110 protein-coding genes, 2 tRNA genes and 3 rRNA genes are annotated in these 115,343 nt (G+C 44.0%); 50 read left to right on the forward strand and 65 right to left on the reverse strand.

Annotation, left to right across the window (positions count from 1 at the left end; genetic code table 11):
* Positions 1-124: 124 nt before the first annotated feature.
* From FSC11_RS11320 to FSC11_RS11345, 6 genes are all read right to left on the reverse strand, one after another.
* The gene (locus FSC11_RS11320) at positions 125-973 is read right to left on the reverse strand and encodes a class II glutamine amidotransferase (RefSeq protein WP_163166958.1); all 849 of its coding nucleotides are present in this window, start codon (positions 971-973) and stop codon (positions 125-127) included.
* 278 nt (positions 974-1,251) lie between these two features.
* A complete protein-coding gene (gene argB, locus FSC11_RS11325; RefSeq protein WP_005221120.1) occupies positions 1,252-2,160 on the reverse strand; it encodes an acetylglutamate kinase in 909 nt (302 codons plus the stop codon).
* Positions 2,161-2,170: 10 nt separating this feature from the next.
* Positions 2,171-3,589, reverse strand: coding sequence for a phosphomannomutase/phosphoglucomutase (locus FSC11_RS11330; RefSeq protein WP_163166960.1), 1,419 nt, complete (start codon positions 3,587-3,589; stop codon positions 2,171-2,173).
* A gap of 232 nt (positions 3,590-3,821) precedes the next feature.
* Positions 3,822-4,274, reverse strand: coding sequence for a dUTP diphosphatase (dut, locus tag FSC11_RS11335; protein WP_008305534.1), 453 nt, complete (start codon positions 4,272-4,274; stop codon positions 3,822-3,824).
* A gap of 46 nt (positions 4,275-4,320) precedes the next feature.
* Entirely contained in the window at positions 4,321-6,360 is a 2,040-nt protein-coding gene (locus tag FSC11_RS11340; RefSeq protein ID WP_163166962.1) for a UvrD-helicase domain-containing protein, read from the reverse strand.
* Between the two features lie 135 nt (positions 6,361-6,495).
* On the reverse strand, positions 6,496-7,149 hold the full coding sequence (locus FSC11_RS11345) for a YiaD family glycine zipper/OmpA-like lipoprotein (RefSeq protein ID WP_163166964.1): 654 nt from the start codon (positions 7,147-7,149) through the stop codon (positions 6,496-6,498).
* A 250-nt stretch (positions 7,150-7,399) separates the two neighbouring features.
* Here FSC11_RS11345 and FSC11_RS11350 point away from each other — a divergent pair, with 250 nt between their 5' ends.
* The 6 genes from FSC11_RS11350 to FSC11_RS11375 all read left to right on the forward strand — a co-directional run bounded on the left by FSC11_RS11350 (position 7,400) and on the right by FSC11_RS11375 (position 12,035).
* On the forward strand, positions 7,400-8,323 hold the full coding sequence (locus FSC11_RS11350; protein WP_163166966.1) for an acyltransferase: 924 nt from the start codon (positions 7,400-7,402) through the stop codon (positions 8,321-8,323).
* Positions 8,324-8,342: 19 nt separating this feature from the next.
* Positions 8,343-9,410 (forward strand): hypothetical protein, encoded by a 1,068-nt coding sequence (locus FSC11_RS11355; RefSeq protein ID WP_004893321.1) that lies wholly within the window; start codon positions 8,343-8,345, stop codon positions 9,408-9,410.
* 157 nt (positions 9,411-9,567) lie between these two features.
* Positions 9,568-10,287, forward strand: coding sequence for a septum site-determining protein MinC (gene minC, locus FSC11_RS11360; protein ID WP_163166968.1), 720 nt, complete (start codon positions 9,568-9,570; stop codon positions 10,285-10,287).
* Between the two features lie 65 nt (positions 10,288-10,352).
* Positions 10,353-11,165, forward strand: a complete 813-nt coding sequence (gene minD / locus FSC11_RS11365) for a septum site-determining protein MinD (RefSeq protein WP_004811150.1) — start codon at positions 10,353-10,355, stop codon at positions 11,163-11,165.
* A gap of 2 nt (positions 11,166-11,167) precedes the next feature.
* Entirely contained in the window at positions 11,168-11,440 is a 273-nt protein-coding gene (minE, locus tag FSC11_RS11370) for a cell division topological specificity factor MinE (RefSeq protein ID WP_071319892.1), read from the forward strand.
* Positions 11,441-11,747: 307 nt separating this feature from the next.
* Complete coding sequence (locus FSC11_RS11375) at positions 11,748-12,035, forward strand: PA4642 family protein (protein ID WP_004811154.1); 288 nt, start codon at positions 11,748-11,750, stop codon at positions 12,033-12,035.
* A 64-nt stretch (positions 12,036-12,099) separates the two neighbouring features.
* Here the strand turns inward: FSC11_RS11375 and FSC11_RS11380 are convergent, their stop codons facing one another.
* On the reverse strand, positions 12,100-15,243 hold the full coding sequence (locus FSC11_RS11380; RefSeq protein WP_163166970.1) for a DNA translocase FtsK: 3,144 nt from the start codon (positions 15,241-15,243) through the stop codon (positions 12,100-12,102).
* A gap of 261 nt (positions 15,244-15,504) precedes the next feature.
* Between FSC11_RS11380 and trxB the strand changes: the two genes are divergently transcribed.
* From trxB to FSC11_RS11395, 3 genes are all read left to right on the forward strand, one after another.
* On the forward strand, positions 15,505-16,467 hold the full coding sequence (trxB, locus tag FSC11_RS11385; RefSeq protein ID WP_163166972.1) for a thioredoxin-disulfide reductase: 963 nt from the start codon (positions 15,505-15,507) through the stop codon (positions 16,465-16,467).
* Positions 16,468-16,550: 83 nt separating this feature from the next.
* A complete protein-coding gene (gene aat / locus FSC11_RS11390; protein WP_163166974.1) occupies positions 16,551-17,282 on the forward strand; it encodes a leucyl/phenylalanyl-tRNA--protein transferase in 732 nt (243 codons plus the stop codon).
* A 21-nt stretch (positions 17,283-17,303) separates the two neighbouring features.
* Positions 17,304-18,119: an arginyltransferase gene (locus FSC11_RS11395; RefSeq protein ID WP_163166976.1), complete on the forward strand. Its 816-nt coding sequence runs from the start codon at positions 17,304-17,306 to the stop codon at positions 18,117-18,119.
* A gap of 34 nt (positions 18,120-18,153) precedes the next feature.
* Here the strand turns inward: FSC11_RS11395 and rimI are convergent, their stop codons facing one another.
* The 7 genes from rimI to FSC11_RS11430 all read right to left on the reverse strand — a co-directional run bounded on the left by rimI (position 18,154) and on the right by FSC11_RS11430 (position 26,060).
* The gene (gene rimI / locus FSC11_RS11400; protein ID WP_163166978.1) at positions 18,154-18,612 is read right to left on the reverse strand and encodes a ribosomal protein S18-alanine N-acetyltransferase; all 459 of its coding nucleotides are present in this window, start codon (positions 18,610-18,612) and stop codon (positions 18,154-18,156) included.
* 104 nt (positions 18,613-18,716) lie between these two features.
* The gene (locus tag FSC11_RS11405) at positions 18,717-19,598 is read right to left on the reverse strand and encodes a metal-dependent hydrolase (RefSeq protein ID WP_163166980.1); all 882 of its coding nucleotides are present in this window, start codon (positions 19,596-19,598) and stop codon (positions 18,717-18,719) included.
* A 211-nt stretch (positions 19,599-19,809) separates the two neighbouring features.
* Positions 19,810-21,000, reverse strand: coding sequence for an elongation factor Tu (tuf, locus tag FSC11_RS11410; RefSeq protein WP_004811166.1), 1,191 nt, complete (start codon positions 20,998-21,000; stop codon positions 19,810-19,812).
* A gap of 91 nt (positions 21,001-21,091) precedes the next feature.
* Positions 21,092-23,230 carry an elongation factor G gene (gene fusA, locus FSC11_RS11415; protein WP_163166982.1) on the reverse strand — a complete coding sequence of 713 codons (2,139 nt, stop codon included), beginning with the start codon at positions 23,228-23,230 and terminating at the stop codon, positions 21,092-21,094.
* Between the two features lie 130 nt (positions 23,231-23,360).
* A complete protein-coding gene (rpsG, locus tag FSC11_RS11420; protein WP_004279240.1) occupies positions 23,361-23,831 on the reverse strand; it encodes a 30S ribosomal protein S7 in 471 nt (156 codons plus the stop codon).
* Between the two features lie 182 nt (positions 23,832-24,013).
* A complete protein-coding gene (gene rpsL / locus FSC11_RS11425) occupies positions 24,014-24,388 on the reverse strand; it encodes a 30S ribosomal protein S12 (protein WP_004648013.1) in 375 nt (124 codons plus the stop codon).
* Between the two features lie 169 nt (positions 24,389-24,557).
* On the reverse strand, positions 24,558-26,060 hold the full coding sequence (locus FSC11_RS11430) for an EcsC family protein (protein WP_163166984.1): 1,503 nt from the start codon (positions 26,058-26,060) through the stop codon (positions 24,558-24,560).
* A gap of 276 nt (positions 26,061-26,336) precedes the next feature.
* Here FSC11_RS11430 and FSC11_RS11435 point away from each other — a divergent pair, with 276 nt between their 5' ends.
* Together FSC11_RS11435 and FSC11_RS11440 are read left to right on the forward strand one after the other, a co-directional pair.
* A complete protein-coding gene (locus FSC11_RS11435; protein ID WP_004811172.1) occupies positions 26,337-27,566 on the forward strand; it encodes a beta-ketoacyl synthase N-terminal-like domain-containing protein in 1,230 nt (409 codons plus the stop codon).
* Positions 27,567-27,589: 23 nt separating this feature from the next.
* Complete coding sequence (locus FSC11_RS11440) at positions 27,590-28,042, forward strand: CopD family protein (protein WP_004893309.1); 453 nt, start codon at positions 27,590-27,592, stop codon at positions 28,040-28,042.
* A 63-nt stretch (positions 28,043-28,105) separates the two neighbouring features.
* Here the strand turns inward: FSC11_RS11440 and FSC11_RS11445 are convergent, their stop codons facing one another.
* From FSC11_RS11445 to FSC11_RS11460, 4 genes are all read right to left on the reverse strand, one after another.
* On the reverse strand, positions 28,106-29,533 hold the full coding sequence (locus FSC11_RS11445) for an amino acid permease (protein ID WP_005221093.1): 1,428 nt from the start codon (positions 29,531-29,533) through the stop codon (positions 28,106-28,108).
* A 151-nt stretch (positions 29,534-29,684) separates the two neighbouring features.
* The gene (locus tag FSC11_RS11450; RefSeq protein ID WP_205681864.1) at positions 29,685-30,044 is read right to left on the reverse strand and encodes a RidA family protein; all 360 of its coding nucleotides are present in this window, start codon (positions 30,042-30,044) and stop codon (positions 29,685-29,687) included.
* A gap of 27 nt (positions 30,045-30,071) precedes the next feature.
* Positions 30,072-31,205, reverse strand: a complete 1,134-nt coding sequence (gene alr / locus FSC11_RS11455) for an alanine racemase (RefSeq protein ID WP_163166989.1) — start codon at positions 31,203-31,205, stop codon at positions 30,072-30,074.
* A 23-nt stretch (positions 31,206-31,228) separates the two neighbouring features.
* Positions 31,229-32,488, reverse strand: coding sequence for a D-amino acid dehydrogenase (locus tag FSC11_RS11460; RefSeq protein WP_163166992.1), 1,260 nt, complete (start codon positions 32,486-32,488; stop codon positions 31,229-31,231).
* 139 nt (positions 32,489-32,627) lie between these two features.
* Here FSC11_RS11460 and FSC11_RS11465 point away from each other — a divergent pair, with 139 nt between their 5' ends.
* Positions 32,628-33,095 (forward strand): Lrp/AsnC ligand binding domain-containing protein, encoded by a 468-nt coding sequence (locus FSC11_RS11465; protein WP_163166994.1) that lies wholly within the window; start codon positions 32,628-32,630, stop codon positions 33,093-33,095.
* 81 nt (positions 33,096-33,176) lie between these two features.
* On the opposite strand, the gene lysM is transcribed toward FSC11_RS11465, so the two are convergent.
* The 6 genes from lysM to FSC11_RS11495 all read right to left on the reverse strand — a co-directional run bounded on the left by lysM (position 33,177) and on the right by FSC11_RS11495 (position 36,960).
* Entirely contained in the window at positions 33,177-33,683 is a 507-nt protein-coding gene (gene lysM, locus FSC11_RS11470) for a peptidoglycan-binding protein LysM (RefSeq protein WP_004811186.1), read from the reverse strand.
* A gap of 184 nt (positions 33,684-33,867) precedes the next feature.
* Positions 33,868-34,104, reverse strand: a complete 237-nt coding sequence (acpP, locus tag FSC11_RS11475) for an acyl carrier protein (RefSeq protein ID WP_004646101.1) — start codon at positions 34,102-34,104, stop codon at positions 33,868-33,870.
* A gap of 86 nt (positions 34,105-34,190) precedes the next feature.
* Complete coding sequence (gene fabG / locus FSC11_RS11480) at positions 34,191-34,925, reverse strand: 3-oxoacyl-ACP reductase FabG (RefSeq protein ID WP_005221077.1); 735 nt, start codon at positions 34,923-34,925, stop codon at positions 34,191-34,193.
* The gene (gene fabD / locus FSC11_RS11485; protein ID WP_163166996.1) at positions 34,922-35,908 is read right to left on the reverse strand and encodes an ACP S-malonyltransferase; all 987 of its coding nucleotides are present in this window, start codon (positions 35,906-35,908) and stop codon (positions 34,922-34,924) included. The genes fabG and fabD overlap by 4 nt, the downstream gene beginning before the upstream one ends.
* Before the next feature lie 234 nt (positions 35,909-36,142).
* A complete protein-coding gene (gene rpmF, locus FSC11_RS11490; RefSeq protein ID WP_004279227.1) occupies positions 36,143-36,325 on the reverse strand; it encodes a 50S ribosomal protein L32 in 183 nt (60 codons plus the stop codon).
* Between the two features lie 77 nt (positions 36,326-36,402).
* Positions 36,403-36,960: a YceD family protein gene (locus FSC11_RS11495; RefSeq protein WP_163166999.1), complete on the reverse strand. Its 558-nt coding sequence runs from the start codon at positions 36,958-36,960 to the stop codon at positions 36,403-36,405.
* Positions 36,961-37,059: 99 nt separating this feature from the next.
* Here FSC11_RS11495 and FSC11_RS11500 point away from each other — a divergent pair, with 99 nt between their 5' ends.
* The 3 genes from FSC11_RS11500 to FSC11_RS16470 all read left to right on the forward strand — a co-directional run bounded on the left by FSC11_RS11500 (position 37,060) and on the right by FSC11_RS16470 (position 38,765).
* Positions 37,060-37,722 (forward strand): elongation factor P hydroxylase, encoded by a 663-nt coding sequence (locus tag FSC11_RS11500; RefSeq protein ID WP_163167001.1) that lies wholly within the window; start codon positions 37,060-37,062, stop codon positions 37,720-37,722.
* 86 nt (positions 37,723-37,808) lie between these two features.
* On the forward strand, positions 37,809-38,426 hold the full coding sequence (locus FSC11_RS11505) for an L-threonylcarbamoyladenylate synthase (RefSeq protein ID WP_004811196.1): 618 nt from the start codon (positions 37,809-37,811) through the stop codon (positions 38,424-38,426).
* Between the two features lie 36 nt (positions 38,427-38,462).
* Positions 38,463-38,765, forward strand: coding sequence for a hypothetical protein (locus tag FSC11_RS16470; protein WP_163167004.1), 303 nt, complete (start codon positions 38,463-38,465; stop codon positions 38,763-38,765).
* Here the strand turns inward: FSC11_RS16470 and FSC11_RS11515 are convergent.
* On the reverse strand, positions 38,743-39,204 hold the full coding sequence (locus FSC11_RS11515) for a hypothetical protein (protein ID WP_163167006.1): 462 nt from the start codon (positions 39,202-39,204) through the stop codon (positions 38,743-38,745). The genes FSC11_RS16470 and FSC11_RS11515 overlap by 23 nt on opposite strands.
* Before the next feature lie 18 nt (positions 39,205-39,222).
* Positions 39,223-39,822, reverse strand: coding sequence for a hypothetical protein (locus FSC11_RS11520; RefSeq protein WP_163167008.1), 600 nt, complete (start codon positions 39,820-39,822; stop codon positions 39,223-39,225).
* A gap of 413 nt (positions 39,823-40,235) precedes the next feature.
* Between FSC11_RS11520 and FSC11_RS11525 the strand changes: the two genes are divergently transcribed.
* From FSC11_RS11525 to rluB, 3 genes are read left to right on the forward strand one after another with little or no spacing between them, the layout of a single operon-like run.
* Positions 40,236-41,030 carry a segregation and condensation protein A gene (locus FSC11_RS11525; protein WP_026056761.1) on the forward strand — a complete coding sequence of 265 codons (795 nt, stop codon included), beginning with the start codon at positions 40,236-40,238 and terminating at the stop codon, positions 41,028-41,030.
* Positions 41,027-41,617 carry an SMC-Scp complex subunit ScpB gene (gene scpB, locus FSC11_RS11530; protein ID WP_004811206.1) on the forward strand — a complete coding sequence of 197 codons (591 nt, stop codon included), beginning with the start codon at positions 41,027-41,029 and terminating at the stop codon, positions 41,615-41,617. The genes FSC11_RS11525 and scpB overlap by 4 nt, the downstream gene beginning before the upstream one ends.
* A gap of 41 nt (positions 41,618-41,658) precedes the next feature.
* On the forward strand, positions 41,659-42,732 hold the full coding sequence (gene rluB, locus FSC11_RS11535) for a 23S rRNA pseudouridine(2605) synthase RluB (protein WP_163167010.1): 1,074 nt from the start codon (positions 41,659-41,661) through the stop codon (positions 42,730-42,732).
* Between the two features lie 599 nt (positions 42,733-43,331).
* Here the strand turns inward: rluB and ftn are convergent.
* The 7 genes from ftn to FSC11_RS11575 form a co-directional block, all read right to left on the reverse strand.
* On the reverse strand, positions 43,332-43,796 hold the full coding sequence (gene ftn, locus FSC11_RS11545) for a heteropolymeric bacterioferritin subunit Ftn (protein ID WP_004811213.1): 465 nt from the start codon (positions 43,794-43,796) through the stop codon (positions 43,332-43,334).
* 401 nt (positions 43,797-44,197) lie between these two features.
* Positions 44,198-45,172, reverse strand: coding sequence for a 23S rRNA (adenine(1618)-N(6))-methyltransferase RlmF (gene rlmF / locus FSC11_RS11550; protein WP_163167014.1), 975 nt, complete (start codon positions 45,170-45,172; stop codon positions 44,198-44,200).
* Positions 45,173-45,343: 171 nt separating this feature from the next.
* The gene (gene ligA, locus FSC11_RS11555; RefSeq protein WP_163167016.1) at positions 45,344-47,383 is read right to left on the reverse strand and encodes an NAD-dependent DNA ligase LigA; all 2,040 of its coding nucleotides are present in this window, start codon (positions 47,381-47,383) and stop codon (positions 45,344-45,346) included.
* A gap of 94 nt (positions 47,384-47,477) precedes the next feature.
* Positions 47,478-48,464: a cell division protein ZipA C-terminal FtsZ-binding domain-containing protein gene (locus FSC11_RS11560; RefSeq protein ID WP_163167018.1), complete on the reverse strand. Its 987-nt coding sequence runs from the start codon at positions 48,462-48,464 to the stop codon at positions 47,478-47,480.
* A gap of 1 nt (position 48,465) precedes the next feature.
* Complete coding sequence (gene smc / locus FSC11_RS11565) at positions 48,466-51,918, reverse strand: chromosome segregation protein SMC (RefSeq protein ID WP_163167792.1); 3,453 nt, start codon at positions 51,916-51,918, stop codon at positions 48,466-48,468.
* A gap of 11 nt (positions 51,919-51,929) precedes the next feature.
* On the reverse strand, positions 51,930-52,625 hold the full coding sequence (locus tag FSC11_RS11570; protein ID WP_163167020.1) for a GntR family transcriptional regulator: 696 nt from the start codon (positions 52,623-52,625) through the stop codon (positions 51,930-51,932).
* Between the two features lie 261 nt (positions 52,626-52,886).
* The gene (locus FSC11_RS11575; RefSeq protein ID WP_163167022.1) at positions 52,887-53,696 is read right to left on the reverse strand and encodes a sulfite exporter TauE/SafE family protein; all 810 of its coding nucleotides are present in this window, start codon (positions 53,694-53,696) and stop codon (positions 52,887-52,889) included.
* Positions 53,697-53,723: 27 nt separating this feature from the next.
* Here FSC11_RS11575 and FSC11_RS11580 point away from each other — a divergent pair, with 27 nt between their 5' ends.
* Together FSC11_RS11580 and FSC11_RS11585 are read left to right on the forward strand one after the other, a co-directional pair.
* A complete protein-coding gene (locus tag FSC11_RS11580) occupies positions 53,724-54,479 on the forward strand; it encodes a biotin--[acetyl-CoA-carboxylase] ligase (RefSeq protein ID WP_163167024.1) in 756 nt (251 codons plus the stop codon).
* A gap of 10 nt (positions 54,480-54,489) precedes the next feature.
* Positions 54,490-55,236 carry a type III pantothenate kinase gene (locus FSC11_RS11585; protein WP_005221049.1) on the forward strand — a complete coding sequence of 249 codons (747 nt, stop codon included), beginning with the start codon at positions 54,490-54,492 and terminating at the stop codon, positions 55,234-55,236.
* Here FSC11_RS11585 and FSC11_RS11590 read toward each other — a convergent pair.
* From FSC11_RS11590 to ffh, 3 genes are all read right to left on the reverse strand, one after another.
* Positions 55,184-55,795, reverse strand: a complete 612-nt coding sequence (locus FSC11_RS11590) for an RBBP9/YdeN family alpha/beta hydrolase (RefSeq protein ID WP_163167026.1) — start codon at positions 55,793-55,795, stop codon at positions 55,184-55,186. The two genes, FSC11_RS11585 and FSC11_RS11590, sit on opposite strands and share 53 nt — an antisense overlap.
* A gap of 137 nt (positions 55,796-55,932) precedes the next feature.
* A complete protein-coding gene (locus FSC11_RS11595) occupies positions 55,933-56,499 on the reverse strand; it encodes an RBBP9/YdeN family alpha/beta hydrolase (RefSeq protein WP_163167028.1) in 567 nt (188 codons plus the stop codon).
* A 142-nt stretch (positions 56,500-56,641) separates the two neighbouring features.
* Entirely contained in the window at positions 56,642-58,048 is a 1,407-nt protein-coding gene (gene ffh / locus FSC11_RS11600) for a signal recognition particle protein (protein ID WP_163167031.1), read from the reverse strand.
* 138 nt (positions 58,049-58,186) lie between these two features.
* On the opposite strand from ffh, the gene FSC11_RS11605 reads away from it, so the two are divergent.
* The 7 genes from FSC11_RS11605 (at position 58,187) to FSC11_RS11635 (ending at position 65,490) form a co-directional block, all read left to right on the forward strand.
* Positions 58,187-58,996: a cytochrome C assembly family protein gene (locus tag FSC11_RS11605; protein WP_004893275.1), complete on the forward strand. Its 810-nt coding sequence runs from the start codon at positions 58,187-58,189 to the stop codon at positions 58,994-58,996.
* A gap of 891 nt (positions 58,997-59,887) precedes the next feature.
* Entirely contained in the window at positions 59,888-60,307 is a 420-nt protein-coding gene (locus tag FSC11_RS11610) for a type IV pilin protein (protein WP_163167033.1), read from the forward strand.
* A 1-nt stretch (position 60,308) separates the two neighbouring features.
* A complete protein-coding gene (locus FSC11_RS11615; protein ID WP_163167035.1) occupies positions 60,309-60,815 on the forward strand; it encodes a prepilin-type N-terminal cleavage/methylation domain-containing protein in 507 nt (168 codons plus the stop codon).
* Positions 60,787-61,203, forward strand: a complete 417-nt coding sequence (locus FSC11_RS11620; RefSeq protein ID WP_163167037.1) for a type II secretion system protein — start codon at positions 60,787-60,789, stop codon at positions 61,201-61,203. The genes FSC11_RS11615 and FSC11_RS11620 overlap by 29 nt, the downstream gene beginning before the upstream one ends.
* 2 nt (positions 61,204-61,205) lie before the next feature.
* Positions 61,206-61,847 (forward strand): PilW family protein, encoded by a 642-nt coding sequence (locus tag FSC11_RS11625; protein WP_163167039.1) that lies wholly within the window; start codon positions 61,206-61,208, stop codon positions 61,845-61,847.
* Between the two features lie 30 nt (positions 61,848-61,877).
* Entirely contained in the window at positions 61,878-64,373 is a 2,496-nt protein-coding gene (locus FSC11_RS11630) for a DUF342 domain-containing protein (protein WP_163167041.1), read from the forward strand.
* A gap of 166 nt (positions 64,374-64,539) precedes the next feature.
* Positions 64,540-65,490 (forward strand): tRNA dihydrouridine synthase, encoded by a 951-nt coding sequence (locus tag FSC11_RS11635; protein ID WP_205681841.1) that lies wholly within the window; start codon positions 64,540-64,542, stop codon positions 65,488-65,490.
* 16 nt (positions 65,491-65,506) lie between these two features.
* On the opposite strand, the gene FSC11_RS11640 is transcribed toward FSC11_RS11635, so the two are convergent.
* The 4 genes from FSC11_RS11640 to rpe form a co-directional block, all read right to left on the reverse strand.
* Entirely contained in the window at positions 65,507-66,160 is a 654-nt protein-coding gene (locus FSC11_RS11640) for a nuclease-related domain-containing protein (RefSeq protein ID WP_163167043.1), read from the reverse strand.
* 37 nt (positions 66,161-66,197) lie between these two features.
* Positions 66,198-66,680 carry a methylated-DNA--[protein]-cysteine S-methyltransferase gene (locus FSC11_RS11645; RefSeq protein ID WP_026056795.1) on the reverse strand — a complete coding sequence of 161 codons (483 nt, stop codon included), beginning with the start codon at positions 66,678-66,680 and terminating at the stop codon, positions 66,198-66,200.
* Positions 66,681-66,790: 110 nt separating this feature from the next.
* Positions 66,791-67,108 carry a quaternary ammonium compound efflux SMR transporter SugE gene (sugE, locus tag FSC11_RS11650; protein ID WP_004811247.1) on the reverse strand — a complete coding sequence of 106 codons (318 nt, stop codon included), beginning with the start codon at positions 67,106-67,108 and terminating at the stop codon, positions 66,791-66,793.
* Positions 67,109-67,751: 643 nt separating this feature from the next.
* Positions 67,752-68,438: a ribulose-phosphate 3-epimerase gene (gene rpe / locus FSC11_RS11655; RefSeq protein ID WP_163167045.1), complete on the reverse strand. Its 687-nt coding sequence runs from the start codon at positions 68,436-68,438 to the stop codon at positions 67,752-67,754.
* 173 nt (positions 68,439-68,611) lie between these two features.
* Here rpe and FSC11_RS11660 point away from each other — a divergent pair, with 173 nt between their 5' ends.
* Positions 68,612-68,896 (forward strand): DUF2218 domain-containing protein, encoded by a 285-nt coding sequence (locus FSC11_RS11660; protein ID WP_163167047.1) that lies wholly within the window; start codon positions 68,612-68,614, stop codon positions 68,894-68,896.
* 9 nt (positions 68,897-68,905) lie between these two features.
* Here the strand turns inward: FSC11_RS11660 and FSC11_RS11665 are convergent, their stop codons facing one another.
* From FSC11_RS11665 to FSC11_RS11705, 9 genes are all read right to left on the reverse strand, one after another.
* Positions 68,906-69,946, reverse strand: a complete 1,041-nt coding sequence (locus FSC11_RS11665; RefSeq protein WP_163167049.1) for a M48 family metallopeptidase — start codon at positions 69,944-69,946, stop codon at positions 68,906-68,908.
* 12 nt (positions 69,947-69,958) lie between these two features.
* Complete coding sequence (locus FSC11_RS11670; protein ID WP_163167051.1) at positions 69,959-71,077, reverse strand: YjgN family protein; 1,119 nt, start codon at positions 71,075-71,077, stop codon at positions 69,959-69,961.
* A gap of 116 nt (positions 71,078-71,193) precedes the next feature.
* Complete coding sequence (fghA, locus tag FSC11_RS11675; RefSeq protein ID WP_163167796.1) at positions 71,194-72,030, reverse strand: S-formylglutathione hydrolase; 837 nt, start codon at positions 72,028-72,030, stop codon at positions 71,194-71,196.
* Positions 72,031-72,068: 38 nt separating this feature from the next.
* Positions 72,069-73,469 carry a C13 family peptidase gene (locus FSC11_RS11680; RefSeq protein ID WP_163167053.1) on the reverse strand — a complete coding sequence of 467 codons (1,401 nt, stop codon included), beginning with the start codon at positions 73,467-73,469 and terminating at the stop codon, positions 72,069-72,071.
* Positions 73,470-73,590: 121 nt separating this feature from the next.
* Complete coding sequence (locus tag FSC11_RS11685) at positions 73,591-74,412, reverse strand: class I SAM-dependent methyltransferase (protein ID WP_071320886.1); 822 nt, start codon at positions 74,410-74,412, stop codon at positions 73,591-73,593.
* On the reverse strand, positions 74,406-75,230 hold the full coding sequence (locus tag FSC11_RS11690) for an undecaprenyl-diphosphate phosphatase (RefSeq protein WP_004893246.1): 825 nt from the start codon (positions 75,228-75,230) through the stop codon (positions 74,406-74,408). The genes FSC11_RS11685 and FSC11_RS11690 overlap by 7 nt, the downstream gene beginning before the upstream one ends.
* Before the next feature lie 16 nt (positions 75,231-75,246).
* Entirely contained in the window at positions 75,247-75,912 is a 666-nt protein-coding gene (gene tsaB, locus FSC11_RS11695) for a tRNA (adenosine(37)-N6)-threonylcarbamoyltransferase complex dimerization subunit type 1 TsaB (protein ID WP_005221044.1), read from the reverse strand.
* 135 nt (positions 75,913-76,047) lie between these two features.
* The gene (locus FSC11_RS11700) at positions 76,048-76,578 is read right to left on the reverse strand and encodes a gamma carbonic anhydrase family protein (protein WP_163167055.1); all 531 of its coding nucleotides are present in this window, start codon (positions 76,576-76,578) and stop codon (positions 76,048-76,050) included.
* 15 nt (positions 76,579-76,593) lie between these two features.
* Positions 76,594-77,208, reverse strand: coding sequence for an NUDIX hydrolase (locus tag FSC11_RS11705; RefSeq protein WP_163167057.1), 615 nt, complete (start codon positions 77,206-77,208; stop codon positions 76,594-76,596).
* A gap of 124 nt (positions 77,209-77,332) precedes the next feature.
* On the opposite strand from FSC11_RS11705, the gene FSC11_RS11710 reads away from it, so the two are divergent.
* Positions 77,333-77,881: an NUDIX hydrolase gene (locus tag FSC11_RS11710; protein ID WP_008304383.1), complete on the forward strand. Its 549-nt coding sequence runs from the start codon at positions 77,333-77,335 to the stop codon at positions 77,879-77,881.
* A gap of 89 nt (positions 77,882-77,970) precedes the next feature.
* Here the strand turns inward: FSC11_RS11710 and FSC11_RS11715 are convergent, their stop codons facing one another.
* Complete coding sequence (locus FSC11_RS11715; protein ID WP_163167798.1) at positions 77,971-78,801, reverse strand: lysophospholipid acyltransferase family protein; 831 nt, start codon at positions 78,799-78,801, stop codon at positions 77,971-77,973.
* Between the two features lie 187 nt (positions 78,802-78,988).
* Here FSC11_RS11715 and FSC11_RS16425 point away from each other — a divergent pair, with 187 nt between their 5' ends.
* The 6 genes from FSC11_RS16425 (at position 78,989) to FSC11_RS11740 (ending at position 83,126) form a co-directional block, all read left to right on the forward strand.
* Positions 78,989-79,120, forward strand: a complete 132-nt coding sequence (locus FSC11_RS16425; protein ID WP_260396356.1) for a hypothetical protein — start codon at positions 78,989-78,991, stop codon at positions 79,118-79,120.
* A gap of 154 nt (positions 79,121-79,274) precedes the next feature.
* On the forward strand, positions 79,275-80,552 hold the full coding sequence (gene hflX, locus FSC11_RS11720; protein WP_420867680.1) for a ribosome rescue GTPase HflX: 1,278 nt from the start codon (positions 79,275-79,277) through the stop codon (positions 80,550-80,552).
* A gap of 32 nt (positions 80,553-80,584) precedes the next feature.
* Entirely contained in the window at positions 80,585-80,956 is a 372-nt protein-coding gene (locus tag FSC11_RS11725) for a hypothetical protein (protein WP_004811284.1), read from the forward strand.
* Positions 80,957-80,965: 9 nt separating this feature from the next.
* The gene (locus tag FSC11_RS11730; RefSeq protein WP_004811286.1) at positions 80,966-81,640 is read left to right on the forward strand and encodes an LrgB family protein; all 675 of its coding nucleotides are present in this window, start codon (positions 80,966-80,968) and stop codon (positions 81,638-81,640) included.
* A gap of 529 nt (positions 81,641-82,169) precedes the next feature.
* Positions 82,170-82,607, forward strand: coding sequence for a hypothetical protein (locus tag FSC11_RS11735; RefSeq protein WP_163167061.1), 438 nt, complete (start codon positions 82,170-82,172; stop codon positions 82,605-82,607).
* A gap of 69 nt (positions 82,608-82,676) precedes the next feature.
* Positions 82,677-83,126: a DUF2147 domain-containing protein gene (locus FSC11_RS11740; RefSeq protein WP_163167063.1), complete on the forward strand. Its 450-nt coding sequence runs from the start codon at positions 82,677-82,679 to the stop codon at positions 83,124-83,126.
* A 61-nt stretch (positions 83,127-83,187) separates the two neighbouring features.
* Here FSC11_RS11740 and FSC11_RS11745 read toward each other — a convergent pair whose 3' ends face one another.
* The 3 genes from FSC11_RS11745 to pdxA are packed head-to-tail and all read right to left on the reverse strand — an operon-like array spanning position 83,188 to position 85,850.
* Positions 83,188-84,033, reverse strand: a complete 846-nt coding sequence (locus FSC11_RS11745; RefSeq protein ID WP_163167065.1) for a symmetrical bis(5'-nucleosyl)-tetraphosphatase — start codon at positions 84,031-84,033, stop codon at positions 83,188-83,190.
* A gap of 5 nt (positions 84,034-84,038) precedes the next feature.
* Entirely contained in the window at positions 84,039-84,851 is an 813-nt protein-coding gene (rsmA, locus tag FSC11_RS11750; protein WP_163167067.1) for a 16S rRNA (adenine(1518)-N(6)/adenine(1519)-N(6))-dimethyltransferase RsmA, read from the reverse strand.
* A 30-nt stretch (positions 84,852-84,881) separates the two neighbouring features.
* Positions 84,882-85,850 (reverse strand): 4-hydroxythreonine-4-phosphate dehydrogenase PdxA, encoded by a 969-nt coding sequence (gene pdxA / locus FSC11_RS11755; protein WP_163167069.1) that lies wholly within the window; start codon positions 85,848-85,850, stop codon positions 84,882-84,884.
* A 302-nt stretch (positions 85,851-86,152) separates the two neighbouring features.
* On the opposite strand from pdxA, the gene rplM reads away from it, so the two are divergent.
* The 5 genes from rplM (at position 86,153) to FSC11_RS11780 (ending at position 89,080) form a co-directional block, all read left to right on the forward strand.
* On the forward strand, positions 86,153-86,581 hold the full coding sequence (rplM, locus tag FSC11_RS11760; RefSeq protein WP_004811299.1) for a 50S ribosomal protein L13: 429 nt from the start codon (positions 86,153-86,155) through the stop codon (positions 86,579-86,581).
* 12 nt (positions 86,582-86,593) lie between these two features.
* On the forward strand, positions 86,594-86,980 hold the full coding sequence (gene rpsI / locus FSC11_RS11765) for a 30S ribosomal protein S9 (protein ID WP_004811301.1): 387 nt from the start codon (positions 86,594-86,596) through the stop codon (positions 86,978-86,980).
* A gap of 334 nt (positions 86,981-87,314) precedes the next feature.
* Positions 87,315-87,965 (forward strand): glutathione S-transferase N-terminal domain-containing protein, encoded by a 651-nt coding sequence (locus tag FSC11_RS11770; RefSeq protein WP_004811304.1) that lies wholly within the window; start codon positions 87,315-87,317, stop codon positions 87,963-87,965.
* 13 nt (positions 87,966-87,978) lie between these two features.
* Positions 87,979-88,407 (forward strand): ClpXP protease specificity-enhancing factor, encoded by a 429-nt coding sequence (locus FSC11_RS11775; RefSeq protein WP_004811307.1) that lies wholly within the window; start codon positions 87,979-87,981, stop codon positions 88,405-88,407.
* A gap of 19 nt (positions 88,408-88,426) precedes the next feature.
* Positions 88,427-89,080, forward strand: a complete 654-nt coding sequence (locus tag FSC11_RS11780; protein ID WP_004811309.1) for a hypothetical protein — start codon at positions 88,427-88,429, stop codon at positions 89,078-89,080.
* A 487-nt stretch (positions 89,081-89,567) separates the two neighbouring features.
* Here the strand turns inward: FSC11_RS11780 and rrf are convergent.
* From rrf to FSC11_RS11805, 5 genes are all read right to left on the reverse strand, one after another.
* Positions 89,568-89,682, reverse strand: a 5S ribosomal RNA gene (rrf, locus tag FSC11_RS11785).
* A gap of 179 nt (positions 89,683-89,861) precedes the next feature.
* Positions 89,862-92,755 (reverse strand): 23S ribosomal RNA (locus FSC11_RS11790).
* Positions 92,756-93,110: 355 nt separating this feature from the next.
* Positions 93,111-93,186 (reverse strand) — tRNA-Ala (locus FSC11_RS11795).
* A 65-nt stretch (positions 93,187-93,251) separates the two neighbouring features.
* A tRNA-Ile gene (locus FSC11_RS11800) sits at positions 93,252-93,328 on the reverse strand.
* 61 nt (positions 93,329-93,389) lie between these two features.
* Positions 93,390-94,927: ribosomal RNA gene (locus tag FSC11_RS11805) — 16S ribosomal RNA — on the reverse strand.
* The 16S, 23S and 5S rRNA genes sit together here with 2 tRNA genes alongside, the layout of an rRNA operon.
* A gap of 543 nt (positions 94,928-95,470) precedes the next feature.
* Here FSC11_RS11805 and FSC11_RS11810 point away from each other — a divergent pair.
* The 6 genes from FSC11_RS11810 (at position 95,471) to FSC11_RS11835 (ending at position 100,023) form a co-directional block, all read left to right on the forward strand.
* Positions 95,471-96,358, forward strand: a complete 888-nt coding sequence (locus tag FSC11_RS11810) for an MlaA family lipoprotein (protein WP_163167071.1) — start codon at positions 95,471-95,473, stop codon at positions 96,356-96,358.
* Between the two features lie 102 nt (positions 96,359-96,460).
* Positions 96,461-97,429: an RsbU family protein phosphatase GigA gene (gigA, locus tag FSC11_RS11815; RefSeq protein ID WP_103800685.1), complete on the forward strand. Its 969-nt coding sequence runs from the start codon at positions 96,461-96,463 to the stop codon at positions 97,427-97,429.
* 112 nt (positions 97,430-97,541) lie between these two features.
* A complete protein-coding gene (gene gigB, locus FSC11_RS11820) occupies positions 97,542-98,060 on the forward strand; it encodes an anti-anti-sigma factor GigB (RefSeq protein WP_004812973.1) in 519 nt (172 codons plus the stop codon).
* Between the two features lie 24 nt (positions 98,061-98,084).
* Complete coding sequence (locus tag FSC11_RS11825; RefSeq protein WP_163167073.1) at positions 98,085-98,909, forward strand: carbon-nitrogen hydrolase family protein; 825 nt, start codon at positions 98,085-98,087, stop codon at positions 98,907-98,909.
* 102 nt (positions 98,910-99,011) lie between these two features.
* On the forward strand, positions 99,012-99,437 hold the full coding sequence (locus tag FSC11_RS11830; RefSeq protein WP_004889864.1) for an organic hydroperoxide resistance protein: 426 nt from the start codon (positions 99,012-99,014) through the stop codon (positions 99,435-99,437).
* Positions 99,438-99,630: 193 nt separating this feature from the next.
* Positions 99,631-100,023: a DUF4951 domain-containing protein gene (locus FSC11_RS11835; protein WP_005221033.1), complete on the forward strand. Its 393-nt coding sequence runs from the start codon at positions 99,631-99,633 to the stop codon at positions 100,021-100,023.
* A gap of 46 nt (positions 100,024-100,069) precedes the next feature.
* Here the strand turns inward: FSC11_RS11835 and gspE are convergent, their stop codons facing one another.
* Entirely contained in the window at positions 100,070-101,563 is a 1,494-nt protein-coding gene (gene gspE / locus FSC11_RS11840; RefSeq protein ID WP_163167075.1) for a type II secretion system ATPase GspE, read from the reverse strand.
* A gap of 103 nt (positions 101,564-101,666) precedes the next feature.
* On the opposite strand from gspE, the gene FSC11_RS11845 reads away from it, so the two are divergent.
* Positions 101,667-102,488 (forward strand): hypothetical protein, encoded by an 822-nt coding sequence (locus FSC11_RS11845; RefSeq protein ID WP_004889868.1) that lies wholly within the window; start codon positions 101,667-101,669, stop codon positions 102,486-102,488.
* A 9-nt stretch (positions 102,489-102,497) separates the two neighbouring features.
* Complete coding sequence (locus tag FSC11_RS11850; protein WP_004812984.1) at positions 102,498-103,421, forward strand: mechanosensitive ion channel family protein; 924 nt, start codon at positions 102,498-102,500, stop codon at positions 103,419-103,421.
* A gap of 140 nt (positions 103,422-103,561) precedes the next feature.
* Here FSC11_RS11850 and FSC11_RS11855 read toward each other — a convergent pair whose 3' ends face one another.
* Positions 103,562-106,264 (reverse strand): DUF2339 domain-containing protein, encoded by a 2,703-nt coding sequence (locus FSC11_RS11855; protein ID WP_163167077.1) that lies wholly within the window; start codon positions 106,262-106,264, stop codon positions 103,562-103,564.
* Between the two features lie 161 nt (positions 106,265-106,425).
* Here FSC11_RS11855 and polA point away from each other — a divergent pair, with 161 nt between their 5' ends.
* A complete protein-coding gene (gene polA / locus FSC11_RS11860) occupies positions 106,426-109,182 on the forward strand; it encodes a DNA polymerase I (protein WP_163167079.1) in 2,757 nt (918 codons plus the stop codon).
* 274 nt (positions 109,183-109,456) lie between these two features.
* On the opposite strand, the gene FSC11_RS11865 is transcribed toward polA, so the two are convergent.
* Genes FSC11_RS11865 through ppx form a run of 5 tightly spaced genes read right to left on the reverse strand, consistent with a single transcriptional unit; the run spans position 109,457 to position 114,578 of the window.
* On the reverse strand, positions 109,457-110,026 hold the full coding sequence (locus tag FSC11_RS11865) for a YggT family protein (RefSeq protein ID WP_004889875.1): 570 nt from the start codon (positions 110,024-110,026) through the stop codon (positions 109,457-109,459).
* A gap of 33 nt (positions 110,027-110,059) precedes the next feature.
* Positions 110,060-110,890 (reverse strand): pyrroline-5-carboxylate reductase, encoded by an 831-nt coding sequence (gene proC, locus FSC11_RS11870; protein WP_163167081.1) that lies wholly within the window; start codon positions 110,888-110,890, stop codon positions 110,060-110,062.
* A gap of 2 nt (positions 110,891-110,892) precedes the next feature.
* Positions 110,893-112,266, reverse strand: a complete 1,374-nt coding sequence (gene tilS / locus FSC11_RS11875) for a tRNA lysidine(34) synthetase TilS (RefSeq protein WP_163167083.1) — start codon at positions 112,264-112,266, stop codon at positions 110,893-110,895.
* Entirely contained in the window at positions 112,203-113,027 is an 825-nt protein-coding gene (locus FSC11_RS11880) for an acetyl-CoA carboxylase carboxyltransferase subunit alpha (RefSeq protein WP_004812992.1), read from the reverse strand. The genes tilS and FSC11_RS11880 overlap by 64 nt, the downstream gene beginning before the upstream one ends.
* 30 nt (positions 113,028-113,057) lie before the next feature.
* Positions 113,058-114,578, reverse strand: coding sequence for an exopolyphosphatase (gene ppx, locus FSC11_RS11885; protein WP_005221026.1), 1,521 nt, complete (start codon positions 114,576-114,578; stop codon positions 113,058-113,060).
* Positions 114,579-114,842: 264 nt separating this feature from the next.
* Here ppx and trxA point away from each other — a divergent pair, with 264 nt between their 5' ends.
* Entirely contained in the window at positions 114,843-115,169 is a 327-nt protein-coding gene (gene trxA, locus FSC11_RS11890) for a thioredoxin (RefSeq protein WP_004812997.1), read from the forward strand.
* The last annotated feature ends 174 nt before the right edge of the window (positions 115,170-115,343 follow it).

The raw sequence follows: 115,343 nt of genomic DNA on the forward strand, positions 1-115,343 counted from the left end.
CTGAGCAAAAAGATCAGATATTAATTAACCAATAAGAGCTATAAGCTATTATTAATCTTTTATTTTTTACATGAATATTAAACAGAAAAGACAGTATTTTTCACTGTCTTTATTAGCTTCGAGATCAGTACTGATCTGCACGTGTCACCCGTTTGAGCGAAGGGTCCAGTCGCTCACGTTCCAGACGTTCTACATAGGTGAGTTGAGAACGCACTTTTGCTCCATGCTGGAACAGAATCATCTCACCAGGTTGGAAAGCCGTCCATTCCTCATTCTGGGTCAATGGTTCCGTGGTAATCACAGCGACACGGTCCTCGGGAGTGGTCACTTGGCTAAAATCGACTTCTACCTCAATATCAATGAGTTGTGCAGGCTTAAATGGATATTCACGCACCAGCCAATGTAGTTTGGTAATGGCATAGGTAAACAGCGCCTGACCGTTGGACAAACAAAAATTAAAAGTACCATGCTCGGCAATGGATGGCGAAATCTCGGTCAGCAGATCAAAGATCTGATCCTGTTTTGGCTCATGATAACCAAAGCGCTTTACTAACTGATCAAGCAGATAACAGAAAGCACGTTCACTGTCGGTATTACCGACTGGCGTAAAACGGCCTGAGAGCTCTGGAAAAAAATTATGCAGGTCACCATTATGCGCGAAGATCCACTGACGTCCCCACAACTCGCGACTAAAAGGATGCGAATTTTCCAGATTGATTTTACCCTGAGTCGCCTTACGGATATGTGCGATTACATTACGTGATTTGATTGGGTAATTGCGAATCAGCTCGGCAATCGGTGATTCAACCGCAGACTGGTTATCGACAAATAAGCGGCAGGCTTTATCTTCAAAGAAAGCGATCCCAAAACCATCGGCATGATCTGAAGTAATCCCTGCGCGCTGTGAAAAGCCTCGAAATGAAAAGGTAATATCTGTCGGTGTCGCACAATTCATTCCAAGCAGCTGGCACATAATCTTCATTCAGGTATCGGAGTATTTATGCAGTTATTGTGCATGAGTCCCTGGGGCTTTTCAAATCTTGATCCATGCAATCTTATGCGCCAAAAATGCTAAAGAATGCTTTTTTATGCTTTATTTTAAAAAAGATAAATCTGGTTCAAGCTGTTTTTTCAAGACAACAGGGTTCTGCTAAAGAAAAATTATGATGATTTCAGAAGACAAGAGCTAAAAATAAAAGACATAAAAAAGAGTCCCGATTGAGACTCTTTTTTATCATTGAATCATTTAAATTAATGATGGCCTGACTTTACACGGTTGGTAATCAAGGTACCAACACCATGATCAGTAAAAATTTCTAGCAGGCTGGCATGCGGTACACGACCATCCACAATATGTGCACTGATGACACCACCTTTCACAGCATCGAGTGCACAACCCACTTTCGGAATCATTCCGCCATAGATCACACCTGTTTCAATCAGGCGATCAACTTCCTGAGTGGTCAGGCCAGTCAGCAGATTTTTATTTTCGTCTAGTACACCGCTAATATTGGTCAGCAGAATCAGTTTTTCTGCACCCAAGGCTTCAGCCACTTTACCTGCAACCAGATCGGCATTGATATTGTAAGTATTGCCTTCCTCATCCACACCCAGCGGTGCAATCACAGGAATAAAATCGCTATTGGTAAACATTTCCAGTACATCAGTTTTGACACCAACTACTTCACCCACCAGCCCCAAATCAATTTTCTGGATCGAGCCATCTTCTGCTGTTTTTTCCATCAGCAGTTTTTGTGCACGGATCAGGTTACCGTCTTTACCGGTCAGACCAATGGCACGTCCACCATGTTTGTTGATCAGATTAACGATCGATTTGTTTACGCTCCCGCCAAGCACCATTTCAACGATTTCCATGGTTGCAGGATCAGTAACACGCATGCCATCAATACGTTCAGATTCACGGCCCAGCTGTTTCAGCATAGAATCGACTTGAGGACCGCCACCATGTACCACGATCGGATTCAGACCTACAGTTTTCAGTAACACGATGTCACGAGCAAATGAACTTTCCAGCTCAGGATCGGTCATTGCGTTACCGCCATATTTCACCACTAGGGTTTTACCCGCAAAGCGTTGAATATACGGCAAAGCTTCAGTCAGAATTTGTGCTTTGTCGATGCCTGTCTGTTGATTTGGCATTCGCCTCTCCTTATTGAGCATCTAAAATGTCTTGGGCGATCGCTGGATAGCGGTCACGTAACATCGAAACGAACAGGTAACGAATTTCATTCAGGCGGCTCTGATTTTCCGCATCAAAACGCACTGTGAAGTATTCACCTGTATTGGATGCTCGAATGATGCCAAAACCATCATCAAAATCAAGACGTATACCGTCAATTTTACTAATTTGCGCGTTTAATTTACGTGATTGTGCTTCAACAAAGTCAAGTAATTCTAGTGGCTTAATCTGATGCGTCGAAACATACAGGTCCTCAGTACCCGTACGTTTTGGATAACGTGTCAGTGCTTCTGCCAGTGTCTGTCCAGTTTGATCCAGATACTCCATGACTCTGAGTGCCGCATAAATACCATCATCATAACCGCCGCCACGTCCATCATTGAAGACATAGTGCCCAGCATATTCACCACCGAAAATCGCCTGTCCTTGAGAATTCGCCAGATACTTCCGCAGGAAAGAACTTCCTGTGCGGATCATGACCGGCTTAGCGCCCAGCGCTTGTACCGTATTACGAACCAGGGTAGAACATTTCACATCAAAGACAAATTCTTTATCAACCGTATCTTTCAGACAAATTTCCGCACATAGGCATAACAACTGATCAGCCGTAATAACCTGCCCATCTGCATCGATGAGTACCAGCCGATCACCATCGCCATCCAAGGCAATTCCGAGATCGGCTCTTGTCTCTAAAACTTTTGCTTTTAACAGCTGTAAATGAGCTTCCTGAGACGGATCCGGTGCATGATCGGGAAAATGACCGTTCGCTTCAGTTCTTATTGTCGTCAGATCACAACCAAGCTTGCTCAATACCAGAGCCGCACAACGCCCCGCTGAACCATTCAGCCCATCCAGTACGACCCGATAACGGCGTTTCAGTTGAATATCATTGAGAATGGACTGCTGATATTTGAGACAATATTCTGGAATAATCTTATGCTCAATCCAGTCTATCTGTTGTAGTTGATCTGAATAATATTTTTGAGCTTCCTGCCCTACCTCCTGAATCATTTCAGGACATGGGGGCTGATTGTTAATCAACCACTTGATGCCATTATCTTCTCGTGGATTATGGCTTGCAGTAATCATGATACCGTTGCCACCAAATTCACGTGACGTGTAATACAGCATCGGACTAGAACAGCAGCCGATAATGTGCGCTTCAATCGCATACAGGCTTAAGGTGCGCTGGATAATATGGGCATAGGTTGGACTGGATAGCCTTGCATCATAACCAATCGCGACACGTGTCTGTCCCGCAGACTGATACTGCTGGGCCAGGCCATGTGCAATGGCATTTACCATGCTGACATTGAGTAAACTAACCTTACCGCGAATGTCATAAGCACGAAAGATTTGCATGGGGAATGGATGATGCATAAATCCCATAGATCGTAATTTCACTGCTAAATAGGAGAATATAAGTTCAGAAATCAGGTGTCATCACCATGATGTGAAACTTTAGTTTTTGTTCTAGGACCCTGTACTTTTAGCTGATTTCAGATAAATAATCAATTTAAAAAATATAACGAATGGATAAATGCCAGCTGAAAAACGGGATAAATCTTATTCTATCAACCATTAAAAAAGCCCACATTTTATTGAATGTAGGCTTTTTGAATTAGTTCTTGCCAGTATGACCGAAGCCACCTGCACCACGCTCAGTGGCTTCGAATTCATTCACAATATCGAATTGTGCTTGCACCACTGGGACGAGGACATACTGCGCCAGACGCTCACCTGGTTCCAGGCTAAATGCAGTCTGGCTACGATTCCATACCGAAACCATGAGTTCACCTTGGTAATCTGAATCGATCAGACCTACCAGATTACCCAATACGATGCCATGTTTATGACCTAGACCAGAACGTGGCAGGATCAGGCCCGCAAATGCAGGATCTTCAATATAAATAGCCAGACCAGTTTTCACGAGCACTGTTTGACCTGGTTCAATTACTGTAGTTTCGTTTACACATGCACGAAGGTCGAGTCCTGCAGAACCTGTAGTTGCATAATTTGGCATTGGCCATTCATTGCCAAGGCGTGCATCAAGGACTTTCACCTGTACTTTCATCATTTTATTCCTGTAGAAAAATACCAATAGATTAATTACTTAAATTTTAACGCTTAATCAGTGCACGTAAATTATCCAGATAATGCTGTGCCTGCTGTTTCGGGTCGATATTGCCAGCCAGCTTTTTCTTGCGGCCTAACCATTCCAGCTCATCTTCTGGCAATTCATCCAGGAAGCGGCTTGGCGTCATCTGCTTCATCTGACCACCAGCCTTACGCTGCTCAGCCAAGGTAATCGTCAAGCCCTGACGCGCACGGGTAATGCCCACATACATCAGACGGCGTTCTTCCTCGACCGTTTCTGCTGCGATCGAGTTTTTGTGTGGCAGAATCTCTTCTTCCAGACCAATCAGATAAACATAAGGGAATTCCAGACCTTTAGATGCATGTAGCGTCAACAGATTCACCTTATCGGTATCTTCTGCTTCCTGCTGCTGTTCCAGCATATCCAGCAGCACCATCTTACGGATCACGCTTTCGATATTCTTTTCATCCACATCTTCAGCACGGTTAATCAGGCTCTGAATACTGCTATACAGCACTTCAATATTGTCGAGCTTGGTTTTTTCCTGTGCCGGAGTTGCGGCTGATTCCTTGATGTAGTCGATATAGCCGGCTTCTACCATCATCTGGCGGATAATCGGTACTGGCTCATCATCATCCAGTAGATTGCGGGTAAAGTTATTGATGAAGTCAGCAAACTCAGCCAGCTGAGTGGTGGCTTTCTTTGGCATTGCTATGGTCAGACGCTGGTCAGCTGCCGCGGCCAAAAGCGACAGATTGTTTTCTTGCGCAAACAGACCCAATTTTTCCAGCGTCACTGGTCCGATGGCACGTTTCGGTGTATTGATAATACGTAGGAAGGCACTGTCATCTTCTGGATTAATGATCAGACGCAGGTAACTCATGACATCTTTGATTTCGGCGCGCGCGAAGAAAGACTGACCACCAGAGAGCTTGTAAGGAATCTGCATCTGACGCAGCTGGGTTTCCAGAATACGTGCCTGGAAATTCCCGCGGTACAAAATTGCGTAGTCTTTCCAGTTTTTACCATTCATCAGCTTGTGCGTGATGAGATCTTTGACTACGCGTTCAGCTTCATCATCATCATTACGGCAAGTGATGACACGGATCACTTCACCATGGCCTTTGTCTGACCAGAGTTTTTTATTGAAGATATGCGGATTATTGCCAATAACGGTATTCGCCGCTTTCAAAATACGGCTGGTCGAACGGTAGTTCTGTTCCAGCTTGATAACTTTCAGATTCGGGAAGTCCTGCTGTAACAACGCCATGTTTTCCGGTTTAGCCCCACGCCAGGCATAGATTGACTGGTCATCATCACCTACTGCAGTAAACTGGCCCATTACGCCGACCAGCAACTTCACCAGAATATACTGGGCGGTGTTGGTATCCTGATATTCATCCACCAACAAATAACGCACACGGTTCTGCCATTTGTCACGCACTTCAGCGTTTTCCTGTAACAAACGCGTTGGCATCACAATCAGGTCATCGAAGTCAACGGCGTTATAGGCACGCAAGTTACGTTCATACAATTGATACAAATGTGCAAACTGGACATCTTCCGGCGTCTCACACGTGGTATGGGCTTGCTCTGGTGGAATCAGATCGTTTTTCCAGTCGGAAATCATCTTCATCGCTTTTGCGATCAATTCCTTGCTTTCTGCCCCGGACAAGTTATCGCGATGCATCAGGTCCATCAGAATACGTTTACAGTCATCCGCATCCAGAATCGAGAAATTATTTTTCAGCGGTGTATGTTTTAGCTCTAAACGTAATAGATTCAGACCAAAGGTATGGAACGTCGATACTGATAAGCCTTTGCCTTCTTCACGTGTGAGTAACTTACTTACTCGCTCTTTCATTTCACGTGCGGCTTTGTTAGTAAAGGTCATGGCCGTAATACGATGTGCCGGAATGCCGCAATGCTTGACCAAGTAGGCGATTTTTCTTGTGATTACTGAAGTCTTACCTGAACCCGCACCGGCAAGCACTAACAAGGGTCCTTGAGTATATTTCATGGCTTCAAGTTGCTTGTCATTTAACTGACTGGCGAGTGACATAGTGCTTCCTCTTCTAGATTCGGCTCCGATTATAGTCGGCTCAAGCTCAGTTGCCTAATTGAAAATTCATTTTCCTGCGTCATACTTCAGACATAAAAAAACCACCCGAAGGTGGTCTTTTCTGCAATTCAGATCTTACTGAACAGCATATACCGCGATTTCAACACGACGGTTTTGTTCTTTACCCGCTGCAGTTGTGTTGTCTGCGATTGGGTTCGCTGAACCTAAACCTTGAGCATTAATACGTGTACGTGCAATACCTTGGCCTGCCAAGTAGTTTGCTACAGAGTTCGCACGTGCTTGAGACAATGGCAAGTTAATTGAATCGTTACCAGTGCTGTCTGTATAACCAGTCACAAGAATACCGCTCTTGTTATCTTCAGTTAGAACTTGGGCAACTTTGTTCAATGTTGCATAGAAGTTTGGTTTGATATTTGACTTGTTGGTATCAAATGTAATCGCACCTGGCATTACCAAGTTGATTGAACCGTCTGGATTACGGTTTACATCTACACCAGTACCCGCAGTCGCTTGACGTAATTTTTTCTCTTTATTGTCCAGGTAAACACCCGCTGCACCACCAAGTACTGCACCGATTGCCGCTGCACGGTTGTTTTGACGGCTAGTGTTTGCATTGCCTTTAGAAATACCATAACCTGCCGCAGCACCAATTACTGTACCCAAAGCTGTTTTGTCGTACTCAACACCACCGAGGTTATTACCAGTAGTTTGACAACCTGTAAGTGCTACCGCCCCTGCTACTGCTGCTGTAACTAACATTGCACGCATCGCATGCCTCCTTAACTTGTTTTGTTGTATTTGAAGAATAATGGTCAATAATTCAATCAATAACTATATCTGATTTGTTAATAATAAATCTTTTCGTAACTATTTGTAATGTTTATGTGTAACCAAAACGGTTAACTTCATCACATTTTCTCCATAGTTCTCATTCGGTACTTTTCTATTTCAGATTGAAAACGTATATTGTTAATAATATGAAAAAATTTAGTCGATTTTCAGCTTAGGACAGGGTTATATGTCGTCGGAAAGTAAAAAACAGCCTATATTAAAAAAAATTGCACGTGGCCTGACTGTGACTTCAGTAATGACGGGAAGTACCTTTTTCCATGGACCGCCAGTACTGGCCCTCGGTCTGACCAAACTAGTCAAAAAGTCATCCAAAATTGATGAAACCAATATCAAGATTACCAACAGCTGGCTTGGCGTAAACAACTGGCTGATCGAGAATGTCCTTAAAAATACCCAATGGACCATTACCATTGATGAATCTCTGGATCTGAATATGCAGGGCCGCTACCTGATGAGCTGTAATCATCAGAGCTGGGTCGATACTACAGTCAATCAATACTTCGGCTTAACCCGTATGCCATTGACTCGGTTCTTTACCAAATGGGAACTGATCTTTATTCCATTCGTCGGACAGGCATTTAAGATTCTTGGTTTTCCGATGATGAAACGTCACACCAAAGAACAAATTGCTAAAAATCCGGCCCTCAAAGATCGCGATATGGATGAAGCACGTAAATCCTGCCAGCAATTGCTGAGTCAGCCATTTACCCTGCTCAACTATCTGGAAGGTACGCGTTTTACCCAAGAGAAACATGACCAGCAACAGTCTCCCTTTAAACATTTGCTCAAACCGAAGGCCGGCGGTCTGGCCCTGGCGCTGAATATTCTGGGTGACCGTATTGATGCCTTTGTGGACATGACCATCGTTTATCCGGACGGTATACCAGGTTATGGTGAATTCTGGCTAGGCGAAGTACCCCGTATTGCGGTAGATTTAAGAAAGATTAATATTCCGGACTGGGTACTGGGCGGAAATTATGAAGAAGATGCTGAATACCGCGAGCGTTTCCAGCAATGGGTTCATCAAATTTGGACTGAGAAAGATCAGTTGATTGAAAAAATGAAGCAGGATCTGGTTCAAGCAGCCTAATGCACTGATCTGAGAGACTATGAAACCAACTCCCCCGAAAACCAGCTCCAGCGCCTTTAAGTTTTTCCGTGAAGGCACCTGGGGCTGGAAGGTCGCCTTGGCCTATGACATCTTTATGATGGTGTTAATCGTCATCAACCTGTTCTGCCTGAGTGCCAATGCCATTTTAATGAGCGACTTCGGACAATGGTTATTCGATTTCATACGTCTGCCTGAAATCCTGCAATTTTATAAGGCTGAACTGCGTCCCTGGGTGATCATTACTGAAGGCTGGTTTACGACTTTCCTGATTGGAGAGTTATTGGTGCGCTGGTTAATTGCCATAGTCTTGCGTCATCATGCCCGCTGGTGGTTCTTTCCGTTTATTCACTGGTATGAAATTCTCGCGATCGTGCCACAACTACGTTTCTTGCGTCTGCTCCGCGCAGTAGCTATCGGCTACAACCTGCATAGCCATGGTTTCAAGGTGATTCCGTCTCGCTGGTATAAGCGTGGCAACTTCTACTACAACCTAGTTATGGAAGAATTGACCAGCCGTATTGTAGTGACCGTACTGGACGGAATTAAACGCGAACTGACCACCAGTACCACGCACCGTCAACTGATTGATGACCTGGTCGAGCATCACCGTCAATTATTTGCGATTGCCTTGGCAGATATCCTGCAAGAAACCCTAGGCAAGGAATTACAGGCACAACGTTATATGATTTCCAAAAACGTCGGCCAGGTGGTGAATAAAGCCATTGAAGATACGCCAGAGCTGACCCGGCTGTTACGCCTAATCCCGATTGTAGGCAGTCGCATGGAACAGCAGATTCAGAGTATCGGACAACGTCTGGGAGAAAATATCACCCAAGGATTGATCGATCCGTTTACGCATACTGATTACAGTAAAGATAATCCAACTTTTGCCATGATTTCTGAAAAGATCAGTCAGATCCAGATTGAACAAAATCCAAACATTGACAAACTGGTGGAGTCGGCTGTTTTTGAAACACTTGAAGCGATCCGCAAACAGGTCAAAATTAAACAGTGGCAGCAGATTCTGGAAGAAAATGAGCAAAATCAGCGTTCAACATACCTCTAATTCAGCATGAATAATGCTATGCTTTTTTATGGCATCTGATCGCATAAAAAAATAACCTGGATCGCTAGAGAATTAACGAAATTTGTTCTAGGATTTGCACTATTTACAACATTACTTCGACATAAAATTTACAAGTCAGAAGTATTAAGGAAGAACTATGGCTGATATACGGATTAAGGGCAGAATGGTCAATGCGATTCGCATTACCCTTGAAACAAATGATCATGATGCGATCCGCCAGCAATTAGCACCAAAATTACAAGCTGCTTTTCCACCGGGCACCCTGGTGGTGATTGAAAGTACTGTCGAGCAGGAACTTATCGCGCTTATCCAGCTGTTGATCAGTATGGATGTACAACCGATGGCGGTGACTGAAGGCCTGCTTGCAGATCAGGCACGTGCAATCCAGTTCCCGGTATTGCCACCTGACCGTCAGCTACAGGAAATCAAGGCAACCAAAGAACAGGTCATTGAAGTCAAACCGGAAATTGTTAAGTCAGATGCTGGAACAGAAGAAGTTAAGGCAGCACCTGTCATTGCTCATGTGACTTCTTACCATGATGAAATCCTGCGTACTGGCCAGTGCATTGTGCAGCATCATGGCGACATTATTATCAGTGCTGGCATTAACAGCGGTTCAGAAGTGATTGCCTCTGGCAATATTCATGTTTATGGCAGTGCCCGTGGTCGTGTGATTGCCGGTGCAGGTGGCAATACTGCAGCACGCATTTTCTGTCATGCACTGGAAGCAGAACTGATTTCGATTGCAGGTACCTATTGTGTTGCAGACGATATTCCACCGCATGTGGTGAAAAAGCCTGTGCATATTTACTTGAATGATCAACTAGAGCTTGTATTTGAAGCTCTAGAATTTTAATGTATAAATAAACACCAAAACCCTATGTTAAATAGGGAATTTAAACCATAACAGGAGTGGATTCGGTGGCGAAAATTGTTGTCGTAACGTCAGGCAAAGGTGGTGTAGGTAAAACTACAACAAGTGCATCTTTTGCAACAGGTTTAGCCCTACGTGGCCACAAAACTGTTGTTATCGACTTTGACGTGGGTTTACGTAACCTTGACTTGATCATGGGTTGTGAACGCCGCGTTGTTTATGATTTTGTGAATGTTTTAAATAACGAAGCGCGATTACAACAAGCGCTTATTCGCGATAAAGATATTGAGAACTTATATATTTTGCCAGCGTCTCAAACACGTGATAAAGATGCCCTCACTGATGAAGGTGTTGCACGTGTAATGGATGAACTGTCGCAGGAATTTGACTACATTATTTGTGACTCACCTGCGGGGATCGAACGTGGTGCCATCATGGCCATGTACCATGCTGATGAAGCCATCATTGTCACTAACCCTGAAATTTCTTCAGTGCGTGACTCTGACCGTATCATTGGTATGCTCGACAGCAAGACTAAAAAAGTAGAACAAAATGAAGGCCGCATCCGTAAACATCTGTGTATCACACGTTTCAATCCTGAACGCGCGGATAAACAGGAAATGTTGACCATTGATGACATTTCTAAAGATATTTTACGTGTACCGACTCTGGGTGTAATCCCTGAGTGTCCAAGTGTCCTGCAAGCATCGAACGAAGGCAAGCCAGTTATCAACTTTACTGCTTCTGCTGCAGGTCAGGCTTATGATGACCTGGTTGCACGCTTCCTGGGTGAAGAGCGTCCTTACCGTCATATTGAAGTGAAACCAAAGGGCTGGTTAGCTCGATTATTTGGAGCATAAGCATGGCTGGATTCTGGAGTAAGCTTTTTAGCAGTGAAGATAAACCGTCTAGCGCACAAACCGCGAAAGACCGTTTAAAGGTAATTGTTGCATCTGAACAGGGTCTGGGACGTCGTTTAAGCCAGGACAAGATTGACATGATGAAGAAAGAAATCATGCAGGTGGTCAATCGTTATGTTCGCGGTGTAGATGAACAGCATATTCAAATGCAGGTCCGTTCTGAAGCGAATATTGAAATGCTTGAAATGAATATCAATTTACCTGAAGAACGATAATTTGATTTTTGATTAGTCAATTAAATTGATTCAAGGCAAAATATGAGACTGAACAAAGCACTGCTTTGTTCAGTCGCAAGACGAGAAGCTTTGCTTCGAGTGGAGGGGATCTACAAAGTATTTAACTTGTACAACCGAAAAACGAGAAGCGATGCTTCGAGTGGACTGGTGATACAAAGTTTACTTTACCCAATCACAAGATCCGAAGTTTAGCTTCAAAGTAGACAGAGAAAATGAAAAATACTTTGTCACTTGCGTACTCATATTTTGCCTTTTTCATGTCGAAAATTATATCAAGGAGCTTGTGATGGCATTGTCTCAACCGGCAACATTTAACGAAGAATGGTCAGATGAGCGTGTGTTTGCCTATCTCACTCAATTACCTCCTACAGGCGTAAACGCAGACTTTCATGTGCTTTATCATGCTTATAAACACATGCGTCCTTTTGACTATGAGCGCCTGTTGACTCAATTCGTTGCAGACGGTCGTGATATCAATGCTACTAACCCTGAAGGTGAACGCATTCATGACGTGATCGCGAAATTCCCGCGTCACAGTGCTGAGTTCCTTGAAGTATTGGCCAAGTTCGCTTAAGACTTTGCTGATGCAATAAAAAAGCCTGCTTCATGCAGGCTTTTTTATTGGTGGAGATGCTGAATTAGATCAGAATCTCACGCTTACCATTCGCGCCCATCGCGCTCACTACACCGTTTTCTTCCATCTGGTCAATGATTCGGGCAGCACGGTTATAACCGAGGCTAAACTTACGCTGTAGCGATGATGTAGATGCCTTACGAGTTTCCAGTACGAAAGACACACACTGGTCATACAGTGGATCACGGTCAGAAGCACCATCGCCACCATCTTCAAAGCCACGACTTGTTGGTTCTTCATCAAATGGAGTTAGAATTTCATCAACATAGTTCGGGGCACCACGCTCACGCCAGGCATCACAGATACGGTTAACTTCATCATCGGCAATAAAGGCACCATGCACACGCTCAGGCTCAATCTTACCTGGCCCCAGAAACAGCATGTCACCATGACCAAGCAGGTCTTCTGCACCGCCTGCATCCAGAATGGTACGCGAATCAATTTTCGAGTTTACACGCAGTGCTACACGTGTTGGGATGTTGGCTTTGATCAGACCGGTAATCACATCCACCGATGGGCGTTGAGTTGCCAGTAACAGGTGAATCCCCGCAGCACGAGATTTCTGTGCCAGTCGGGTAATCATTTCTTCCGCTTTTTTACCGACCTGCATGATCATATCTGCGAACTCGTCCGCGACAATCACAATCGATGGTAATGGTGTCAAACGTGGTGCACGTTCCCCTGCCACCGATTCACTGGCTTTCCAGGTTGGATCAAACAGATCTTCACCATTGGCAATGGCTTCTTCAACCTTACGGTTGTAGTCGCTTAGCTTACGGATTTTCAGGAAGGACATCAGCTTGTAACGACGTTCCATTTCATTGACACACCAGTTCAGTGCACTGACTGCATCTTTCATATCCGTGACTACAGGCGTCAACAGGTGTGGAATATCATTATAGTTTGCGAGTTCCAGCTGTTTCGGGTCAATCAGGATCAGACGTAATTGATCAGGTGTGTACTTGAGCAGCATCGACAAAATCATCGAGTTTACTGCGACCGACTTACCAGAACCGGTTGTACCGGCAACCAGCATATGCGGTGCCTTGCCGAGTTCAGTAATCACCGGATTACCAGAAATGTCTTTACCCATCGCCATTGACAGGATGGCACTTGCATCTTCAAATTTCGGCGTTTTAACCAGCTCGATCAGGCGTACCATTTCACGGGTGCTGTTTGGTACTTCAATCCCGATATATGGCTTTCCTGGAATCACTTCAACCACACGCACCGAAGCCATCGACATGGAACGCGCCAGGTCGCGGGAAATATTGGTCACTTTAGAGGCTTTTACACCTGGTGCCAGATCGAGTTCAAAACGAGTGACCACTGGGCCAGGCTGCGCTTCAACCACTTTGGCCTTGACGTTAAATTCCTGCAGTTTGATTTCCAGCAATTCAGACAGACGTGATAATTGCTCTTCGGTGAAATTGACTTTCTTGTTCGGATCAACTTCATCCAGTAGTTCCAGACCTGGTAATGGCGAAAGATCTTTACGGCGTTCAGCCACCATCATGGCGCGTGACAATGGACGGCCCATCGAGTCAGTCAATGGAGCATCAAAATCGAATTCATCTTCTTCTTGAGGAGCACCCGCAGTTTCATGCCATGCTTCAATAAATTCTTCTTTGGATAATGCCGCTTTGACTGCATCAATGGTATTGTGCTGATTTGTATTTTGTTGAAGAGCCGTTTGAGCAGTCGAGTTGCTTTCAGGTGCAGAGACTTCTATGCCTTGATGCTGAATCGGTGCCTGTACAAAAGCGGAAGATTGCGCATAGCTGGAAGCACGGGCTGGCTTTTCTGGCTCTATATCCTCGACCAGCAAATCATCCAGATCATCAAAATCAGTTTCTAGCCCCGTGTTACATATTGCGGACGTAGAAACCGGTGGAATACTGATGCCTGTTGCCACAGCTGCAGTCGCTGCCGCACCTTTGGGCAAGTCTTCGACAATTCTTAAGGTTGGCTGTTCAGTAGCTGCTTGCGCAGTAAATGGACTATGCACATCCGTCGCAGTTTTACCCGGCGGTACAGCTGCCAATAGCTCATCAAAGATTTCATCATCATCCCAATCCAGACCTTTTTTCGTCGTCACAGACGGTACAGGTGTTTCAGTTTTGAGATGTGCCTTGATTTCCTGAATTGGAGCAATTGTTGTAGGGGATTCAGGGGGATGTTGTTGTTCTTCCGCTGCTTTCAATAAAGCATCGATATCCTGTTTATGGCGCTGATCCTCATCAGAATGCAAAGCACGCCAAACTTCGCCCGTGGTAATTACACGATCTGGATCCTGAATCAGGTGATGCGCTTTTTCCAGCGTTTTTTCAAATTCTTCATCTTCCGGACTAAGTTCAGGTTCAATATGTTTTTTCTGTTGCGCCTTGAATTCACGGTCAGCAATGTCATCAAACAGGCGCTCGGCTACATGGTCACGAACTACGGGATCTATTTCTACAGGCTCATGCTCAGGTACAGGAACCACAGGCGTTGAGATGCTCTTTTTAACAGGGCTGCTGGCGATATCTTTCTTGGCAACTGCCATAGAGCGATCAAATTCGCCCTCCCCTTCCGGGACATTACGATAAAACAGATCCTGTAAATATGCAGGCGTTGCTTTCAGGCTGCTCCAGGTTTTGTTCCATTTCACACCAAAGGCCAAGGTAAACAGCATGACCCATAAACCTACCAGAAACACTGCCGCACCGTATATCGTCAATAGCTGTTCAAGACTCTGACCTAATTCATAACCGATAATGCCGCCCGACGAATTATCCAGTGTATCAGCAGGAACTTCCCAGAACAGGAACAGTAAGGCAGAAGTGGTCAGTAACAGGAAGAATTGCGCTGCATAACGGAATGGCCGGTTCAGGAAGCTGTGGGGCCACCAGACCTGTACCGCTTCTACGAACAGATATAATGGAATGAGTAAGCTCGCCCAGCCCAGAAAACCAAACAGTAAGTCTGAAATCCATGCACCTGCAACCCCACTGGCATTTGAAACCGTCTGGGTGTCACTGGAAATGTGCATCCACCCCGGGTCAAATGGCGTATAGGTCACTGTTGCAAGAAACAGATAGATCCCAAATGAGACCAAAAATAATGTCATTACTAAGCGCTGTGCATAAGCACTCGACACCGTTGTCATATACTGTCCTGTAGCCAATTCTTCATGAATGTTCTTTTGCTATTATGATTCAAAAAAACGACGCAATAAAATGCCTATTATGCACCTGTTACACGAAAAAAGATGCAGTATTGTGCAACTGCACATAGGTCTTGTTCTTTATCACTTCTATATAGCTCAAATCGATTTGGATGATCAATAATATCGACTTTAATCTCACACCACTGTTATACAGTTTCACGTATAATTCAATAAATTTCTAAATACAAAAAGGATAGCCCGATGAGCGCACGTCACTCAAGACTGATTATTTTAGGTTCCGGCCCTGCTGGCTATAGCGCCGCTGTGTATGCAGCGCGTGCAAACTTAAAACCGACACTCATTGCAGGTCTGCAACTTGGTGGTCAGCTGACAACGACGACTGAAGTGGACAACTGGCCAGGTGATCCTGAAGGCCTGACTGGTCCAGTATTGATGGAACGTATGCAGGCGCATGCGGAACGTTTCGGTACTGAAATCGTATATGACCACATCAATGAAGTAGATCTGAACGTACGTCCTTTCGTATTAAAAGGTGACATGGAAGAGTTCACTTGTGACGCCTTGATCATTTGTACCGGTGCGACTGCGCAATACCTGGGTCTTGAATCTGAAGCTGCATTTATGGGTCAAGGCGTGAGCGCATGTGCGACCTGTGATGGTTTCTTCTATAAAAACCAGAAAGTCATGGTTGTCGGTGGTGGCAATACTGCGGTAGAAGAAGCGCTTTACCTGTCAAATATCGCATCTCACGTGACTTTGGTACACCGTCGTGACAGCCTGCGTTCTGAAAAAATTCTTCAGGACCATCTGTTTGAAAAAGAGAAAGAAGGCAAAATCAGCATCATCTGGAATCATCAAGTGGATGAAGTTTTAGGTGATACCAAAGCAGGCGTAACTTCTGTACGTTTGAAATCAACTCAAGATGATTCGACTCAAGAAGTTGAAGTTTCAGGCATGTTCGTTGCGATTGGCCATAAGCCAAACAGCAGCATGTTTGAAGGTCAATTACAGCTTCGTGATGGTTATATCCAGGTGCAAAGCGGTACTGCGGGCAATGCAACGCAAACTTCTATTCCTGGCGTATTTGCTGCGGGTGATATTGCGGATAGCGTATACCGTCAGGCAATTACCTCTGCAGGTTCGGGCTGTATGGCCGCACTGGATGCAGAAAAATATCTCGATGCGATGGGCAAGTTAGACTAAGCAGCGAAAATGAGAAAGCCGTCCATCTTGGGCGGTTTTTTTATGTATGATAAATACTAATGATTCTAAAACCAGGTTCAAGCATGCAACATCTTCCTCCTTCACAGTTCATTTTCCCCAATCCTGTAGAAGTGGATCTTGAAGGAGAAGGCCTGATTTGTATTGGCGCCGATCTCACTCCATCTACCCTGTTTGAAGCCTATTCACATGGCCTTTTTCCATGGTTTTCTGAAGGTGATCCAATCTGCTGGTGGAGCCCGGAACCACGTTGCATTATCCGACCACAGGATTATCATCCAAGTAAATCCCTGATTCGAAATATGAAAAAGTATGATTATAAAATTACTGTGAATCATGCTTTTGAACGGGTTATCCGTTCCTGCTCACTGCCTCGTGCTTATGCCGATGACACCTGGATTAGCGAAGATATTATTCAGGGTTACTGTGATATGTTCGAAGCCGGTTATGGCTATAGCATTGAAGTCTGGGATGAAGATCAAGTGGTGGGCGGATTATATGGCATCACCATTGGACAGGGCTGTTTTGGTGAATCCATGTTCAGCACCCAGACCGATGTCTCGAAAATAGCATTTTATACTTTAATGCTGATTGGTCAGGAAAATCAGCTTCCCTGGATTGACTGCCAGTTGGTCAATGACCACCTGCTGAGCCTGGGTGCCAGTACAATTTCTCGCCAAGCGTATCTTAATTCGTTACAGGATGTGATAAAACGCCCCTCTATCAATTGGCAAAAGTATCAGGAGGGTGTATTTTCAAGTAAAACAATAGCGTTAAATGCGCGATTAAATGAATGAAAATAACAGAGGGAATTTGTCATGAACTCCTATCAACCAAAATCCCTGCTGAATGATTTACAGTATTATATTACGCCGCCACACGATTGCAGCTATCTCCCTAACAAGTCTGCACGTATGGTTTTTCTCGATCCCTCACATCGCATAGATGTGGTGACACTTTCTGAATTATCCCGTACCGGTTTCCGCCGTAGTGGCGATTTTGTGTATCGTCCTGAATGTCACCTGTGCCGTCAATGCCTCTCCTCTCGTGTACCCGTGCGCGAATTCAACATGAACAGTTCACAAAAAAAGGCATGGAAAAGAAATCAGGACTTAAGCCTGCGCATTACTGCACCGCAGCAGGCAAATGATAGCCACTATGCGCTGTATGAACGCTATATCAATGAACGCCACGCCGATGGTGATATGTATCCACCAAGCCGGGATCAGTTTGAAAAGTTTTTGTTGCAAAGCTGTACCGATAGCTTTTTCCTGGAACTCTGGAAAGATGACCGACTGATCAGCGTATCGACCTGTGATCTGCTCGACGATGGCATTTCTGCGGTTTATACCTTCTTTGATCCGGATGAAAATCGACGTTCACTCGGTGTTTTTGCAATTCTAAAACAGATTGAACATGCTCAGAAATTAGAGCTGCCTTTTATTTATCTGGGTTACTGGGTACCACATTCCAACAAGATGAATTACAAGTCTCAATACCTGCCGCTTGAATTGCTGATTGATGGCCAATGGCGTCGGTTAAACCGCTCGCTCAATGCGGCGGAGATTGAACACCTGGGAAACTCCTTGATGACGACCCTACCCTCCGGATGGAATAATCCCATCATCAAGTAAGATGGTCGTCACTAAAAAGAAGCTTTAATCTGATTTATTTAAACAGGCTGGCAAAGTCGTCTGTACATGCCTTCACCATAATGATGGCATGTTCACGACCACCGCCCGAGTTTGGATAGTAATTCTTGCGCAGGTCAATCTGGTGAAAACCAGCCTTTTCATAAAGATGAATTGCAGCTGTATTTGATTCACGTACTTCCAGGAAAATCTGTACCGGATTATTTTTCAATAACTGGATAGATTCTTCTAGCAACTGAAAACCAAGACCTTTACCCTGCTGGCTTGGGTCAATTGCCATGAGTAATAAATTGGCTTCATCCAGTACCGGTTGCAAAATACAAAAGCCCACCACTTTACCTGCATATTCAATAATAGTGCTCTGATAAGCACTAACGGCTTCCTCGAACTGGGTTCTGGTCCAAGGATGAGATTGCACTTGTTGCTCAATCTGGGTGATCGCATCTATATCTGCTATTTGCATTAAACGAATCATGTTCGTTCATCTATCAATAAAAATCTCCTGCGCATTATAGAAACTTTATGCTGAAAATCGAGTAAAAAAAAGAGCGATTTCAATCGCCTTTTTTTAGTGTCGGATTAAAGACCAAGTTTGCCTTTCCAGTGTGCCAGCAAACTGTGTGTATCATGGTCATTTGGATGGAAACCCGGCTTGAAGTACATCGCCATTTCACGCCCCATACCAGTAATTACACCTTTGGACGGACTATAACCATATTCGTAAATGTCCTTGAGGGATTCCAGGTTTAACTGACGATCTTCCTTCAGCAGACGCATGACAAAATAGCTTTGTACAAAGAACAAAGTCACCATAGCGATCACCAGTGAACTGGTACGTAACAGATATGACTTTAAGCCTTTTCCAAACACGCCTTCAAACACGTCATAGGCCACAGCTTTATGCTCATTTTCTTCAATGGCATGCCACAACCACATGGTTTTCATGGTGTCATCTTTCATCAGTTCCTGAATATGACTATTGGTCAGCAACTGAGAGGCAATAGTCGCAGTAAAATGTTCAAGTGCGGTCGTTGCAGTCAAATCTACCATTTCCTGAGTAATTCCCACAGGCTTGGCTAATTTTGCCATGACTTTACGGGTTGTTTGAATGACTTTATCGGTATAAAGATCCAAGGTATCAACATCATGGCCGTATTTTTGCGCTGAGGCATTGAAGCCGACATGTTCTTGGGTATGCATCGCTTCTTGCCCAATGAAAGCAGAGATTTCTTTTTGCAGTGCTTCATTGTCTTTAAGCTTGGGATGATTACGTACCGCACGCACACTGTCGATAAAGAATTTTTCACCTGCGGGAAACAAGGCAGACAATGCTGTCATAAAATGAGTCAGCCCGGCTGAACCATTCATCCAATATTCTGGAACCTGTTCAAAATCAAAGTTCATTCGACGTACAGGAAAACTTGCACCGGCACGATGAGTAATTTTTACTTCAGCATTCATATAACGCCTCCTGACAGATCTTCTCGACCCGGCCCTATTTTTCTATTTTCTTATTGGTATCTTACTCAGTTATCTGTTTGACATCATTGCAGTTAAGGTCAGCTGAATATCACTTTAGGACAGCGCTCTAATTTTGTTAGACAATTTATTTTTCACTTTAGATAAATAAAAAAAGCGTCCCAAAGGGACGCTTTTTTTACACAATCAGTGATTATGCAGTAACGCGAGATACTACACCAGCACCAACTGTACGACCACCTTCACGGATCGCGAAGCGTAAGCCTGCGTCCATTGCGATCGGGTGGATCAACTCTACTGACATCTCAACGTTGTCACCAGGCATAACCATTTCAACGCCTTCTTTAAGCGCGATCGCACCAGTTACGTCAGTTGTACGGAAGTAGAACTGTGGACGGTAACCGTTAAGGAATGGAGTATGACGACCACCTTCTTCTTTAGAAAGTACGTATACTTCTGCGTCGAATTTAGTGTGCGGCTTGATTGTACCTGGTTTAGCAAGTACTTGACCACGTTGAACGTCTTCACGCTTAGTACCACGAAGAAGAACACCACAGTTCTCGCCCGCACGACCTTCGTCAAGAAGTTTACGGAACATTTCAACGCCAGTTACAGTTGTTGTTTGTGTATCACGGATACCAACGATTTCAACTGACTCACCAACTTTAACAATACCAGTCTCAACACGGCCAGTTACTACTGTACCACGACCTGAGATTGAGAATACGTCTTCGATTGGCATCAAGAATGCTTGGTCGATTGCGCGTTCTGGTTCTGGGATGTAAGAGTCAAGCGCTTCAACAAGAGCTTCAACTGCAGCTTCGCCATATTGACCAGCGTCACCGTTAAGCGCAAGAAGAGCTGAACCACGGATAACTGGAGTGTCATCACCTGGGAAGTCGTAAGTAGAAAGAAGTTCACGAACTTCCATTTCAACTAGCTCAAGAAGCTCTTCGTCGTCTACAAGGTCGCATTTGTTCAAGAATACAACGATGTAAGGTACACCTACCTGACGAGAAAGAAGGATGTGTTCACGAGTTTGTGGCATTGGACCATCAGTCGCAGCACATACAAGGATCGCGCCGTCCATCTGAGCAGCACCAGTAATCATGTTTTTAACATAATCGGCGTGGCCCGGGCAGTCTACGTGAGCGTAGTGACGAGTTGGAGAATCGTATTCTACGTGAGAAGTGTTAATGGTAATACCACGTGCTTTTTCTTCTGGTGCAGAGTCAATTGCAGCGTAGTCTTTCGCTTCACCACCGAATTTCTTCGCACATACAGTTGCAATTGCAGCTGTTAAAGTTGTTTTACCATGGTCAACGTGACCAATTGTGCCCACGTTAACGTGTGGCTTATTACGTTCGAACTTAGCCTTAGCCATGAGATCTTCCTTTTTAAACTACTCATGCAGGATCACTGCATGAGCACTGGTTTTTAACTATGAATTAGTTGGGCTTATAGTAATCGAAAGATTACTCGTCGTCACCTTTTTTACCGCCAGACTGGAACTTAGCGATGATGCCTTCAGCCACGTTACGTGGAGTTTCAGCATATTTAGCAAATTCCATAGAGTAAGTCGCACGACCTTGAGACATAGAACGCATTTGAGTCGCGTAACCGAACATCTCAGCAAGTGGAACTTCAGCTTTAATTGCTTTAGTACCGCCAGGTAGATCGTCCATACCCTGAACCATACCACGACGACGGTTTAAGTCACCCATGATATCGCCCATGTAGTCTTCTGGAGTTTCAACTTCAACTTTCATGATAGGTTCAAGAAGAACAGGATCTGCTTTCATGAAACCATCACGGAAGGCATAAGAACCCGCCATTTTGAATGACAATTCGTCAGAGTCGACATCATGGTAAGAACCGTCGAACAATGTCGCTTTGATGCCAACTACTGGGTAGCCAGCCAAAACGCCGTTCTTCATACGTTCTTGAATACCTTTGTCAACTGCACCGAAGAATTCTTTAGGTACTACACCACCAACAACTTCTTCAGCAAATTCGTATTCTTTACCAGTTTCGTCAACGTCAATTGGTTCTAAACGAACGTATACGTGACCGAATTTACCTTTACCACCAGTTTGACGTACGAATTTACCTTCTTGCTCAACTGATTTTTTGATCGTTTCGCGGTAAGCAACCATTGGTTTACCAATGTTCGCTTCAACGTTAAATTCACGTTTCATACGGTCAACAAGGATGTCAAGGTGAAGCTCACCCATACCCGCAATGATTGTTTGACCAGATTCTTCGTCTGTGCGTACACGGAACGATGGATCTTCTTTTGCCAAACGGCCAAGTGCGATAGACATTTTCTCTTGGTCAGCTTTAGTCTTAGGCTCTACAGCTAAAGAAATTACTGGCTCAGGGAATTCCATACGCTCAAGGGTAATGATGTTTTTCTCATCACAAAGTGTATCACCAGTTGTTACGTCTTTAAGACCTACACATGCAGCGATATCACCAGCGCGGATTTCGTCAACGTCTTGACGTTCGTTCGCATGCATTTGCACGATACGGCCAATACGTTCACGTTTAGATTTCACTGGGTTGTATACTGGGTCACCTTGTTTAAGCACACCAGAATAAACACGTACGAAAGTCAAGTTACCCACGAATTTGTCGTTCATGATTTTGAACGCAAGTGCAGAGAACGGAGCTTCGTCAGATGCTTCACGAACAGCTTTAGTTTCAGCTTTGTCGTCAAGTACACCTTCGATTGCTTTAACTTCAGTCGGTGATGGCAAGAATTCAATCACAGCATCCAACATACGTTGAACACCTTTGTTTTTGAATGCAGAACCACAAAGCATTGGTTGAATTTCACAAGCCAAAGTTTGAGAACGAAGACCAGCAACGATTTGTTCTTTTGTCAAATCGCCATTGTTCAGGTATTCATCCATTAATTCTTCAGATGCTTCAGCTGCAGCTTCAACCATGTTAGTACGCCATTCTTCAGCAGTATCAACTAGGTCAGCAGGGATGTCAGCGTATTCGAATTGCATACCTTGAGATGCTTCATCCCAAATGATTGCTTTCATCTCGATCAGGTCAACAACACCTTGGAAGTTATCTTCAGCACCAACTGGGATAACAACTGGCACAGGGTGCGCACCAAGACGAGTTTTCATTTGTTCAACAACACGGAAGAAGTTAGCACCAGTACGGTCCATCTTGTTCACGAATGCCAAACGAGGTACTTCGTATTTGTTTGCTTGACGCCATACAGTTTCTGACTGAGGTTGAACACCACCTACAGCACAGTAAACCATACATGCACCGTCAAGAACACGCATAGAACGCTCAACTTCAATTGTGAAGTCAACGTGTCCCGGGGTATCAATTACGTTGATACGGTGTTCTGGGAACTGTTTACCCATACCAGACCAGAAACAAGTCGTAGCAGCTGAAGTGATTGTAATACCACGTTCCTGCTCTTGTTCCATCCAGTCCATTGTTGCTGCGCCATCATGTACTTCACCAAGTTTGTGAGATACACCTGTGTAGAACAAGATACGTTCAGACGTTGTTGTTTTACCAGCATCAATGTGAGCAGAGATACCAATGTTACGGTAACGAGAAATTGGGGTTTGACGAGCCATGATCTCTTGCATTCCTAAATTTTGTTGTTTAAAACAGGACGCTTTAAGTTGCTAGCAACTTAAAGCGCTTTGATGACAATTGGGTGAAACCCATATCATCACCGTCCTGATAAGGGCCTGTTTTATTTGCTTAGAAACGGTAGTGAGAGAATGCTTTGTTGGCTTCAGCCATACGGTGCACATCTTCACGTTTTTTAACCGCTGCGCCTTTACCTTCAGATGCATCAAGCAACTCACCAGCAAGACGTAAAGCCATAGTTTTTTCAGAACGCTTAGCAGCAGCATCTACTAACCAACGCATAGCCAAGGCAGTACGACGGGATGGGCGCACTTCCATAGGTACTTGGTATGTAGCACCACCAACACGGCGTGCTTTTACTTCGACCATAGGGCGAACTTTTTCAAGAGTAGTCTCGAAAAATTCAACCGGATCTACTTTAGATTTTTCTTGAACGCGGTCTAAAGCACCGTAAACGATACTTTCAGCAATAGATTTTTTACCATCTTGCATTACGTGGTTCATGAATTTAGCGATTGTTTGGCTACTGAATTTCGGATCCGGAAGGATTTCACGAGCAGCGACTACGCGACGTCTTGGCATTTTAAACTACCTATAAATATGACACTTCAGGTTTATCCAGCATTAGCACAAAGTGTCATGTGCATTCGCTGGCCTTACTACACGTCGCTTGAATTTCACAAAATTAAATGCAGAAATCAGACAAGCGAGACGATAAAGGATTGCAGTTCTAGCGAACTAAGAAGTTAATCTCGAAAGATCAATTATTTCTTAGGACGTTTAGTACCGTATTTAGAACGAGACTGGTTACGATCTTTAACACCAGCACAGTCTAAAGAACCACGAACGGTATGGTAACGTACACCTGGTAAGTCTTTAACACGACCACCACGGATAAGAACAACACTGTGCTCTTGCAGGTTATGGCCTTCACCACCGATGTAGCTAGAAACTTCAAAGCCTGAAGTTAAGCGAACACGGCAAACTTTACGCATTGCTGAGTTAGGTTTTTTAGGTGTAGTTGTGTAAACACGTGTACAAACACCACGGCGCTGTGGACAAGCCTTCAACGCAGGAACTTTAGATTTTTCAATCAAAGTCGTACGACCCTTACGGATCAACTGATTTGTTGTTGCCATTTGGCAATTCTCCCGTTAATAAAAAGCCCCAAAAACTACTACTTTTTGAGGGCATGCAATTGTAAGTCAAGATGCAAAATTGGTCAACATGATAGAAGCAGGCAAATCCACATCCGCTCTTGCTTACAATTGCTTAGTACTTTCATATCCTTACTATTTTTCTTGCAGATTAATCTGCATCTTTTGTAACATCTTCTGTTGATTTTTTAGCAGAAGATTTTGTCGCTTTTTTTGACTTTTGCTGTGCAGCTTCCGTGTCTGCTTCGCTCTGATCATTTTCAGTATCAGCGGCAGCGACTTCGGCCTCGTCTGTGACATCGCCCTCAGCTTCTGCCTGTGCAAGCGTATCTTCGATATCTTCAGGTGCCGGCTCACTCAGTGCTGGTTGCTGTACATGCTTATCCGCAACCGGTTCTACCAACTTATCGGCTAATGAATCCAAGCCTTCACTGACCTCTTCATCTTTTACTTCCTCTGTGACTTGAGAATCTGTCTTTTTCAGCACTTTTACCTGAGTAATATGATCATTCCCTTCAATCGGAATCTCTTTATCTAAAATTAACTCATCTCCGGTATGACCATTTTTCTTGATATTTTCCAGTAGTTTTGGTGCAGCCTGTTGCAGCAATGCTTTAGATTTTTCATAGGCCTCTAAAACAGAAACAGAGCTGTCACGATGCTGTAGCAGATATTGACGTGCATTCGAGAACACATCCTGCGCTTTCTGATTAACATCCTCGACAAAACGGCGACTGTATACTGCGCCTACCCCAGCACCCGCTAACGGTACCAATTTAGATAGTTGTTCAATCAGGGAAACTTTCGGTATATGGTTTATCCATTCCCATTTCGATTGACCATCTTCCTGATGCAGGAATTTGCGCAGCAGCTCGGTATCATTACTTGAACCCAACATGGCTTGCAGCTGGGAAATGTCATGGGTTTTTAAAGTAGCACCTAGCGCTCTTAAGCCCAACAATACAGTTTGCTTTTCTGCAATCAGACTCAGATCAATCTGACGGAAGATATGCTGAACGATATCCTGATCTTCTTCTTTACTTAAATCAAAACCATAAGAACGGCCGACCTGATAAATAGTACGCAGCGCCAGCACCAAAGATGCAGGAATATCCACTGCTGTGCCAATTACCCCAGTTGCCCCGGAGAATGCACCTTGAACTGCAGCAATCCATTTATTCTGTTCACCGAACGCTTGAGAAATACGCTTAGAACGATCGACATCCTGGGTGAGTTCTTCCAGATCACGCACTCCCGCTTCATCGAGAACGGCATCTACTGAACTGATATCATTGGTAAACTGATTCAGATGATCAAAGAAATAATCTGACACTTTTTCGCTAAACTTAGGCGAAATGAAATGCGTAACATTATTCACTGTATCGAAATGACGGCCAAACAACTGGCGCGATACACTCGGTAGATGTTCACGTAACATCTCCTGTGGATTGTCGTATTTTTTTGATTCAAATGGACTCTTGGCTTGAGCTGCGCCATTGACTACCTTATCTACATTCAGCGCTTGTGTGACCTTCGAAACCGAATCAGGTGCAACATGGTTGAATAGATCCAAACCTGTTGTACTGAACTTTTTCGCCACTCCAAACGCACTGGAGATGAAGCCATTTGATTGTTTATTATTGGTATTTGTCATTCCTTACCTCAGCGTGCACGTGCTTGTATTTTGTATAAATACTAGGTGCTAGCAGCATTTATCTCAACCTTATTCTGTTTCATTTAGTAATCCCTCTGTGTAGGAATCTCTATTCGAATGTACAGCGTACTGGGCATAACATTTGCCATAAGATTTCAAAAATCTTTCTGTTATGATGTTCCTCATTGTGAACAATGGGTCAGCACCATATTTAACGCTTGATGAAAACGCTAAATATCTCCCCTGACCATAAAGATGAACTATAAGGATCTGTAGATGAAACGTGTTGTCATCACTGGTATGGGTATTAACTCATGCATCGGAAATACATTGGAAGATGTAACTCACTCTTTACAAAACGGGATTTCAGGCACACGTTTAAATCCAGTCTATGCTGAACTAAACTTTAAAAGTCATGTCAGCGCGGCTGCTGAGCAGGATTTTGACAATATCGACCGTCGTCTCAAACGCTTTATGGGTGTTTGTGCCATGTATGCCTACAATTCGGCAATTGCAGCAGTTGAGCATGCTGGTCTGAAACCGGAAGATCTGGCGGGCAACCCACGCTATGGTATTGCAGGCGGTTCAGGCGGCAACTCAACAGCATCTGTAATAGAAATGGCGAAATTACTCGAAGAAAAAGGTGCACGCAAAATTGGCCCGTTCTTCGTACCACGTAATATGTCAAATACCATTACAGCTAACGTTGGTGTAGCGCTTAAACTTCAAGGTATTGCTCACTCAATTACCAGCGCATGCGCAACTTCTGCTGATGCGATTGGTTATGCCTATAACCTGATTCAATTGGGTAAACAGGACTTGATGCTTGCCGGTGGCGGTGAAGAAGATCACTGGTCTCAAAGCTTGCTGTTTGATGCGATGGGTGCGCTGTGTTCGAAATACAATGACACACCTGAAACTGCATCCCGTCCCTATTCAGCAGACCGTGACGGTTTCGTGATTGCTGGCGGTGGCGGTTTCGTGGTGCTTGAATCACTTGAACACGCTCAAGCACGTGGTGCCAATATTCTTGCGGAAGTTGTGGCTTATGCAGCGAACTCTGATGGTGCCGATATGGTTGCGCCAAGTGGTGAAGGTGCAACGCGTTGTGTATTGATGGCTTTAGAAGAAGCAAAACAGCATGGCGTAGACAAGATTGACTATGTAAATACGCATGGTACCTCTACTCCAGCAGGCGACATCACAGAACTTAAGGCAATGGAACGTGCATTTGGTGAAGGCCAGGTTCCTTCACTTAGCTCGACCAAGTCTATGACAGGTCACAGCCTGGGTGCTGCTGGCGTTCAAGAAGCAATTTATTCAGTTCTGATGATGCAAAATGACTTTATTGCGCCAAACATCAACGTGACTGAACTGGATGAAGGTGCGAAACCGTTTGATATCGTGCTTGAAAAACGTGACGCAAAATTGAATACTGTGATGAGTAACAGTTTCGGTTTCGGCGGCGTAAATGCCTGTCTCATCTTCAAAAAATGGGAAGGCTAAGCTGCCCAATTTAGGGTGACTTGATGGATGCTCCTTCTGATGCTTTCCTTTGGGTAAAAGCATTACATATTATTGCAGTGGTTTGCTGGTTCGCGGCTTTGTTCTACTTGCCACGTTTATATGTTTATCATGCTATGAGCGAAGATGCCGTAAGTCATCAACGCTTTGAAGTCATGGAGCGCAAGCTGTACCGTGGCATCATGTGGCCGGCAATGCTGGCCACCCTGATTACGGCACACTTTCTGGTAGATTGGGGTGATGCAACGCGTCATTATCATGAAGCCTTATGGTTCTACCTTAAAGTCGGCTTGGTCGGCTTATTGGTGATTTACCATCTGGTCTGTGGTTATTACCGCAAGAAGCTGATTGATAATGCCCATTACAAGTCACACAAGTTTTGGCGTTATTTTAATGAGATGCCAACCCTGCTCTTATTTGCAGTGGTGATTCTGGTGGTGGTTAAACCTACCTTCTAGTTTAGCTACTCAATAAAAAATCCCTGCTCAGTCGGGGATTTTTTATGTCTTAGATTCTAAAATTTACATCTCTACCTGAAGCTTACGAACTCTTGGCAGATACAGCACACGATAGGTCACCGCTAGAATTAACAGCCATAACGGACTGATCATCAAGGCTTTCAAAGTATCTGGTTCCAGACTCAAAATCACCAACGCAAAGAACAGGAATGCCAGCACGATATAAGACATCCATACACCGCCCGGCATTTTAAAAGTCGAAGCAGTATGTTTTTCCGGTTGCTGCTTACGGTAACGGATATAGCACACCATGATGATACTCCAGATACTGATAAACAGGATCACACAGAGTGAGCTCGCCAAGGTAAAGGCTTCCATCGTATTCGGTACAAAATACTGGAATGCTGCACCCAGCAGAATAAAGGTACAGGAGAACATCAGACCTTTCGCCGGAACTGCTCGGCTCGACAGTTGTGCCAAGGCTTGCGGTGCCTGACCACCCCGCGCCAGACCAAACAGCATCCGGCTGGTGGAGAATACGCCACTGTTCATCGAAGACATCACGGAAGACAAGACCACAAAGTTCATGATAATGGCGGACGTTGGAATCCCCGCATATAAGAACAGGCTAACGAATGGGCTCTGATCTGCAGGAATCTGGCTCCATGGCGTGACTGCCATAATCACCAACAGGGACAAGACATAAAACAAGATAATACGGGTTGGAATCGCATTGACTGCTTTAGGTAAATTCTTTTCCGGATCTTTGGTTTCAGCCGCCATGGTACCCAGCAACTCCACTCCCACGAAAGCAAACATCGCGATCTGGAAACCGGCCAGGAAGCCAGTCGCACCTTTCGGAAATAAGCCATCTGACCAGACATGACTAAAGCTGGCCGTCGCACCGCTTGGGGCCTGAAAACCACTAAAGACCATATAACCACCAACAAAAATCAGGCCAATAATTGCCAGAATCTTGATCAGGGCAAACCAGAACTCAATCTCACCAAAGAGTTTTACTGTCACCAGGTTAATACCCAGAATCAAGAGGACACAGGCAGCGCTGATCAGCGCCTGTCCCATCGGGGTAAAGGCTGTACCTTCGGGTAACCAGAAATTCAGGTAGTTAATAATCGCAGCCAGATCAGCAATACCAACCAGAATCCAGCCCAACCAGTACGACCAGCCAATGTAATAGCCTGCAGCCGGCCCAATCAGATCATGCGCCATATCAATAAAAGACTTGTACTGCAAATTCGACAGCAGCATTTCACCAAGAGCACGCATTAAAAAGAAAAACATCCCGCCAATGATCATATAGATCAGCAGGATCGAAGGGCCAGCCAAGGCGATAGTCTTACCCGAACCCATAAACAGGCCGGTACCGATACAGCCACCAATGGCAATCAGCTGTAAATGCCGATTAGATAACTTGCGTTGTAGCTCATGTTGCGACGGCGCTGCGTCATCTCTAGAGGGTGTAGTATTCATCTTCAGTTCCTTTTTCGCATCAGGCCCTTGCCCACCTGATCAGATTTCCTCCTGAAATCCTGATTCAGATGCAGTTTCATTTAAAAAGTTAAATGATCGGGTCTGATGTTCTTACAAAATTAAGTTGGGAGATCTCAAATATCAGAAGCTCTTAAGGCTGTGCTGCAATCACTGCAATTTCAATCAGCCAGTCTGGATTGACCAGATCCGCCTGAATAGTGGCACGTGCCGGAGTGTCATGACCTTGCAACCATTCCACCCAAAGTTGGTTTACGCTGCTAAAATCAGCTAAATGCTTGATAAATAATTGCGCCGACAGCAAGCGGCTTTTATCGGTCTTGGCCAGCGCAAGCAGTTCTTCAATCTTGGCAAAGACCTCCAAGGTCTGTCCGTGTATATCCAGATCGGTACGGGTTGGCACCTGTCCCGATAAATACACGGTCTTGTTGTGAATAGTGGCAGCACTCATCACCTGATTGCTGCGGATACGTTGAATATCGCTATGTTCCATCATAAATTTTCCTCTCCATTTTTTCCGTTAATGGGTCAATATTGAATTTCCGGTTTCAAGCTGTACTGGCACACGGGCGGTAATGCCGCACATCAACTCATAGCCCACTGTTCCTGATCCTGCTGCAACTTCATCAATTGGCAGCACTGTGCCGTGGGTCGACCGCCCCCAGAGCACTACTTCACTACCAATGTTCGTTTGAGGAAGTTCAGTCAGATCAACTGTCAGCATATCCATACTGACCCGGCCAATCGTCTGGGTTCTGACGCCATCTACCAGCACGGGCGTACCGGTCTGGCTGATACGCTGATAACCATCCGCATAGCCACAGGCCACGACACCAATTCGCATCGCCTGCTCCGCAACAAAGTTGGACCCATAACCCACACTTTGACCTGCCTGCACGTCTTGAATGGCAATGATTTTACTGCGTAAGCTCATACTTGGTTGGAGATTCCAGTCTTGAATACTATGGCTTGGATAATCTGGTGAACTGCCATAGAGCATGATGCCGCTACGTACAATATCGGAATGCAAGCTTTGATGATGTCTTAGAATGGCTGCACTATTACTGAGTGAGGTTTTAGCCTCAAGCCCCTGAATGGTCTGGCTAAAAATCAGGTTTTGATGTTCAATTCCGTCCAATCCAAAACGCTCGCCATCCGCATCGGAAAAATGGGTCATATGGGTCATTGAGCGCACATTTTCGCACTGGCTCAACTGTTGCCAAACATCTGCATATTCATGCGGCTGAAAACCTAGACGGTTCATGCCGCTGTTCATTTTCAAGAACACATCAAACTGTGCATCCGGGGCTATTTCGACAAACTGTTTCAGCCATTGCACTTGATGCCGAGAATGAATGGCAAAGCTCATGTCATGCTTCGCACATGCAAATAAATCCGCTAGCGCAAAAATACCTTCGAGCAACAGCAGCGGTTTTTTGCATCCCAGTGCACGTAGCCGCTTGCCTTCTTCAATATCCAGAAAAGCAAAACCGTCTGCAGACTGAAATGCCGCATAAACCCGTTCAATGCCATGACCATAGGCATTGGCCTTTACTACAGCATAGACCTCGGCATTTGGCGCTGCGGCTTTGGCAATATCAAGATTATGCTGTAGTGCTTGCAAATGCACTAAAGCTTGAATTGGACGTGGCATAGATTCTTCCTTGAAACAGCACTTCAGGCCGCGTGTGAATAACGTCCGAGTGAAAGCCCTTCGGTACTGATGTCGGTTTTATGATCCAGCACAATATCGCTGATTAACTTGCCCGAACCACAGGCCATGGTCCAACCCAGCGTACCGTGTCCGGTATTCAGGAACAGGTTTTTAAAACGGGTTTTTCCAATAATTGGCGTACTGTCTGGTGTCATTGGACGTAACCCCGTCCAGAAGCTGGCTTCAGTCAAATTACCACCCGGAAATAATTCCTGGGTAACCATTTCCAAAGTGGCACGTCGATTATCTTTTAAGTTGTGGTTAAAGCCACTTAGCTCAGCCATACCACCCACGCGGATGCGCTGGTCAAAGCGAGTGATGGCAATCTTATAGGTCTCATCCAGCACCGTAGATTGCGGCGCAAAATCGGCATCAACAATTGGAATCGTGAGTGAATAGCCTTTTACTGGATAAACTGGTAAATCCAGATGCAACGGTTTCAAGAAATCACGTGAATAACTACCAAATGCCAGCACATATTTGTCCGCAGTGAATACCTGACCATTGACGACAACACCTTTAATTTCATTGCCCTCAGTTAGCAGATGTTCCACATTCTGGTTAAACTTGAACTGTACTCCCAATTCTTTGGCAACATTGGCTAAGGCGTTGGTAAATAGATAGCAATCACCGGTTTCATCATTGGGTAAATGTAAGCCACCGACCAGTTTATCTTGAGCATGTGCCAAGGCAGGTTCAACTTTTGCCAAATCAGCTCCCAGTAACAATTCATGCGGCACACCACACTCTTGCAATACAGCGATATCACGTTGCACCATACCCAACTGGGCTTCATTACGAAATACCTGTAAAGTACCTTTGGAACGATGCTCATAGCTGATCCCGGTTTCTTTACGCAATTCACGTAAACAGTCACGGCTATATTCAGCCACACGGGTCATACGTTCTTTGTTAATGGCATAGCTGGCTGGATTACAGTTTTTCAGCATTTGCGCCATCCAGTTCAACTGCCACATGCTGCCATCTAAATTAATCGCCAAGGGTGCGTGATGCTGAAACATCCATTTCACTGCTTTGAATGGAATGCCAGGTGCTGCCCATGGTGTCGAGTAACCTGGAGAGATTTGGCCTGCATTACCAAAACTGGTTTCTTCAGCAGGGCCAGTCTGACGGTCAAGTACAGTAACTTCTGCACCCTGCTGTGCCAGGTAATAGGCACTTGCCACACCAATTACACCACTACCTAAGACCAAAACACGCATTGCCTTACCCTCAAAATCCTTCTAGTTGATTTAACTAGTATATTTTTGGATCAATAGTGAATTTCACTGTTTTAAAGTAATATATTCAGTGAATCCACTAGATTTCTCGCGTGATTTTAAAAAATTAAGGGAATAATGAATGCGCAAATTAGACCGTATTGATCGTATGATTCTGGATATTCTGCAACGCGATGGCCGGATTGCCATTAGCGAGCTGGCAGCTCGGGTGAACCTATCCATCACCCCGTGCTCTGAGCGTGTGAAGCGACTGGAACGCGATGGCATTATCATGGGCTATTACGCCCGACTCAATCCAGAAAAGCTGGAACGCAATTTACTGGTCTTTCTTGAAATCAAACTTTCAGCCAAATCCGGTGATGTATTTGAACAGGTCGCACGAGACCTGAGTGAAATTCCTGAAGTACTGGAATGCCATTTGATTTCTGGAGATTTTGATTATCTGGTCAAAGCGCGCCTGAAAGAGATGAGTGCTTATCGCCGCCTGTTGGGCGATCTATTAAAGAAACTACCTTCTTCCGCCTCTTCACACAGTTATGTGGTGATGGAGGAAGTAAAAGAGACGCTATATCTGGATGTCGGTATTTAATACTCTAGTTATCGACAATAACAACAAAGCTCCCAAAAGGAGCTTTGCCATTAATCTGAAAAATCTGAAAGTTCAAAAATATTAATCAGGAATACGTAGCACCTGACCCGGGAAAATATCATCAGCATCTTTTAATAATGGACGATTGGCTTCAAAAATCTTGTTGTATTGATTGGCATCGCCATAAAATTCTTTAGAAATTTTTGACAAACTGTCGCCTGATTTTACCGTGTAGAATTTACTTTCCGGTTCAGGGCTGCTCACCGTAAGCTGGTCATCCACTTTGGCCACATGATCAATATTTCCTACCGCGAGAATAATTTTTTCACGATCGGCCTGATTTTGTACCTGCCCACGCACAGTTGCCAGATCAGAAGTAGAGTTATAGCTAATCGACAAACCTTTAATTGGCAACCCTAAACTTTTAACATGGCCCAATAACTTGTTGGCAATTTCTTGTGCCGATGGCTCTGCCGGAGCTGCTTTAGGCGCAGCCGCAGGTGCTTGTTGTGCAGCAGGTGTCTGTTGCGGTTCTGCCGCTGCGGTATTTTTCTTACCAATACCTTTTACAAAATCAAAAATACCCATGGAAGACTCCCTTATTGTTGTCTGATTTTTATCTCCCTATTGTTTATAGCGGAATTCACCTAAGCAGAAGTTAATCATTGGTAAGCTTCCTGTTAATGAATGTAAGTTACCACTAAGAAAAACACAGGCACAAAAAAACCACCTTGCGGTGGTCTTTAGGCTTAGCAGAGCTAAGAATCAACGATTAACCAAGTTTTTTAGAAACGTAGTCGATCGCAGATTGAACAGTTGTGATTTCGTTAGAATCTTCATCAGGAATTGTGATGTCGAAGTCATTTTCGAAAGACATTACCAGTTCAACTAGGTCTAGAGAGTCAGCACCCAAGTCATCCATGAAAGATGCTTCGTTTTTAATCTCTTCGATTTTGATACCAAGTTGTTCTGCAACCGCTTGCTTAACGCGTTGTTCGATATCGCTCACAGGAATTCTCCTCATTGCTTGTGGCGTTTTTAATGCCGTTAGTTTAATTGAATCTAAAAAATTTGGAAAGTTTATACTTAAGCCCCTTAGCTCATGTATAAACCACCATTTACGTGAATTACAGTACCTGTAATGTAACTTGCCTTGTCAGAAGCCAAGAAACTTACGGCATTTGCGATATCTTGTGGATCACCGAGACGGTTCAATGCCACTTGATCACTCATTTTCTTGCGAATTTCTTCACTTAACTGTTCAGTCATCTCAGTGGCAATAAAGCCTGGTGCCACAGAGTTTACCGTAATTTGACGGCTACCCATTTCTTTGGCAAGACTGCGGCTAAACGCTTCAATCCCTGCTTTGGCAGCAGAATAGTTCGCCTGACCCGGGTTAGCAAAATGCGCCACTACAGAACTGATGTTAATGATACGACCGAAACGTGCCTTGGTCATGCCTTTCAGGACACGCTTGGAAAGTCGATAAACGGCTTTCAGATGAATGTTCAGGATATCATCCCAGTCATCTTCTGACATACGCAGCAATAGGTTATCTTTGGTAATACCAGCATTGTTCACTAACGCAAGAACTGGACCATAGTTCTGTTCAATTTCAGTCACCAGTGCATCAATGGCTGCGCCATCACGCACATCAAGGACTTTACCTGCGCCATTTTCAGCAAACTGTGCAGATAATTTCTCAGCGCCAGCTTCAGAAGTGGCAGTTCCTACCACAAAGTAGCCATCCTGAATGAGTTGTTGCGCAATTGCAGCACCAATGCCGCGGCTTGCACCTGTCACCAAGGCAACTTTACGTTCCTGTGTCATGCAATTTTCCCTTCTGCCACCAATACGGTGTTTAATGCATCTTCCAGACGGGATTGATTGTCCAGTGGAAGTGCTTTTTCGATATTTGGTAAACGTTTTGCCATATTGGCAAGTACATTCCCCGGACCGCATTCCACGATATATGCAATACCTTCGTCTTGAAGGAATTGCAGGGTTTTGGTCCACTGTACAGATTCATACAATTGCGCAGTCAGTGCCTGACGTAATGCATTCACATCTGTTGCAATTTCTGCGCCCACATTTTGTATTACAGGAATACGTGGTAGCTCAATGGCAGTTTGTTCCAAAGCCGTAGCAAACTGTTCAGCCGCAGGTTTCATCAGTGAACAGTGGGATGGAACAGATACAGGCAATGCGATCGCTTTAGCACCATTTTCTTTTGCCAGTTCAATTACCGCATCAACACGATCTTTGTTCCCTGCAACAACAACTTGACCTTTGGCATTGTAGTTGGCTGCTTCAACCGAACCTTCACCGGCTGCTGTTGCCTGTGCACAAAGTTCAACAACCTGAGCATCTTCCAGCCCTAGAATTGCCGCCATTGCACCGACACCTTGTGGGACTGCATCTTGCATCAGCTTACCGCGCAGGTTGACCAGTTTCACTGCATCACCCAGGCTTAAAGCACCCGCCGCAACCAGTGCACTGTATTCACCTAAAGAATGGCCAGCCAGATACTTTGGTGCAACACCACCCAGTTCCAGCCATACACGCCATAATGCAATCGATGCAGTCAGAAGAACCGGTTGAGTGAATTCAGTCTGATTCAGACCTTCACCACTTTGGGCAATCTGCCACAGATCGAAGCCTACTGCTTCAGATGCCTCGGCAAATGTGTCACCTACACTACTAAACTGCTCAGCCAGTTCAGCGAGCATGCCCGCCTTCTGCGATCCCTGACCTGGGAATACAAATGCAGTTTTGGTTGCCTGAGCTGCTTGCTCGAGTTGTTTAGCAGACATAATAAAATCCTTTCAATTAAGAGGCGCTAATCTTCATAGAATTGATGAAAATTAACAGCTAAATACCACCTAACTCATTGTGGAGCGCAATTTAGCACGTAATTTTGGCTGGGGTAATTGCCAAATACAACAAAAAGCCCAACTTTATTAAAGCGCCTAAAAGTGACAGACAAAAAAAAGGGAGCTTAACGCTCCCATTTTTTCTATCAAGCTTGACGCTTAATACATCATTAATTATTCAGCAGATGCTTTAGCGAATAATTGACGACCACGGTAGATACCATCTTTAGATACGTGGTGACGACGATGAGTTTCACCAGTAGCTTGGTCTACAGTTAATGCATTCTCAGTTAAAGCGTCATGTGAACGGCGCATGTCACGGCGAGAGCGACTTTTACGGTTTTGCTGAACGGCCATGATGGCTCCTTACAAATATCGAAAAAATGGATCAGAACAAATTCGATTGTCTTATACGTATGAGTATAACACAAAAATTAGTTAAGTTTACCCTTCAAAGCTGCCAAAACTTCAAACGGATTGTCCCGTTTTTCTTCAACAACTTCTTCTTGAGCGGGTTGGTGCTTATGCTCACAAACATCATGCTTAGGAGACAACGGCATCAACAATAACAATTCATCTTCTATGAGTGCCAGTAAATCAGCGGTGGCAGGTGCATCATATAAACCTTTCGTCGTTGCTTCACTTTCACCTAAGACGATGAAATCAGCATCCTCATCCAAGCGCTCTATCAGTGATTCGTCATCCACAAGGGCAAGATGAAAATCTGAAACGAGTTCAATCTCAACGGTTTCCAGACAACGCTGACATTCCATTGGAACTTTCGTTTCAACATGGCCATCTAGCCACACAATGCGATGATAAGCATCCATTGATAGCTTACAGTCTATGTTAATCAATTGATCATCAATTGATCCAACAGCTTCACGAGCAATACGAACAAAGCGGGATAAAGGCAGTTGACCTGACCATTTAAAGCCCTGTTCAGCCCATTTAAACGGCTCAATCTGTGCCGGAAAGGTATTTGCTGACATAATTAAGGCGGCAATTCTACAAATTCATCAGAACTCTGTCAAAGATTAAGATACAATTTTGTACTTATTTTTAGACAGACCAATTGGGTAATTTCAGTCATGCATCTGTTGCAGCCGCAAACAGAAGTGAATGTTTCATCACTCGTTAGCACACTTTCAACTCTGGATTCTGACAGCTCACTACAGCAAGTGCAACGCTTACCGTGGGCGAATGTATCGTCAGAAGCAGAACAGGTTGATTGGCTCATCTTACACTTTAATCACTGGTTTTCCCACCTAAATGTCACATTAGTCCGTGGTGATTTTGAACCAGAATATTTCCCGGCTACTGAAGATACCCCTGCCCGCATTCAATTTGCGCATGGTTTCTTCAATAGTGCCCTGCATGAGATCAGCCACTGGACCATTGCCGGTGACAAGCGTCGTCTATTGCCAGATCTGGGCTACTGGTATGCGCCAGATGGCCGTACCCAGGAACAGCAAGCTTTATTTGAACAGGTAGAAATCAAGCCCCAGGCGATTGAATGGATGTTTGCCAAAGCCTTTGGGCGTAAATTTCGCGTGTCTTTAGACAACCTGACCGGTAAAGGCGGCAATGGCAGCAGCTTTAAAGATAATGTCTATGCACAGGTCCAGCGTTATTTTAGTGGTGAAGCCAAACTACCTCGTGACGCAAAACGTTTTATTGATTGTATCTGTGCCTGTACACGGAATGGCAAAAGTTTACAATCCGACGAATTTATTCGTGAAATGCTTGATTAAATTATACAAATTTATCGTTATTGAGATTGCATGTCCGTCGCAGGCAATCTCATAATAAAGTCAGCACAGGATCGGAGACAGAGTTTATGTTGCATTTACGCGTACACCCAGACAATCCCCAACCACGTTTGATCAGTCAGGCCGTGGAACGTATCCGTGCCGGCGATGTAATTGTTTATCCAACTGATGCCGCTTATGCAATTGGCTGCCAGATCGGAAATAAAAATGCCATGGAGCGCATTGCCCAGATTCGTGGTCTAGGCCCTAAGCACCAATATGCCATTCTCTGCTGTGACTTATCGGACATTGCGACCTATGCCAAAGTGGACAATGCCGTATATCGTTTGCTGAAAAATAATACGCCTGCTGTCACTACTTTTATTCTGCCAGCCACCAGTGAAGTACCTAAACGTTTAATGCATCCGAAGAAAAAAACCATCGGTTTACGTATCCCCAGCAATCCCGTGTGTCAGATGCTGCTTCAAGAACTGGGTGAACCCCTGTTAACCTCAACCCTGATCCTGCCAGATCAGACTGATCCAATGGATGATCCATACGAGATTGAAATGCAGCTCGGCAAGCGCATCGATGTATTTATTGATAGTGGCCTAGGTACATTAAGCACAACTTCTATCGTGGATTTATCGGGTGATCAACCTGAAGTAATTCGCCGTGGTGTCGGTGATGTAACTGCTTTTGAATAATTAAAACGTTTTAATTCAGTTTCGGGAGGGAATAAAGTGAATCTGTTTTATCTCCTGCTAAACTTGAATGAGTTTCCTGCCAATCATCTGATCTATGTCAAACGGCCTTGGACATTAGAATCTAAGGCAATTTTTATCGAAAAGAATTCTAAGCCCGTCTTAAGTCTGAATGTCGACAATATTGAGTACCAGTATTTTCTTGAAGTTGCGATGACAAGAAAACTGCTGAACATTTATTTAACAAATAATCTCTGCCTAGCGGACACCTGCCAGCGAATAATTGAATATGCGCTAAAGCAGCAGGACCAGAATATATTTACAACTGACGCAAAGTCATAAAATTCGGGCAATCTGCTAGTATCTGTGTATGCTCAAACACAGCCTTGCCAAATTTATTTTGAATGGTATAGCTGGATGAAACCTGATCTTCTTCAAGAACCGCTATATAGGCTTTTACCAAATCTGGCTCTTGACCTTGTAACTGGTCAATCTGCATACAACCAAGTTGTCGCACATGGCTTTGGATCTCTGCCGGTAATTGATTATCCGCTAAAGTGGTGAGTTTCATGTAAGTAATAATATTCGGATACTGGTTCAGTATATCTCCAGAGATGGGCAGACCACTATTTTCCAGTCGCTGTTGAGTCTGTGCATCCATGTGTACCTGTTTTAGATTATCTCGTGCCTGCTGTTGAAACTTATGCTCCCAATACTTTTCAGTTCCGAAAAATAGTCCGGCAATCACTAAAAGACCAACAACAACAAATTTTATATTCATATTTTTATCCGTAGGATTTTAACTTAAAGGTTGCGCAGCCTCTTCCGAAACCGATGCAGCAAGTGCAACCATGTTTATTGGGGCATTTTTTTGAGGTGGTGGGACATATTCTTCCCCAGCTTTTAATGCTCTCATTTGCAAAAAACTTGGACAATCCGACAGCTTTTGCTGATGTTGCATCATGTCCGTACCAAATTTATTTTTGACATTCATATGAAAAACAATTTGATCTTCTTCAATCACATTTAAGACGGCAGTTCGAGACTTGTAATCAAAGTTTTGAAAAGCCTCTACAGAATCACAGGCTATGTTTTTGACATTCTGTTCACTCTTTACAGAAAGTTTTTTATTTTCATTTTCAAGCCAGCATGTATAAAAGCAAATATTTGGATACTGATCCAGAATCGTAAGCTCTACCTTTTCTCTTTGAAGTATGGGTTGATACTTCGCTTCTAAATCGGCAAATCTACCTGATTGAAGCTGCTGACGTGTTTGGTCTTCAAGTTGCATGATTTCATATTTTGAATAACTCCAGAATACCCCAAGCCAATCACGGCAATAAGTACCAGCATAATAGGCATATTGATCACCCGTCCTGTTTTTAGTTGTTTTATTCATCAGTATATTTTTCTGAGATATTAGAATACTTTTTGAATGATAGATATCTGTTTTTAAGGTTTATTTTTTAAAATTTTACTTTTTAATTGCTGCTAAAGAATGATTTTTTCCTGATCTAATTCTCAATATTTGTCATTGCTCATGATCGATCTTAGGGGTTGCAAACCCAACTGGAGCTTAACTTCATTTCTATGAACCCTTAATTCAGAAAGGCATCCCTGTATTTGATATGATCAAAAACCGAAAAATAGCCGTAAAAGCTACTGTTTTTTTGTATCTAACTCCATATCCAATTTATTTAGAGGTATTTTTCGAGTACACTAAGATCAACTTTTTACATGCTTTTTCTTTCGATGTGAGATCGAAGAATCAGCCTTCATGCCTTTGAAAATTCGCGTGGCCAACAACTGTATATGAATCAAAGCATCCATAATATGATGGAACCTACTCCACACATCCGTGTACTGGATGAATGGCAGGAGACGATTCCTGAGGATCTTTACATTCCTCCTTCAGCGTTTGAAATCCTATTAGAGCATTTCGAAGGCCCGCTCGACTTTTTAATTTATCTGATCCAAAAAAATGGCTTTGACTTGCTGCAAGTCGACATTGCGCCGATTGCTGCCCAATACTTGTCCTATATGGATGCGATGAAGTCACTCAATATTGAGCTGACCGCAGACTATATGGTAATGGCGGCATTATTAGCGGACCTCAAATCCCGCTTACTTCTTCCAAAACCCAAAAGTATTTCTGCGACGGAACAAGATCCGAAACAGGAATTGATCGATCGTCTGGAAAATTATTTACGCATTAAACAGGCCGCAGAACGTCTGAACAAAATGAGTGTGCTTGAACGTGATACGTTTGAGACCAATGTCAGTCTGGGCGAGTTCATTCAACCGAATGAAGGTCATAACGTCAATCTGCTGCGTGATGCCCTGCTGTGTATCTTTAACCGTCCTGAGCCGGTGATTCATCAGGTGCAACAGGAACCGGTGCTACTTGAAGAACGCATTGCCTACATTGAAAGCTGCCTGGAAACTGGTGAAGTGCTTTCTTTTGCAGATTTACTCAAACCAAACCAGGGCCGGATGGGCATGGTCGTCACCTTCATGGCGGTTCTGGAACTGACACGTCAACAAAAAATTCAGATTATTGCTACAGGCGTTGAAGCCCCGCTCGCAATTCAGGGAGCACCTTTATGACCATTGACCATAGCTCAATCCTTACAGCGGAAGATAGTCTGCATGATGTTCTAATGCAGCTGGAAGCGATTATCTTTGCGAGTGATTCAGCGGTGTCTCTGGCACGTCTAAAAGAAGCTTTTCAGGATCGATATACCAAGCAGGAATTACGTCAGTACCTACAGCAACTGTCTATGCTGATGCATGGCCGCTCAATTGAACTGATTGAAACTGCTCAAGGTTTCCGTTTTCAAGTACGTGCGAAGTATCGTAATATTATTGCTCAGACATGGCCCGAGCGACCAGCGCGCTTGTCTCCTTCATTACTTGAAACTTTGGCCGTAATTGCCTATCACCAGCCGGTGACCCGGGCAGATATAGAACAAATTCGTGGTGTCACAAATAACAGTCAGATTTTGCGTTCGCTGTTTGACTGGAACTGGATTAAAGAATCTGGTTTTCGTGAACTCCCTGGAAGACCTGCGTTGTTAGTGACAACGCCACAATTTTTAAATGCGTTTGGCTTAACCAGTTTAGGCCAATTGCCTCCCCTGCAGGATGCCAAGGAAGCTTTTATGGCCCTCGATGCAAATGCACCGAAGTCATAAATAGGTGAACTGTTGATAATTATTTCTAAGGTTATGCTGTCATGAGTGAAAAATTGCAAAAGGTGCTTGCACGTGTTGGTTTGGGTTCTCGCCGTTATATGGAAGAAGTCATTGCCGCTGGTCGTGTAAGTGTGAATGGGCAAGTTGCCCAAGTGGGTGAGCGTATCGAACCAGGTGATGAGCTTCGCATCGATGGTCGTAAGGTACAATTCCAGATTGAGGACGAAATCCGTCGTCGCGTACTGATTTACTATAAGCCTGAAGGCGAAATCTGTTCACGTAACGATCCTGAACAACGTCCGACTGTATTTGATAATCTGCCTGCGATCCAAGGTGATCGTTGGGTGATGGTGGGCCGTCTGGATATTAACTCAACCGGTCTGTTACTTTTCACAAATGACGGTGAACTGGCAAATCGTCTGATGCACCCTTCCAATGAAATCGAACGTGAATATGCAGTTCGTGTCATGGGTGAGGTAACGCCTGAGCTGAAAAATAACATGCTCAAAGGCGTTGTACTGGATGATGGTCCGGCAAAATTCGAATCATTCTCTGAACTGGGCGGCGACGGTATCAACCGCTGGTATCAGGTGGTGGTGAAAGAAGGACGTAACCGTGAAGTACGTCGTATCTTTGAATCCCAAGGTCTGAAAGTCAGCCGTCTGTTACGTACCCGTTATGGTACAGTAATTCTGCCACGCGAACTGCGTACTGGTCGCTGGATTGAACTGGACAAACAGGACATCGATAACCTGGCAAAAGCTGTTGAGCTTAAACCACGTCAAGGTACTGGTTTGTACGGCATGGCAAAACGCCGTTCTGAGCGTATGCAGGAAAAACCTATGGCAGCACGCCGTGGTGGTTTCCTGCGTCAGCAGCGCCGTGACAGTGATGAACCGGCAGCGAATACTGGCCGTGAACGTCGTGAAGGTGGTTTTGGCCGTCGTGACAATAACCAAACCGGCTCACAGTTTGGTCGTCGTGAAAACCAGAATGGTACTCAGTTTGTACGCCGTGACAACCGTCCTGAACCAGGCTTTGGCCGACGTGAAGAACGTGATGAAAACACACCACGTCGTCCTTATGGCGTGAACAAAGGCTTTAACAAGTTCTAAGCCTTTGTTAAGATAAAAACCAGGCAACTGCCTGGTTTTTTTAGCTCTAAAAATAACAACATGAAAAGATCCTTCTACTGTCAAAGTTCATTGCATCCATTTCTATTCTTAACTTATATCTTGATAAGTTATCTACTTTTTCAATTCAGCTATTATCTACGAATCACTGATCAGGACTGGAACTTCAAGCTTGCAATACTAAGTCAGTGGTTCTCGGCTGTTTTTTATCAACCTGCCCAATATACTGATCACTACATCAGTATTGTCACCTTAACCATAATGATGGCCTATTTGGCACTTTATGGACTCAGCAAGTTCAAGAAATTGGAGATAGACGCAGATCAAATTTATTGGTCTTTGGGTCATATGAAAATCGGTCAAATCTTTCCACTGAATGCCTACACTGAAATTCATTACATTTTAATTCCACCGCATAACCCTGACATTCATCTACTTAAACTTAAAACTGGTCAGCAAGAATTTAATATTAACATGAGTGAGTTTTCAGCTGAGGATCAACAAACTATACACATGTTATTAAAATCCTTGAAAATTCGATGTTAAAAAAATCCCGCTCAACTGGCGGGATTTTTCAAATCTTACATCTGGGACTGAATATAATTTTGCAGACCAATCAGCTCAATTAAACGTAATTGCTTTTCAAGCCAGTAAGTATGATCTTCTTCTGTATCTGACATTTGCTGACGTAACATATCACGCGTCACGTAGTCACCCTTCTCTTCACACAGTTTCACGCCTGTTGCCAGTTTTTGACGAACTTCATATTCCAGTTTCAGGTCGGCTTTCAGACAGCTCACCACATCTTCACCGATTTCTACATCATCACGGGTCATGTTCGGTGTACCTTCCAGGAACAGAACACGGCGAATAATCGCATCCGCATGCTGTGCTTCTTCCTGCATTTCATGATCAATACGTTCAAAGATTTTGGTCAGGCCCCAATCTTCGTACATACGAGAGTGGATCAGGTATTGGTCGCGAGCAGCCAGTTCGCCACCGATCAACATATTCAAATAATCTACGACTTCTGGATTACCACGCATTTTTATAACTCCCTACCTTTATGGACTTATTATGGAGAAAATCTTCTGGATTTGCAAAATAAAATTTCCGTAAATATATGATTTTTAAATAATTAAAATGAGAAGTACTTTCATTTACAGCTTTAGTTGAATAAATTCCCATTTATAAAACAATACCTTGCACTCAGTACTCAGCCTAGATGAACAAGATCAAAGTACTTTTATAATGTATTGGTTTTTTGTAACTAGATTCAAAATCATTGTGGCGTATATTCATTGAACTGCATGCGTATCAAATCAGAAACGCTGAGTGTATCGGCATCAAGTTATCATATAAGCAAAATTGAGCTTATTCATTGCTATAAACAAGCCAAATCTTCGTCATGCACCGACAAGCTCACTCATCCTCAGCGAAAATAAGCTTAAGCTGAAGTCCAACGTGCATTTCTCCATGCTTGTTGTTGCTTTGAATCTAAAAAAGTCCAAGCGACAAAACGACTTTCTTTTTGCCCCTGCGTCATTTTAATGGTTTTCACATCCCCTGCTCCGCTCTTACGCAACGCATTTAAAAGCACAGGCAATGTGGTTTTCTTAGAAACGAGTGTGCTAAACCAAAGGCATTGCTCAGCAAACTGTATGCTCTCTTGTACCATTTGGCAGACAAAGCGTTCTTCACCACCGTCACACCAGAGTTCATTTTTTTGACCACCAAAGTTTAATACCACCTTTGTCCGATCAACCGGCTTGCCGAGTTTTCTTAATTTTTGAGTTGCTGTGGCATTTGCTTCATCTTGCGAGGCATGAAATGGTGGGTTACACATCGTCAAATCAAAACGGTCTGTGGGTTTAATCACACCTTTGAAAATATTGCTTGAGTTCTTCTGCAATCGAATCTGAATCCCTTTACGTAGATTTGGATTCGCCTCGACGATAAATTGAGCACTTTTAACGGATGCAGAATGAATGTCTGAGCCGACAAATTTCCAACCATAGCTACGATGACCAATGATTGGATAAATACAGTTCGCACCAACCCCAATATCTAAGACTTGAACTGCAGGTCCGGTTGGAATCTGACCTTGATGATTGGCACTCAACAAGTCAGCCAGATAGTGGATATAGTCGGCTCTACCCGGAATAGGCGGACAAAGAAAATCTTGAGGAATATCCCAATATTGAATGTCATAAAAATGTTTTAGCAATGCTTTATTGAGCATTTTCACAGCGTGTGGATCAGAAAAATCGACTGAAAGATCATTATATTTATTTAAGCTAACAAAAGGTGCAAGTTCCGGACAAGTCTTCATTAACTGAGGGAAATCGTAACGACTGCGATGCAGATTTCGTACATGTAATTCCGATTTTTGTTGCGGAAAAGTTTTCTTTGCTTGCGCCATGTGTATGCCAATCATCAACGGGAGAACAGAATCATCTGATGAGACAGGCTCAATACCTGTCAATAGATCAATATTGTACGTGAATTCAGTTCATCATGACGAGCCCAACCCAATCAAGCCATTAAAAAAGACATCCGAGGATGTCTTTTTTTAATTCATGCTTAAGATCGATTAAGCAGGAAGTTGACCATACTCTTTCATTAAGGCAATAAACTGTTCTTCATTTAATACTGGCACGCCAAGCTTTTCTGCCTTATCCAGCTTCGAACCAGCTTTCTCACCTGCAACCACACATTTGGTTTTACTCGATACACTGCCACTCACACGTGCGCCTAAGGCTTGCAGCAATTGAGTTGCTTCATCACGCCCCATAGAGCTTAAAGTTCCAGTCACGACCCAGCTTTCGCCATTAAGTGGCTGACGTGTTGGCGCAATTGGTGCATCCCAGTGAATACCTGCTGCCAGCAGACGATCCAGTACTTCCAGGTTATGGGGTGCCTGGAAGAAATCCAGAATCCATTCAGCCGTAATATCACCGACATCTGGGGTTTTCTTTAACGCATCAAGATCAGCACGACGTAAAGCATCTAGCGTCTGGAAAGTATTGGCTAACATACGTGCCGTGGTTTCACCCACACCCCGAATACCTAATGCATAAATGAAAGCAGCCAATGTCGTTTTTTTACTGTTCTCGATAGAATCAATCAAGTTCTGAACGGATTTCTCGCCCATTTTTTCAATCTGTAGCAGCTGATCACGATGTTCATGCAGGTGATAGATATCAGCCACATCTTTCAACAGATTCAAGCGCAATAAAGATTCTACCCAACGATCGCCCAAGCCTTCGATATCCATCGCCTTACGTGACACAAAATGACGGATGGTCTCAATACGCTGTGCGGCACAATACAACTCACCTGAACAGCGTGCCAGTGCTTCACCTTCTGGCATCACTACAGGGGAACCACATACCGGACAGTTTTCTGGCAGATGTACTTCAACTGCGTCAATCGGACGGAATTCTGGCCAGACTTTTTCAACTTTAGGAATGACGTCCCCACTACGGTAAACGCTGACCGTATCCCCGATCCGGACATCCAGACGGTGAATTTCCCCAATGTTATGCAAGGTCACATTGGAAACTGTTACGCCACCAACTGCGACGGGATTCAAGCGTGCGACAGGAGTCAAAGTCCCGGTACGACCCACCTGCCAGTCAATATTTTCAACTGTCGTCAGTGCTGCAACCGCAGGAAATTTATAAGCCGTTGCCCAGCGTGGTTCACGACTTAAAAAACCCAATTGCTTTTGCTGTTTCAGGTCATTGACCTTGATCACCATGCCATCAATTTCAACACTGAGGTTTGGACGTTCCTCATTGATCTGCTCATAGACTTTCTGTACTTCTTCAATGCTATCGCAGATAAAATGACGCTCACCCACGGCGAAACCGAAGTGCTGTAGCCATTCCAGACTGGCTGACATCGTGGTCTGTCCATGATGCGGCACACACTGCGCAATACCATAGGCATAGAATGCGAGTGGGCGTGAAGAAGCAATATTTGGGTCCAGCTGACGTAAACTACCTGCGGCAGCATTGCGTGGATTGGCAAAAGTCTTTTCGCCTTTGGCTAAATTCGCTGCATTCAGCTTCTCAAAACCGGATTTCGGCATCAAGACTTCACCACGCACTTCCAGCAGGTCAGGCACCTTGCAGTGACCTTCACATAATAATTTTGGCAGGTTGCGGATAGTTTTTACATTCTGGGTAATGTCTTCCCCAGTTTCACCATCGCCACGCGTTACACCACGTACCAATACGCCATGTTCATACCACAGGGAAATGGCTAGACCGTCAAATTTCAGCTCAACATCATATTCAATTTTCTGGTTCGGCAAACGTTCTTCAATACGGCGGGCAAAGGCAAATAAATCTTCTTTATTAAATACGTTGCCTAAAGACAGCATCGGTACGGCATGCGTTACAGTCATGAATTTTGCTAAAGGCTGACCACCGACACGGTTAGTCGGTGTATCCGGCTGCATCAATGCTGGATATTGTTCTTCAAGGGCTTTGAGCTGATGAAAAAGCTGATCATATTCACTGTCCTCAATCATCGGCTGATCCATCACATAATAGGCATGATTATGTTTGGCAATCAGTTGAATCAGCTGGCGCATTTGCGCAACGACAGTGGTTTCCTGGGTCATAGTTTCACCATAAAAAAGGGCGGAAAACCCGCCCTGTATATTCTTCAGTTTTGGCTATTATAAAAATCGAAATGTCCGGTTTCAATACAGAAACTTAGACTTCTGCTGGCTGTCCCGCACGGTAATCGATGGCCTGATGACGCCAGAATTCACGCAGCTGTGGTGTAAACTCCTGCTGGTTTTGATCATAGACAATACCGTCTACTTCACGGGCAATCAGACGTGAAATACTGTCCATGGTATCAAAAGCATTTTGTACATCGCTGTGTGGCAGTGCCAGGAAGAATGCCAGACCTTTTACTTCTTCAGTTGACAAAGTTTCCAGATCAAAACCTTCCATACCCGTATCCGTGATCTGCAATACCGAGAATAGCAGTTTAGAACCATCTTCGCTGTAGCGATGGAAACAAGCCAGCTCACCATAGCGTAGGCCATATTTCAGCAGAACTTTTAGCGTTTTTTCACCAGACAATACACGGCCTTGTGGAATGACACTCAGCGAAATAATCATTTCTGCATTTGCCAATGCGCACTCATCATCCACGACTTTCTGTTCATGCAGATGCGCGTCGAGAATACTGCTTTCATCTTCAAAGTCTGAAATTTCAGCTTTTTCAATATTACTGTTCAGGCTAAATTCAGTAGGTTTGACTTCCTCTTTAGCAGCATTTTCAGCCTTAGCTTCCTTAGCAGAGGATTCTTTTACTTCAGCTTTTGCTACTTCTGTTTCAACCTCTTGAACGATTGGCGTATCCAACGGGCTTGCAGATTCTGCTACAGGCTTGGCTGTTTCCGTCAATGTCGGCTCTACTTTTGCTGCTTCTTTTGGTTCTGTTGCAGGTGCTGTGCTTTCAACAGTTTCCGCATTCAGGCTCGGTTCAACACGTTGCGCCTCTGCCTCCTGTGCTGACAGCTGGGCACGCACATGACGCGGAATAACCGGTGTCTGACTGTCCGGATCAATATGTAATTCCGAATCCAATGATGGTGCTGCATCAGCAGGTTTTTTCATGATCATTCGAATGCCCAAGAGCATAATCACGACTGCTACAACAATCCCGAGAATAGTAGTGATTTCCATTTTATGCCTCCGCAGCTAAGCCGTATTCTTTTGCCTGTTCCAAATTCACTGTAACCAGTTTTGATGTGCCCGGTTCAGGCATGGTCACACCCAAGAGGTCTGTTGCCATCATCATTGCAAGCTTATTATGTGTGATGTAAATAAATTGCACTTGTTCTGAAAGCTCTTTGACTAAATTACAAAAACGCCCCACGTTCGCATCGTCCAATGGTGCATCGACTTCATCGAGCACACAGAATGGCGCCGGATTGAGACGGAAAATCGCAAACACCAGAGCCAATGCTGTTAATGCTTTTTCGCCACCAGACAATAAAGCCAATGAACTGTTACGCTTACCCGGTGGTCGTGCCATCAGTTTTACACCTGATTGCCATCCGTCTTCAAGACTTAAGCTCGCTTCACCGCCATTAAATACTTTCGGGAACAGGTTTTGCAGTTCAGCATTGACCTGATCAAAAGTATGCATAAACAGCTTGCGCGTTTCCTGATCGATACTTTTCATGGCCGCCTGCAGCTGCTCGACGGTATTTTCCAGATCTTGAATCTGATGGCTCAGCTCATTATAGCGTTTTGAAACCTCTTCATATTCTTCAGAGGCTGCAAGATTCACCGCTCCGAGTTTGTCGAACTGCGATTGGGCTTTTTCCAGCTTGGCTTGATGTACTTTGACTTCGATATTAAGACCAGTAATGACTTCACTATTCAATTCTTTTAGCTGCTCAGAATAGTGTTGCAGATCAGATTTAGCTGCCTGCCAAGCCAGGCGTTTCTGTTCCAGTGTATTCCGCAGTATTTCATCCTGCTGCTGGAACTGATGGCGCTGTTCAGTGAGCTGCTGTTGTTTATTTTGTACCTGATTCAGCTCGACCTGCCATTCCAACCAGGTTTTTTGCAGTTTTGCTGTCAATTCCACCTGCTCGTTAAACTGGCTTTCCAGATGCGGCAGTTCTAACTGTACCGGATCAATAAATTTCTTGGCCTGTTCAATCTGTTGGAGAATTTGTTGATACTGCTCTTTCAGGAATACTCGGTCTTTTTGTAGCAATTCGACTTGCTGTTTGGACTGAACCGATTGACGACGGGTAATTTCCAGTTCCTGCTGAGCATTGTGGGTTTGCTGCTGGCAATCTTCCAGTTGTGTAGTCAGTTCATCCAGCTGGAATTGCAAGGTCTTATAATTCGGTAAAGCCTGTTCCAGTTTTAGATTTAATGCATGCAGATCAATTTCCAGATCATCTTTTTGCATTGCATCTTCTTCAAGCTGTTCATCCAGCTGCTGTAACTGGTTCTGCAACTGCTGTTTCTGCACAGCAAAAGCCTGAGCGGCGCTTTGCACTTTGGCAATATTTAAGTCCAGCTGTTGCAGCTGCTTCTGTGCCTGTTGCTGTTGACTGGTGATTTGCTGTAGCTGAATTTGCAGCGCTATCAGCTGCTCTTTTGATTCAGCCAGATGCTGTTCAGCTTGGCGGGATTGCTCTTCCAGCTTAGCTAGTTGTAGTTCAATTTCATCCAGACGAATCCGATGGCTCAGTGCGCCTTGACCTGCCTGGCTGGCTTCATCAAACTCTAGTCCAATCACCCAGTCTGGACCGACATGATAAGCATCTAAACTAAGGATGGATTGACCCAACTGCAATTGGTCTTGTAGTTGTAGCGCTTGCTGCAGGGTTTCCACTACGGCGACCTGCTGCCATAAAGAATAGTGTGGCTCTTCAATCCAGTCCGCCAGAGATTGAACATTTACTAGCTGGATTTTAGCAGGCGATTGCTGTGCTTTCAGTTGACGTGCTGTATTTTCCAGAAAATGATCTGAATCTGAAAGTACCTGAGCAGACAGCCATTTTGCCAGAAATTTCTCGATCAGGCTGGCATGGGCTTTGCCCTGCTCATTCAGTTTTAGCACATGCATCAGTTGCACGGCATCCGCTTTAGCTGCCGGATTAGCTTTCGTCAGAAGTTGGGAAAGGTTTTTCTTTTCTGCATTCAATACTTGCAATTCAGATTTCAAATGCATCTGTCGTTGCTGTTGTTCGCTATGTGCCTGTTTAACCTGTTCCAGCTGCTGGCTCAGTTCAGCATGATGGCTTTCTAGGCAAACCAGCTGTTGTTCAGTATCAGCTTTCTCCTGCTGATACTGTTCCAGCTCATCTTGCTGTGCTTGATTCTGAATCTGAGCTGACTGTTGCTGCAAGGTTTCTTTCTGCTGCTCGATACGAACGATATTTTTAGCTAATTGCTCGCTTTGTGCCAACATCTGCATCTTGCGCTGCTGTTGCTGTTCGACTTGAGTTTTAATCTGAGCAAATTGGGTCGCAACTGAAGCCTGTTGAGATTTCAGTTCCTGCAAACCTTGTTGCTGATCCTGACTTAAACCTTCCTGTTGTTGTAACTGTGTAGTTTGATCTTCTAGTTGCTCTTGTAGGGTATCCAGTTGTAATTCAATCAACTGTAAACGTTCTTTGGTTTGAGCTTTCTGTTGTTCTAGTTGCACCAGACTGGTTGAGTTTTGCTCCAGCAGAGACTGTTTCTGCTTCAGGTTTATTTCCAGTTCAGCCAGCTTTTTCTCAGCCTGTTGCCATTCATTTTGTAATGGGGTGGACTGCTGGATCAAACGCTGGAACAGCTCACTGGTTGTCCCCAGATCGTGCTCAACCGTGGTCAGTTCAGAACGTACTAACTTGAAGCTGTCACCTAGCGTGTTCATCTCAACGGTATATTCTTCCTGCAAGCGCTGGCTTTGCTCGCACTGGAATGACAGGATTTCAACTTTCAGGGTACGGATCTGCCCTTCGAGTTCTTTATATTGAATTGCAGTTTCGGACTGGCGTTTTAAGGTTTTGAGTTGGGACTTGAGTTCGGAAGCAATATCTTCTAAGCGAGACAGATTCTGGGTGGTATGTTCCAGATGCTGCATGGTTTCGCGACGGCGGGCCTGATAGCGCGATACGCCCGCTGCCTCTTCGATATAAACCCGCATTTCTTCAGGCTTGGCATCGACCAGACGGTTAATCATGCCCTGCTCGATAATGGCGTAGGAACGTGGTCCCAAACCAGTACCCAGGAAAATATCAGTGATGTCACGACGACGACATTTGGTGCCATTCAGGAAATATTCAGACTTGCCATCCCGGTTGACCTGACGGCGTACGGCCAGCTCGTTATAGGCATTATAGGCACCGCCGAGCTTGCCATAGGTATTTTCAAAGCGCAGTTCTACACTGGCAATTCCCACCGGTTTACGTTTGGCCGTTCCGGTAAAAATCACATCCTGCATGCTGCCGCCCCGTAACTGACGGGCACTCGACTCCCCCATTACCCAGCGAATTGCATCGATGACGTTGGACTTGCCACAACCATTGGGCCCCACAACGGCAGTCCGGTTATCTTTAAAGTGTAAAGTTGTACTATCGGCAAAAGATTTGAAGCCTGAAAGTTTTAAACTGCTTAAACGCATAATGTCCTGATTTAACGGCGCGAGCGTCTCGCCCACGCAAGTTCAATTTGTTTCATCCGTGTTAGTGATTCCAACACAAGGTTGCGCAAGTGTCGACAAAAATCTTCCATAAATAAAGTGGCCTGATGTGATTTTCGGCTCAGAATTGCATCAGTTACCAGCTTAAACAGATCAAAAGATTCCTGTAGCTCGCGCTTGGAAATATTCAGGGTTAAAAAGTAACTGCGCCGCAGTGAAGGCAGTAGCTCATGGTAGTAACGCATCAGATAGGGATTGCCAACCATGTCCTGCTGCTGCGCCAGCCCCTGAAAGATCAAATCATAAAACTTTTCGGTGTGACCTTGGCGGGTTTCCGCTTCTAGTTGTTCTAATAATAGCTGAACACGCTCTGCCTCATGCGGGCGCCAGGTTTCAGCCATACGCTGCACGATCTGACCTAGCAGAAGACAGCACATTTCAAACAGGGCACGAACTTGCAGTGCAGACATTTCTGAGACAATGGCACCGCGACGCGGATAGATTTCGATGAGCTGGGTGCGTTCCAGCAATAATAATGCTTCACGTACAGAACCACGACTGACATCAAGTTCTGATGCAATTCTCAGTTCCTGGATCCGCTCACCTTCCACAAGCTCACCACGAATAATCTGTTCACTGATATGCCTGGCGATCTGCTCAGACAAGCTGTTTGCTTTTTCCTCGTGCATGGCCATCCTGTCTTTATTTTTATTGATGCAGTTCTTGTCATGCTGAATGACTTTTCATTTATTTAACCTATTTTATTGAAGGAATGCTTTGACATTGTCAGACAATATTCTGTCTATGCAGCCAACCAGCCTCTATATAAACCAGCTTAGCGGTTGTTTATTCTGTTTTTTTATTCTCTTTATCAGCATAAATATATTGATCAAATAAAAAAAGAGAGTACTTAAACTCTCTTTTCTGAAATCTGCATTAAATAAATTACCTTACAGAAAGGCACTGACACCCTGATAAATTAAATAGCTACCGACAACGCTTAATAAAGCCGCAAAACATTTCTTCAACATGACTGGTGACAATAGATGTGCCACTTTTGCCCCCACTTTGGCAGTAAAGAAACTCATGATACTGATACCGATAAATGCATAAATATGAATATAGCCAATGGTATTCGGTACCGTAACATCCGACTGCTTACCAAACCACATAAATCCGAGTGCGCCAGCAATCGCTATGGGGAGTCCACATGCAGCTGAAGTCGCTACGGCTTTTTGCATCACTACGCCACAACGGCTTAAAAATGGTACCGTCAGACTGCCGCCGCCAATTCCAAAGATTGCAGAGGCAATACCGATCCCCGCCCCAACCGCCATTTGTTTTGGTGTAGAAGGTAGTGTGCTTGCCGGATCAATCTTGATATTGGCACGGCTAAACATTCGCAAAGCTACCCATACTGCAAAGAAACCGATCAAAAGCTGCAGGCCTTGACCCGGTAAATAGTCTGCAATGCCTGCACCGAGAAACGATCCAATCACCAAACCAGGTGCCAGATTACGGAAAACAGGCCAAAGTACTGCACCTTTGAGATGATGTGCCATGACCGAACTGATTGAGGTCACAATAATCGTCGCCAAAGAGGTTCCCACCGCCATGTGCATGATAACACTTGGATCGTACTGGAGCTGGGTAAATACAATGTACAGAATTGGCACAATAATCAGGCCACCACCGACTCCAAACAGGCCTGCGGTGAAACCAGCAATTGCACCAATCAACAAATATATGATTAACTCCATAACGACATTTACCACGTTTAAATTCAGATGGATGTAGAAACTCGCGAACTGCAGCAACTGCTTAAAGATGCAGGACAACTGCCTGAAGTCCTGTTGCTGAAACCCGTCACCACTTCGACCAATGATGATGTCCGGGATCTCGCTCAAAAAGACATTCGACAGGTATTGGTCAGCAGTCGTGCCCAAACTCAGGGCCGAGGCCAGCGTCAACGCCAATGGATTTCTCCAGAAGGCAATATCTATTTAAGCACATTGCTGAATACAGAGATACCGATTGATGGTCGTCTCGCGCTTGAAGTTGCACTCAATATTCTGCAAATGCCTAGCTTGCAAAAGCTTGATCTGCAAGTGAAATGGCCAAATGATTTATATAGTCAGAATGCCAAATGGGGCGGCATTCTGGTAGAGCCGCTCTCTACCCATCAGGCAGTGGTCGGTGTGGGAATTAACCTGGCCCCGATTGAAGCAGAACAATTGGATCAGCCGATCACTTCCCTCTCTGAACTGGGCCTGGCTACAGTGACACGCAACCAGCTGATTGCTGAACTCTATCAGGCCATTCAACAGGCAGGTCAATGGTTTAATCATGGCAGCCATAATCTGGCAGCACGCTTTAACCATCATGCAGCTTTCATTCAACAACAGGTGGAATTTACTGACCTACAAGGACAATATGCAGGCATCTTTGTAGGCATTCAGGAAGATGGCGCGGTGCAGATTGAGACTGAATCTGGTATTCAGACCTTTTATCAAGGGCAATTACGTTTAAAGACTGGTAGCTAAGGCAAGATCAATGAAAAAATTATGGCTGGATATTGGCAATACACGTCTTAAATACTGGATCACGGAACAAGACCGTATCATTGAACATGCGGCTGAAATGCATCTACAGTCTCCGGCGGATTTACTGCTGGGTCTGATTCAACACTTTATGGGATCTGGCCTGCATCAGGTGGGAATCTCTTCTGTGCTAGATAAGCAAAATAATGACCGTATCCTGAAAATTCTAAAACGCCTGAATATTCCAGTGATCTTTGCCAAAGTTCATGCTGAATATGCAGGCCTGATCTGTGGTTATGATGATCCGGCTCAACTCGGAATTGACCGTTGGTTACAGGTGTTGGCAGTGGCAACATCGAATACACAAAACTATTGCGTCATTAGCTGTGGTACCGCTCTCACTATTGACTTGGCTCAAGGACAAAAACATCTGGGGGGTTTTATCCTGCCAAACTTACATCTACAGCGGGATGCCCTGATTCAGAATACCAAAGGCATTAAAATTCCAGACGCTGCGTTTGAAGAGCTAAGCCCAGGACGCAATACCATCGATGCAGTACATCACGGTATTCTACTCGGTCTACTTAGCACCATTGAAAAGGTATTAAGTGACTTTCCTGCCCAGCTGATTCTCACGGGTGGTGATGCGCCACTATTTGCACAGCATTTACAATCCTTCCAGCCCGTGATTGAACCCGACCTGTTACTTAAAGGCCTGCAGCATTTTGCAGCTCATTTAGACCATACAGCCGCTGGATGACTTCCAGTAGCTGTGGGAAATCTGCATAGCCATCAGTTTTTTCAAAATGTCCGGCCTGCAAGACTTCAAAAATCTGAGTATTGAGAAGTCGATGGGCCAGACTTAAAGACATGGCAGTGGGTACATGTGGATCATTGTTAGAAATGTACATAACCCCGTATTTATAACTTTTGGAAAGTGTTTTGAAATCCAGTTTTACGCTGCGTACCAGATCATTCAGTTCTGACCACATCACCAGCGGCTGATCAAAACCCGCCACCATCACTACTCCCCGAATAGCTTTATGGTGAGTCAGATAGTGCTGTTCTACGAATTTCAACACACTCAGGCAGCTCAACCCGTGTGCTACCAGAATGGTGTCGGCATCCATTTGCGGAATCTGTACCGCCAGACTTTGTTGCCAATCCTGCATTTTCGGTTCTAATGGATTGGCTAACATGATGCGCTTGGCATCAATACCAAGTTTCTTGACCTGTCGGCTTAACCACGGATACCAATGGTCATTAGAGGTCGACTGATAGTCATGAATGATATAAACGTTCCCTGATTTATTTGTCATCGCTGCATACTTATACTAATTGTTAAAATAATAATGTTCCTGGCTCATTGTTTTAACATGTTTTACAAAGCTTTCAAGAAAATTTCCAGACCACTGGCACCTATTTTGTAAAGTTTAATCTTTCAGCCTCGAAACGCTTATTGGCGTATAAGATTTGGTTCAATACTTTGCCAGACTTCAGGCAGTTTAGTGCAGCCTTGCGAGTCAATAAAATGACCAAAATGCTGAGCCTTAATCACTTGTGCATCCAGACTTTCTGCCTGCTCCAGACTAAATTTTGGTGCTACCCGATCATCACCTTCAGAATAGATGACCACTCGTTCCTGAATCTGCTGCTTCAATAAATCAAAGTCAATTTGGGCAGCATCAATAAATGGATTCACTTCTTCCAGACGTCCGAGTCGACCATTAAAACCAGCAATGAGTACGAGTTGCTTGATTTTCTGCTGTTTCAATTTATGAGATAAATAATGCAAAGCCGCAATAGTGCCTAAGCTGTGAGCGATAAAGATACTGTTCTCATCAACGCTTTCTATCTGCTCCTGCATCTGCTTTTGCCAGGTTTCCAGCCGAGGTGTGGTAGAGGGATCAAGTCGCAAAACTTTTAGGCTTATATGTTCTTCCTTGGCTTTTTGCTGAATCCAGGGATACCAGTTTTCATCTGGACCAGCCGTATAGCCGTGTACCACAATCACTTGCGTCATTTTATTACTCCTGTGTTTACATTTTTTAAAGAGTCTGCCTCAGCTAACGACAGGATTGGGTAAGTAAATGTATGCTTTGATTAAACTGTATATCTTAAAAAGCAAAAAAGGCGCATGAAGCGCCTTTTTTTAAACAAAGAACTTATTTCTTGTCGTTGCCGCCGAACAGTGGACCCATGCCACCACCGCCGCCAAACTGTTTCTGCAAGCCGCCGAGTGACTTCATCATTTTTGCCATACCTGATGGATTGGCAAATTTCTTCATCATTTTCGCCATCTGGGCATGCTGCTTGATCAGTTTATTCACTTCAGCAACATCCATACCACAGCCTGATGCAATACGCTTCTTACGGCTTGGGTTCATCAAGTCAGGGTTACGACGCTCTTTAACAGTCATAGACTGGATGATCGCTTCCATTTTCTTGATTTGTTTTTCAGGGTTGGCTTGAGCAATTGCATCCTGAAGGCCAGCACTGCTCATCCCTGGAAGTTTATCCAGGAAGCCCATCATGCCACCCATCTTGTTCATTTGCTCAAACTGCATCAGCATATCTTCAAAGTTGAAGCTGCCGCCTTTCTGCAGTTTTTTCGCCATTTTCTCGGCTTTTTCTTTGTCGATTTTGCGTTCAACTTCTTCGACCAGAGAAAGCACGTCACCCATGCCAAGAATACGTTGTGCCACACGTTCCGGATGGAATGGCTCAAGCGCATCCAGCTTTTCACCCATCCCCAGGAACTTGATTGGCTTGCCGGTAATGGCACGAACAGAAAGTGCTGCACCACCACGAGCATCACCATCAGTCTTGGTCAGGATTACACCCGTCAAAGGTAGAGCATCGTTGAAGGCTTTTGCAGTATTTGCCGCATCCTGACCAGTCATGGCATCGACCACGAACAGGGTTTCAGTTGGGCTAATCGCAGCGTGTAATTCTTTAATCTCATCCATCATGTCATCATCGACATGCAGACGGCCTGCGGTATCGACAATCAGGACATCAGCAAACTGGATTTTTGCCTGTTCGATAGCACGGTTGGCAATATCAATTGGACGTTCATTGGCATTCGATTCAAAGAAAATCGCACCTACTTCACCCGCAACCGTTTGTAGCTGCTTGATTGCTGCTGGACGGTATACGTCGGCAGACACCATCGCGACTTTTTTCTTTTGACGTTCTTGTAAGAAGCGTGCAAGTTTTGCAGCAGTCGTGGTTTTACCCGCGCCCTGCAAACCAGCAAGTAGCACAACCACAGGTGGTTTTGCTGCCAGGTCGAGGCTTTCGTTCGCCGCGCCCATCATCTTGGTTAGTTCGTCATAGACAATCTTGACGAAGGCCTGGCCTGGAGATAACTGAGTCATCACTTCCTGGCCCAATGCTTCTTCCTTAACTTTCGCGATAAATTCACGAGTTACAGGTAACGCAACGTCGGCTTCAAGAAGTGCCATACGTACTTCACGTAACGTATCTTTAATATTGTCTTCGGTTAGCTGCCCTGAGCCAGTAACATTTCTTAAACTCTGCGTGAGTCGTTCTGTTAAGGTATCAAACATTGCAAAATCCGCTTAAAATAGCCGTGAGCAAAAAATTGTTTCTTAAAATAGAAAATTTATGCATAGAATGCTATAGGATACTGTAGTTCGCATCGAATTTATATAAATGAATATTCATCACCCTTAAAAAGGTTAGACATGGTTAGCCTCCCTCTGGTTTATACAATTTTGGCATTAGTCGCCTATACCGCATCTTTCTGGTATTTGTTTGTTCATTTAATGTCGAAACGTATTCCAAATCAGTGGTTTGTCGGTATCACGGCCGCTCTTGGTCTGGTGTTACATGGCATGGTTCTTTATGGTGACATGCACACCCCGATGGGGATAAATTATGATGTCTTTGTTCTGGTTTCGTTTACTTCCGGACTGATGCTTTTACTGAGTCTGGCTTATAGTACCTATCGCCCTATTCTGCCATTGAATCTGATTGGTATTCCGGTTGCAGCGACTGGCCTGATTTTAGGCTTTGCTTTTACCCCACAAGCCAAAATCATTGTGCAGAACTCGCTTGGTCTTGATATTCATATTATCCTGTCATTATCTGCCTATGCAGTGCTGCTGATGGCCACCATTCAGGCGGTGATTCTGCGTTTTCAGGACCGTGAACTCAAGAAAAAACAGAAACGTCGGGTCTGGGTCAATCTGCTACCATCGTATCAGGATATGGAATCATTGCTATTTGATATGCTGATGACCGGTTTTGTCTTACTGACTATTGCCTTAGGTTTCGGCTTCTTTACCATTGATGATTTCTTCGCCCAGCACCTCGCACATAAAACAGCATTTAGCATTATTTCCTGGCTGGTCTATGGCGCTTTACTGATTGGTCACTGGAAATTTGGCTGGCGTGGACAAAAAGCGGTTCGTTTTACTTTAATCGGTTTTGGTTTGCTGGCTGTAGGTTTTATCGGTTCCAAGTTCGTGCTGGAAATGTTGTTGAATAAATAAGTTTTTAACGGTTTTCAGCCAATTTTTTTCAAGTCAATTTCTTATCCACAGTTTGGGTTACATAGAAAAACTCAATACTTAAGGTCTGTTGACATTTTCAGCTTTGAAAATAGCGAAGTAGTAAAATTAAATCGCTAAACCCAATTTTACTATTTGCCAAGCCTCATACCATGCTGACAGATCAATACTGATCTAAGTTAAGTCCTATTATTCTGCTTATACTTTCGGCATTAATCTCTCACACAAAATTTGAGATTATTTTTAAAGTCATTCTTTATAGAATTCGCAAAGATTGTTCCTAAATTAATGGTTTAATTGAGTTTAGAGTCGACCATAATTTTATGTGCTAATAAAAGGTATAACTTTAAGAAAATGAGAGATCGGATTCTCACAGGCAATACTAAGATTAATATAACTAAAAAATCTAATACCAAATCCAATAATAAGCATACGAAGTGGCATTTATATTGAATCTGGCTTTTAGTTGAAAATGCTTTTGCTCCGCTAAAGTATTTTAGGGCCTATTGCCATTCAATACGGCAAACTAAAACAAACTATAAAAATTCAGTCACCTTAGCCTATATCTTTATTTGGTTATCATTATGAAATATCAATAGACACTATTGTTAAGATTAATTTAAATAAAATTTTAAATGACGCTGTAAATTCTTATATCTAATAATATTTTATTTACATTTCTTTTCATAAAAAACAAAAAAACAACGATGTGAATACACACAGAAATTAATTTACCTTTCATCCTTTAATATATATATTTCATCACAACTTTAAAGACATAAAATAATTTTGCCTCTATATTTTATACACAATTTAAACTATTTTTTAGCAGAAATTTCATTTAATAAACTAAAAATCTGAACCGAGGTAGATATGAAAAGTAAATTAAATGGATTTACCTTAATTGAAGTAATGATTGTAATTGTGATTATCGCCATATTAGCGGCGATTGCTTTACCCAATTATTCAAAGTACGTTACAAGAACCAAAATTAAAGAGGCTCAATCCAATTTAATCGCGCTTTCATTATCTGCCGAAAACCTTTACCAGCGAACATTAACCTATCCCAATAAAACTTACAGCGACTCTAATGCACTTAAAAACAGTGCCGAGTTTAAAACCTGGCAACCTAGTTCCAATGCTTTTAATTATCAATATTCATCAGATGGTTTGACTTATACCCTCACTGCAATAGGAACTGAATCTAGAGTAAATGGCTGCACCCTTACACTTAATAATTCTGGTGTTAGAAATATAAATAGTTGTGGTCATGAAACAGCTTGGTTGAAATGATATGCATCTAATTACCTATCACTCAAAACATACCGGTTTTACTCTTATTGAGTTGATGATCACGATTACGGTATTGGCCATTATTTTAATGATAGGCAGTTCATTGACTCGCTCCTGGATTGACCAAAGCCAGGTAAATAATGCTATTTCTAGTATTCAAAATGCTATTTCTCAAGCGAAAGCCAAAGCGATCAGAAATAAGAACAATACTTCCTTTAATGAAGCTGCTGCCTCTGTATGTATTTATCCTTGGCAAGACTCATTAGAGCCAAAACCTAAGACTGTAATTAAAGTCGTATATGGCTCATGTCCTCTAGATGAACCTGATGATGCTCTTCAAAGTTTTGAGCTTTCAAATATTACAATCCAGCAAGGAGCTTCCTCTCTTAATTGTTTAGATTTCAACTATGTAGGCACACTTGTTTCTGGCTCTACATGCTCAAGCACAGCAAATCCTACACTGACTATAGGAAAGAACAATGAAACAGCAACCATTATTATCCGTTAGTCAGGGTGGTTTTACTTTAATAGAGTCGTTGATTGCTCTGCTTCTGTTTGCAATTATTGTTCTTGGAAGTAGTGCAGCTATCAAGCATATGTTAAGCATCCAAAAGGACATGAATATAAGTTTTATTGTAGTTAATGAAATGCAAAACCGATTACAAGGTGCTCATGATAAAACGGATGTAATCAATGTATGTGACAGGGTGTTAACCACTCCTTATGAAATCAACAGCAGCCAGAAATATTACTTTGGATGTTCCACTAAAAAAATTTCTGCTGAAACTAAAACCATAGAATGGCCAGTTCTTGCTGTAAGTACCACTTCTGCAACAGTAGCGACCAATTGTGCTAAAGGCATTATCGACCCGACTTGCTATGTGGTAGGGAGATAAAGATGAAAAAGAATGGTTTCACCTTGATCGAATTGTTGGTCGGACTGGTTATTGCAATGCTCTGTATGATCATGATGCTCATGCTATTCAGGCAGATCTCTCAGGTCAGTCTCGAAGCCTCTTTCGATGCAGAGTATGACACTCAAGTCCAGATAGGAATGCTGATCTTACAGAAAGTGATTCAAAATGCTGGCTATGGTTCTGGTAATGCTAATGATATTGCAATAGATGCAAGTAAAGATATTTTGTACTTACGTTTCATCCCAGATATAACTACACCTACAATTCTTAAGTGCCAAGCAATATTGTCTAATAATGATATTGAGAATAAAGAATATCAGCTTTATTTACTCGAAAATACAAAGAATTGTGGAACAGATGCAGATCTTAAAACTTCATCAATATGGAATAGTACACATACAACCAGAAGTCCATTAATTACCATTAGAAACAAAAATATCGAAGCAACCACCGCACCTGTTTTCAGTTTTAAAGTCGAAAACCTGACTGGCGGAAAAAAGTGTACACCTTATGGAATTAGTAAAGATAATCCCTCAGGTTCCAAATATGTCACGGTGACAGCTAAAGGCCAGTACTCTAGTGTCAAACAGGTCAGGTCTTCTATTTGCTTAAACAATATTTAATGCGGGATTACTTGAATATAAGGATGAGCAATGCGTACATTTAAAAAGCAACAAGGCATGGCTACCATTCTTCTGGTATTGCTCATTGGAATCACTGTCATGCTGATTACGGCAACTGTTGCGAGAGCACTGACGACCAAGAAAGAGGCAGCGACTGCAGCCCATGCACAAACCAATGCTCAAATTATGGGTTGGGCAGGTGTAAGTGCTTTTAGAGAATACCTTTTTGAGAGAGCAAAAATTAATATAAGTAATATTCCTGAACTGAGAGGCAGAAGTATTAGTCTCCAAACCGAAGAAAATACCCAGCAAGTGGTGGTAAAAAATATTGAAGTCTTAGGCTGTCTCGCTCAGGGTAGTCCTTGTACAGTCAGCGCAGATATCAGTGCCAATAACCTCAGCTCCCAGGCCGCTACGACGATCAGGGCAATTTATAATATTGTATTAACAGAGGGTACTGTTCCCACCATTAATCAAGAAAGCGTTATAAGCTTCGGTGGAAATACTGTATTTTCAGGTTCTACATTAATTGAATCTGAATCTCCAAATGCAAAATTAACAATGAATGTTGAAGGGAGCCTTACTCTAAACCTTTTATTCGAAACTAAAAATATTTCTGAATTAAATATTAATGCTACAGATGATGTTTATATTGACTGCGGATACCGAAACTGTGGCGAGGCTCTTATTAATGTCACCACTCGAGGTAAAGTCACCCTTTTAACAGGTGATAACTTTGGGAACATCAGGGCTTTAGGCACGGTTAGCCTGCAAACAGGTGCAATAGCAAAAAATATCCAATCTATTGGTGATATAACTTTAAGTGGCAACTCTAAAGCCGACAATCTTGAAACAATGGGCAATGTCACCCTAAGCTGGGCTAGCGTCAAAGATGTCAAAGCAAATGGCTGGGTAAGTATGAATACCTCAGCCAAAGCGGGTAAGATTGAATCTAACAAAGATGTCACCTTATGGACAGGAAGCCAGGCACAGGATATTTATGCAAAAAATGAGGTTGAGCTTCACACCAATACGAGTGCAAACAATATTAAAGCAGGAGGCAATGTTCTAGTGACAGGTGCAGGTGCACGCGCAAAGAATATCGAGACTTTAGGCACAGTTGAATTATGGTTAGGGGGCAAAACAGGAGATATTATTGCTAAACGTAATGTAGAAGTTCATACAGGTAGTAATGCAGGTAATATCCAATCTGCCAGTAAAGTTAGCGTAACTGGTGCTGGAGCAAGTTCAGGAAGTATCTACACCACTGGAAACGATGTTGAAGTAAGTTGGCTTGGCACTTCTGGCCCTATTTTTAAAAGGCAAACACAACTATCCCCTTATTTTAATTCACTTCTTGCTCCACAAGTATCTATTAATGAGACTGGAATTCGGAAAGGAATTAATGACAGTACACAATTTCAAAATAAAGTGGATGTTACTGTCTATAAACAAGATGCAAATTATATTTTCACTAGAAATGGGAAATTTGACCGGGTTTTTCTTAACCAATTAAAGAACAGATCCAATACCCTTACTTATATCTATGAAAATAATAGTCAATATATCATGAAGGCTGATGGCACCAAAGAAGTTATTAATTCTACAGGATTCTCAATTGGGGATTATACACTTAATGGGCAAACTTATACCGGTGCAATCTGTCAAACGATTACTAGTGGTAGATGTACCAGTCCGATCATTGGTTATCTTCCACGAATTAGCGTTGGTAAAACCCTAGGTATAGATGATGATTATGGTTATGGTGAAGTATTAAAAAGGTGGCGTGTCCGTTCGCTGTCCACACCTTCTTCAATAGACAATGCAACTCTCGCCCCAGGAATTATGTATTTTGAAGGCACGTTAGAATTTGCAGGAGAGGCAAATTGGCGAGCAGATAGCTTGACTAACGCTTATACAAATAGTTTTTTGGCTGAAGGAGAAATTTGGTCAATTGCTTTTTCTCCTCGCATCTATGCACCCTATCAAGTCGTCCGCGAAGGAGCAGATAAAATATCTTTAATTTGTAATCGCAAATTAAAAACGGTTAGCAAGCTTGACCTTAATATTGCTGCTACAACACCTACTACATTATCCGATAGATATTTGATGCCTATCAATTTATGCAAGAATGATAATCAGTTTCTATACGCTATGGACAAGAATCCAGATGGAAGTAAGAAAAAAGTCACTATCGATGGTCGACCGATTGATAAGTTGGACTTAGGCACTGTTGCACTCATGGCCAATGAACAGATTCATATTGGTGCATGTAGCCGTATTTATGGCAGTGTGCTCAGCCGTAAAGGCGTGACCACTTCTAAAGGATGCGGGCTCACCAATAACCAGAATGCTATTACAGGGACTATTAGCACCCAAGGGGTTGATGGAGGATTAATAGCCAACCATATTATGGGGGGAACCAATATTGTCTTACCTGCTACAAATAAAAGTGAACCTGATGGTGGATCAGGTACTGGATTAAAAGCAGAAAGCGCACAGCTTCGATGGGCCCGGTATTTATAAGCCTTTTACACTCCAGCTGATCATCCCTGAAAAGCTGGTTTTCCATATTGCTCAAATAAGTTCATGATGAATGATTTCATCTTTTAGAAGATCAATTTTGCACTTATCTGGACAAGAGTATTAAAAAGCCGTATAACACCGTTTTTCAAATTCACAGGTGAACACGTTGAAACTTGTTCTTGCACCCATGGAAGGCTTAACGGACCCGATTATGCGCGATGTACTGACATCCGTCGGAAGCTTTGACTGGTGTGTGACCGAGTTTATTCGTGTCACAGATTCGCTGTTGCCGGACCATGTTTACCATAATTATTGCCCTGAACTCCTAAATGAAGGTAAAACTGCAGCCGGTACACCGGTACATGTACAGTTCTTGGGGAATAATCCGGAAATGCTGGCAGCCAATGCAGTCAAAGTTGCTGCTATGGGTGCACCCGCAATTGATATGAATTTTGGCTGTCCGGCTAAAACCGTCAACCGTCATCGTGGTGGTTCAGTACTGCTGGATGAGCCAGAAGTCGTGTATGAGTTAGTGAAAGCAGTGCGTGATGCGGTTCCTACACATATTCCGGTATCCGCAAAAATGCGGCTTGGCTATATGGACCGTAACTTTATGCTGGAAAATGCCCATGCCATTGAAGATGCTGGTGCTGCCTGGGTAACAGTGCATGCGCGGACTAAAGCGGATGGCTATACCCCACCTGCATTCTGGGACCAGCTACAACCGATCCGTGAAGCCTTAAAAATTAATGTCATTGCCAATGGTGAAATCTGGACAAATGCCGATGCCAAGCAATGTCAGCTGGAATCTGGTTGTGAAGATCTGATGATTGGACGCGGTGCAGTAACGACGCCTGATTTGACTCAATGTATCCGTAGAAATAGTGATGATCCACTCATTAGCTGGAACGAACTGCTTGGTCTGCAAATTCGTTTTCTGAATGGTTCCTATAAAAAAGAAATGAATATGGTCGGTCGTTATAAGCAGTGGCTCGGCATGATGTCCAAGCATTATCCTGAAGCGAAGTCGCTGTGGGATGAAGTAAAACGGGTAAAATCGCTGGAAGAAATTACTGAAAAGCTCAGAGCCGCTCAGCATTCAGCTAAAAATCCCTGAACTTTTCAGGGATTTTTTATTTAACTTGCTTACGCTGCTTTAAGCCCGCTATATGTTGACGATTGGTCTGCCTGGATTTCTCCAGCATAGCCTTCTCCAGATGCAGCTGAATCCGATTGAGTTTGGTTTCAGAAATTACCGGCTCTTGAAAGCTTTTCACGTAATCCGTCCAGCTGGCATTACGAAAAACATTTGCTGGCATCGCGGTCTTAAACTCAGCTTCTGGCATAAACACCACCAGTGAATGGATATGTTCTGGACTTAAAACGTCTGTCAGAACCTGTTCCAGCACTTTGACGTGTTTATAGTTCTGATGCAGCGGATTCTGGAATTTATAACTCTGTTTATAAAGTTTTTGAGTCCACATTTTTTGACGTTCACCCCCAAAAATCCAGCCTTTATAATTTTTGGTTTCAATCACAAATAGCCCAAATGGGCTTAACAGTAGATGATCAATCTGGGTAGTAGCCCCTTGCCCATCCTCAAAGGTCAGGTCATTCATCAAGATATAATGCGGCTGTTTAAGATAGCGTTTAGCATGCACAATAACGGCAAACTCACCGAATTTCCCTTTAAGATATGGTTTAAATAGCTTGAATAAAGCTGCTAAGGAAAATAAAAGAAACAGCCACCAGAAATTTTCAATCACTGGAGCAAAAAATGGATTCATTTTGTCAGGTCAGATTTTTATTAGGATAGAATATATCTTACTTATTTCGTTCAATATTTAACAGGATTTCCTTGCGCTCCAGTCCACCTGCAAAACCCACCAAAGCGCCATTGGCACCAATCACACGATGGCATGGAGCAATAATCGAAATCGGATTACGACCGTTGGCAGCCCCCACGGCACGAACCGCTTTCGGATTACCAATTTCCAGGGCAATATCACGATAGGTTCGAGTTTCTCCATAAGGAATATTCAGCAAGGCCTGCCAGACACTTTTCTGAAATGGTGTACCAGCAAAATCGAGTGGCACATCAAAACAGCTACGTTGACCAGCAAAATATTGTTCCAACTGTACTTTAGTCGCAACCAGAACAGGATGCTCTGGATCTTCCATTAAAGTTGCCAGCTTTACCCGGTTCGGCGTTTCACAATCCCAGAGCACCGCAACCAGTGCCTCAGTACTGGCGACCAATCGCAATTGCCCTACAGGTGAATCCATATAGATATAGCTTAAGTTCATGTCTTCACCCTGTTGGATTGCCATAGAAAGATTATTTTAACGCAATGATCAATATAAGGCTGATATAAATAAATACTGAAACATTTACATTAGGGTACACCCTATAAACTTTAAGAAGATGAGAGTTTCATCAAGACCAGACCGGAAATAATCAAGACAGCTGCTAGCATGCGCATGGCAGTCGCAGGTTCTCCCAAAATAAAAATCCCAATCAGGAAAGAACCAACCGCACCAATTCCGGTCCAGATGGTATAGGCGGTGCCTAAAGGTAGTGTACGCATAGCGTAAGCCAGCAGTGCAAAACTTAGAAACATGAAAAAGATAGTAATAATGCTGGGGGTCAGTTTGCTGAAGCCTTCCGATAGCTTCATTGAGTAGGCCCATACTACCTCAAAAAGACCTGCCAGTATGAGTAAAAACCAGGCCATATGCCCTCCTTCATGAATTAAGAAATCAGGCCGTCCTGACGATTTTTCCTGAGCAAAAGCAATATTTTACATCAAGGGAGGTCGTTCCTCCTAAAACTGTGAGATTGTATAAAATTACTTGCAAAAATATAGTGCAGATTACAAAAATTGACCGTATGAGATGTAACTTAACTCAGCTTAACTTAAGCACCCAAGACAGCTCTCGAAAAAATCGCTACCTTAGACACACAGTTGAGAATAAAACAGAGTTCTCAGTCACTTTAAAAATGACAACAAAGTGCTCAGCACTGCTCCAAAACAAGAAGTTTATCCACATCAAACAATTAAGTTATGCACATGAATTAAATTTAAAATTGTTCGGAGAAGTTACACAATGAAACACGAATTTAAAATAAGTTGATCACTTTTTATAAAGCTTGATTTGTAAGCATGGGTGAATAAAACACCAGAATTTGTAAGTCTTTCAAAATAGAAAAAGAACCCAAATTGAGTTCTTTTTATACATATTTTGTATAATGCTTAAACAACCAAGCTACAATTGATTACAATTTATGCTGGATATCCATAGGGTTACCCACATAGATATCCATATACTTATCCATAAAGTTATCCACAGCTTGCTGTGAATAACATAAAATTCCGATCAGACAATGACTTGTCCTATTTTCGCCAGTTCTGCACGCATTTCATCAATCACAGCTTTATAATCCGGTTTACCGAAGATCGCTGAACCTGCCACAAACATATCCGCACCTGCTTCTGCAATTTCGCGGATATTGGCTGGTCCTACCCCACCATCTACTTCTAGACGGATATCACGACCAGAAGCATCAATGATCTTGCGTGCCTGACGTAATTTATCCAAAGTCATCGGAATGAATTTCTGACCACCAAAGCCCGGGTTTACACTCATCAACAGGATCTGATCCACTTTATCCAGTACATAATCAAGGTAATGCAAAGGTGTTGCCGGATTAAATACCAGACCCGCCTGAGCACCGCCAGATTTAATCAGCTGCAAAGAACGGTCAACGTGATCAGAAGCTTCCGGATGAAAAGTAATAATGTCCGCACCGGCCTCAAGGAAATCACCAATCATGCGATCGACCGGTTTGACCATCAGATGCACATCAATCGGTGCCTTAATGCCATATTTTTTCAATGCCTTACACACACCTGCCCCAAAAGTCAGGTTTGGCACATAGTGGTTGTCCATGACATCAAAATGAACAACATCAGCACCTGCTGCCAGTACATTTTCAACTTCTTCACCTAAGCGGGCAAAGTCAGCAGACAAAATAGAAGGTGCAATTAAATACGGCTTGGACATGGAAGAACCTGGCTGAATATGAGATGAATACCGCATTATAACAAATTGTATTTGCGCCTGCGTCTGTTCGCCTGAATAATCGCATCCGCTTAACAAATTGTTATAGGACAAGACTTGCCGGTTATGGATGCTCCCGCCTATGATGAATACCTCTCAACAAGATCATTCAAACTATGCAAGAAAGTTATGCTGATATTGCGACCTTACAAGCTCAACGTATTGCCTTACGGTTAATGAAACATTGGCAACACAAATTTGAAGTGGCCTCGACTGAACAGAATATTCAAATTCACATGCCGAATGCGATGGTGGAAATGATACCTACGGATCAGCATTTACGGGTACAGATTCGGGCACAGCAGGAAGATGTCGACCTGCCGCGACTACAGCAGGTGGTCATTGAGCATCTCGAACGGATGGGTCAGGAGCCTTTACAGGCAGAATGGCAAATTCAGTAACTCTAAGCCTCAGGGCTGTCGTAGTGTATGTTCTGCCTCAAATGCTTTTACCGCCTTAATCCGCTCTTGTGTTGCAGGATGGCTACTAAAGAAATCCCATACTGAGCTTTCGGCCTCCTTATCTTCCCCACTGTCTTTAGCCAAGCGTTCCAGAAAGTTGGCAAAATGAATGGTGGGAATATGCTGGGCCTGCATCGCATTTAAAGCATAGTCATCTGCTTCAGCCTCAAAATTACGCGAATAGCTGGCACCGACCATGGCCACCGGTAAATTGGTCAGCAAGTCTGAACCATCACCGGTAATCATGATTAAAATTACGCTAAACCCTAAACTGGAAAGTGCCTGTTGCAGGCTATGCCGCTGTACCAGATGGCCCTGTTCATGTGCCAACACCCCCATAATTTCCCGATCATCCTGAGCCAGTGCGACCAGTTCATCAGTCAGGATAATGGTATTATTTGGAATCGCCAGTGCATTGGCACCGATTGTTCCACCTTGACGGAACACCACTTTCGCCGGCTGATCTCCTGCAACCAGTTGTTGATATTGCGCTACTATCGCCTGCTGACGTGCCTTAGGCAGTTTAGTGTCTTCAGTCATCTTCAGGACATAGCTTTCTGCTTCATCGCCCATACGCGTCAAAGTGTTGGCAGGCAGATGATGAGCCACATGATAGGAAGCTGCTGGAATGCCCCATTTAATTGTCGCAAAACCCAGTGCCAGTACAAATGCCACACTAAACAGAATTAAAGCCGGGGTGCGTTCCAGTTTCCAGATCGAGTGCTGTAATCCCTTACGCTGTAAATTAAACCATTCTGGCAGCTCAGAAGAAAACTCCAGGCGGGCATCATCTTTGAGTTCAATCACTGGCTGAATTTTTCCAAGTGCTCCAATCAGCTGCATGTCTGCATACAGATAACGCCGCTGCTGTGCATAAGCTTCGCCATAACGAATCAGTACCGACTGATCATCAATCCGGGACACCTGCGCCGGTTGCGGTTTTGAGATAATGCCATCATAGAAAATGACGTCAGTGACCTGAGCAGACATACTTTTCTCCTGTTATAACGACACATCAATATCGAAGATGTCACTGATCTCTTCTGCCAGCGCACTGTGATCCTGCTGTGCTCTGTTCATCATCATGTCCGGATCATTACGTAAATTCAGGGTTAATGATTCCACCTGATAGCGATATAGACGAATCGCTGCCCATGGTGTAAGCAAACCTAAACTCAGAATACGTGCGATCCAGTTAGTCACCAGAATCCAGGTATAGTGCCATTGGGTACACTCGGTCTTGAACTGGCTACGACTGATAGATGTATTGTTCCAGGTGGTAATAAAAATCCGGGCCTGCATCAGGGGAAAAATGATGAAAAAACCAAAGAGATAAATCGCTACAATCCAGCCGATTAGCGAGCTTAAAACTCCAGGATTGCCAAGATTGGTAAAACTGGAACCTATGCCAAAGATCATCACCGCAACCAGAAAACCCATGAAAATAAACAATGGGACATACATGGCCTTCATGTAATCGCCCCATGTGGCATTCAGCTTGAATTTCAACTGGCCTGCATAGAGATGATCAAAGCAATAACGTTTATATAGCCAGACCAATACCGGGAAAAAGATCCCTAGGGTCAGGATATAAATCAGAATGGCTTTGATAAAGGTCCAGTAAGCTTCCTTATTGGTGCCGCCAAAATAAAACCGGGCATTGCCAAATTTACTGTTGCGGGCATTAAATCGTAGTGTCGCCCGAATCAGCCAGGGCACTGCCAGATAAAGAATCAGCAACCCGACCAGTGTCGCTGTAGTAGACAGGTTTGAAGCAATCGAAATGGCAAAATATAGTCCCAGCGCAATCAGACGCCCCATCAAAATTTTGACTGGTACCCCGGTAAAGTCGAAACGGCGTTGTACAAATTCAGTATTACCATAAAAATAACGTAAACGGCGTACCTTGGCCCAAGGTGAATACAATCCTAAAGTGACTATCGTCAGCAGGATATTCACAATCCAGATACCGAAATATTCACTGGCAGTCCCATGAAAACGAAAATGCTGTAATCTGCCTACTCGTGCAGGTCTTACTTCCAGCGTAGCTGGAATATCAGGTGGGAATGGTGGAATGACTGGAGGAATTGTAGATGCGTCTATATCACTGGTATTTTGCATAAACTGCCTTGTTTTTATTATATAAATCTTTGCAAGCATAGCGCATGATCAGACATATATGCCATGTATATTTGCATCCATGCCATGAGTCATTTGCTTTGGGTTATAGCTAAAAATCAGTTTTCGAGCTGTACCGCATGGAACTGTAGATGATCATCAACAAAGCTTTGGATAAAGTAATAACCGTGATCATAGCCCTGATGTTCACGTAAGGTAAGCTTTTGTCCCGCGGCATCACAAGCTTGCTGGAATAAGGCAGGATTCAGCTGGCTATAAAACTGATCATTAAAGCCTTGGTCAATCAGGATATCCGGATAAAGTGCACCTTTGGCTTTGACCAGTTCAGTCGCATCATGTTTGGCCCATTCTGCACGATCTTCACCTAAATAATTGCTAAAGGCCTTTTCACCCCAAGGACATTGGCTTGGTGCACAGATCGGAGCGAAGGCAGAAACAGAGACAAATTTTTCTGGATATTTAAATGCCAAGGTTAAGGCACCATGACCACCCATCGAATGTCCAAAAATACCGATTCTGCCCGACTGGATCTCAAACTCTTCATTTACCAAGGGATAAAGCTCATTCATGATGAAACTTTCCATCTGGAAGTGTTCAGCCCAAGGAGACTGCGTTGTATTGATATAGAAACCGGCACCCTGTCCGATGTCCCAGTTGTCTCCTTCAGCTACCCCCTCACCACGTGGCGAGGTATCTGGTGTAATCAGAATCAGGCCCAGCTGTGCTGCCAGACGCTGCGCATGCGCTTTAATCGCAAAGGTTTCTTCAGTACAGGTCAGACCTGCCAAATAGAATAACGCTGGACAGCTTTGTCCTGCCAAGGCTTGCGGCGGCAGAAATATACCAAAGCGCGCTGATTTTTTTAACACTTTAGAATCAAAGCGATAGATTCGCTGTTCACCTTCAAAACTTCTATTATTCTGTAGCAGTTCCATCATGATTCCTTTTCTATTTTCTAAAGTCATTGATCGGTTTAGGGCGCGAAAGCGACTGGCTGGGAAGCTGAAGCTGTTGTCGCTGGCGGGAAAAGACGTTGTTCAAGCTGAGGTAACATCAACTCCATATTCTTACCGATGACCCACTGCGGTTCAGACGGTTCAAAACCTTGTGCACTTTCCCACTTCGCTACCGTCTGGCTGGCTTGTGTAAAAGCTTCCTTTAAGCTGTTTTGCTCACGCATCGCCTCATCGAAGAAAGCACGACCAAAGTAGGTATAGTCAGCTTCATTGGAACAGCCAAAAGACTGGCGATCAGCGGCTGAAGCGGTGATGACCAAAGTATTTTCATTTTGCAGTGCAGAAACAAAGCTGCCGGAGTAACAGGCAGAAATCACAATGACTCGCCAGCGGATACCGGATGCATCCAGCGTGTCACGCAGCCACTTTGGATCGACCTGTGCCAGATCTAGCGGTGCATTTTCCATTTCAAATACGTTTGGCAAACCATGCGATGTCATGTACAGGAAGAGCACATCACTTTCACGGTTCATCTGCTGGCCAATACGGCGTAAAGCCAGTTCCATACTGGTTTTGGAAGCAATTGGCATCTCGGTGCGGGCTGCTGGATGATTTACCAAGGCAATCGAACGACCAAAGGTTCCAAAGCGGGTATCAAACTGTTCCTTGATCCGTTCAATCTCTGAATAGAATACATCTTGATAGCTTGCACCTGCCACACCCACAAAATACCAGTGTGACTGCGCAAACTCGCCATATTCAATAGAATCCAGCGCTTTGTTTAGTAAATTAGGTTGTGCATAGAAGGCATCTTCAGCAAAGCTGGGCGGGACTTCTTCCACTTTCCAGATCGGCTGATCTTTGACAGAAATCTGCCAAACGACCAAGGTAAACAGGGTTGCCAGCATAATTAGTGCCCGTTCCCACCACGGCCATTTCAGTTCACGTGAGAATACCCAGACCACAGCCAGACTTTGCCAGACAAACAGCATCACAAATAAGGTCGGGATATAGTCATACAGGATGTACGGCAGATAGTCGAGATCGCCCAGATACTGAATCAGACACTGGAACAGCATGATGTGCGTATCCAGTACTAGCCAGAGCAAGGCCGGCACCAGCATCAAACGCGGATTATTGATCCGCTGTGACAGAAAAATCCCGACAATCAGGGCAATAAAAGGCCAGAGTGCGTAGCTAACCAGACCTTGGGAGTTAAATTCCCCAATCCGGCCTGAACTGAGCCAGCTGAACAGGCTGTTGGCACAACCACCCAGAATGCCCCAGAACACCAGTTGAAGAATGGAGGGACGTACCATTTGCAGGGAACGCCTCGACCCCAGAAACAACCATATTCCGGCAATTTGATTGCTCTTAAAATCGTGCCAAAAATTAATGGATGGTTTGAAGTCGATCATAGGATTTCGGGGAGATGAAGTGGCTCGCTAATTCGCAGAATAAGTTTATGCTTGATAGGACTTTTATCAATGCTATTTTTAACTATATAACAAATCCTTGGCGAATTTTGAAGCAATTATCTTATTCAGCTACAAGATCATGCTGAAAATACGCATCAAAGCGACAAGCATCCCCTTGCCATTGATGATCGGGTGCTTTATCAGCCAGAAAAACGGCAAGACGCGGACGCTTCACCACCACCCGTTTAGCAATTTTCTGTGCCAGTTCCAGCAGGTTATCGCCAAGGTCCATTTCACCATCTTCAGGCAAAAGCATATGCAATAGCTGCATCTGTTTTTTCACCTGTGCCTGTTTCTTGGGTGCCTGCTGATTCTGGTCACGCTGCGGGAACATCGGATCCAGATAAACGACATCCACCATGGCGCTTTCTGCTGCCTGCTGGATTAAATAGTCAGCAGAATCAGAGAAGACCAGATGAATACGCGATACAACCGGATTCAGGAAAGCATCATTCTGCGCACGCGTATGGGTATCTTCCAGCAAGGTAAACAGAATCGGATGACGTTCGACCAGAGTGACATGCGCACCAAGATGTGCCATCAACAGGCTGTCATGACCAAGACCGGCAGTCGCATCAATTAGGGTCGGCTTTTCACCCAGGTTGCAAGCACGTGCAATCATTTCCGACTTCAGTGAAGCACGTTTTAAACGCCCCACTTCCGCTTTCCAGTCCGGTTGCATTTTCATGCCATTGGCAGATAGCCATAAACCGTCCGCATCAACACACAGTGCCAGTTCGGGATTCAGGCGAAAGAAACGCGCATTGAGTTTTTCTACGGTCTCAATCTGAACCTGTACACCACGAGAAGAAAGCACAGCCTCAAAGTGCTGTGCTTTCTCGATATATGCAGTTTCAGTGTATAAGCGAATCTCGCTTACCATAATGTCCAGCCTGTGTATGCAAACAATAAAATGAGCAGTCCCGATACAATACGGTACCAGGCAAAAATCATGAAATCACGCTTCGCGACATAAGCGACTAAGGCACGGATCAATAACAATGCTGAAATAAAGGACACTAAAAGACCAACAGTAAGTACCACCCAGTCCTGAGTCCCACTAAACACGTCATAGCTCTGGTATAAGTCTAACAGGCCTGCACCGACAATTACCGGGATACCCAGAAAGAAGGAAAACTCAGTCGCTGCCTTACGTGATACTCCCAGGAACATCGCCCCGATAATGGTAGCACCAGAACGTGAAGTACCTGGAATCAGCGATAAAACCTGAATCAGACCAATCCAGATAGCATCTTTAATGGTCAAGTCTTCAACTTCTTGGGCACGGACTTGAGGTGGATTCTTTTCAATCCAAATAATGATCAGACCACCGACAATCAAGCCAATCGCAATTGCAATATTGTTGAATAGCAACTCTTTCACAGTTTGACCAAAAGTTAGCCCGATAAGTATGATTGGAATCGAAGCCAGAATCAGACCAATACCGAGACGGCGTCCTTGTGGTTCACCACTGACAATCCCGGTAGCGGCTCCCCACAGACGTGTCCAGTATTCATAAATCACTGCTGCGATTGCCCCCATCTGGATGGCAATCACGAAAACATCACTCTTTTCCTTGGTCCAAAAATTCATTAATTCTGAAGCCAGAATCAAATGCCCTGTACTGGAAATCGGTAAGAACTCAGTAATACCCTCAACAATACCCATGATTGCCGCTTTCAGCAGCAGTAATAGATCCATGCTTAATCCTGATTAATTATGCTTTGCCTTGTTCTGGAATTTTTTTCCATGCGTTATCGCGTAAATAGACCGGCAGTGCCAATTCAGCACTAACCCAGTTTTCTGATGCTGCTGCCACACGCGCTATCGTGGCAATATCCTGTGCAGTCGCAGTAACATTCTTGTATTCAGTCTCTTCTGATTGGACCAGATGAGCGCCTGAGCCGACTACAGCAAATTTTACTGTGGCGCTACCCTGTTCATAACCAAGCAACTGTTCTTCATCTACTGGTTGCATGATGCCTTGAGCATCCAGCTGATAGCTGGCGATATAAACTTCATTCATACGCGCATCGAGTACCGCAGTCACTTCTGACAGACCGTGCAAACGGTATGCCGCTTGTGCCAAAGCCTGCAAGGTCGAAACGGGTACCACTGGCAGGTCATTTGACCACGCCAAAGCTTGTGTTACCGCGGCATTAATACGTACACCGCTAAATGAACCCGGTCCACGACTAAATGCAATCGCCGTCAAATCAGAAACCGCCAGGCTTAAATCTTTTAGAGCCTGCTCGATCATTGGGAGAATTGTTTGCGTTTGTGCCTTTGCGCGCGCATCAAGTTGGAAAAATAATTCTTGAGTGTCATCAATCACAGAAACGGAACACTGCTCATTGGCAGTTTCCAATGCCAGCACTTTCATGCACAACCTTAATTCAGAGAATATAAAAAACGCGGATATGATACTCCACTCATATCCGCTACGCGAGATTTTCCCGAAACAGATACAAAAAAACCTGGCCATCGCCGGGTCAATAAATACAGGTAGATGAGTTGCTTAAAGCTCAACCTGTTCCAGTTGCTGGAACTTCTGAAAATGGTTAGCATAATGCAGTGCGCTCATTTTCAGCTTTTGTACAGTATCTTCATCTAGGGTTTTTATCACCTTACCCGGCGATCCCATTACCACAGAATTGTCCGGAATCACTTTTCCTTCCGGAATCAGCGCATTCGCGCCAATGATACAGTTTTTACCAATCACGGCATTATTGAGAATAACAGCCTGAATCCCGATCAGGCTATTATCACCAATGGTACAGCCATGCAGCATGGCTTGATGACCAATCGTCACATAATCACCAATATGCATTTCAATCCCCGCATCAGTATGCAGTACGGCATTTTCCTGCACATTGGTATAGTCCCCAAGATGGATTTTGCAGTTATCACCACGCACCACGGCGCCAAACCAGATACTGACCTGTTTGCCCAATTCAACCTGACCAATCACGGTCGCTGTGGGTGCGACCCAACCATCCCATGGTGGTTGCAGCGCTTTTGGAGAATGTCCCTGAAATTTGTACAACATGCCTGAATATCCTCTTCAGTCCTGAAAGAATTTTGATCGTTTAAAAGCTGGTGAATTAAGTAAGAATGGCCAGTCTTTTTTATAGTCGAGGCCATACTGAAATAAAGAAATCAGCATACGCGCAGTCAGCCCCCAGACCACTTCATTTTCCACGCGCATACTCGGGAAATATAAGGACTGCTGGGCAAAGCGTACTTCATAAGGTGTGGGTTTGGCTTCAAGTAAATGCCGCAGTGAGGCAAAGAAAATCCGGTCAATTTCAGTGGGTTGTGGAACCAGCTGAACTTTCGGTGGAATCAGTCCGACAATCGGTTTTACCAACATGCCATTTCGTGCCTTTTGCATGGGCAGATCACCAATGAGCTGCACATCGAAAGGGTTCAGTGCGGTTTCCTCATAGGCTTCGCGTAGCGCTACGACGATATTGCTGGTGTCCTGCGGATCACGCTTACCGCCCGGAAAAGAAACCTCACCGGCATGATTAGACAGATAAGCCGAACGGCGGGTGAGTAAGACCTTGGGATCCGACTCATCCGTAATCGCAATTAACACGGCAGCATGCGCTGGCTGAATCCGCCTGGAAAAGCGCAAACGTTGCTGTAATCTGTGTGTTAAATTGCGTTCATCCATCCACGCTTTCCTCATTCTCATTATGATTTCATCATAGCTGATTTTTGATTCCTGAGGATAGAATTGATGCCAAATTTCAATTTTTCAGTTATCCTGAGTCTACTTTTTGTCATTGATGATGAATATGAACTTCTGTACGGCCTGTGGACATAAGACAACTGAAAAAATACCTTTAGGTGATCAAAAACTTCGTCATGTCTGCAGCTCCTGTGGTTTTATTCATTATATTAATCCAAAGATTATTTGCGGATCCCTAGTGGTCTGGGAAGACAAAGTACTGCTATGCCGACGTGCGATTGAACCTCGTTATGGCCTGTGGACTTTACCTGCCGGCTATATGGAACTGTTTGAAACCATGGAACAAGGCGCAGCACGTGAAACCCGTGAAGAAGCCGAAGCTGAAGTGGAAATCGAACAGCTGTACTGTATGTACAATATTCCACGTATCGGTCAGATTTATGTGCTGTTTAAAACTCAACTGGTGGAAGGCAAATTTGGTGCTGGTGAAGAAACCATTGAATCACGCCTGTTTGACGAAGTGGATATTCCTTGGGCAGAACTGGCATTCCCGAGTGTAGAAAGGACCTTACGTCATTATTTTGAAGACCGTAAAAATAATGTTTTCCCGATGCATCTCGAAACCCTAGGTTCACGTCTGGATCACACTGGTTAAAACAACAAACTACTGAATGCTGCACATAAAAAAATGAGCGCCACTAAACGCTCATTTTAGTTTTTGGAAAATAATTCTGTTTGTTTTACCTATGAAACTGATGCAGTAACTTCCAAGGGTGTTTTCAGGACTTTATTCTGTAAATACTTCAGACCTTCATTCATCTTTTCCTGCACCAACGGCGTCAGCGTATCCACCGTATGACCTTCTGTAGAAATGCCCGGTAAAGCCATTAAATGTGCCGTGACATTTGGCATCTCTAACACTTTACGTACATGCTCAGCGAAACCGACCTGACCAATAAAAGGCGCGACCGTATCCAGTTCCCCCTGCTGATTGACATAACAAATCAGGCAAATCTGTACCGGGCGCTTTGCTTCAATTGCTGCACCTAGAATCCTGCCATGGACCTTCTTGATTGCACGTCCATCTGAAGTGGTGGCTTCAGGGAAAAACAGCACTGGAATTTCCTGTTTTAAAAATCCGGTAATCTGCTCACGGATCCGGACTGAATCTCCCGACCCACGCTTGATAAATAAAGTTCCCCCGCCTTTCGCCAGTTTTCCGAGCAGCGGCCACTGTTCAATCTCGGCTTTAGCCAGGAAAAACACCCGTGCACTAGAACCGAGTACTGCAATATCCAGCCAGGACACATGATTACTCACCCAAAGTGCGGGTTCTCGTGGAATAGTGCCATGTACCTGCACTTCAATATTAAATACCTTGCATAGCTGACGACAGAAATACTGCACATATCGCGTGTTATGTGGATTATTCGGATTCTTGTATAAACCGTGTCGGTAAACTAGATAGAACCCTTCACTCACCGCTGCGACAGAGGCAACCATTTTTCTGCTATAGAGCAAAAATTTTGCTAAACCACGAATTTCAGATGTTTCATTATTTATAGTCGAGTGCATACAAGGATCACTATTTCCAGGTCGATTCAGGTCATCATCTTCACGTATCTTTACCATTCTATACTGTTCATTCTGAACATGCATTGATTATAAAAACCGTTCAGACGGATTAAATTTTGCAATTTTTATTCAATTAAACGATGAATTATTACATTTCCATTGAATGAGTAAATTATGGAGTTTTATCATGCAGCAAGATCCAAAGGTTACGGTTGAAACCCTTCAACCCACACAAGCACTGAAATACATTTTTGTGGCAACCGCATTCTATGCGGCTGTTTTAGTCGGCCTTGCTCAACTTTTTGTTGCTGCACTCTAATCCAAAACTCACAGAGCAATGCTATCTGTCCCTGTCTTTTTCCACTAAAATGAATTCTATTAAAAAAGTTTTTAAGTAGAGTGTGGACTGAGTGGAATATTTTGAACAGCATCGTGCCAAAGATCGTGTCATTCTGGTCAGTGTGACCGTGCAGATGCTGGAGGATCTGGATGCAGAAGAATTTCACCTGTTGGCCAGTTCAGCAGGGGCAGAAATTCTTGAGCATATGTATGCTCAGCGTTTAAGACCCGATCCTAAATATTTTATCGGCTCCGGCAAGGCTGAGGAAATTGCAGAAAAAGTTGAAGCTCTTGAAGCTGATCTGGTGATTTTTGACCATACCCTGACCCCTGCTCAGGCACGTAACCTTGAACGTGTCGTTAAATGTCGGGTGGTGGACCGTACGGAACTCATTCTGGATATTTTCGCGCTGCGCGCTCGCACTTATGAAGGTAAATTACAGGTCGAACTGGCCCAGTTACAGCATCTTTCTTCCCGCCTGATTCGTAGTCGTGGCAATCTGGATAGCCAGAAAGGGGGTATTGGTTTACGTGGCCCTGGTGAAACTTTATTAGAAACTGACCGACGTTTGCTGCGTGTACGGATGGGGCAACTGAAAGCCCGACTGGATAAAGTCCGTCAAACCCGGATGCAAGGTCGTGTAGCCCGTCAGAAAGCTGCTGTACCTACCATTTCTCTGGTTGGTTATACCAATGCCGGTAAATCTACCCTGTTTAATATTCTTGCAGATAGCGATGTTTATGCAGCTGATCAGCTGTTTGCCACTCTGGATCCAACCTTGCGCCGTCTGGACTGGGAAGGCATTGGCACTGTAGTACTGGCAGATACGGTAGGATTCGTGCGTAACCTGTCTCACTCCCTGGTGGAATCTTTTAAAGCGACTTTGGAAGAAACTTTAGAAGCCACCCTGTTGCTACACGTGATTGACTCCAGCAGTCCGGAAATTCTGGAACAAATTGATGCAGTAGAAAGTGTGCTCAAGGAAATCGGGGCTAATGTTCCAGTACTTCGTGTCTATAATAAAATTGACCAAAGCGGTGAAGACGCCAAGATTATCTATCACAAACCTAATCAGCCAGAACGGGTGTATGTGTCTGCTCACACTGGAGAAGGGATTGACCTGCTACGTAAGGCGGTACATGAAGCGTTGATGGGAGAACTGCAAAAGTTTGAACTTAAGTTACAGCCTGCACATGGCAAACTGCTTAATCAACTTTATGATCTGAACGTGATTCAGTCCGAACATTATGACGAGCAAGGTCAGCTGCATTTGCAGGTCAGTATTGCTCCACAGAAATTGGCACAGATCATCCGCCAGGCACATCTATCCCTAGAAGATATTTTGGGTGAGCAAGCAGTTCAGTTTCAACGGCCACTTGAAGAATTTGAAATACCGCGTAAGATCGACTAAAACTCGATAAATCAAATTAAATAGACTCTAAAATGAACTGGATTAAGCATATAGATTGGCCAGCATGGATCGGCACGCTGCTTCTAATTATTGTCTTTCGGGAAGCAGCAGTATGGATCATGACCCAGCTAGAGCACCCTGAATTAGGCAATCTGGTCGGTTTGATCAGCCTGCTCATCGTCCTGTTTAGCTGGCGTCGCTGGAGCAAAATTCCTGCCCGACTGGTAGATACCAATAACAAGATTATGAAAGAAAGTGCCTTTGCATTTTTACCTGTCAGTGCCGGCTCATTGATGATGCTGGTGCATATGGGACATAAAATTCCAGCCTTTCTGCTAATTCTGTTTGTTAGTACGCTCATTCCATTATGGGTCTATGCAAAAATGGCCAAGCGCTGGCTTTAGGAGATCATTATGTTATCTGTACTCTATGGTTTCCTGATCACGCTAGTGGCCTATCTTGCGGCTAAACCATGTAACCGTGTGATTCCTAAAATTCCGGTCATTGTCTTTGGCATGTTCTTCGTGCTGGCTATTCTGTTTGTACTGGGTGTTCCTTATGAACATTATACAGAAGACACCAATCCCCTGTTTAACCGTCTTTTAGGCTATGTTACGGTGGCCTTGGCAATTCCTCTGGCAGCGATGCGCTATGATGACCTGCCATTAAAAGGTGTGATTGGAATTCTGATCTTCGCCAGTATCAGTGCAGTTGCCCTGCCCATGGGACTCGCTTATCTGTTACATATGGCAGCCGGTGACATCATGGCCTTTGCCACTCGTGCAGTTACTACCCCAATTGCGATTAATATCGCGACTTTACTAGATGCACCAATTAGCCTGGTGATTCTGATTGTAATTCTGTCTGGTGTCATTGGAGCTGCGTTTTCCCCCCTTATTCTGCGTCATATCAATGACGAACGTGCTTCTGGTCTTGCACTGGGCCTTGCCGCTCATGCGATTGGCACAGCGCAAGCCTGGCAGCGTGGTAGTGTTGCAGGTCGATACGCAGCATTTGGTATGGCAGTGAATGCTGTCTTTACGGCCCTCTGGCTACCGACTTTTATTCTATATCTTCAGAATCTTTAATCTGACCACATCGTCATTTTTGGATGACTATATCTATTTTATATAGTCATTTTATTCTTATATCGATTTAGATAGAAATATGAACTATTAAATTCTAATGACAAGTTAGTCACTTCATAAATTCATTTAAGTTTCATACCAGTAATTAAATTGACCTAAATGACAGATTTTAATTCAGTAATTTTATATATTTATAATCCTTTCAATCGTTTTAATATTACTAAATCTACCCTATTTTTAACTTGGCTACACGCTGTCTCTTTGGTCAGTTATTTTAAATATTTCTCTCTCACTTTCCTATACATAATTCAATATGGGTTAAAAATCACGTTTCCACTAACAAGAATATTGTTATAATCTTTAAGACTTAAGTATGAATCTCTGCCTATATTCAACTTGCATTTTTTTATATAAGGTTGTATGAATAATAAACATATAGATTTTTTAGTCTTTGTGTATTAAAACTTCATATACAGCAAGAGTGAAGCAAATCAAATGGATATTTGATTTTGAAATACAAGGAAATTGAATGAAAACAATGAGTGTTTTCAGGACATCTGGTGTTGCTTTAAACCCAATTTCTTGTGGAGAGAATTGGATAAGTATTTGGCAGCAGATGCATGACAAGACAGATCCGGCCATGATCCTGATTAAATCGGCGAAATATAATAGAGGTGGCTTATCTAGAAATTTAGGCAACTCATTATCCCACCCACTTTTTGGTAATAAGCCAAGAAAACAAGGTGCTGATCATTTGCCCTCCACTCAGTACTCATTTGAAATACTGGAGCCAGAAGCCTTCAACAAATTGAAATTCACTGCATTACATCATGCTGGAAACGCTACGCTGCAATCAGTATCCGATATACATATTCATGACCTGATTAATCAGGTCGCTGTCGATGGAAATTCCTTAAATTTGTATGACCATACTCAAGTTTCGGTCATGGGACTTAAACACAACTGAATTCTTAGTGCAGACTGATCAAAAAATAACTAGTGACTGTCTGTAACAAACCACATGGGGATGATTAATATGAAAAAATCTAAAATCGCAATGATGCTAATGGGTGCATGTATGGCTGTGTCAGCTTTTGCACAGGATTTGACCGGCACTTGGCAACAAATTGATGATAAAACTGGCTCCCCTAAAGCCATTATTGAAATTCGTCAAGAAAATAACGGTACCTACGTGGGTAAAATCGTGAAAGTAACGCCTCGCCCTGGTTATACCCCACAAAAAAGCTGTAACAACTGCCCGGCACCGTATACCAATCAACCGATTCTAGGCATGGATGTACTTACCGGCTTAAAACAAGTAGGTAAAGCCAATAACTATGATAAGGGTCGGATCATCGATCCACTGACCGGCAAAGTTTATGATGCCAAAGCTCGCCTGAATGCGACTGGCAAGCGTCTCACCTTACGTGGCTATATCGGTGTATCGGCATTAGGCCGTAGTCAGACCTGGATTCGTCAGGATTAATTTACATTATTTCTGCTATAAAAAAGCCACGTTGAAACGTGGCTTTTTAGTTCTGGATATCTTAAAGCACGGGATTATGAACCGCGAACATCTGCTGGTCTTCTAATCGATAAGCCAGCAACTGATTACCCCAAACACAGCCACCATCGACATTTTGAACATGTTCGGAAATCGTCTTACCCTGTAATCCTGCCCAATGCCCGAAGATAATCTGATGCGTCTTGGCAGCTTTCGACTCAAACTCAAACCAGGGCCTGAAGCCTTCCGGCATTGGATCATTCAGAGAGTCTTTAAAACTGTATTCTAAACGTCCTTCTGTATCGGTTAAACGCATCCGCGTCAGGTAATTCACGATACAACGTATACGCTCATGCCCCTCTAACTCATCTGACCAGAGTGCTGGCTCTTTACCAAACATATCGCTCAGGAACGCATCCATGACTTCAAAATCATCATGACCTATGACTGCTTCTACTTCTTTGGCTAACTCGGCAGTCTTGGCAACATCCCAAACTTTAGGAATACCGGCATGCGTGAGCACTGTCTGTTCATTCGGGAACAGACACATAGGCTGTTTCCGCAGCCAGTCAATCAGATCATCACTGTCAATGGCATCAATCACATCACGGACATTGTCCTTGTCTTTAATCGGCTTAATGCCGCGTGCATAAGCCAATAAAGTCAAATCATGGTTGCCCAGCACTGTTGCAGCGACACCATTATCGACCAACTTTTTAATGAAGCGCAACGCGCCCAGCGAGTTTTCACCCCGAGCGACCAGGTCACCCGCAAACCAGATAAAATCCTGATCCGGATCAAAGCGGATTTCTTTCAGTAATGCCTTCAAGGCCTCAAAACAGCCTTGCACATCACCAATCACATAATTGTATCGAACAGTGCGAGTCATTCTTTTTAAGCTACCATTTGATCAGATAAAGCCACAAATTGAGCAAGTGTCAGAGTCTCTGGACGTGCCATTGGGTCTACACCTGCCTTTTCAAAACCATCTTCAACCAACATGCCTTTCAGACTATTACGCAAAGTTTTACGGCGCTGGGTAAATACGTGGGATACCAGACGTGCCAAAGCTTTTTCATTTTTCGCCACGATCGGTTTAACGTCATAGGGTTCTAAACGGAATACCGCAGAAGTCACTTTTGGAGGTGGAGTAAACGAACCTGGTGGCACTTCAAACAAGAATGTCGGTTTGCAGTAATACTGAATCATCACCGACAAACGGCCATATTCTTTAGTATTCGGTGAAGCGGTAATACGATCGACCACTTCTTTTTGCAGCATGAAGTGCATGTCTTTAACTTTGTCACCGAATTCCAGGAGATGGAACAATAATGGTGTCGAAATGTTATATGGCAGATTACCAACTACACGTAATGGACGACCTTCTTCAAATAAATTGGTGAAGTCGTACTTCAATGCATCTGTTTCAATAATCGTTAGACGTTCAGGATGCGGCACACGACCCGGCAAACCTGCAGCCAAGTCACGATCAAGCTCCAGAACGGTTAAAGCATCACATTCACCAATCAAAGGTGAAGTTAAAGCGGCCAGACCTGGACCAATTTCAACAATATTTTCGCCTGCACGCGGATTGACTGAACGGACAATTTTGGCAATGACACGTTGGTCATGTAAGAAGTTTTGACCAAAACGCTTACGCGTGTGATGCCCTTCATCTTTTGGGTTTAAGGCATTAATCTGATACATAGACATTTCCAACGTGTAATAAAGACAAGATCACTGACGCGCTAAATCCAGCGCCAAATCCACAGCGACATGTAAGCTAGAGCTTTTCGCAAGGCCTGTACCTGCGAGGGAGAGTGCTGTGCCATGATCAACAGAAGTTCGGATAAACGGTAAGCCCAAAGTAATATTGATGGCTTCACCAAAGCCTTGCGATTTTAACACAGGTAAGCCCTGATCGTGATACATGGCTAAAACAGCATCGGCATCTTTTAAATTTTCTGGGGTAAATAAGGTATCAGCAGGTAAGCTCAAGCTCATATTGATGCCTTGAGCACGATAAGTTTCCAATACTGGATTGATCACGTCAATCTCTTCCATACCGAGATACCCCCCCTCACCGGCATGAGGATTCAGACCACAGACTAAAATATGCGGATGCTCAATTTTAAATTTTGATTTCAAATCATGAATCAGGATATCAATCACCTGATGCAGACGCTCAGGCGTAATTGCATCCGCGACTGCTCGTAACGGAAGATGCGTTGTTGCTAAAGCGACACGTAAGGTTTTAGTTGCCAGCATCATCACCACACGAGGCACACCAGCAAATTCCTGATAATACTCAGTATGCCCACTGAAATGAATTCCGGCATCATTAATGACTGACTTTTGCACTGGTGCTGTTGCTACACCAACACTTTTCCCAATCATGGCATAGTCAGCTGAACGACGTAATTGTTCCAATACATAAGCAGCGTTATGGCTATTGAGCTCACCCAATATCACTTGTTGTTTTAAAGGTACATGCTCTACATAGAGCTGACCTTCTTCAGAAGAAGACTCTTGTCCCTTATATTCAATCAGCTCTATTGCCAGATTTAACTGGTGGGCACGCTGACCCAACATTTCCAGATCCGCAAGTACCACAATCGGACGCTCATCAACCCGATTTGCCAGACTCAAGCAGATATCAGGACCAATTCCGGCAGGTTCACCGCTGGTGACATATAAAGGCAGCATCTTCTTCTCTATTCACTAAAGCCTTCAATAGTATAGCCTGTTTCAAACAGGCTTGCGTGCAGCGATCTGTACAGTGTTTTGGACTGTGGTGATTCTCAGAGAAATCTGCGTTACAAATCTCGCCAGTTATTTTTATGCATTCTGCTTAATTTTTCTTCCCTTATGCTCGTAGATTATATAAAATACAGCGCTTGAAATTTTTAATTTTCATTTGTGATTCTTCACGTATTCGTTTAGAATCTCGTCTCCTTTTGTTTGGACAGATTCCACCGTCCAAACCAACTATAATAGGTAGTGGTTTAATGAAAACTCTCAGCGCTAAGCCAGCTGAAGTTCAACACGACTGGTACGTTGTTGATGCTTCTGGCAAAACTCTAGGCCGTCTTGCGACGGAAATCGCTCGTCGTTTACGCGGTAAGCACAAAACTTCTTATACTCCTCACGTTGACACTGGCGATTACATCGTTGTTATTAATGCTGAGCAAGTTCAAGTGACTGGTAAAAAATCACTTGATAAGAAATACTATCGCCATACTGGTTTCCCTGGTGGTATCCGTGAAACTAACTTCGAGAAATTAGTTGCACACAAACCAGAAGAGATCTTCCAACGCGCTGTTAAAGGCATGTTGCCAAAAGGTCCTCTTGGTTATGCAATGATCAAGAAAATGAAAGTGTACGCTGGTACTGAGCATCCTCACACAGCTCAACAGCCACAAGTTTTGGACATCTAAGGGATACAGCACATGGCTACAAACTATGGTACAGGTCGCCGTAAGACCGCAACTGCACGTGTTTTCCTATCTGCTGGTACTGGTAAACTCGTAATTAACAACCGTTCTTTAGAACAATACTTCGGTCGTGAGACTGCTCGTATGGTTGTTAACCAACCGTTAGAACTTCTTGAAGCAACTAACAAATACGACCTTTACATCACTGTTGCTGGTGGTGGTATCGGTGGTCAAGCAGGCGCTATCCGTCACGGTATTACTCGTGCATTGATCGCTGCTGACGAAACTCTTAAACCTGCTCTTCGTCAAGCTGGTTTCGTTACTCGTGATGCTCGTGAAGTTGAACGTAAGAAACTTGGTTTACGTAAAGCTCGTAAACGTCCTCAATTCTCTAAACGTTAATTCGTTTACCGAATCGGACAAAAAACCCTGGTTTATTCCAGGGTTTTTTTATGGCTTTAAATTTACCACTGAATAGAATTGTATATATTATTGTTCATGAACATCTTTACCCCATACCCCTTCATGACACCAGAAGGACTTGGTCAGATAATAGTTGGCTATACCTATAATCACAAACACTATGATTAAACCTAAATTCATGATCATCTTGTTCTGCTCCTTTCATTTTTTCTTATAATCTACCCTGTCAAAAGCCAATTGGTCTTTTATGCTTCGTGCTTTTTAGGTTGATTTTTAGTATCCTATTCTACTCACTAAAATTTGCTCAGGATTTATGTCAGTCGAAAGCGCGCCACTTCAAGGAATCACCTTATATAGCCATGCCGATGACTTTCGTTCCCATTGGATTCGCTACGTTCTTACCGAAAAACAAATTAAATATCATTTAATCTTGGTCGATAGTGACGATGAGGACTTGGCCAGTCTAAATCCTTATAATCAGCTACCGATGCTGATTGAAAATGATCTGAAATTATTTATTAGCCAGATTATTTCTGAATATATTGATGATCGCTATCGTCAGAACAAGCTCTATGCCGATGCACCGATGCCGCGAGCCGAGCAACGCCAATATCTATGGCGCTTCGAACATGACTGGCTTAAACTGGCCGATATCATGCTCAAACACCCGGATTCTTTAGATCCCGCTGCGAAAGCTCAGGCGCAAAAACAGCTTCGCGATATTCTGGTATCCCTGATGCCACTATTTCAGCACTTTCCCTATTTCATGTCAGAGCAGTTCAGTATCTTGGACTGCATGCTTGCGCCGATGTTTATCCGTTTGCACAGTATGGGTGTAGAATTACCTAAACAGCAATGCCGCCCATTCTATCTGTATTGCCAGCGAATCTTTAGCCGTCCTGCTTTTATCAAATCAATGACGTTGCAGGAAAAGAACCGCTACGCTGCCCAGTTATCAAATTAATCGAGTACTCATTATGTCTGAACAGGAATTCAACCTCACGCCTACACGTCCTTATATGTCTCGTGCGATTTATGAATGGATCTGTGATAACAATATGACACCATACCTGTTGGTTGATGCTACGCGTCCAAATACCATGGTTCCAGAACAGTTTATTAAAGATGGCCAGATCATTCTAAATATCGTACCGCACGCCGTACATGCGCTACATATGAGCAATGACGCGATTACATTCTCAGCACGTTTCGGTGGTGTATCACGTGATATTTATGTACCAATGGCTGCGGTACTAGGTATCTATGCACGTGAAAATGGTCAGGGACTATTCTTTGATCCAAATGAATATGAGCATACACAAACTGAAGAAGATGCTTTAAAATCAAACATTGAAGAAGAACCTGAAACACCAAAGAAAAAACCAAGCCTCAGGTTATTAGATTAAATAAGAACGGAGTAAGTGAATGGCTTTTGATTTAGTACAATATTTTGTTGAACAGATAGAAACTCAAAAGCCTGAGCTTCTAAGTCAGTATCCAAAGCAAGAACGTCGTGCATACATTGCCGAAATCAGTGCGCTGACTTTAGGTAAGCTGGTTAGTGAATGGAAGCTTAATCCGAATAAGATCTATAATGAAATTAATCATCCTGATGAACTATATATTCAGGAAATTGCCCGTCATCTGAGTACACTTAAATCCAATCAGTCTACTCTTTCTCGTGAAGTACAAGAAGCTAATATTTATGAGATTTTCAAACTTCAGCTCATAGAGCTTAAACAGCTACATGATACCGGCAATCATAATCTGAACAGTATTCAGGAACTGTTATATGGTCAGATCGAGCATCTTTCTGGTCAAGCAGATGATTGGGTTTGGACAACAAATAATCTGTTAGAACTGAAAGGCTCTAAACCAATGCCACAAGAAGAGCTATCATTGGAGGCAACGATGAAGGAGTTTAATCAGATGGTCAGCCAAAACAATCAGTCCCTAGAACATGACGTTGAAGATGTGGTTGTAGTCAATGCGCCAACTTGGGCAAAAATTGCAGAGCCTGTAGTGGCGATTGTGATCCTATGGGTACTTCTAGATCAGGTTATGAAAGTGTTTGCTTAAATTATCCATCTAATAAAAAACCAGCTTTGAGCTGGTTTTTTATTTCTATGTAAACATACAGCATATGACTAGAAATAATATTTATATGTAAATCTTTAATCCTTTATGAAATATACACCGTAGATATCAATACCCTTCATATAAGGCATTTGAGTCCATCTAGCTACAAGTCTATCTACCGATAGCTCGCAAAACGTTTTATTATCACCAGGGTGGTAGGTAAAACAAAGTTATTCACCTTCCACCCGTCCTCCTAGGCACTGTAGGTACGTATTTAATAGCGATACAGCACTTAGCATCAGCTAAAAAAACTACTAAAATCGATTACAGGGAATCCATCCTAGAAGATAGCAACCACTATGAATTTATATAGTGTGCAGATTTTCTGCTATGGGTTTAGATTAAAAATCAATATTTAGATACTTTCTTAAATCCTAGACATAAAAAAACACCCCCTGTCATTTGACAGGGGGTGTTTAGAATAATGAGCTGGCGATGACTTACTCTCACATGGGTAACCCCACACTACCATCAGCGCTAAGAGGTTTCACTTCTGAGTTCGGGAAGGGATCAGGTGGTTCACTCTTGCTATGGTCGCCAGCACAACTGTTTATGGATACTCACTTAGGTCTTATTTAGATGCCTGAGCTTTCTACCAAATAGAATTCATTAACAGGGATACTTGAGTTGTATATTTTGTTCTTAAGCGTTAACTAAATCAAGTTACTTTGCTTAATATCGAATCAATTGATGCTTGATACAACAACTGTTTGGGTGTTGTATAGTCAAGCCTCACGAGCAATTAGTATTGGTCAGCTTCACATATCACTATGCTTCCACATCCAACCTATCAACGTCGTAGTCTTCAACGGCTCTTTAGGTGACATAAAGTCACAGGGAAATCTTATCTTGAGGTAGGCTTCCCGCTTAGATGCTTTCAGCGGTTATCCCTTCCGAACATAGCTACCCGGCGATGCGACTGGCGTCACAACCGGTACACCAGAGGTTCGTCCACTCTGGTCCTCTCGTACTAGGAGCAGATCCTCTCAAATTTCCAGCGCCCACGGTAGATAGGGACCGAACTGTCTCACGACGTTCTAAACCCAGCTCGCGTACCTCTTTAAATGGCGAACAGCCATACCCTTGGGACCTGCTTCAGCCCCAGGATGAGATGAGCCGACATCGAGGTGCCAAACACCGCCGTCGATATGAACTCTTGGGCGGTATCAGCCTGTTATCCCCAGAGTACCTTTTATCCGTTGAGCGATGGCCCTTCCATACAGAACCACCGGATCACTAAGACCTACTTTCGTACCTGCTCGACTTGTGGGTCTCGCAGTTAAGCGCGCTTTTGCCTTTATACTCTACGCGTGATTTCCGACCACGCTGAGCGCACCTTCGTACTCCTCCGTTACTCTTTAGGAGGAGACCGCCCCAGTCAAACTACCCACCAGACATGGTCCTCGTCCCGGATAACGGGACAGAGTTAGAACCTCAATATTACCAGGGTGGTATTTCAAGGACGGCTCCATCGCAACTAGCGTCGCGACTTCAAAGCCTCCCACCTATCCTACACAAGTAAGATCAAAGTTCAATGTCAAGCTGCAGTAAAGGTTCACGGGGTCTTTCCGTCTAGCCGCGGGTACACCGCATCTTCACGGCGATTTCGATTTCACTGAGCCTCTGCTGGAGACAGCGCCCCCATCATTATGCCATTCGTGCAGGTCGGAACTTACCCGACAAGGAATTTCGCTACCTTAGGACCGTTATAGTTACGGCCGCCGTTTACTGGGGCTTCGATCAATAGCTTCGCTTGCGCTAACCACATCAATTAACCTTCCAGCACCGGGCAGGCATCACACCCTATACGTCCACTTTCGTGTTTGCAGAGTGCTATGTTTTTAATAAACAGTTGCAGGGGCCTGGTTTCTGAGGCTGCCAACAGCTCAAGGAGCAAGTCCTATCACCGCCGGCAGCGTACCTTCTCCCGAAGTTACGGTACCATTTTGCCTAGTTCCTTCAGCAGAGTTCTCTCAAGCGCTTTGGTCTACTCGACCTGACCACCTGTGTCGGTTTCGGGTACGATTCCTGTTTAACTGAAGCTTAGAGACTTTTCCTGGAAGTATGGTATCAGCCACTTCACTGTACAAGTACAGCTTGCTATCAGTTCTCAGCATAGAGTACCCCGGATTTGCCTAAGATACATGCCTACAACCTTCCACCTGGACAACCAACGCCAGGCTGACTTAACCTTCTCCGTCCTCTCATCGCATTAAACAGAAGTATTGGAATATTAACCAATTTCCCATCGACTACGCCTCTCGGCCTCGCCTTAGGGGTCGACTCACCCAGCCCCGATTAACGTTGGACTGGAACCCTTGGTCTTTCAGCGAGCGGGTTTTTCACCCGCTTTGTCGTTACTCACGTCAGCATTCGCACTTCTGATACCTCCAGCAGACTTCTCAATCCACCTTCATCGGCTTACAGAACGCTCCCCTACCACTTACACTAATGTGTAAATCCGCAGCTTCGGCATATAGTTTTAGCCCCGTTACATCTTCCGCGCAGGCCGACTCGACTAGTGAGCTATTACGCTTTCTTTAAAGGGTGGCTGCTTCTAAGCCAACCTCCTAGCTGTCTATGCCTTCCCACATCGTTTCCCACTTAACTATAATTTAGGGGCCTTAGCTGGCGGTCTGGATTGTTTTCCTCTTGACTACGGACGTTAGCACCCGCAGTCTGTCTCCCGGATAGTACTCATTGGTATTCGGAGTTTGCATCGGTTTGGTAAGTCGGGATGACCCCCTAGCCGAAACAGTGCTCTACCCCCAATGGTATTCGTCCGAGGCGCTACCTAAATAGCTTTCGGGGAGAACCAGCTATCACCGAGTTTGATTAGCCTTTCACCCCTATCCACAAGTCATCCCCTGGCTTTTCAACGACAGTGGGTTCGGTCCTCCAGTCAGTGTTACCTAACCTTCAACCTGCTCATGGATAGATCACCCGGTTTCGGGTCTATACCCAGCAACTAAACGCCCTATTAAGACTCGGTTTCCCTACGGCTCCCCTATACGGTTAACCTTGCTACTGAATATAAGTCGCTGACCCATTATACAAAAGGTACGCAGTCACCAAACAAGTTGGCTCCCACTGCTTGTATGCATGCGGTTTCAGGATCTATTTCACTCCCCTCACAGGGGTTCTTTTCGCCTTTCCCTCACGGTACTGGTTCACTATCGGTCAGTCAGGAGTATTTAGCCTTGGAGGATGGTCCCCCCATATTCAGACAAGGTTTCACGTGCCTCGCCCTACTCGACATCATCATATCAGCCCTTTCGTGTACAGGACTATCACCCACTATGGTTGCACTTCCCAGAGCATTCCACTAAAACTGATATGACTTAATGGGCTGTTCCCCGTTCGCTCGCCGCTACTGAGGGAATCTCAATTGATTTCTTTTCCTAGAGGTACTGAGATGTTTCACTTCCCTCCGTTCGCCTCGTATGACTATGTATTCATCATACGATACCTGGCTTATACCAGGTGGGTTTCCCCATTCAGACATCTCCGGATCACAGGATATTTGCCGCCTCCCCGGAGCTTTTCGCAGGCTATCACGTCTTTCTTCGCCTCTGACTGCCAAGGCATCCACCACATGCACTTAATTACTTGACTATACAACCCCAAACAGTCGCTAGTACCTACAAGTAGTACTATCAACATTACAGTTTAGAGTTTCGTGAACTTAATCACTATACAGCTTCAATTAGATTCATATACCAAAACGCTTGATTCAGTTTAATCGCTAGAACTCATTTCTTGTAGTTGCCTACTTGAAACGAGTTTGAACAAATTATTTCAACTCAAATATATTCTGTTAATGATTCACTGTATCCTCGTCGGACTACAGTCAACTGTGATAAATCACAGAGCTTAATAACAATGCCGCGCATTATACGCAACTTAATCACTAAGCTCTATAAGCTATCAGTTCGTTTGCTTAATGTTTAACTCATTGCATCGCAATGAGTGGTGGAGACTAGGAGAGTCGAACTCCTGACCTCCTGCGTGCAAAGCAGGCGCTCTACCAACTAAGCTAAGTCCCCAGCTTATCAATAAGTCAATGTTCTGATCTTCTGTTTTACTCTGCAATTGCTTGCTTCGTCAGTAGTGGTGGGTCTGACAAGACTTGAACTTGTGACCCCACGCTTATCAAGCGTGTGCTCTAACCAACTGAGCTACAGACCCTCAGATACATCGTCATGAAGAACAACTTGTTGTGGATTCTTACCAATCGTCAATCTTTCGTTAAGGAGGTGATCCAGCCGCAGGTTCCCCTACGGCTACCTTGTTACGACTTCACCCCAGTCATCGGCCACACCGTGGTAAGCGTCCTCCTTGCGGTTAGACTACCTACTTCTGGTGCAACAAACTCCCATGGTGTGACGGGCGGTGTGTACAAGGCCCGGGAACGTATTCACCGCGGCATTCTGATCCGCGATTACTAGCGATTCCGACTTCACGCAGTCGAGTTGCAGACTGCGATCCGGACTACGATCGGCTTTTTGAGATTAGCATCCTCTCGCGAGGTAGCAACCCTTTGTACCGACCATTGTAGCACGTGTGTAGCCCTGGCCGTAAGGGCCATGATGACTTGACGTCGTCCCCGCCTTCCTCCAGTTTGTCACTGGCAGTATCCTTAAAGTTCCCGGCATTACCCGCTGGCAAATAAGGAAAAGGGTTGCGCTCGTTGCGGGACTTAACCCAACATCTCACGACACGAGCTGACGACAGCCATGCAGCACCTGTATCTAAGTTCCCGAAGGCACCAATCCATCTCTGGAAAGTTCTTAGTATGTCAAGGCCAGGTAAGGTTCTTCGCGTTGCATCGAATTAAACCACATGCTCCACCGCTTGTGCGGGCCCCCGTCAATTCATTTGAGTTTTAGTCTTGCGACCGTACTCCCCAGGCGGTCTACTTATCGCGTTAGCTGCGCCACTAAAGCCTCAAAGGCCCCAACGGCTAGTAGACATCGTTTACGGCATGGACTACCAGGGTATCTAATCCTGTTTGCTCCCCATGCTTTCGTACCTCAGCGTCAGTATTAGGCCAGATGGCTGCCTTCGCCATCGGTATTCCTCCAGATCTCTACGCATTTCACCGCTACACCTGGAATTCTACCATCCTCTCCCATACTCTAGCTTTCCAGTATCGAATGCAATTCCTAAGTTAAGCTCAGGGATTTCACATCCGACTTAAAAAGCCGCCTACGCACGCTTTACGCCCAGTAAATCCGATTAACGCTCGCACCCTCTGTATTACCGCGGCTGCTGGCACAGAGTTAGCCGGTGCTTATTCTGCGAGTAACGTCCACTCACTTTAGGTATTAACTAAAGGAGCCTCCTCCTCGCTTAAAGTGCTTTACAACCAAAAGGCCTTCTTCACACACGCGGCATGGCTGGATCAGGCTTCCGCCCATTGTCCAATATTCCCCACTGCTGCCTCCCGTAGGAGTCTGGGCCGTGTCTCAGTCCCAGTGTGGCGGATCATCCTCTCAGACCCGCTACAGATCGTCGCCTTGGTAGGCCTTTACCCCACCAACTAGCTAATCCGACTTAGGCTCATCTATTAGCGCAAGGTCCGAAGATCCCCTGCTTTCCCCCGTAGGGCGTATGCGGTATTAGCGTTCCTTTCGGAACGTTGTCCCCCACTAATAGGCAGATTCCTAAGCATTACTCACCCGTCCGCCGCTAGGTCCAGTAGCAAGCTACCTTTCCCCGCTCGACTTGCATGTGTTAAGCCTGCCGCCAGCGTTCAATCTGAGCCATGATCAAACTCTTCAGTTTAAAATCAATAGTGCTTTATTCAAAACACCAAATCTTGGCTCATCAATTTTCTGACATCAATTTCTCAAATAAACTTCGAGTAATTTCTACCATCAATCAATGAAAATAATTTCGATCAATCAACCAGTAAAAATCCACACAAGTTGTTCTTCATAATCTCTTAATGATCTTCTTGCTACTTCGTCAGCAGCAAGCTAGGTCGGCTATATTACTCTCTATCTCTAGAAAGTCAACCAGTAAATCAGATTATTTTTAAACTTATCAAATAAAACCTAACTCAACCAATCTTAACTAAGTCACTGTTTTATCAGAAGTTTTAATCTTCATCACCGCCGATGGATGTGCATTCTACAGTATTTCAGATGCCTTGCAACACCTTTTTTAAAAAAATCTCTCCACATGTGTATTTTTTAATCTTTTCGTGTGTTTTCCTTCATTTTTTATACAAATTTGCTTAAATGATGTTTATTCCTGAATATAACGTTTATTATTTTCATATTAATAAGTAGTGCTACTTACCCGGAAAAGGCCTCAGGTTACCTTATGCATCGTTCTATTTACTTAACTCTATGTTTATTTTCTTTAGCCTCAACCGCACAGGTTTTTGCTGAGGTGACTACCGATGTGGATAATCTAGAAAATGAGCCTGAAAAAACGCCCCTTAGAACAAAAATTTCCAATAAGGCGCAACAATTACAGACACAATTGAAGGTCGATGCCAGAGCAGCACAGGCTGAAGAAGTTAAAGATCCCTTTCAGCCACTAAATAGAAAGATCTATCAATTTAACGATGTGATTGACCGTAACGTGTTACGACCTGTAGCCGTACAATATGTGGAAAAGGTTTCGAAAGATGTTCGCGGCAGCTATACTCAGTTCCGCAATAACCTGGGTGAACCCTGGAATGTAGTCAACCAGTTAATTCAAGGTCGTCCTGCACAGGCTGCCAAGTCCCTAGGCCGCTTTACCATTAATACTCTAACGACTCTAGGTTTGGCAGATCCTGCCCGTCGCTTGGGCTTGAGTCATGAAGATGAAAGGCTGGGAATTACTTTAGGTTATTATGGAGTGCCTTCTGGCCCTTATATCATGCTGCCACTTTTAGGTCCAAGCTCTGTCCGCGGGGTAATTGGTAGCGCTGTAGATAGCCAGGCTCGTCCACAAAAATATATTCTTGATGATAATGACGGACTTTACTGGAGTGACCAGTCTTTGCGTGTTATCGACACTCGTTCTGAAATACTGGACGTTGAAGGGGTATTGACTGGTGATCGTTATGCACAGATTCGTGACATTTATCTGCAACGTACCAGTTATGCAATTGCTGAAAAGAAAGGCTTAGAGTCGGAAAGTCTATTCACTGATATAGATGATGAATTTGAAGATGAGTTTGATGAAGATCAGAGCGATTCGACAGAACCAACCTTTTAAGTAAATAATTTCAGCAAGATTATCGGTGAAAAAGATTCGCCGGTAATCAATAGCTTGTTATAGTACATCTAATAAACAAATTTGGGATTAGTTCATTTCCTTATGTATTTTATTCAGCCGACTCGTGATGTTCCTTATCTTGATCAAGTCCTTGACACGCTTCCAGACGTGCAGATGATTGGTCTTGAAGATCATGAGTTGTATGATCAGACTATTCTTGCAATTTCCGATGTGCATGATTATCTGAAATACCAATGGAATTTTCCTACCATTGTCTTGGCTTTGGAAAATGAAGGAGCTGAACTATCTCAAGCCTGGGAACAAGGCGCTCTTGCCGGGTGGATCTGGAACAAACTTCCAGCTCAGCCTCTCCTCGCTTTACAAAAAATTGATGCGCAATATAAAAGAAACCAGGATAGTCGCGACTTACCTTCCGCAGCAGAGTTACAACAAAGATTGCTTCCCAACCCGATTGAGCTTTTGAACTATCAGGTAGAAACATATTTTCAGCCTTCCGCTTATCTTTCTGGTGATTGGTACGATTACTGGAAAATTAGCGATAAAGAAGTGATGTTCTATCTGGCTGATGTGTCTGGACATGGTGTCACCAGTAGTTTACTTACCTCATGGATGGCAGCTTTTCATGGCCGTTCCAAATCGCCACGTGAACTGATCAAAAAGCTGAATGGCATGCTGGTTCAGGAAAATATTGAAAAGCATATCACCATGATTGCTGGGGTTTTAAACCTTGAAACTCATGTGGTGCGCTGGTCCAGTGCCGGGCATTATCCACCGCCTATTATTTTTGAACCCAATCAGGCACCCAAAATTTTATCGACCAGTAGTTTTCCACTCGGGCTGACCGAAGAACTGGAAGTAGATGAACAGGAATTCGTCCTGAAACGTCATGCCCGATTCATTTTATGTTCGGATGGTGCCCTGGAACCCTTTGATGGCGGTTTGAATGAACAGTTTGCACAGCTGGTCTATCACTTGCAAAATCAATCTTTTCAAGCGCCGGAGCATGTGGCAGACGATATTGCCTTCCTTAGCTTCATACGTATGAATTAGTAATATAATTATTGCTTTAATAGATACTTAAATTAACTCAGACCTTCAGCTACTTGAGTATCAAACTACCCTATGGGATAATTTAATATCCTTCTCTGCAAATGGCATTTATATGTCAACAGGTCATGTTGAATATGCAAGTTTGAACGGAACGCATATTTTTAAGCTTATTGGCGAAGTGCGTGCACAATCTTGCATAAGTCTAGACAAATTACTGAACAAAATTGAACAGCAAGATAATGTCGTTGGTGCGATCGTTGATTTAACTGAAACCAGTTTTATTGACAGTACTGTACTCGGCGTTCTTGCGAAACTGGGTTTGAAACTAAAACAAGTGCATCATATCCAGGCTGTCATGCTCTCTACCAATTCAGATATTACAACCTTGGCCAATAGCATGGGTCTGGGACAGGTATTTGTAATCCTGAACTATTGTGGAGATTCGCATGTTTGCACCCGCGCCTTGATCGAAGAGCATGTAACGCATCGTAATATGCTCACTACGGTTCTGGATGCGCATAAAACATTGATGAAACTCAATGAAAGCAACAAAAATATGTTCGAACCTTTGGTTAAACAGCTGCAAAAAGAACAGGACAATCTCGATAAGGTGTCCGAACCCAATATTTAATCTTAATTTTCCAGGAAGGAAACGATGACTTTACTCTCTGTTGTACAAATGAATTCTCAGAATGAAATTGAAGACAATTTCAGAACGATAGAATCCTTGATTCAGCAGAGTAAAACCAATGGTGCTGAACTGATCGTCTTTCCTGAAAATTTTGTCTGCTTTGCTGCCGGAAAACAACGCGAAACTGCGGCGCAGTTTGAAGACATTCAGCAACGCCTCGAAAAACTGGCACATCAATATCAGATCTGGATTATTGCTGGCACCCTGCCTTGTCCGTATCGCCCGGATGGTTCAGTCATTGAAGATGGTCGTGTCCGTACGGTAAGCCTGTGCATTAGCCCGGAACGTACTGAAGCACGTTATGACAAGATTCATTTATTCGATGTGCAAGTGGGTGATGCTGTCGGTGGCTATCAGGAGTCCAAATTCTTTGAACCAGGTACAGATGTCGTGGTTGCGAAAACCCCATTTGGCAATATTGGCTTGATGGTGTGTTATGACCTGCGTTTCCCTGAATTGGCACTGACTTTACGTCAACAAGGCGCCAATATTCTGACTGCCCCTTCTGCTTTTACCTATACCACGGGTCAAATGCATTGGCAGTTACTTCTACAAGCACGTGCCATGGATACTCAGTGTGCTGTGCTTGGCGCTGCACAACAGGGCTGGCATGGAGAAAAACGTCAGACTTGGGGACATACTGCAGCCACCAATAGCCGCGGTCAGGTACTGAATATGGTACATGCGGAAGGTGCTCAGCTGATCACGGTAGATTTTGATTTAAATGAACAACATAAAGTCCGTGAGTCCATGCCATTGATGCAACATCGAAAATTGATCCAGTTTTAAAGTTTGCGATTTTCCTGCATAAAATAACAAAATCCCTGCTTATTCCTGTTTAAAAATCATCGAGCATAGAAACTCCATGAAAAAATAACAGGGATTCATATCATGTCATTAGAAAAAACTGTCTATACCGCCCATGCCAAAGCAACAGGTGGCCGCGATGGTCGGGTTACTACGGATGATCAACTGCTGGATATACAACTCGCAGTACCAAAGGAAATGGGTGGTCCAGGCGGTGGTACCAATCCTGAACAGCTCTTTGCTGCTGGCTATTCAGCCTGCTTTTTAGGGGCGATGAAATTTGTGGCTAATCGAGACAAACTGAATATGAGTAAAGAGGCTTATATTGAAGGTGAGGTAGGGATTGGTCCGATCCCAACTGGCTTTGGTATTGAAGTTACCCTAAATGTTCATCTGGAAGGTATGGATCAGGACGAAGCTCAAAAACTGGTGGATGCTGCGCACATTGTCTGCCCATATTCTAATGCCACCCGTAATAATATTGATGTCACGCTAAATGTGATTACTTAAGGCTCAGTAGACGCTATCCTGAAAAATCTGTTTTTCAGGATAGTCTTGATCCAGTATAAAAATTCAATTCTTAGCCAGCTAATCTTCTACTTTTTAAACACCAGTTTGTATTTTCCTCTTTCAGAAAGATAACAATTAGACATATAGTTATATATAATGATTCTTATTTGCACTTATTGCTGGCTTTATTTAAATGTTAAAACCTCTTCTCCTCAGCACATTGTTTTTAAGTATCCCTATCTCCTCTTTTGCAGATGTGCAAGTTTCTGAAAAAATTCGCCCTCAAGTCAAATCCTTGGTGAATCCAGATATTGATCGACTCGCTATCCCTCCTACACCGCATAACATGAGCCTGCCTGAGTTTGGTCAAGGTGTAATTGGCTGGGGCACAGGCCCTCAAGATGCAGAAACACGTTTAAATCATGTCAGTAAAGCTGATGTTGAAAAGATGAAACAGGCGGGTTTAACTGTAGAAATAGCGAAAACCTGGCAAAATTTTTATAAAAATGAGACTCAACGCAATGCCGGCAACCCAACCGCTCCATTGCGCGCCCAACTCATGAAGAAAATTATCAGCTTGTGGTAAGCTATAAAAAAGCAGCTCAACTGGCTACTTTTTAATAGTTCTATCATTAAGCTAGTTCTGCTGCTTCATTGGTGACACGCAGTACTTCTTCCACTGTCGTCTTCCCTGCCAGCACTTTACGTAAGCCATCGTCACGAATAGAACCAGATTGTTGACGTGCGTAGCTTTCTAACTCGTATTCTGGTGCATTACCATGAATCAGACGGCGCATATGATCATCCATCGGGACAATTTCATAGATCGCAGTTCGACCAGTAAAGCCAGTATGTGAGCAGCGTTCACAACCTTTTGGCTGTGGTAATTCTAATTGTGTCCCATTATGGACATGGGCAAACAGACCTTGTTCGAATTCATCTGCTACATGCCAGGTCGCACAATGTGAACAGAGAGTACGTACCAAACGCTGAGCAACCACCCCAATCAGCGAACTGGATAATAAGAAAGGTTCAATCCCCATATCTTTAAGACGGGTTACTGCACCAATTGCAGTATTGGTATGCAGGGTTGATAAAACCAGGTGACCTGTTAAAGAAGCCTGTACTGCTATTTCTGCTGTCTCCAGGTCACGAATCTCACCCACCATGACGACATCGGGATCCTGACGCAGCATCGCTTTTAAAGCACGGGCAAAGGTCATATCCACTTTGGTATTTACCTGCGTCTGCCCAATACCTTCCAATTGATACTCGACCGGATCTTCCGCGGTCAGGATATTCTTGGAACCATCATTCAGATCGGAAAGTGCTGCATAAAGTGTCGTCGTTTTACCCGAACCAGTTGGGCCAGTGACTAGAATAATTCCGTGTGGACGATGCACCAAAGTCTTGAGGCGATCGTAATCATTATTCATTAAACCCAAATGGGTCATGTTCAGGCGACCCGCCTGTTTGTCCAATAGACGCATTACCACGCGCTCCCCATACGAAGATGGCAAGGTAGAAACACGGACATCGACTTCACGCCCTGCTAGGCGCAACGAAATACGACCGTCTTGGGGAATACGCTTTTCCGCAATATCCAGCTTGGCCATGACTTTAATCCGCGAGACTAACAGCGGTGCCAGTTCACGGCGTGGCTGTACAATTTCGCGTAACTGACCATCAACCCGCAAGCGGACTGAAAGTTTCTTCTCAAAGGATTCAATATGAATATCGGAAGCACCCACACGGATTGCTTCTGAAAGTAAGGCATTGATCAGGCGGACAATCGGCGCATCATCTTCCTGATCCATTAGATCTTCAGCTTCAGGGACAGAATCGGCCAGACTAAGCAAATCTGGATGGTCTTCCAGACCAGCTGCGACTTGTTGTGATTCGCCACTGTCTCCAGCGAAACTGCTACTGAGTAATTGGCTAAATTCGTGATCATTGCAGAGCTGATACTGGGCAGGATGGCCCAAAAAACGGCGTGCTTCCTGCAATGCAAGCATCGAGGTATTATCACGACGGACGATAAAGACCTGATCCCCTTCATAACGCAACAACACCCCATGGCGTTTGGCAAAACTATAAGGGATTTGTAATTGTTTCAGTACTTGCATCGTAGAATTATAATAATAGTGAAAAAATTTAAATTGAGTGTACTCTAAGCACATGACAGCGTGAAGTATGTTTAGAAAGATTTAGTACGAAAGGACAGCCGCATTGCTACAAGATCAAGTTGATTTTTCCTCTGCTCAGCCCTCTATTCATTGGTGGGGGGAACAGAATTTTGAAATAAATGAGTCCAAAGCCTGGCAATTTGGTTCGCTGCTGTTCCGTCTGACACGTGGCTTGCAGGAATGGCGTCTGGAGTATTACCGCCCTGTGGTACAGTTTGACTATGAGCAGAAATGGCACCAAATCGAAGATCCCCATTTTGCCTTTCCCCAGCCAGTGAAAATTGAACGCTATATGTTCAAGTCCACCAAAAGCAAACTGCAACTCATGCCTCGTCTGGCAGATCGTTCTGTAGTGATCAAACCTGTCGATCCCATTTATATTCCGGCCGGACAACGCGGAACCCTATATATCAGTACGCCGCTGTGGATTGCCGGTTTTGTCGATGGACAGCGAGATCCAATTTTTGATGTTCCGGTAATTCTACCTAAAGATACCTGGTTTGGCCCGAATCATCGTTCTGGGGAAATCTGTTATGCCACAGCAGTCGATGGTCGTACTGAGCTAAAACAGCTGACGCCGCGTGCATTTCGTGCTGTAACCCCAATTGAATTCCACAATACCAGTAATCAGCAACTGCGCTTTGACCGTATGAATGTGCCCGTACCTGCCCTACCGCTGTTTTTCAGTGCCAGTACGGGACGTCTTTGGACCTCGCAAATTAAAGTCCTGCATGAAGGTCTGGATCGTCCACCTCGAATTCGGATTGAAAACCGTACCCCACCACATGCCGGTGAAGTGGACTATCTGCATCCGCCACGTGACCCCGCAGGCAACCTGTTCAATATGTTTGATTCATTCTTTTAAGGACGGCTAATGGCAAACTCAAGTATTTCTGCTGAAGTCACCAATAGCCTGAAAGGCGTATTTACCAGTATCAATACTGATCGGCTGACAGAAATTGCTGTCGCAATCGTACTGTGTTTTATTGGCTTTTTAATTGCACGTTTTTTCTCGAATGCCTTTATCCGGACGATTGGTCTACGCTTTAATGCCCATCAGCAAATGGTCTGGCGTCGCGGTATTTTCTACTTCATTTTCCTGCTGTTTGTCATGGCCAGCTTAAAGGAAGCTGGTTTTAAGCTCAGTGTCTTCTTAGGTGCAGCAGGTATTTTGACAGTTGCACTGGGTTTCGCATCTCAGACCTCAGCATCTAACCTGATCAGCGGTATGTTCCTGATTGGTGAAGGTTCTTTTGAAGTTGGTGATACCATTCAGATTACCCTGATTCGTGGGCATACCATTGAAGGTGAAGTCATTTCGATTGACCTGCTCTCAGTCAAATTATTAACCCAGGATAATATCTATGTCCGGTTGCCGAATGAGCAACTGATCCGTGCCCCGGTACATAACCTGTCCAAATTTCCGATCCGGCGAATTCCGATCACGTTGGCGATTAATTTCCATGAAGACATTATCAAGGTTCGTGAAGTGCTGCTGGATGTGGCAAACAAATATCCAATGGTGCTTGCCGATCCGAAACCGGCTGTGACAGTAACTGCTTTCCGGGAATCATCCATTGAATTGCTGTTTGCAGTCTGGTGTCAAGGTGAAAACTTTTTAAAAGTTCGTGATGAAATGCAGGAACGCATTCGTAATGGTTTCCTGGAAAATCATATTGAGATTCCTGTACCAAAAATGGGCTTTGTAGATCATCCGCTTGCACGTCCGCTGGAAAATGAAGATGTTGATCAATATGCCAATGAGAAGGAATTGAAGAGGGAGCCGGATTTAAAATAACTTTTTTCTAAATTCCTCCTAACCTCCCTTTACAAAGGAAGGAACTGTCATCAAAAGCCGCTCTTTTCCTTGCACATCGCTTAAAGCTTGTTCAGGGTTTGGGGAGATTAAGTTAACGCTCAAATGTAGTTAATTTAGATTCAAACCCTTTTCTCCCCATCCGGCATTGGTGCAATATAAGCAATCAATAACATCACTCCACCTGCCAGCAAGAAGGACAATACTCGAGTTAAGGTCCCGATATGAGACAGATCAAACAGCACCAGTTTTAAGGTCACAATCACCAGAATACTACCACCCAGAATCCACATTGGTTTCAGGGCTTTCAATGCCGCAATCCACATCGTTGCAAAAGCCAATAGCACCCATAGAATGGTCAAGCTCAACTGGACTGTGGCATTACTCCAAACTTCCAAACTGTTCAACGGCGTTCCTAAATACATATGCAAAGCACGCAATACAATATAGCTAGATAGCCAAAGTAAACTCAGTACCATAAGTACTGCCATCATTCCTTTATCTCGCCCTGCCCTAATCTGCTGCAGCAACATCCAGATGAAGCTGACCAACATGGCGATACTCACCAGATCAAAAGGATTTAAAATAGGAAGCAAATAGAACTTAAAGGCCTGCTGACTGAGCAGCTGTGAACACAACAACCAGGCTGCCATCAGAATCAAGGTACTGTTGCTTTGCCACAGCATCGGCCAAGCAGAGTCCGCAGATTGTTTATAAGACCAGAAACACAGACCTAATGGCAAAATCACCATACTGATATAGGGCATACTTGGAATCAGACATAGGCTTGCCAGAGTCAGACTCATTAGAGCTCCCAAACTCACCCATTCTTTTGAAAGCAACAGGCCTGAGGCTGGTCGCAGCCATTGCCAGGCTAACAATAAGGTGGATAATCCAAAGATACTCCGGGCAAATTGACTCTCCCAAATCAGTACACCATTTTCACTCTGATCAATTGCTAGAACCACACCAGCAAAAACCAATGGCGTTAAGCCACACCATTTTGGCACCAGCCAGCTCCAGTCTTGATTTTTTCTGAAGATAATCTCATTAAGAACAGCAAAAATCAGTGCAACTGTAGCCAGACTATAAATATAGGCATCTGGCGAACTGAACTCGTCTTCCAATAAGGCAAACAGCATCAGGCTGGCTGAGAAACTGAGTAAGCTTAAGAAGCCAGTACTCAGCCCATCTAGTTGCTGGATATAACGCTCTTTGAACTGGCTAATCAGGAGCACCGCCAGATAACAGCTACTCAGTATCCAGAAAATGTGTCGTGGTGTTGGATTCAATTCAACCAGATAATACAGACTGCTCAGCCCAGCCATGATCAGTAAGCCCATACTCAAATATTGCCCAACTTTGAGATTCTTTTCCAAAGCCCAGAAATAAATTAATACGCCTTCTACGGCCCAGCCCACTACGCTCCATTCACTTTCCAGCAAAATTGGTGGAATCAGGGCAATAAAAATCAACATCAGACTGAGATAGCTATTGGCAATGATATTCAGGGTATGACTACGCCGCGATCCTAACCAGCAAACTGCGAATACTGCGGCATAAATCAGGCTCAGTCCTGCCTGCCATGTACGTTCATTAAAATGAATCAGATACAGGAAAATATAGGCTGTAATTGGCGCGGCAAAAATCAGGGCAATGTCCAGAATCGGCTTGAGCTGGAACCTGCTCAGGTCATCTTTAGCGAGTAACTGACTAAAACGAAATCCCAGCCAGATAAACACGGCACTATGTGCCAGAATCAAGCCAGTCATGCTATAGCGCTCAGAAGTGTAGCCATGAATCAGCGCATAGATTCCCCCAACAATCGCAGTGACCAGAAAGGCAATCTGATTCAGCGTCTTCCAGGGTTTTAAGCTGGTCAGCGTTGCTACTCCGATATTAATGACCAGATAATAAGCAATCAGCTCTACAGCGGTGGCATCCCGTACAGGCAAAGTAAATGGTGCAATATAGGCAATTAGCAGCGCCATCACTGTCAATTCAAAACTATTCTGCTTAAAACTGAGATATAGCGTCATGGCCATAATCAGCACAAATAGCACTGATGCCATCAACAGACCAGGAATGACCAGATTGTAATAGGCAAAGAATAAGGTCAGAAACAGCGCACTTAATCCCAGACCCTCAAGTGCCAGCGCAAAACTGCGGTTTTTCTCGATCAACCAATAGCCCAGCCCAGTAACAGCCATACTTGCCAAAGCAATCAGGCCCAATTTCATCGTCAGACTGATTTGCCAATGCTCCGTTGCAAAACGTAGTAACAGGATAATCCCGACAACCAGAATCCCGATTGCAGCTTTAAGTACCGGATTGCCCTGAAAAATCCAGCGCTGGATCTGATCGATTAAACCCGGTGAAGCATGATCACCTTGAGTGGGCTGTTGAAAGGCTTGCAGTGGAACTGGCTGAGAATTTAGAGTGTCCTGACTTGGCATCGAGTGAATACGATGCTGCAACTGACGCAATGACATCTCTATTCGTTGTAACCATCGGAACAGAAAGAAAATCCAAGCCGTAACACCCAGCCCCATCAACCATTTCAGGTCGATGACACCTCCCACAATGGTAATCAGGGAAGAAATATATAATGGAACTTTGGAATAACCAGAAATAGACAACTGATGTTCAGCAGTGATCTCTTCAAGTGGCAGCTGCACTGCATTGACATACTGCATTACACTCATCAGAAAACCGAGCCCACATAAATAGCTGACAATCTCGTAATCCAGATACCAGGCACTCAAGCCTACAATCACCAGGCTGATCAGCCACATCATGCGTAATTCATTTTGCCCTGTTGTCATTCTTATATTTTCCAGTCCCATACCACTCCATCATACAACATGCGGCTGCCGGTTATTTCATCTTCGGTCATTATTCGCTAAGCTGTTGCCACAGACTTGCTCAGCGGGCACGTTAAAAATCACGTACAATAACGCTATTATTTGAATAAGGAATTGAATACATGCCACCATTTGTCTTGGTCGATGGCTCTTACTTTTTATTTCGTGCCTTTCACGCACTGCCACCGTTAACCACGTCAACCGGTTTACACACCAATGCAATTCGTGGTGCAATTTCTGCCATTCAAAAACTGATGCGCCGTGTCCAGCCTACACATATGGCGGTGATTTTCGATACCCCTGAACCCACTTTTCGTCATGAACTGTCACCAATTTATAAGGGTGACCGCCCAAGCATGCCGAGCGAGCTTGCCGAGCAAATTCCCTATCTGCACGCATTGATCAAAGCCTTAGGAATTCCACTACACGCCCTGCCAGGCGCAGAAGCCGATGATATTATCGGCACACTGGCAAAACGTGCTGAAGCCATGGGTCATCAAGTACTGATCTCTACGGGCGATAAAGATATGGCCCAGCTGGTGACCGAAAAAGTAACCCTGGAAGACAGCTTTAAAGAAAAGCCACTCGATGTAAATGGTGTATTTGAAAAGTTTGGGGTCTGGCCAAATCAGATTATCGATTACCTGACCCTCATGGGCGATGCCTCAGACGGTATTATGGGCGTACCTGGCGTCGGTGCCAAAACCGCAGCCAAATTACTGAATGAATATGGCTCAATTGGTGGCATTCTGGAAAATGTCGACAAGATCAAAGGCAAAGTCGGACAAAATATCAAAGACAATGTGGAAGGCATTACGCTGGATCATCAACTGGCCAGTATTGTGATCGATTTGGATTTGAGCTTTGGTTATGATGATTTAAAACTTGCTGAGCCAAATGTTGCCAAACTACGCGAACTCTATACCGAGCTTGAATTCCGTAACCAACTGCAATCTCTGGATCATCCGAACAATCCAAACAATAGCAATTACAAGCAAGTAGCTCAGTCGATTACAACCAAACCTGTAGCGCCAATAGAAGAAGATCATGCGTCATTGACCAGCAGTGATGACCAACTGGGACAGGCGACTTATCACACCGTGCTGAATCAGGCAGATTGGGATGCTTTATTTAATCGTTTAAATACTGCCAAACGTTTTGCTTTTGATACTGAAACCACCAGTCTGGATTATCGTATTGCTCAAATCGTGGGCTTCTCAGTGGCTTTTGATGCAGAGGATGCCTATTACGTACCGCTGGCACATGACTATGAGAATGCGCCTGAACAGTTAAATCGTGAAACCATCCTTGCGCAAATCAAACCCATTCTGGAAGACGACAATATTCAGAAAATTGGCCATCACCTGAAATATGATGCACATGTCCTAGAAAATCATGGAATCCAGCTGGCAGGCTGGTACTTCGATACCATGCTGGCGTCTTATGTGCTGAACTCTGTGGCAACCCGTCACGGTATGGATGACGTAGCACGTCTTTATTTAAGCCACCTGACCACGACCTTTGAACAGATTGCCGGTAAAGGTGCGAAACAGAAAACCTTTAACCAGATTGATATTGAAACTGCAGCACACTATGCCGCAGAAGACGCCCATGTCACTTATCGTCTGTATGAAGTGCTGCATGAAAAACTCAAAGTACATCCGGAACTGCTCAACATCCTGCTAAATATTGAAATGCCGGTCGCACGTGTATTGACCAGCATGGAAGAAAATGGCATTCAGCTGGATCTGGCTTTCCTGGATCAGTTGGGCTGTGACTTTGCTGAAACCATGAAAAATCTGGAACAGCAGATTGAAGAAATGGCGGGCGAATCCTTTAATGTCAGCTCACCGAAACAGGTTGGTGAAATCCTGTTTGATAAGCTGGGTCTAAAAGGTGGCAAGAAAACCACAACAGGTCAGTACAGCACCAGCGAAAGCATTCTGGAAAAGCTTGAGCATCCAATTGCCGAGTTGATCCTGAACTACCGTGGTCTGTCCAAGCTGAAAAGTACTTATACTGATGGGCTCTGTAAACAGGCCAATAATGATACTCATCGTGTACATACCAGCTATCATCAGGCACTGACTGCAACCGGTCGTTTATCCTCAACCGACCCAAACCTGCAGAATATTCCAATTCGTGAAGAAATTGGCCGTCAGATCCGTAAAGCTTTTGTTGCACCAGAAGGTCGTATTTTACTTGCAGCCGATTATTCCCAAATTGAATTACGTCTGATGGCACATTTGTCTCAGGATGATGCACTGGTGGATGCTTTTATTCACGGTCAGGACGTCCATCGTCGTACCGCGGCAGAAGTCATCGGTATTGCCCTGGAAGATGTGACCAATGATCAACGTCGCCAAGCCAAAGCAGTAAACTTCGGTCTGCTTTACGGCATGTCCGAGTTTGGCTTGACTCGTCAGCTTGGTTTCACCCGCCAGGAATCACAGGAATACATCAAGCAATATTTCCACCGCTATCCGGGTATTTATGAATATATGCAGCGTACCCGTCAGGTTGCGCTGGAACAGGGCTTCGTGGAAACCATTCTTGGCCGCCGTTTGTATACCCCAGATATTGATGCGCGCAATATGATGATACGTAAAGCTGCTGAACGTGCTGCAATCAATGCCCCACTACAAGGTTCAGCTGCCGATATCATCAAGATGGCAATGATTGAAGTCGACAAAATGTTGCCAAAAGACCAGGCCAAAATGCTGCTGCAAGTCCACGATGAATTGGTATTTGAAGTTGATGAAGCGATTGCTGACGAACTAGCACCTAAGCTGGCTGAAGTAATGCAGTCTGTAGTGCAGATCTCTGTGCCTTTACTGGTAGAAGTAGGCAAAGGCAAAAATTGGGATGAGGCGCACTAAAGTGCTTTGAACCCCTCTTTCAGAGGGGTTTCAGGAGATTTATATTAGCCCTCTCCCCGAGGGAGAGGGAATTACACCTAATTTTAATTACTATGAATAGTTTTACTAATTCCTTCTCCTTTTTTTAAGATAAAGAATACTATTACTTCTCAGAGATGAATTTCCAAGAAGTTGCTTCTCCTCTCAGGAGAGTGTATGGAAAGGTAAAACCCCTTTTGAAATTCATAACAAATAAAAAAGGACGCTTACGCATCCTTTTTTATATTCTTAAATCTTAGAAACCAGTCAACAACACCATGGCCACTTCACGCATGATCAGATCAACCACCATCAGTGCCAGAATCGCCAGAATTGGAGACAGGTCGATCATCCCGATATTCGGCATGATACGACGGAATGGTGCCAATAATGGCTCTGCCAGTTCCTGAACCACTTCAATATAAGGTGAACGGGATTGAGTAAACATCACCACCCAGCTCAAGATGATGGTCGCGAAAATCAGATAACGACAGAAACGGATCAGGTCCTGAATCATGGTCACAAAAGTCAGTATTAACAGATGAATTGGACCATTTGGCATACCACCAGAAAGATACATCATGCCAAAAATTTTCAGCAAATACAGCACCACTAATAATGCCAGCGCGGCAGTATTTACCCGACCCTTCGCCAGAGTTGGCAGAATACGACTAAACACATCTACAATCTTGGTGGCCTTTACAGTTGAAAGTACCACCGGATTGTAAGGACTCACCGAAGCCAACTGCATTAAAAAGCGGAAGAATACGAGCAAAATTGCGACGTTAATGATAATGCCAAAAATTAGCGCAGAATTTGCACCCATACCTGAAGGTTCCTAAATATTAAATTTGAAAATTTACTTACTGCTGTCGCTAAGCTCTTGAGCGAGCTCCTGACTGCGTTTTGCAGCAGCAGCCAGAGCTGCCTGAATGTTTTGAGAAATCTGGGCCTGATCAAAGACTTCTAGTGCAGCCTGAGTCGTGCCATTCGGTGAAGTCACATTTTTACGTAATTCAGCTGGTGTATTTGCACTGGTAATTGCCATTTGCGCTGCACCCAGTGCAGTTTGCAAGGTCAATGCAGTTGCAACTTTCTCATCTAGCCCCAGGTTCACACCTGCACGGATCATGCTTTCCATCATATAGAAGAAATAAGCCGGACCTGAGCCAGAAACCGCCGTTACAGCATCAATTTGCGCTTCAGAGTTTACCCAAATTGTCAGGCCAGTTGAAGCTAAAACCTGACTCGCCAGCTCACGGTCTGCTGTACTCATGTCTGCATTGGCGAATAAACCATGCGCGCCAGTCTGTACTAATGCTGGTGTATTTGGCATCACACGAACAATACGATCGGTACCAAGTAAGCTAGACAAAGTCGCAATTTCAGCACCTGCTACAATGGAAATAACCAATTTACCGTCCAACAAACCTTGCAGCGGTTTAAGCACATCCGCTAGCACCTGTGGCTTCACCGCAAATAGCACAATATCGGCATGTTTGATTGCAGCAATATTATCATGAGTAACATTCACTTCTTTTTCAGCAAGCAGTAGACGCACTTTTTCGACTGGATCAGAAACTGTAATACGGGTTGCCGGCAAACCACGTGCAATCAAGCCACCAATTAAGGCTTGAGCCATGTTACCACCACCAATGAAACTGATATTACAATTTAAAGCTGCACTCATTTTTAATGCTCGTCTTTGTGTTCTGAAATTGAAGAGACTGAAATTGGCTGCCACCCCTCCACCTCACAATAGGCAGATTCAGCCAACCAAAATCCTTTGGGCGTAAACACGCCTAGCATAACATCATCTATGCTTAATATTTGAATTGTATGCCGCATCCATGGAAATATTTGCGCATCCTGAATGGCTTTTTTCAGTGGCCAAGAACCGACACGTCCACATAAATGAATCTTTTCGCCACCTTGGCGCTGTGTCAGTTTCAAGTGCTGATTCAATAAATCCAATGATAAACCGATTACCGCAGACTGAATCTGAAACTGTCCTGAAGGCAAATCAATACGATCCTGAAGTCTGAAAATCATCTGCTGTTCGCCAGAAAATGGCTGTTGACCTGCCAGATAAATTTCTTTACTGAGCTTATAGACCAGCTGCTGATAACGCACATAATAAAAACCTTGCCAATGCAAAGCCGCCTGGGCATCTGCACGTACATGAATGACTTCACGTTGCAAGCGCTGTACCATATCCAGTGTAGGCCGATACTGTCCTCCCCCTTTCATCCAGTTAGATAGCAGCTGGCGCTGGCGTGCTAAAGACAGTTCAGAAAATTTAGATAAGTCTAAAATATTATCTTGGATACAAACGTCTGTATCTTGTCGCAACACATCCTGCAAGATTTCCTGAGCATCCTGCATCAGATCCGTGGTTCGAGCTAAAGCTGCCTGCATTTTTGGGAAGCGCTCACTTAATAGCGGCCACAAAATCTGACGTGCCCAGGCACGATCATAATCATTATTCTGATTGCTCGGATCTTCAATATTCTGAATATTCAGGTCAGCGGCCCATTGGCAAATCTGCTCACGAGAAATATCCAAAAGTGGACGCCAGATGGTTAAATCTTCTCGTATATCTACCCGCTTCATGGCAGACAGACCATCGACTCCGGCCCCAGATAGTAAACGCAGCATCAGTGTTTCTGCCTGGTCCTGCTGATGATGCGCAAGAACTAGAATTTCATTGGGCTGTAGATGCTTCAGATAGGCCTGATAACGTGCTTCCCGGGCCTGATTTTCCAGATTACCTTGTGCCACAATAACTGGCTGGACAATACAGGGGATACTCAGCTTTTGGCATTCATGCTGAACAAATCTGCCCCATTCAGCGCTACCACTTTGCAGCTGATGATCGACATAAATCCCACGGATTTTTTCCGGGCACAAAAAAAACATCAGATGCAGTAACAGCATGGAATCCACGCCGCCACTGCATCCGATGAGAAATTTTGTTTCTGCAGGAAAGTCCTGCAGCTGTTTTAAGAAACCAGACCTAAATTGTCGCTGCCAAACTTCATTAAACGCTGGTAACGTGCTTCGCATCGTGCCTCGGCTTCCATCGGTTGCAGTTCATTCAGCGCTTCTTTCAGTACTGCTTTCAGGTCTTGCATTACCTGATCAGGATTTAAATGAGCGCCTTCACCTTCATCTACTACATATTCCACAATACCCATATGCTGCAATTTTTCCGCAGTCAGTGCCAGTGCTTCACTGGCTTGTTCAGCTTTGTCCGCAGTTTTCCACAGGATCGATGCACAGCCTTCTGGTGAAATCACAGAATAGATACTATGAGATAGCATCACCACACGGTCTGCCACCCCAATCCCCAGTGCACCACCAGAACCACCTTCACCCAGTACAGTCGCAATCACAGGTACTTTCAGGTTAGACAACTGTGCCAGACTTGTAGCAATCGCTTCAGCCTGACCACGCTCTTCTGCGCCTACGCCTGGATAAGCGCCCATCGTGTCAATAAAGGTAAATACAGGCAGATTAAAACGCTCTGCCATATCGAGCAGGCGTTGTGCCTTACGGTAACCTTCAGGATTCGCCATCCCGAAGTTATGCTGTAATTTTTCACGGGTACTACGGCCACGGTGCTGGCCAACAATCATCACAGGCTGACCGTCAAAACGCGCCAGACCACCAATCATTGCACCATCATCACCATAGAGACGGTCACCATGTAAAGCATCAAATTCAGTGAATATTTCACCCACGTAGTCCAGGAATTGTGGACGTTCAGGATGACGTGCAATTTGCACGGTCTTCCATGCTTTTGATGGAGTCGCTTTATTTTTCATAGGTTAACCGTTTTCATCCCTATAAAGGTGTTAATCAACAAATTGTTCAGACTGAATTGCGAGATCAATTTCCCAATTCCTAAACTGCACCTGTTCATCATGCAGTTCAGCCACCAGTAAAGGCCATTGTCGGGCATCACCGGCTACGCTGAGTTGCCATTGTTGCGCATTCTTCACCTTCAGTTCAATGGCAGGAAGCATCTCATCGCTACGACTGTGATTGACCAAAACCGCCAGACGAAGCAGTAAACACAGGTACAAAAGTCGAGAACCACCGACTTTGTTGACATCTATCCTGGCATCAGCGCGCAATTTACGACGATGATGTGCGACCAAATGTGACAGATGATTCTGGTCAACTTGCGAGAAACCGGCAATGTCCGAGTGCTGTAACAAATAAGCCCCATGACGATGATAACCACTATGACTGATCGCCAGACCAATTTCATGCAGATAAGCTGCACGACGTAACAGATCACTGTCTTCGCTATTTAAAGCTAAAGGTTGTTTCACATCATCAAACAGTTTTTGCGCGGTTTTTACCACACGTTCTGCCTGTTTGGTATCGGCATTATAACGCCCCATCAAGGCATGCACAGAACGGTCACGGATATCCTCGTGCTGGAAACGCCCGAGTAGGTCATACATCACGCCTTCACGTAATGCCCCGTCAGAATAGGTCAGGTAATCAATATTCAGAACATCAAAAACAGCATACAGAATGGCAATTCCTGCTGGCAACACCGCACGGCGGTCTTCTTTAAGGCCTTCAAACTCCATGTCCGTGACATGTTTATATTTGAGCAATTTATCTTTGATTTTTTCCAGGCCTTCACGCGTCAACTCCTCGCGCTCGTTACTCCAGCCCATATTGACACAGATCTGGCGGCAGGCTTTGATGGTGCCACTCGAACCGACCACAGCATCCCAGCCTGCTGCTTTATAGGTATTGGCAATACCGGAAATTTCTTTACGTGCCGCCGTAACGGCTTTATCAAAGGCCTTTTGATTAATATCGCCATCTTCAAAATAAGCTTTGGTAAAGGCAACACAACCCATCTGCACGGATTCGGTATGAATCGGTTCAAATTCCTCACCAATAATCAGTTCAGTTGAACCGCCACCAATATCTACTACCAGACGACGGCCACTATTGGCCATGGTATGTGATACACCTAAATAGATCAGACGGGCTTCTTCTCGACCTGCAATAATTTCGATGGGTTTCGGTAAAATTTCTGCTGCCTTTTGAATAAATTCATGGCCATTTTTTGCCTGACGCAAGGCATTAGTCGCCACGATACGTAAACGGTTGGGCTGAACCGAACCCAAACGCCCCACAAAGCGTGCCAGACAGGCTAGACCACGTTGCTGCGCAGCTTCAGTCAAATTCTTATTTTCGTCCAGGCCTGCTGCAAGCTGAACTTTTTCTGACATTGATGCCACTTTTTTGACTTCGCCGTGGTCCACTCGAGCAATGGCCAAATGAAAGCTGTTTGATCCCATATCGATGGCGGCAAGTAATTCTTCATCAATCAAAAAGTCAGACATTCCAGAAATAAACCTTTAACGAATTGTGCTTAGAGTAATTCACAACCATGCAATTTAAAAGCCATTTGTATCGACAATTTAATCCCTTTTAGTTTTTTCTTTCTATGTGACAATTGTGTTACACGATTATCTCTATCGTGATCATCCATTAGACAAATTGACAATATAGGTTGAAAATTTGCATATTCCCCTACATTGTTAAAGAAGGCTATGTAATACTAAGAATTATAGCCATCTTTAAAAAATTATTTTCTGGAGCACTCCATGTCTGGCAACATCGTAAATACTACTGACGCAAACTTCGAAGCAGACGTTCTTCAATCAGACGTTCCTGTATTGGTTGACTTCTGGGCTGGCTGGTGTGCGCCATGTAAAGCAATTGCTCCTGTACTGGAAGTACTTGCTGACGAATACCAAGGTAAAGTAAAAATCGTAAAAGTTGATGTGACTTCTTGCGAAGCCACTGCAGTGAACTATAGCATTCGTAATATCCCAGCTTTATTGATGTTCAAAAATGGTGAAGTGGTTGCGACTCAAGTTGGTGCAGCACCTAAATCTAAATTAACAGCGTTCATTGAAGAAAACATTTAATCAACGCTGTTTTAAAGATAAAAATACGTGATCAGATATCGCGTATTTTTTTCGCCCAGAATAAATTGACAAACGCCTGTTTCTCTCTTATATTGCTCATTCAAGAGATCAGGAATACTAAATCCTGTCAATTTCTTACAAGACACAATACATAAGATGCCGCTCGGCAATAGA

This window comes from Acinetobacter schindleri (assembly GCF_010918895.1).
Taxonomy (GTDB): domain Bacteria; phylum Pseudomonadota; class Gammaproteobacteria; order Pseudomonadales; family Moraxellaceae; genus Acinetobacter; species Acinetobacter schindleri.

Excerpts from the sequence above, each read along its gene's own strand:
- FSC11_RS11810 (WP_163167071.1), top strand. The coding sequence starts at position 95,471 with ATGCATCGTTCTATTTACTTAACTCTATGTTTATTTTCTTTAGCCTCA.
- tuf (WP_004811166.1), bottom strand. The coding sequence starts at position 21,000 with ATGGCTAAGGCTAAGTTCGAACGTAATAAGCCACACGTTAACGTGGGC.
- rplM (WP_004811299.1), top strand. The coding sequence starts at position 86,153 with ATGAAAACTCTCAGCGCTAAGCCAGCTGAAGTTCAACACGACTGGTAC.
- FSC11_RS11375 (WP_004811154.1), top strand. The coding sequence starts at position 11,748 with ATGGCATTGTCTCAACCGGCAACATTTAACGAAGAATGGTCAGATGAG.
- FSC11_RS11850 (WP_004812984.1), top strand. The coding sequence starts at position 102,498 with ATGGCAAACTCAAGTATTTCTGCTGAAGTCACCAATAGCCTGAAAGGC.
- FSC11_RS11640 (WP_163167043.1), bottom strand. The coding sequence starts at position 66,160 with ATGAATCCATTTTTTGCTCCAGTGATTGAAAATTTCTGGTGGCTGTTT.
- FSC11_RS11770 (WP_004811304.1), top strand. The coding sequence starts at position 87,315 with ATGTCAGTCGAAAGCGCGCCACTTCAAGGAATCACCTTATATAGCCAT.
- fabD (WP_163166996.1), bottom strand. The coding sequence starts at position 35,908 with ATGTCTGCTAAACAACTCGAGCAAGCAGCTCAGGCAACCAAAACTGCA.
- FSC11_RS11740 (WP_163167063.1), top strand. The coding sequence starts at position 82,677 with ATGAAAAAATCTAAAATCGCAATGATGCTAATGGGTGCATGTATGGCT.
- FSC11_RS11460 (WP_163166992.1), bottom strand. The coding sequence starts at position 32,488 with ATGCGTGTTTTGGTCTTAGGTAGTGGTGTAATTGGTGTGGCAAGTGCC.
- FSC11_RS11430 (WP_163166984.1), bottom strand. The coding sequence starts at position 26,060 with ATGACAAATACCAATAATAAACAATCAAATGGCTTCATCTCCAGTGCG.
- FSC11_RS11380 (WP_163166970.1), bottom strand. The coding sequence starts at position 15,243 with ATGACAACGGTGTCGAGTGCTTATGCACAGCGCTTAGTAATGACATTA.
- fusA (WP_163166982.1), bottom strand. The coding sequence starts at position 23,230 with ATGGCTCGTCAAACCCCAATTTCTCGTTACCGTAACATTGGTATCTCT.
- FSC11_RS11625 (WP_163167039.1), top strand. The coding sequence starts at position 61,206 with ATGAAAAAGAATGGTTTCACCTTGATCGAATTGTTGGTCGGACTGGTT.
- FSC11_RS11435 (WP_004811172.1), top strand. The coding sequence starts at position 26,337 with ATGAAACGTGTTGTCATCACTGGTATGGGTATTAACTCATGCATCGGA.
- FSC11_RS11330 (WP_163166960.1), bottom strand. The coding sequence starts at position 3,589 with ATGGGATTTATGCATCATCCATTCCCCATGCAAATCTTTCGTGCTTAT.
- FSC11_RS11865 (WP_004889875.1), bottom strand. The coding sequence starts at position 110,026 with ATGGGTGCAAATTCTGCGCTAATTTTTGGCATTATCATTAACGTCGCA.
- rimI (WP_163166978.1), bottom strand. The coding sequence starts at position 18,612 with ATGATTCGTTTAATGCAAATAGCAGATATAGATGCGATCACCCAGATT.
- tilS (WP_163167083.1), bottom strand. The coding sequence starts at position 112,266 with ATGCGAAGCACGTTACCAGCGTTTAATGAAGTTTGGCAGCGACAATTT.
- FSC11_RS11505 (WP_004811196.1), top strand. The coding sequence starts at position 37,809 with ATGTTGCATTTACGCGTACACCCAGACAATCCCCAACCACGTTTGATC.
- alr (WP_163166989.1), bottom strand. The coding sequence starts at position 31,205 with ATGCCACGTCCAATTCAAGCTTTAGTGCATTTGCAAGCACTACAGCAT.
- FSC11_RS11445 (WP_005221093.1), bottom strand. The coding sequence starts at position 29,533 with ATGAATACTACACCCTCTAGAGATGACGCAGCGCCGTCGCAACATGAG.
- trxA (WP_004812997.1), top strand. The coding sequence starts at position 114,843 with ATGTCTGGCAACATCGTAAATACTACTGACGCAAACTTCGAAGCAGAC.
- FSC11_RS11590 (WP_163167026.1), bottom strand. The coding sequence starts at position 55,795 with ATGACAAATAAATCAGGGAACGTTTATATCATTCATGACTATCAGTCG.
- FSC11_RS11670 (WP_163167051.1), bottom strand. The coding sequence starts at position 71,077 with ATGCAAAATACCAGTGATATAGACGCATCTACAATTCCTCCAGTCATT.
- FSC11_RS11825 (WP_163167073.1), top strand. The coding sequence starts at position 98,085 with ATGACTTTACTCTCTGTTGTACAAATGAATTCTCAGAATGAAATTGAA.
- FSC11_RS11725 (WP_004811284.1), top strand. The coding sequence starts at position 80,585 with ATGAACTGGATTAAGCATATAGATTGGCCAGCATGGATCGGCACGCTG.
- rpsG (WP_004279240.1), bottom strand. The coding sequence starts at position 23,831 with ATGCCAAGACGTCGCGTAGTCGCTGCTCGTGAAATCCTTCCGGATCCG.
- FSC11_RS11595 (WP_163167028.1), bottom strand. The coding sequence starts at position 56,499 with ATGACGCAAGTGATTGTGGTACACGGCTATACGGCTGGTCCAGATGAA.
- trxB (WP_163166972.1), top strand. The coding sequence starts at position 15,505 with ATGAGCGCACGTCACTCAAGACTGATTATTTTAGGTTCCGGCCCTGCT.
- dut (WP_008305534.1), bottom strand. The coding sequence starts at position 4,274 with ATGAAAGTACAGGTGAAAGTCCTTGATGCACGCCTTGGCAATGAATGG.
- FSC11_RS11355 (WP_004893321.1), top strand. The coding sequence starts at position 8,343 with ATGAAACCAACTCCCCCGAAAACCAGCTCCAGCGCCTTTAAGTTTTTC.
- FSC11_RS11320 (WP_163166958.1), bottom strand. The coding sequence starts at position 973 with ATGTGCCAGCTGCTTGGAATGAATTGTGCGACACCGACAGATATTACC.
- FSC11_RS11350 (WP_163166966.1), top strand. The coding sequence starts at position 7,400 with ATGTCGTCGGAAAGTAAAAAACAGCCTATATTAAAAAAAATTGCACGT.
- fabG (WP_005221077.1), bottom strand. The coding sequence starts at position 34,925 with ATGACACAGGAACGTAAAGTTGCCTTGGTGACAGGTGCAAGCCGCGGC.
- FSC11_RS11745 (WP_163167065.1), bottom strand. The coding sequence starts at position 84,033 with ATGACTCGCACTGTTCGATACAATTATGTGATTGGTGATGTGCAAGGC.
- FSC11_RS11605 (WP_004893275.1), top strand. The coding sequence starts at position 58,187 with ATGGTTAGCCTCCCTCTGGTTTATACAATTTTGGCATTAGTCGCCTAT.
- proC (WP_163167081.1), bottom strand. The coding sequence starts at position 110,890 with ATGAGTGCAGCTTTAAATTGTAATATCAGTTTCATTGGTGGTGGTAAC.
- ligA (WP_163167016.1), bottom strand. The coding sequence starts at position 47,383 with ATGACCCAGGAAACCACTGTCGTTGCGCAAATGCGCCAGCTGATTCAA.
- FSC11_RS11450 (WP_205681864.1), bottom strand. The coding sequence starts at position 30,044 with ATGGAACATAGCGATATTCAACGTATCCGCAGCAATCAGGTGATGAGT.
- FSC11_RS11880 (WP_004812992.1), bottom strand. The coding sequence starts at position 113,027 with ATGAAAAATAAAGCGACTCCATCAAAAGCATGGAAGACCGTGCAAATT.
- FSC11_RS11690 (WP_004893246.1), bottom strand. The coding sequence starts at position 75,230 with ATGGATCTATTACTGCTGCTGAAAGCGGCAATCATGGGTATTGTTGAG.
- FSC11_RS11685 (WP_071320886.1), bottom strand. The coding sequence starts at position 74,412 with ATGGTAAGCGAGATTCGCTTATACACTGAAACTGCATATATCGAGAAA.
- FSC11_RS11575 (WP_163167022.1), bottom strand. The coding sequence starts at position 53,696 with ATGGAGTTAATCATATATTTGTTGATTGGTGCAATTGCTGGTTTCACC.
- FSC11_RS11835 (WP_005221033.1), top strand. The coding sequence starts at position 99,631 with ATGTTAAAACCTCTTCTCCTCAGCACATTGTTTTTAAGTATCCCTATC.
- rsmA (WP_163167067.1), bottom strand. The coding sequence starts at position 84,851 with ATGTATCAGATTAATGCCTTAAACCCAAAAGATGAAGGGCATCACACG.
- gigA (WP_103800685.1), top strand. The coding sequence starts at position 96,461 with ATGTATTTTATTCAGCCGACTCGTGATGTTCCTTATCTTGATCAAGTC.
- hflX (WP_420867680.1), top strand. The coding sequence starts at position 79,275 with ATGCTGGAGGATCTGGATGCAGAAGAATTTCACCTGTTGGCCAGTTCA.
- lysM (WP_004811186.1), bottom strand. The coding sequence starts at position 33,683 with ATGGGTATTTTTGATTTTGTAAAAGGTATTGGTAAGAAAAATACCGCA.
- rpsI (WP_004811301.1), top strand. The coding sequence starts at position 86,594 with ATGGCTACAAACTATGGTACAGGTCGCCGTAAGACCGCAACTGCACGT.
- FSC11_RS11735 (WP_163167061.1), top strand. The coding sequence starts at position 82,170 with ATGAAAACAATGAGTGTTTTCAGGACATCTGGTGTTGCTTTAAACCCA.
- FSC11_RS11465 (WP_163166994.1), top strand. The coding sequence starts at position 32,628 with ATGCGCAAATTAGACCGTATTGATCGTATGATTCTGGATATTCTGCAA.
- FSC11_RS11710 (WP_008304383.1), top strand. The coding sequence starts at position 77,333 with ATGAACTTCTGTACGGCCTGTGGACATAAGACAACTGAAAAAATACCT.
- pdxA (WP_163167069.1), bottom strand. The coding sequence starts at position 85,850 with ATGCTGCCTTTATATGTCACCAGCGGTGAACCTGCCGGAATTGGTCCT.
- FSC11_RS11855 (WP_163167077.1), bottom strand. The coding sequence starts at position 106,264 with ATGACAACAGGGCAAAATGAATTACGCATGATGTGGCTGATCAGCCTG.
- ffh (WP_163167031.1), bottom strand. The coding sequence starts at position 58,048 with ATGTTTGATACCTTAACAGAACGACTCACGCAGAGTTTAAGAAATGTT.
- FSC11_RS11500 (WP_163167001.1), top strand. The coding sequence starts at position 37,060 with ATGCATCTGTTGCAGCCGCAAACAGAAGTGAATGTTTCATCACTCGTT.
- rlmF (WP_163167014.1), bottom strand. The coding sequence starts at position 45,172 with ATGGCGCAAGCAAAGAAAACTTTTCCGCAACAAAAATCGGAATTACAT.
- sugE (WP_004811247.1), bottom strand. The coding sequence starts at position 67,108 with ATGGCCTGGTTTTTACTCATACTGGCAGGTCTTTTTGAGGTAGTATGG.
- FSC11_RS11830 (WP_004889864.1), top strand. The coding sequence starts at position 99,012 with ATGTCATTAGAAAAAACTGTCTATACCGCCCATGCCAAAGCAACAGGT.
- rpe (WP_163167045.1), bottom strand. The coding sequence starts at position 68,438 with ATGTCCAAGCCGTATTTAATTGCACCTTCTATTTTGTCTGCTGACTTT.
- FSC11_RS11715 (WP_163167798.1), bottom strand. The coding sequence starts at position 78,801 with ATGCACTCGACTATAAATAATGAAACATCTGAAATTCGTGGTTTAGCA.
- ppx (WP_005221026.1), bottom strand. The coding sequence starts at position 114,578 with ATGTCTGACTTTTTGATTGATGAAGAATTACTTGCCGCCATCGATATG.
- FSC11_RS11440 (WP_004893309.1), top strand. The coding sequence starts at position 27,590 with ATGGATGCTCCTTCTGATGCTTTCCTTTGGGTAAAAGCATTACATATT.
- FSC11_RS11615 (WP_163167035.1), top strand. The coding sequence starts at position 60,309 with ATGCATCTAATTACCTATCACTCAAAACATACCGGTTTTACTCTTATT.
- smc (WP_163167792.1), bottom strand. The coding sequence starts at position 51,918 with ATGCGTTTAAGCAGTTTAAAACTTTCAGGCTTCAAATCTTTTGCCGAT.
- FSC11_RS16425 (WP_260396356.1), top strand. The coding sequence starts at position 78,989 with ATGCAGCAAGATCCAAAGGTTACGGTTGAAACCCTTCAACCCACACAA.
- rluB (WP_163167010.1), top strand. The coding sequence starts at position 41,659 with ATGAGTGAAAAATTGCAAAAGGTGCTTGCACGTGTTGGTTTGGGTTCT.
- FSC11_RS11680 (WP_163167053.1), bottom strand. The coding sequence starts at position 73,469 with ATGATCGACTTCAAACCATCCATTAATTTTTGGCACGATTTTAAGAGC.
- FSC11_RS11525 (WP_026056761.1), top strand. The coding sequence starts at position 40,236 with ATGAATCAAAGCATCCATAATATGATGGAACCTACTCCACACATCCGT.
- FSC11_RS11580 (WP_163167024.1), top strand. The coding sequence starts at position 53,724 with ATGGATGTAGAAACTCGCGAACTGCAGCAACTGCTTAAAGATGCAGGA.
- FSC11_RS11660 (WP_163167047.1), top strand. The coding sequence starts at position 68,612 with ATGCAAGAAAGTTATGCTGATATTGCGACCTTACAAGCTCAACGTATT.
- FSC11_RS11705 (WP_163167057.1), bottom strand. The coding sequence starts at position 77,208 with ATGGATGAACGCAATTTAACACACAGATTACAGCAACGTTTGCGCTTT.
- FSC11_RS11630 (WP_163167041.1), top strand. The coding sequence starts at position 61,878 with ATGCGTACATTTAAAAAGCAACAAGGCATGGCTACCATTCTTCTGGTA.
- rpmF (WP_004279227.1), bottom strand. The coding sequence starts at position 36,325 with ATGGCCGTTCAGCAAAACCGTAAAAGTCGCTCTCGCCGTGACATGCGC.
- FSC11_RS11620 (WP_163167037.1), top strand. The coding sequence starts at position 60,787 with ATGAAACAGCAACCATTATTATCCGTTAGTCAGGGTGGTTTTACTTTA.
- FSC11_RS11780 (WP_004811309.1), top strand. The coding sequence starts at position 88,427 with ATGGCTTTTGATTTAGTACAATATTTTGTTGAACAGATAGAAACTCAA.
- FSC11_RS11395 (WP_163166976.1), top strand. The coding sequence starts at position 17,304 with ATGAACTCCTATCAACCAAAATCCCTGCTGAATGATTTACAGTATTAT.
- FSC11_RS11665 (WP_163167049.1), bottom strand. The coding sequence starts at position 69,946 with ATGTCTGCTCAGGTCACTGACGTCATTTTCTATGATGGCATTATCTCA.
- FSC11_RS11520 (WP_163167008.1), bottom strand. The coding sequence starts at position 39,822 with ATGAATAAAACAACTAAAAACAGGACGGGTGATCAATATGCCTATTAT.
- minE (WP_071319892.1), top strand. The coding sequence starts at position 11,168 with ATGGCTGGATTCTGGAGTAAGCTTTTTAGCAGTGAAGATAAACCGTCT.
- tsaB (WP_005221044.1), bottom strand. The coding sequence starts at position 75,912 with ATGAAAGTGCTGGCATTGGAAACTGCCAATGAGCAGTGTTCCGTTTCT.
- FSC11_RS11645 (WP_026056795.1), bottom strand. The coding sequence starts at position 66,680 with ATGAACTTAAGCTATATCTATATGGATTCACCTGTAGGGCAATTGCGA.
- FSC11_RS11515 (WP_163167006.1), bottom strand. The coding sequence starts at position 39,204 with ATGAATATAAAATTTGTTGTTGTTGGTCTTTTAGTGATTGCCGGACTA.
- aat (WP_163166974.1), top strand. The coding sequence starts at position 16,551 with ATGCAACATCTTCCTCCTTCACAGTTCATTTTCCCCAATCCTGTAGAA.
- FSC11_RS11585 (WP_005221049.1), top strand. The coding sequence starts at position 54,490 with ATGAAAAAATTATGGCTGGATATTGGCAATACACGTCTTAAATACTGG.
- FSC11_RS11345 (WP_163166964.1), bottom strand. The coding sequence starts at position 7,149 with ATGCGTGCAATGTTAGTTACAGCAGCAGTAGCAGGGGCGGTAGCACTT.
- ftn (WP_004811213.1), bottom strand. The coding sequence starts at position 43,796 with ATGCGTGGTAATCCAGAAGTCGTAGATTATTTGAATATGTTGATCGGT.
- FSC11_RS11340 (WP_163166962.1), bottom strand. The coding sequence starts at position 6,360 with ATGTCACTCGCCAGTCAGTTAAATGACAAGCAACTTGAAGCCATGAAA.
- FSC11_RS11775 (WP_004811307.1), top strand. The coding sequence starts at position 87,979 with ATGTCTGAACAGGAATTCAACCTCACGCCTACACGTCCTTATATGTCT.
- rpsL (WP_004648013.1), bottom strand. The coding sequence starts at position 24,388 with ATGGCAACAACAAATCAGTTGATCCGTAAGGGTCGTACGACTTTGATT.
- FSC11_RS11560 (WP_163167018.1), bottom strand. The coding sequence starts at position 48,464 with ATGGAAATCACTACTATTCTCGGGATTGTTGTAGCAGTCGTGATTATG.
- FSC11_RS11495 (WP_163166999.1), bottom strand. The coding sequence starts at position 36,960 with ATGTCAGCAAATACCTTTCCGGCACAGATTGAGCCGTTTAAATGGGCT.
- fghA (WP_163167796.1), bottom strand. The coding sequence starts at position 72,030 with ATGGAACTGCTACAGAATAATAGAAGTTTTGAAGGTGAACAGCGAATC.
- FSC11_RS11730 (WP_004811286.1), top strand. The coding sequence starts at position 80,966 with ATGTTATCTGTACTCTATGGTTTCCTGATCACGCTAGTGGCCTATCTT.
- scpB (WP_004811206.1), top strand. The coding sequence starts at position 41,027 with ATGACCATTGACCATAGCTCAATCCTTACAGCGGAAGATAGTCTGCAT.
- FSC11_RS11405 (WP_163166980.1), bottom strand. The coding sequence starts at position 19,598 with ATGAATGCTGAAGTAAAAATTACTCATCGTGCCGGTGCAAGTTTTCCT.
- FSC11_RS11610 (WP_163167033.1), top strand. The coding sequence starts at position 59,888 with ATGAAAAGTAAATTAAATGGATTTACCTTAATTGAAGTAATGATTGTA.
- FSC11_RS11570 (WP_163167020.1), bottom strand. The coding sequence starts at position 52,625 with ATGCACGAGGAAAAAGCAAACAGCTTGTCTGAGCAGATCGCCAGGCAT.
- minC (WP_163166968.1), top strand. The coding sequence starts at position 9,568 with ATGGCTGATATACGGATTAAGGGCAGAATGGTCAATGCGATTCGCATT.
- gigB (WP_004812973.1), top strand. The coding sequence starts at position 97,542 with ATGTCAACAGGTCATGTTGAATATGCAAGTTTGAACGGAACGCATATT.
- gspE (WP_163167075.1), bottom strand. The coding sequence starts at position 101,563 with ATGCAAGTACTGAAACAATTACAAATCCCTTATAGTTTTGCCAAACGC.
- FSC11_RS11700 (WP_163167055.1), bottom strand. The coding sequence starts at position 76,578 with ATGTTGTACAAATTTCAGGGACATTCTCCAAAAGCGCTGCAACCACCA.
- polA (WP_163167079.1), top strand. The coding sequence starts at position 106,426 with ATGCCACCATTTGTCTTGGTCGATGGCTCTTACTTTTTATTTCGTGCC.
- argB (WP_005221120.1), bottom strand. The coding sequence starts at position 2,160 with ATGCCAAATCAACAGACAGGCATCGACAAAGCACAAATTCTGACTGAA.